The sequence below is a fragment of the Falsiroseomonas sp. E2-1-a20 genome, from assembly GCF_051433195.1.
GTDB lineage: Bacteria > Pseudomonadota > Alphaproteobacteria > Acetobacterales > Acetobacteraceae > Falsiroseomonas.
The window spans coordinates 1-99,889 of sequence record NZ_JBHMFT010000019.1; the positions used below are offsets into that span (position 1 = coordinate 1).

Annotated in this window: 96 protein-coding genes and 1 pseudogene; 36 read left to right on the forward strand and 61 right to left on the reverse strand. The window is 71.6% G+C overall.

The features are described from left to right. A partial coding sequence (locus ACFHPP_RS20555) for a recombinase family protein (RefSeq protein ID WP_437165108.1) occupies positions 1-679 on the reverse strand: 679 nt, incomplete at its 3' end. Between the two features lie 411 nt (positions 680-1,090). On the opposite strand from ACFHPP_RS20555, the gene ACFHPP_RS20560 reads away from it, so the two are divergent. Further along, positions 1,091-2,161, forward strand: coding sequence for a hypothetical protein (locus tag ACFHPP_RS20560; protein ID WP_437165109.1), 1,071 nt, complete (start codon positions 1,091-1,093; stop codon positions 2,159-2,161). A gap of 492 nt (positions 2,162-2,653) precedes the next feature. On the opposite strand, the gene ACFHPP_RS20565 is transcribed toward ACFHPP_RS20560, so the two are convergent. The 6 genes from ACFHPP_RS20565 to fahA form a co-directional block, all read right to left on the reverse strand. Beyond that, positions 2,654-4,189 carry a hypothetical protein gene (locus ACFHPP_RS20565; RefSeq protein WP_437165110.1) on the reverse strand — a complete coding sequence of 512 codons (1,536 nt, stop codon included), beginning with the start codon at positions 4,187-4,189 and terminating at the stop codon, positions 2,654-2,656. Between the two features lie 1,731 nt (positions 4,190-5,920). Beyond that, entirely contained in the window at positions 5,921-6,394 is a 474-nt protein-coding gene (locus tag ACFHPP_RS20570; RefSeq protein ID WP_437165111.1) for a TspO/MBR family protein, read from the reverse strand. Between the two features lie 91 nt (positions 6,395-6,485). Further along, positions 6,486-7,637, reverse strand: a complete 1,152-nt coding sequence (locus ACFHPP_RS20575; RefSeq protein WP_437165112.1) for a glycosyltransferase family 4 protein — start codon at positions 7,635-7,637, stop codon at positions 6,486-6,488. A 4-nt stretch (positions 7,638-7,641) separates the two neighbouring features. Further along, on the reverse strand, positions 7,642-8,589 hold the full coding sequence (locus ACFHPP_RS20580) for a Bug family tripartite tricarboxylate transporter substrate binding protein (protein WP_437165113.1): 948 nt from the start codon (positions 8,587-8,589) through the stop codon (positions 7,642-7,644). Positions 8,590-8,594: 5 nt separating this feature from the next. Next, positions 8,595-9,383: a cyclase family protein gene (locus ACFHPP_RS20585; RefSeq protein ID WP_430671661.1), complete on the reverse strand. Its 789-nt coding sequence runs from the start codon at positions 9,381-9,383 to the stop codon at positions 8,595-8,597. A gap of 30 nt (positions 9,384-9,413) precedes the next feature. After that, on the reverse strand, positions 9,414-10,700 hold the full coding sequence (gene fahA / locus ACFHPP_RS20590) for a fumarylacetoacetase (protein WP_437165114.1): 1,287 nt from the start codon (positions 10,698-10,700) through the stop codon (positions 9,414-9,416). A 56-nt stretch (positions 10,701-10,756) separates the two neighbouring features. Between fahA and ACFHPP_RS20595 the strand changes: the two genes are divergently transcribed. Continuing rightward, a complete protein-coding gene (locus ACFHPP_RS20595; protein WP_437165115.1) occupies positions 10,757-11,440 on the forward strand; it encodes a GntR family transcriptional regulator in 684 nt (227 codons plus the stop codon). A gap of 13 nt (positions 11,441-11,453) precedes the next feature. On the opposite strand, the gene ACFHPP_RS20600 is transcribed toward ACFHPP_RS20595, so the two are convergent. The 4 genes from ACFHPP_RS20600 to ACFHPP_RS20615 form a co-directional block, all read right to left on the reverse strand. Further along, positions 11,454-12,281 carry a carbohydrate ABC transporter permease gene (locus ACFHPP_RS20600; protein ID WP_437165116.1) on the reverse strand — a complete coding sequence of 276 codons (828 nt, stop codon included), beginning with the start codon at positions 12,279-12,281 and terminating at the stop codon, positions 11,454-11,456. Continuing rightward, positions 12,278-13,177 (reverse strand): carbohydrate ABC transporter permease, encoded by a 900-nt coding sequence (locus tag ACFHPP_RS20605; protein ID WP_437165117.1) that lies wholly within the window; start codon positions 13,175-13,177, stop codon positions 12,278-12,280. The genes ACFHPP_RS20600 and ACFHPP_RS20605 overlap by 4 nt, the downstream gene beginning before the upstream one ends. Then, positions 13,174-14,430: an ABC transporter substrate-binding protein gene (locus ACFHPP_RS20610; protein WP_437165118.1), complete on the reverse strand. Its 1,257-nt coding sequence runs from the start codon at positions 14,428-14,430 to the stop codon at positions 13,174-13,176. Before ACFHPP_RS20610 ends, ACFHPP_RS20605 begins: the two co-directional genes overlap by 4 nt. 137 nt (positions 14,431-14,567) lie before the next feature. Further along, positions 14,568-16,130 carry a sulfatase-like hydrolase/transferase gene (locus ACFHPP_RS20615; protein WP_437165119.1) on the reverse strand — a complete coding sequence of 521 codons (1,563 nt, stop codon included), beginning with the start codon at positions 16,128-16,130 and terminating at the stop codon, positions 14,568-14,570. Positions 16,131-16,195: 65 nt separating this feature from the next. Between ACFHPP_RS20615 and ACFHPP_RS20620 the strand changes: the two genes are divergently transcribed. After that, a complete protein-coding gene (locus ACFHPP_RS20620; RefSeq protein WP_437165120.1) occupies positions 16,196-17,155 on the forward strand; it encodes a Bug family tripartite tricarboxylate transporter substrate binding protein in 960 nt (319 codons plus the stop codon). Between the two features lie 4 nt (positions 17,156-17,159). Here the strand turns inward: ACFHPP_RS20620 and ACFHPP_RS20625 are convergent, their stop codons facing one another. From ACFHPP_RS20625 to ACFHPP_RS20635, 3 genes are read right to left on the reverse strand one after another with little or no spacing between them, the layout of a single operon-like run. After that, on the reverse strand, positions 17,160-18,308 hold the full coding sequence (locus ACFHPP_RS20625) for a hypothetical protein (protein WP_437165121.1): 1,149 nt from the start codon (positions 18,306-18,308) through the stop codon (positions 17,160-17,162). Beyond that, the gene (locus ACFHPP_RS20630) at positions 18,305-19,234 is read right to left on the reverse strand and encodes a phosphatase PAP2 family protein (protein ID WP_437165122.1); all 930 of its coding nucleotides are present in this window, start codon (positions 19,232-19,234) and stop codon (positions 18,305-18,307) included. The genes ACFHPP_RS20625 and ACFHPP_RS20630 overlap by 4 nt, the downstream gene beginning before the upstream one ends. 49 nt (positions 19,235-19,283) lie before the next feature. After that, positions 19,284-20,819, reverse strand: coding sequence for a winged helix-turn-helix domain-containing protein (locus tag ACFHPP_RS20635; protein ID WP_437165123.1), 1,536 nt, complete (start codon positions 20,817-20,819; stop codon positions 19,284-19,286). A 200-nt stretch (positions 20,820-21,019) separates the two neighbouring features. On the opposite strand from ACFHPP_RS20635, the gene ACFHPP_RS20640 reads away from it, so the two are divergent. The 3 genes from ACFHPP_RS20640 to ACFHPP_RS20650 are packed head-to-tail and all read left to right on the forward strand — an operon-like array spanning position 21,020 to position 23,258. After that, complete coding sequence (locus ACFHPP_RS20640) at positions 21,020-21,787, forward strand: hypothetical protein (protein WP_437165124.1); 768 nt, start codon at positions 21,020-21,022, stop codon at positions 21,785-21,787. Then, complete coding sequence (locus ACFHPP_RS20645; protein WP_437165125.1) at positions 21,784-22,035, forward strand: hypothetical protein; 252 nt, start codon at positions 21,784-21,786, stop codon at positions 22,033-22,035. Before ACFHPP_RS20640 ends, ACFHPP_RS20645 begins: the two co-directional genes overlap by 4 nt. Then, the gene (locus ACFHPP_RS20650) at positions 22,032-23,258 is read left to right on the forward strand and encodes an MFS transporter (protein ID WP_437165126.1); all 1,227 of its coding nucleotides are present in this window, start codon (positions 22,032-22,034) and stop codon (positions 23,256-23,258) included. Before ACFHPP_RS20645 ends, ACFHPP_RS20650 begins: the two co-directional genes overlap by 4 nt. Here the strand turns inward: ACFHPP_RS20650 and ACFHPP_RS20655 are convergent. Then, positions 23,243-24,361, reverse strand: a complete 1,119-nt coding sequence (locus ACFHPP_RS20655; RefSeq protein WP_437165127.1) for a branched-chain amino acid ABC transporter substrate-binding protein — start codon at positions 24,359-24,361, stop codon at positions 23,243-23,245. The two genes, ACFHPP_RS20650 and ACFHPP_RS20655, sit on opposite strands and share 16 nt — an antisense overlap. 80 nt (positions 24,362-24,441) lie before the next feature. Beyond that, positions 24,442-24,744 carry a 4a-hydroxytetrahydrobiopterin dehydratase gene (locus ACFHPP_RS20660; RefSeq protein WP_437165128.1) on the reverse strand — a complete coding sequence of 101 codons (303 nt, stop codon included), beginning with the start codon at positions 24,742-24,744 and terminating at the stop codon, positions 24,442-24,444. A gap of 54 nt (positions 24,745-24,798) precedes the next feature. Between ACFHPP_RS20660 and ACFHPP_RS20665 the strand changes: the two genes are divergently transcribed. After that, entirely contained in the window at positions 24,799-25,194 is a 396-nt protein-coding gene (locus ACFHPP_RS20665) for a metallopeptidase family protein (RefSeq protein ID WP_430671676.1), read from the forward strand. Positions 25,195-25,260: 66 nt separating this feature from the next. On the opposite strand, the gene ACFHPP_RS20670 is transcribed toward ACFHPP_RS20665, so the two are convergent. The 14 genes from ACFHPP_RS20670 to ACFHPP_RS20735 all read right to left on the reverse strand — a co-directional run bounded on the left by ACFHPP_RS20670 (position 25,261) and on the right by ACFHPP_RS20735 (position 42,205). Next, positions 25,261-26,346 carry a branched-chain amino acid aminotransferase gene (locus tag ACFHPP_RS20670; RefSeq protein ID WP_437165129.1) on the reverse strand — a complete coding sequence of 362 codons (1,086 nt, stop codon included), beginning with the start codon at positions 26,344-26,346 and terminating at the stop codon, positions 25,261-25,263. Between the two features lie 158 nt (positions 26,347-26,504). Next, positions 26,505-28,088: an ABC transporter substrate-binding protein gene (locus ACFHPP_RS20675; RefSeq protein WP_437165130.1), complete on the reverse strand. Its 1,584-nt coding sequence runs from the start codon at positions 28,086-28,088 to the stop codon at positions 26,505-26,507. A gap of 110 nt (positions 28,089-28,198) precedes the next feature. Continuing rightward, positions 28,199-28,717 carry a F0F1 ATP synthase subunit B family protein gene (locus tag ACFHPP_RS20680; protein WP_437165131.1) on the reverse strand — a complete coding sequence of 173 codons (519 nt, stop codon included), beginning with the start codon at positions 28,715-28,717 and terminating at the stop codon, positions 28,199-28,201. 10 nt (positions 28,718-28,727) lie between these two features. Then, on the reverse strand, positions 28,728-29,228 hold the full coding sequence (locus ACFHPP_RS20685; protein ID WP_430671680.1) for a F0F1 ATP synthase subunit B family protein: 501 nt from the start codon (positions 29,226-29,228) through the stop codon (positions 28,728-28,730). 94 nt (positions 29,229-29,322) lie between these two features. Next, complete coding sequence (locus ACFHPP_RS20690) at positions 29,323-29,559, reverse strand: ATP synthase subunit C family protein (RefSeq protein ID WP_430671681.1); 237 nt, start codon at positions 29,557-29,559, stop codon at positions 29,323-29,325. Positions 29,560-29,607: 48 nt separating this feature from the next. Continuing rightward, complete coding sequence (locus ACFHPP_RS20695; protein WP_437165132.1) at positions 29,608-30,363, reverse strand: F0F1 ATP synthase subunit A; 756 nt, start codon at positions 30,361-30,363, stop codon at positions 29,608-29,610. A gap of 44 nt (positions 30,364-30,407) precedes the next feature. Beyond that, a complete protein-coding gene (locus ACFHPP_RS20700) occupies positions 30,408-30,701 on the reverse strand; it encodes an AtpZ/AtpI family protein (protein ID WP_437165133.1) in 294 nt (97 codons plus the stop codon). 232 nt (positions 30,702-30,933) lie between these two features. Continuing rightward, positions 30,934-32,829: an ABC transporter ATP-binding protein gene (locus ACFHPP_RS20705; protein ID WP_437165134.1), complete on the reverse strand. Its 1,896-nt coding sequence runs from the start codon at positions 32,827-32,829 to the stop codon at positions 30,934-30,936. 50 nt (positions 32,830-32,879) lie between these two features. Beyond that, on the reverse strand, positions 32,880-33,854 hold the full coding sequence (locus ACFHPP_RS20710; protein ID WP_437165135.1) for a Bug family tripartite tricarboxylate transporter substrate binding protein: 975 nt from the start codon (positions 33,852-33,854) through the stop codon (positions 32,880-32,882). A gap of 97 nt (positions 33,855-33,951) precedes the next feature. Next, the gene (locus ACFHPP_RS20715) at positions 33,952-36,360 is read right to left on the reverse strand and encodes a putative bifunctional diguanylate cyclase/phosphodiesterase (protein WP_437165136.1); all 2,409 of its coding nucleotides are present in this window, start codon (positions 36,358-36,360) and stop codon (positions 33,952-33,954) included. Positions 36,361-36,393: 33 nt separating this feature from the next. Then, positions 36,394-36,882 carry a molybdopterin-dependent oxidoreductase gene (locus tag ACFHPP_RS20720; protein WP_437165137.1) on the reverse strand — a complete coding sequence of 163 codons (489 nt, stop codon included), beginning with the start codon at positions 36,880-36,882 and terminating at the stop codon, positions 36,394-36,396. Positions 36,883-36,961: 79 nt separating this feature from the next. Beyond that, a complete protein-coding gene (locus tag ACFHPP_RS20725; RefSeq protein WP_437165197.1) occupies positions 36,962-40,963 on the reverse strand; it encodes a chromosome segregation SMC family protein in 4,002 nt (1,333 codons plus the stop codon). Between the two features lie 85 nt (positions 40,964-41,048). Next, complete coding sequence (locus ACFHPP_RS20730; RefSeq protein ID WP_437165138.1) at positions 41,049-41,690, reverse strand: thioredoxin domain-containing protein; 642 nt, start codon at positions 41,688-41,690, stop codon at positions 41,049-41,051. A 53-nt stretch (positions 41,691-41,743) separates the two neighbouring features. Beyond that, positions 41,744-42,205 (reverse strand): DUF721 domain-containing protein, encoded by a 462-nt coding sequence (locus ACFHPP_RS20735; protein ID WP_437165139.1) that lies wholly within the window; start codon positions 42,203-42,205, stop codon positions 41,744-41,746. A 2-nt stretch (positions 42,206-42,207) separates the two neighbouring features. Here ACFHPP_RS20735 and ACFHPP_RS20740 point away from each other — a divergent pair, with 2 nt between their 5' ends. Then, positions 42,208-43,290, forward strand: a complete 1,083-nt coding sequence (locus ACFHPP_RS20740) for an A/G-specific adenine glycosylase (protein WP_437165140.1) — start codon at positions 42,208-42,210, stop codon at positions 43,288-43,290. 13 nt (positions 43,291-43,303) lie between these two features. Further along, positions 43,304-43,825, forward strand: coding sequence for a biotin transporter BioY (locus ACFHPP_RS20745; protein WP_437165141.1), 522 nt, complete (start codon positions 43,304-43,306; stop codon positions 43,823-43,825). Here the strand turns inward: ACFHPP_RS20745 and ACFHPP_RS20750 are convergent. The 3 genes from ACFHPP_RS20750 to ACFHPP_RS20760 form a co-directional block, all read right to left on the reverse strand. Next, complete coding sequence (locus ACFHPP_RS20750; RefSeq protein ID WP_437165142.1) at positions 43,814-44,410, reverse strand: AAA family ATPase; 597 nt, start codon at positions 44,408-44,410, stop codon at positions 43,814-43,816. The two genes, ACFHPP_RS20745 and ACFHPP_RS20750, sit on opposite strands and share 12 nt — an antisense overlap. 6 nt (positions 44,411-44,416) lie before the next feature. Next, entirely contained in the window at positions 44,417-45,511 is a 1,095-nt protein-coding gene (locus tag ACFHPP_RS20755) for a site-specific DNA-methyltransferase (protein ID WP_437165143.1), read from the reverse strand. A gap of 65 nt (positions 45,512-45,576) precedes the next feature. Then, complete coding sequence (locus ACFHPP_RS20760) at positions 45,577-46,212, reverse strand: ribonuclease HII (protein WP_437165144.1); 636 nt, start codon at positions 46,210-46,212, stop codon at positions 45,577-45,579. Between the two features lie 77 nt (positions 46,213-46,289). On the opposite strand from ACFHPP_RS20760, the gene ACFHPP_RS20765 reads away from it, so the two are divergent. Continuing rightward, positions 46,290-46,772 carry a cupin domain-containing protein gene (locus ACFHPP_RS20765; RefSeq protein ID WP_437165145.1) on the forward strand — a complete coding sequence of 161 codons (483 nt, stop codon included), beginning with the start codon at positions 46,290-46,292 and terminating at the stop codon, positions 46,770-46,772. Between the two features lie 6 nt (positions 46,773-46,778). On the opposite strand, the gene ACFHPP_RS20770 is transcribed toward ACFHPP_RS20765, so the two are convergent. From ACFHPP_RS20770 to ACFHPP_RS20785, 4 genes are read right to left on the reverse strand one after another with little or no spacing between them, the layout of a single operon-like run. Next, positions 46,779-47,144, reverse strand: a complete 366-nt coding sequence (locus tag ACFHPP_RS20770) for a hypothetical protein (protein WP_437165146.1) — start codon at positions 47,142-47,144, stop codon at positions 46,779-46,781. Between the two features lie 35 nt (positions 47,145-47,179). After that, complete coding sequence (locus ACFHPP_RS20775) at positions 47,180-47,953, reverse strand: class I SAM-dependent methyltransferase (RefSeq protein WP_437165147.1); 774 nt, start codon at positions 47,951-47,953, stop codon at positions 47,180-47,182. Next, positions 47,950-48,528 carry a TIGR04282 family arsenosugar biosynthesis glycosyltransferase gene (locus ACFHPP_RS20780; RefSeq protein ID WP_437165148.1) on the reverse strand — a complete coding sequence of 193 codons (579 nt, stop codon included), beginning with the start codon at positions 48,526-48,528 and terminating at the stop codon, positions 47,950-47,952. Before ACFHPP_RS20780 ends, ACFHPP_RS20775 begins: the two co-directional genes overlap by 4 nt. Then, complete coding sequence (locus ACFHPP_RS20785; protein WP_437165149.1) at positions 48,525-49,211, reverse strand: TIGR04283 family arsenosugar biosynthesis glycosyltransferase; 687 nt, start codon at positions 49,209-49,211, stop codon at positions 48,525-48,527. Before ACFHPP_RS20785 ends, ACFHPP_RS20780 begins: the two co-directional genes overlap by 4 nt. 89 nt (positions 49,212-49,300) lie before the next feature. Here ACFHPP_RS20785 and ACFHPP_RS20790 point away from each other — a divergent pair, with 89 nt between their 5' ends. Beyond that, positions 49,301-50,395 carry a PA0069 family radical SAM protein gene (locus ACFHPP_RS20790; protein WP_437165150.1) on the forward strand — a complete coding sequence of 365 codons (1,095 nt, stop codon included), beginning with the start codon at positions 49,301-49,303 and terminating at the stop codon, positions 50,393-50,395. A 2-nt stretch (positions 50,396-50,397) separates the two neighbouring features. Here ACFHPP_RS20790 and ACFHPP_RS20795 read toward each other — a convergent pair whose 3' ends face one another. From ACFHPP_RS20795 to ACFHPP_RS20820, 6 genes are all read right to left on the reverse strand, one after another. Beyond that, on the reverse strand, positions 50,398-50,580 hold the full coding sequence (locus ACFHPP_RS20795) for a hypothetical protein (RefSeq protein WP_437165151.1): 183 nt from the start codon (positions 50,578-50,580) through the stop codon (positions 50,398-50,400). Then, entirely contained in the window at positions 50,580-51,665 is a 1,086-nt protein-coding gene (locus ACFHPP_RS20800; RefSeq protein WP_437165152.1) for a malate/lactate/ureidoglycolate dehydrogenase, read from the reverse strand. Before ACFHPP_RS20800 ends, ACFHPP_RS20795 begins: the two co-directional genes overlap by 1 nt. Before the next feature lie 54 nt (positions 51,666-51,719). After that, complete coding sequence (locus ACFHPP_RS20805; protein ID WP_437165153.1) at positions 51,720-52,820, reverse strand: ABC transporter ATP-binding protein; 1,101 nt, start codon at positions 52,818-52,820, stop codon at positions 51,720-51,722. Between the two features lie 9 nt (positions 52,821-52,829). After that, positions 52,830-53,726 (reverse strand): carbohydrate ABC transporter permease, encoded by an 897-nt coding sequence (locus tag ACFHPP_RS20810; protein WP_437165154.1) that lies wholly within the window; start codon positions 53,724-53,726, stop codon positions 52,830-52,832. Further along, positions 53,726-54,655 carry a carbohydrate ABC transporter permease gene (locus tag ACFHPP_RS20815; RefSeq protein WP_437165155.1) on the reverse strand — a complete coding sequence of 310 codons (930 nt, stop codon included), beginning with the start codon at positions 54,653-54,655 and terminating at the stop codon, positions 53,726-53,728. Before ACFHPP_RS20815 ends, ACFHPP_RS20810 begins: the two co-directional genes overlap by 1 nt. Positions 54,656-54,716: 61 nt before the next feature. Continuing rightward, positions 54,717-56,075: an ABC transporter substrate-binding protein gene (locus tag ACFHPP_RS20820; protein WP_437165156.1), complete on the reverse strand. Its 1,359-nt coding sequence runs from the start codon at positions 56,073-56,075 to the stop codon at positions 54,717-54,719. Between the two features lie 221 nt (positions 56,076-56,296). Between ACFHPP_RS20820 and ACFHPP_RS20825 the strand changes: the two genes are divergently transcribed. The 11 genes from ACFHPP_RS20825 (at position 56,297) to ACFHPP_RS20875 (ending at position 71,498) form a co-directional block, all read left to right on the forward strand. Beyond that, positions 56,297-57,733: a YsnF/AvaK domain-containing protein gene (locus ACFHPP_RS20825; protein ID WP_437165157.1), complete on the forward strand. Its 1,437-nt coding sequence runs from the start codon at positions 56,297-56,299 to the stop codon at positions 57,731-57,733. A gap of 99 nt (positions 57,734-57,832) precedes the next feature. Continuing rightward, positions 57,833-58,981: an NAD(P)/FAD-dependent oxidoreductase gene (locus ACFHPP_RS20830; protein WP_437165158.1), complete on the forward strand. Its 1,149-nt coding sequence runs from the start codon at positions 57,833-57,835 to the stop codon at positions 58,979-58,981. Continuing rightward, complete coding sequence (locus ACFHPP_RS20835) at positions 58,978-59,952, forward strand: threonine ammonia-lyase (protein WP_437165159.1); 975 nt, start codon at positions 58,978-58,980, stop codon at positions 59,950-59,952. Before ACFHPP_RS20830 ends, ACFHPP_RS20835 begins: the two co-directional genes overlap by 4 nt. Before the next feature lie 81 nt (positions 59,953-60,033). Next, a complete protein-coding gene (locus ACFHPP_RS20840; protein ID WP_437165198.1) occupies positions 60,034-61,434 on the forward strand; it encodes a helix-turn-helix domain-containing protein in 1,401 nt (466 codons plus the stop codon). Positions 61,435-61,504: 70 nt separating this feature from the next. Beyond that, positions 61,505-62,620: a flagellar motor protein MotB gene (locus ACFHPP_RS20845; RefSeq protein WP_437165160.1), complete on the forward strand. Its 1,116-nt coding sequence runs from the start codon at positions 61,505-61,507 to the stop codon at positions 62,618-62,620. Continuing rightward, a complete protein-coding gene (gene motA / locus ACFHPP_RS20850; protein ID WP_437165161.1) occupies positions 62,617-63,483 on the forward strand; it encodes a flagellar motor stator protein MotA in 867 nt (288 codons plus the stop codon). The genes ACFHPP_RS20845 and motA overlap by 4 nt, the downstream gene beginning before the upstream one ends. A gap of 292 nt (positions 63,484-63,775) precedes the next feature. Beyond that, on the forward strand, positions 63,776-64,552 hold the full coding sequence (locus ACFHPP_RS20855; RefSeq protein ID WP_437165162.1) for an ImuA family protein: 777 nt from the start codon (positions 63,776-63,778) through the stop codon (positions 64,550-64,552). Positions 64,553-64,688: 136 nt separating this feature from the next. Then, a complete protein-coding gene (locus ACFHPP_RS20860) occupies positions 64,689-66,179 on the forward strand; it encodes a Y-family DNA polymerase (RefSeq protein WP_437165163.1) in 1,491 nt (496 codons plus the stop codon). After that, positions 66,176-69,439, forward strand: coding sequence for an error-prone DNA polymerase (locus tag ACFHPP_RS20865; RefSeq protein ID WP_437165164.1), 3,264 nt, complete (start codon positions 66,176-66,178; stop codon positions 69,437-69,439). Before ACFHPP_RS20860 ends, ACFHPP_RS20865 begins: the two co-directional genes overlap by 4 nt. Before the next feature lie 113 nt (positions 69,440-69,552). Then, complete coding sequence (locus ACFHPP_RS20870; protein WP_437165165.1) at positions 69,553-70,524, forward strand: Bug family tripartite tricarboxylate transporter substrate binding protein; 972 nt, start codon at positions 69,553-69,555, stop codon at positions 70,522-70,524. Then, positions 70,524-71,498 (forward strand): NAD(P)-dependent oxidoreductase, encoded by a 975-nt coding sequence (locus tag ACFHPP_RS20875; RefSeq protein ID WP_437165166.1) that lies wholly within the window; start codon positions 70,524-70,526, stop codon positions 71,496-71,498. Before ACFHPP_RS20870 ends, ACFHPP_RS20875 begins: the two co-directional genes overlap by 1 nt. A gap of 5 nt (positions 71,499-71,503) precedes the next feature. Here the strand turns inward: ACFHPP_RS20875 and ACFHPP_RS20880 are convergent, their stop codons facing one another. The 9 genes from ACFHPP_RS20880 to ACFHPP_RS20920 all read right to left on the reverse strand — a co-directional run bounded on the left by ACFHPP_RS20880 (position 71,504) and on the right by ACFHPP_RS20920 (position 82,313). Then, complete coding sequence (locus tag ACFHPP_RS20880) at positions 71,504-72,388, reverse strand: LysR family transcriptional regulator (RefSeq protein WP_437165167.1); 885 nt, start codon at positions 72,386-72,388, stop codon at positions 71,504-71,506. 187 nt (positions 72,389-72,575) lie between these two features. Continuing rightward, complete coding sequence (locus ACFHPP_RS20885) at positions 72,576-73,382, reverse strand: ABC transporter permease (protein ID WP_437165168.1); 807 nt, start codon at positions 73,380-73,382, stop codon at positions 72,576-72,578. 67 nt (positions 73,383-73,449) lie between these two features. After that, positions 73,450-74,316, reverse strand: a complete 867-nt coding sequence (locus ACFHPP_RS20890) for an ABC transporter permease (protein ID WP_437165169.1) — start codon at positions 74,314-74,316, stop codon at positions 73,450-73,452. Continuing rightward, positions 74,313-75,377 carry an ABC transporter ATP-binding protein gene (locus ACFHPP_RS20895; RefSeq protein WP_437165170.1) on the reverse strand — a complete coding sequence of 355 codons (1,065 nt, stop codon included), beginning with the start codon at positions 75,375-75,377 and terminating at the stop codon, positions 74,313-74,315. Before ACFHPP_RS20895 ends, ACFHPP_RS20890 begins: the two co-directional genes overlap by 4 nt. 4 nt (positions 75,378-75,381) lie before the next feature. Then, positions 75,382-76,437 carry an ABC transporter substrate-binding protein gene (locus tag ACFHPP_RS20900; protein ID WP_437165171.1) on the reverse strand — a complete coding sequence of 352 codons (1,056 nt, stop codon included), beginning with the start codon at positions 76,435-76,437 and terminating at the stop codon, positions 75,382-75,384. 239 nt (positions 76,438-76,676) lie between these two features. Then, positions 76,677-77,369 carry a cold-shock protein gene (locus tag ACFHPP_RS20905; protein WP_437165172.1) on the reverse strand — a complete coding sequence of 231 codons (693 nt, stop codon included), beginning with the start codon at positions 77,367-77,369 and terminating at the stop codon, positions 76,677-76,679. A gap of 200 nt (positions 77,370-77,569) precedes the next feature. Then, positions 77,570-78,574 carry an Ldh family oxidoreductase gene (locus tag ACFHPP_RS20910; protein ID WP_437165173.1) on the reverse strand — a complete coding sequence of 335 codons (1,005 nt, stop codon included), beginning with the start codon at positions 78,572-78,574 and terminating at the stop codon, positions 77,570-77,572. Then, positions 78,571-80,253 (reverse strand): hydantoinase B/oxoprolinase family protein, encoded by a 1,683-nt coding sequence (locus ACFHPP_RS20915; RefSeq protein WP_437165174.1) that lies wholly within the window; start codon positions 80,251-80,253, stop codon positions 78,571-78,573. The genes ACFHPP_RS20910 and ACFHPP_RS20915 overlap by 4 nt, the downstream gene beginning before the upstream one ends. Continuing rightward, complete coding sequence (locus ACFHPP_RS20920; RefSeq protein ID WP_437165175.1) at positions 80,250-82,313, reverse strand: hydantoinase/oxoprolinase family protein; 2,064 nt, start codon at positions 82,311-82,313, stop codon at positions 80,250-80,252. The genes ACFHPP_RS20915 and ACFHPP_RS20920 overlap by 4 nt, the downstream gene beginning before the upstream one ends. A gap of 179 nt (positions 82,314-82,492) precedes the next feature. Here ACFHPP_RS20920 and ACFHPP_RS20925 point away from each other — a divergent pair, with 179 nt between their 5' ends. Both ACFHPP_RS20925 and ACFHPP_RS20930 read left to right on the forward strand, forming a co-directional pair. Continuing rightward, positions 82,493-83,464 carry a Bug family tripartite tricarboxylate transporter substrate binding protein gene (locus ACFHPP_RS20925; protein ID WP_437165176.1) on the forward strand — a complete coding sequence of 324 codons (972 nt, stop codon included), beginning with the start codon at positions 82,493-82,495 and terminating at the stop codon, positions 83,462-83,464. 112 nt (positions 83,465-83,576) lie between these two features. Then, complete coding sequence (locus tag ACFHPP_RS20930; protein ID WP_437165177.1) at positions 83,577-85,574, forward strand: LysM peptidoglycan-binding domain-containing protein; 1,998 nt, start codon at positions 83,577-83,579, stop codon at positions 85,572-85,574. On the opposite strand, the gene ACFHPP_RS20935 is transcribed toward ACFHPP_RS20930, so the two are convergent. Next, positions 85,520-85,933 carry a hypothetical protein gene (locus ACFHPP_RS20935; RefSeq protein ID WP_437165178.1) on the reverse strand — a complete coding sequence of 138 codons (414 nt, stop codon included), beginning with the start codon at positions 85,931-85,933 and terminating at the stop codon, positions 85,520-85,522. The genes ACFHPP_RS20930 and ACFHPP_RS20935 overlap by 55 nt on opposite strands. A 44-nt stretch (positions 85,934-85,977) precedes the next feature. Here ACFHPP_RS20935 and ACFHPP_RS20940 point away from each other — a divergent pair, with 44 nt between their 5' ends. The 6 genes and pseudogenes from ACFHPP_RS20940 to ACFHPP_RS20965 all read left to right on the forward strand — a co-directional run. Next, positions 85,978-86,673, forward strand: coding sequence for a phosphatidylserine decarboxylase (locus ACFHPP_RS20940; RefSeq protein ID WP_437165179.1), 696 nt, complete (start codon positions 85,978-85,980; stop codon positions 86,671-86,673). Further along, positions 86,670-87,539: a CDP-diacylglycerol--serine O-phosphatidyltransferase gene (gene pssA / locus ACFHPP_RS20945; RefSeq protein WP_437165180.1), complete on the forward strand. Its 870-nt coding sequence runs from the start codon at positions 86,670-86,672 to the stop codon at positions 87,537-87,539. The genes ACFHPP_RS20940 and pssA overlap by 4 nt, the downstream gene beginning before the upstream one ends. Before the next feature lie 49 nt (positions 87,540-87,588). Continuing rightward, positions 87,589-87,873 (forward strand): DUF427 domain-containing protein, encoded by a 285-nt coding sequence (locus ACFHPP_RS20950; RefSeq protein WP_437165181.1) that lies wholly within the window; start codon positions 87,589-87,591, stop codon positions 87,871-87,873. Positions 87,874-88,164: 291 nt separating this feature from the next. Continuing rightward, positions 88,165-89,109 (forward strand): hypothetical protein, encoded by a 945-nt coding sequence (locus ACFHPP_RS20955; protein WP_437165182.1) that lies wholly within the window; start codon positions 88,165-88,167, stop codon positions 89,107-89,109. Positions 89,110-89,192: 83 nt separating this feature from the next. Beyond that, a complete protein-coding gene (locus ACFHPP_RS20960; RefSeq protein WP_437165183.1) occupies positions 89,193-90,056 on the forward strand; it encodes a c-type cytochrome in 864 nt (287 codons plus the stop codon). Beyond that, positions 90,053-90,325: pseudogene (locus tag ACFHPP_RS20965) on the forward strand (hypothetical protein); the annotation flags it as partial. The gene ACFHPP_RS20960 and the pseudogene ACFHPP_RS20965, both read left to right, overlap by 4 nt. 10 nt (positions 90,326-90,335) lie before the next feature. Here ACFHPP_RS20965 and ACFHPP_RS20970 read toward each other — a convergent pair. The 5 genes from ACFHPP_RS20970 to ACFHPP_RS20990 all read right to left on the reverse strand — a co-directional run bounded on the left by ACFHPP_RS20970 (position 90,336) and on the right by ACFHPP_RS20990 (position 94,778). Continuing rightward, on the reverse strand, positions 90,336-91,364 hold the full coding sequence (locus ACFHPP_RS20970) for a DMT family transporter (protein ID WP_437165184.1): 1,029 nt from the start codon (positions 91,362-91,364) through the stop codon (positions 90,336-90,338). 72 nt (positions 91,365-91,436) lie between these two features. Then, positions 91,437-91,976, reverse strand: coding sequence for a hypothetical protein (locus tag ACFHPP_RS20975; protein WP_437165185.1), 540 nt, complete (start codon positions 91,974-91,976; stop codon positions 91,437-91,439). Next, a complete protein-coding gene (locus ACFHPP_RS20980; protein ID WP_437165186.1) occupies positions 91,973-93,208 on the reverse strand; it encodes a CaiB/BaiF CoA transferase family protein in 1,236 nt (411 codons plus the stop codon). The genes ACFHPP_RS20975 and ACFHPP_RS20980 overlap by 4 nt, the downstream gene beginning before the upstream one ends. Next, positions 93,205-93,954: a CoA-transferase gene (locus ACFHPP_RS20985; RefSeq protein WP_437165187.1), complete on the reverse strand. Its 750-nt coding sequence runs from the start codon at positions 93,952-93,954 to the stop codon at positions 93,205-93,207. The genes ACFHPP_RS20980 and ACFHPP_RS20985 overlap by 4 nt, the downstream gene beginning before the upstream one ends. Then, positions 93,951-94,778 (reverse strand): CoA transferase subunit A, encoded by an 828-nt coding sequence (locus tag ACFHPP_RS20990; RefSeq protein ID WP_437165188.1) that lies wholly within the window; start codon positions 94,776-94,778, stop codon positions 93,951-93,953. The genes ACFHPP_RS20985 and ACFHPP_RS20990 overlap by 4 nt, the downstream gene beginning before the upstream one ends. An 87-nt stretch (positions 94,779-94,865) precedes the next feature. Here ACFHPP_RS20990 and ACFHPP_RS20995 point away from each other — a divergent pair, with 87 nt between their 5' ends. The 6 genes from ACFHPP_RS20995 (at position 94,866) to ACFHPP_RS21020 (ending at position 98,418) form a co-directional block, all read left to right on the forward strand. Continuing rightward, positions 94,866-95,435 carry a GNAT family N-acetyltransferase gene (locus ACFHPP_RS20995; protein WP_437165189.1) on the forward strand — a complete coding sequence of 190 codons (570 nt, stop codon included), beginning with the start codon at positions 94,866-94,868 and terminating at the stop codon, positions 95,433-95,435. Positions 95,436-95,453: 18 nt separating this feature from the next. Further along, on the forward strand, positions 95,454-96,200 hold the full coding sequence (locus ACFHPP_RS21000) for a DUF3047 domain-containing protein (protein WP_437165190.1): 747 nt from the start codon (positions 95,454-95,456) through the stop codon (positions 96,198-96,200). A 93-nt stretch (positions 96,201-96,293) separates the two neighbouring features. Further along, positions 96,294-96,794, forward strand: coding sequence for a flavin reductase (locus tag ACFHPP_RS21005; RefSeq protein WP_437165191.1), 501 nt, complete (start codon positions 96,294-96,296; stop codon positions 96,792-96,794). 46 nt (positions 96,795-96,840) lie between these two features. Next, positions 96,841-97,506 carry a hypothetical protein gene (locus tag ACFHPP_RS21010; RefSeq protein ID WP_437165192.1) on the forward strand — a complete coding sequence of 222 codons (666 nt, stop codon included), beginning with the start codon at positions 96,841-96,843 and terminating at the stop codon, positions 97,504-97,506. Positions 97,507-97,588: 82 nt separating this feature from the next. Then, the gene (locus ACFHPP_RS21015) at positions 97,589-97,948 is read left to right on the forward strand and encodes a hypothetical protein (RefSeq protein ID WP_437165193.1); all 360 of its coding nucleotides are present in this window, start codon (positions 97,589-97,591) and stop codon (positions 97,946-97,948) included. Further along, positions 97,945-98,418 carry an MOSC domain-containing protein gene (locus ACFHPP_RS21020; protein WP_437165194.1) on the forward strand — a complete coding sequence of 158 codons (474 nt, stop codon included), beginning with the start codon at positions 97,945-97,947 and terminating at the stop codon, positions 98,416-98,418. The genes ACFHPP_RS21015 and ACFHPP_RS21020 overlap by 4 nt, the downstream gene beginning before the upstream one ends. A 1-nt stretch (position 98,419) precedes the next feature. Here the strand turns inward: ACFHPP_RS21020 and ACFHPP_RS21025 are convergent, their stop codons facing one another. The 3 genes from ACFHPP_RS21025 to ACFHPP_RS21035 all read right to left on the reverse strand — a co-directional run. Further along, positions 98,420-99,130 carry an SDR family oxidoreductase gene (locus tag ACFHPP_RS21025; protein ID WP_437165195.1) on the reverse strand — a complete coding sequence of 237 codons (711 nt, stop codon included), beginning with the start codon at positions 99,128-99,130 and terminating at the stop codon, positions 98,420-98,422. Next, a complete protein-coding gene (locus ACFHPP_RS21030) occupies positions 99,130-99,723 on the reverse strand; it encodes a GNAT family N-acetyltransferase (RefSeq protein ID WP_437165196.1) in 594 nt (197 codons plus the stop codon). The genes ACFHPP_RS21025 and ACFHPP_RS21030 overlap by 1 nt, the downstream gene beginning before the upstream one ends. 3 nt (positions 99,724-99,726) lie before the next feature. Continuing rightward, on the reverse strand, positions 99,727-99,889 hold a 163-nt coding region (locus ACFHPP_RS21035), incomplete at its 5' end, for a sigma factor-like helix-turn-helix DNA-binding protein (protein ID WP_437165199.1).

Consider the following 99,889-nt stretch of genomic DNA (forward strand, 5'->3'; position numbering starts at 1 on the left):
CGACGCCACCGGTCCTCGCGGAGCGAGTAGAGGGCAGGCTTGCCCGTTGCGAGGGGACATCTCTGCCAACGCGGCACCTGACTACACGTCCGTCTGAAGCACGCTGTCCCGGATGCGCGATGCGGTTGCGACACCCACGCCCGCCGACCCGTGCCGCAGCCCGTACCCCAAGCCCGCGTGCAATCGCGTCCCGCACCGCCTGAGCCTTCGTCGCCGAAGTCCTCGGCCTCCCGAACCGTACGCCGCGCGCCCGCGCCTTTGCCCGTCCCTCCGCGACGGCCTCACGCACATAGGCTCGTCGCGCCGCTTCCAGATCGGAGGCGGTCACGGATCGCGCGGCGCCAGACTCGTCAGCTAATAGTACGGTCGCCCCACTGGCCTCGGCCTTGGCCAGCGCTGTCACGAGGTCCGGTAGGCTGCGGGCCAGCACCGCCAGATCGGCGACGAGGACAGTGCCGCCTTCATCGGTTAGCCGCCGGAGCAAGGCAGAGCGCACCGGCAGGCTAACGCGTCGCTGCCGCGTGCTCATCACCCCCTCTCGAAAAGCAACTCCGCAGGTCAATCCCGTGGCCTCGGCAGCCAGCCTGATGCGGCGCTCCTGCTCAGCCGCATCGAGCGGCGAAGCGGCCGAGGGTCGAGTGTAAGTGAAGCCGACCCGACCCCGACCATTATCAACCATCGCCGCCCTCCAATCAGTCCCAGCCTACCACGCCACCAAAAATCGTCATCAAAACCGGCGCCTGCCGATTTATGGAACAGGTAGGGCTGGTGGGACGGGGCGCACTGCCGCGACAGATCGGCGGGAGGTGTGGGCGCCGTTGCGTCGGCTCGGCTGAATGGACCGGCCAAACTGGTACCAATGAACTCCACGTCGATCATCTCGCCGCCCTACTGGGGCTTAAACTGCGGCATGGCCTCGCTGAAGCGGCTTGGCCTTTTGGTCGGCAAGACGCGCCTCGCAAAGTTGGTCGTCAAAGCCAACAGAGGCATCGAACTCTGGGTGCAGAAAAGGTACGTCGGTGCCAGACTGTAGTCCACCTATCAGCCGGTAGATGCCCGGCGCCTCGCAGCCAGAATGGAGGGCGCCGCCTTGGACCACGCTGACTTCGAAAGCCGCCTCAGGACGGCTCACAACAAGCAAGCACCGAAGCCACGTCAGATCAAACTCCCGACGCCGAACCACATTCACGTCTCCGGCGACACTTCATCGGTCACCATCCATCTCTCTGCCACCGCCGTCCTCGCCAACATGCAGGACGACGCCGCTGCTTTCGAGGGTTGGGCACTTGCTTTGATGTCTTGGTGCGATGTTGCGCGCATCGGCATCGATTGGAACGAGCCCGATACCAACGCTTTGGCGGCTGATCCAGGCCACTACCAACGCTTCCTCTACCGCGCCCGTCGCTTCGCCGCACTCCTCGGCCCCGGACGAATCGAGATATGCCAGCCGGACAGGCTCGACCAACTGCGGGTCGGTCGCGGCAAACAGGCGGTGCTGAACGTGGCTAGCCAGTGCCGCGTCAGCCCCTACGGCGACGCCCCGCTGGACTGGCGCACGCTGAGCGAGAACCAACTTGAGTGCTGGCTGACGGCGCCGAACTCCCCGGCGCGGCAGCGGCTTGTTGCTGCGCTGCGGCTGCATAAGCTTGATCGACAGTTCCCGGTTGGGGTTTTCGCCAGTAGCGTCTTGAGGTCGAATGCCGTGTTCACCGGAGGCAGTAGCGCCATCGACATCCTCGGCATCGACGAGTGCCGCACCCTGTGGCTCTTGGAGTTGAAGGCGCGGAGCAACGGGAAGGTCGGCGCGCTCTCAGAGCTATTGCTCTACTCCAACGTCATGCACGACGTGCTAACGGATCGCGAGCATTGGCGCTTCCATGTGCCTGCGCAGCCGATCAAGTCGGACATCGGTCCTGCCGAAATCCTCGGCTGCGACAGGGTAGAGGCGCGACTTCTCACACCACCCGTTCATCCACTGCTCGACCAAGCGACAACATCCGGCCGGAAGGTGTTCGAGATGCTGAACGAAGGCTCGGCCCGCTTGGGGTGGAACATCGGATTCGGCACCCTCGATGTCCGTCCATTTCTTGACGCCCACGACGAACCCAGCAGGGCCGTCTCACCTGCTGGGGCGACTCGACAGAAGGAGCACACGGCGTGATGACGGAGGGCAAGTTGGTCCCCGCCCGGAGGCGCTGGTCGGCACCTTGAGAGACACGGAGAATCTTCAGCCGCGCTCTCCGCCCATCATTACCGACCCGAGATCATGCCGAACTGACCCCTGTGGGAACATAGGGGCGATATGAACTGTCTTTGAGTGGGTCGAGACGATGCTTGTGGCGTTGGTGTGCCAGCGTCGGTCAGGTGGAATGCCGTTTCGACTCCGTCACAGGCGTCCCGCTTCCGTCACGGGCGTGTGCGTCTGGCCCTGCTCCGCTGAGCTAAACCGCCTAATCCTCCTCCCTCCACCACCACAGCGCGGCCAACGCGGCGTCCTCTCGAAGTTTGAACAGCACCTCCTTGCCGAGGTTGAGCAGGAAGTCGCCCTAGCAGTTCTCAGCGCGCCATGACCGCACCACCTCAGCCTCGCTGAGGGCAATGGGGACGGCCATGTAGGTGCCGTCCTCGTGCCGCTCCCATTCCGCCCTTTGCATCATCCCGGAGCCCCAGGTTGATGGGCTGCGCTGGCCTTGGGACGGCCCTTGCTGCGCAGGGTGCCAGCCAGCGCCTTCTCTCTACGCTGCCGATCGCGCTGCGCCTGCTTGCGCCGCCTATCATCAGCGCGACGTTCCTGCTCCCGCTCCTCGCGGGACTTGCCGGAGTTTGCTGCCCGCGTGCCCGCCACGGGTCCCGGCTTGGGTCTCGCCACCTCAAGAATGCCAGCTTCGACGACAGCCTCAAGCGTCACGTCCTCAGCGATACCCTCATCCCGCAGCATCTCGGCCAGTGCCTCCGCCTGCCAAAGGTCGTAAAGATAGACCGTGTAGGTTCCGTCGAAGTCCGACATGCGGGCGGCGCCGCGCATCACGAACTGCCAGATGTCCTCCCGCTCGCGGGCGCGCTCGATCTCCTCCCGCGTCAGGCCAAACACGTCGAGCAGTACGGCATCGTTGGGCTGCGCCTTGCTGCTATAGATGTACGCGCAGGAGGTGAGATCGCGATACTCGTTAGAACCAGCCAGCTTTGGCCGCACCTGCTTGCCGCTCACGCGACCTTCGAAGTACTGACATACTGCGCCATTGCCGCTCCAATATCCCAGTGAGTCACCCAGCCCTTCGAGGTAGCGGCAGACTGCGGCGAGGCAACGCTTTCCCTCGCGCGCCTTGCCGGGATCGTTTGGAAACCACCACTCCGTGGAGGCGCGATGACCATGGGTGAAGTAGCAAATGCGCACCGTCGGCTTCAGGCGTGCTGCACTCCCGGCAACCTCCCGCTGGACGAACTCGACCTCATCAGTGCACCACCGACGGGACGCCAGGAATGGCAGACTGTGGAAAAACCCGGAGGCCGCGAGGGTGATCGTCTTGAACAAACCCAACTCTGCTGGTGTCCATGCGGAACACCAACGCACGGGCCGATTGCTTTCGCGCGCATCGCGCCAGTCGCCGACATCGACGCACACGCCCTGGGGGGATCGGATGCGCTTGTGAAAAGCAGCCAACCCCTTCACGAGATCGTCCTGCATGATCTGGCCAACGGTCGGCGCGTCGCTGCTTAGCGACACACGATACCACTCCGTCTGATCCACGGGGCTAAGCGTGTATGAGGATTCAAAGAACCGGCTCGATGATGGGACGCAGAACTGTCCCGCCACAGTTGCCTGTGGGACTTCATCGACGCGGATGTGCCAGTCTCGACCAGCCACGCATGCGAAGTCGGTCTGCACCAGGGCCTCGTGGGTGATGACGAGGATGCAGTGGGGCAGCGAGGAGTATTCCTCGATGGCGTCGGAGATGTTCCGGCTGACGCTGTTGGAGCGTCGGTGTTTGACCCCACTGTGGATGGCGCGGACGACCGGCTCAGTGCCGGATTTGGCGGCCTCGCGTTCGAGGTCCCGCAGCTTTTCGCCGATGAGGTCGAGTGTCGGCAGGGCGAGGATGTAGCGGCCCGTGACGCTCGTCATCTCGACCAGCATCTCGATAGTCTTGCCGCAACCCGGCGGGCCGGTGAGTACGTTTACGCGGATCATAGCGAATTTCCAGAGAGTTCATGTAGTAGAGGTGGATGCGGTAGTAGTTCGATAAATGCGTCCGGTGCGTGTCTATTAGGAACTATCCGTGACGTATTTTCACCGTTGCATGATCTGCTGCCGTCCCGCTACTCGGTCTTGATCACGAGGCATCAGCGACTTGGCGTTGATCTCCATCTCGCGAGGCGCGAAGCACCTGACCGATGGGCGCACGACGAGCGCGGATGCGCGCGGAGCGCGTGACGCGCTTGGAGTGAGGACGCCGCAGGCGGCCGCTGCCCGAGGTTAGGTGCCGGTCGGGCGCAGGCCCGTTGGGCCAAGCCGGACCCGACAAATCGATTCGTATCGAGTGTGTGATGTCGCGAACGGATGCTGTTGGCTTCAGGAAGAACTGACGGTTCCCGCTGGGCAGGACCGCGCAAGAAGCGCGATCCCGCCCGGCACGAACGGACACGGGAGAGAACCGGGCTCGCGCCCTCGACGTGCAGGTGGCCATGCGCTCCTGCGTCGCGCACGCCCACATGCCCGCCGTTCCCACCCGCGTCTTTCGCTTTGCGTCCTCTGGTGGGTTGCCTGTTCCTGTCGCGATGAATGGCCTTCTGCGTCGCGATGAATGGCCTGCGGCGCGGGATGGCGGTCGTGTGGTTTGCCCGACACGCAGCGGACGGAGTTCGGCCGGATCACGCTTCACCACAGCGAGGTACTGGCCCGGTCGTGCAGTCGATGCCTGTTCCGCTACGTTGCCTGCCGGGCAGCAAGGACGTGCCCTCATCCGCGAACTCGCGGGAAGTCGTATCTGACATAAAACGGTAGTCCGTGACTCAGCATATTCGTTGAGACCGGCCTCGATCACAGGTCCACTGACTGGACCCCGCCTTTGCGGGCGGCTTGGTCTGAGGATGGGCCACGGGCAGCTACTCCCGCGAGCCCTCTATCCTATACCGGAGACCAGATTGTCAACCCACGGTTGATAATCCTGGTCTCTCTGCGCTGCTCGGATGCCGAACGTCTGTGGAGGCGTTCCCCCCGCCTATGGGCATGTCCGCACTGACGATCATCCAGATCGTCAAAACGCGTTTTCGCCGACGACGCTTTCGACGATCTCGTTCTCGGCGGACCTGTCGCGAGGGATGTCCGGGAGCGGATCGTGATCCCACTCCGCTGACCGCCTCGGCTTTCCGATCGTCGAAAGTGTCGAGACGATAGGGAGTGTCGGCGTCGGTGCAGATCGTCCGACCCGAGGCTGCTCGCCGGTCTCAGCCGTTCATCTTGTCGTCGAACTGACGGTCACGCTCGCCTCGCCGGTTCGAGCCGCCGAACCACCAGGATGGTGCTGTCAAAGTTCGCGGGATGATCCGCCCTGGTGCATGGACTGGCCACCTCGGACGGCGCTGTCACACCGGCAACCCCCAGGAGGATCGTGCGCGGGATCGCTCGCGCTGTGCAGTACAGATGCCAGCCCGCCAGTTGGCGATCGTCGAAAGAGGCTGACGGCGGCGATCCGGCAAGGTCGTGAAGCAGTCGCGCGGGCCGATCTCCACGATGCTGCCCAGTGGCATTCGCCGTCAGCATGGCGAGAGTCCGATGAGCGCCTACGGCCTAAGAGCCAGAGCCGAAGAGACGCCGCCGCACACCATACTGCTGCGTCACTGAACGAGAAAAGTGAGAGCCGAGAGGCCGTTCCCAAGCTGAATGTCGGGGGTTCGATTCCCCCCGCCCGCTCCATCCCCTTCAGCGCGGATTGCGCCGCCAGAGCGACACGCTCAGCACCGCCGCGAAGCCGATCCAGCCGAGGTAGGGCAGCGTCAGCGCCGCCGCGGTACCGTCCACACGGCGCGAGGCCGCCGCCAGCGCCACCGCATTGCCGACGGCGACCACGGATTCCGCCGCCATCGCGCCCCGGTCGCGCCGGCCGAAGCCCAGCCACAGCCAGGCGGCGTTCAGCCCCTGCGCCCCGAACCAGTGCAGCAGCGCCTGGCTGCGCGCCGCGCCGCGCGGTGCGCGCCACAGCCGCCAGCCGGCCACCGCGAGCCCGGCCCAGAGCGGCCCCCAGACGCCGAAGGCCCAGTCCGGCGGCGTGAAGCCGGGCTTGTCCAGCCGCTTGTAGTCGCGCCGGATGCGCGGGTTGACCGGCGCCGGAGACCACAGCGCCGAAAGCACACCGGAGGCCAGCAGCGCGCCACCGAGGGCCAGCGCTCCGAACACGGGATCTCCGCCGGGATGGTTTGAGCGCTGGGATCGCATGCGGGGCCTCCTCATGATGGCGCCCAACACCGCGCTGCGGCGGCGGGTTCCCTCAGGCGCCGGCCCCGGCGTCCCGCAGAAGCTGGTCCAGGCGGTCCGCCGCCGCCGCCCAACTGCCATGGCGCAGCACCTGCGCGCGTGCCGCGAGGCCCAGGTCGTGCCGCATCGGCGCGTCCCGGAACAGGGCGATGACGGCCTCCGCCAGTGCGGCCGGTCCGGTGGCGACCAGCGCCTGGTGGCCCGCCGGCAGGACCAGGCCGTTGGTGGCCAGCGGCGTCATCACCACCGGCCGCGCGCAGGCCCAGGACTCCAGCACCTTGTTCTTGATCCCGGCGCCACTGCGCATCGGCGCGAGGGTGACCCAGCACCGCCCCAGCACCGCCACCATCTCCGCCACATCCGCCGCCACCTCGATCCCGTCCCAGCCATGCAGCGCCGCCACCTCGGCCACCGGGTTGCGGCCGGCGACGATGAAGCGGGCGCCGGGGACGGCGCTGCGGATGCGCGGCCAGATCGCCGCCGCCGCGTGCAGCACCGCATCGATGTTCGGCGCGAAATCCAGCGAGCCGATGAAGCCGAGCATGGGCTGTGCGGCCTCCGCCGGAACCAGCGCCGCCTCCGGCACCTCCACCCCGTTCGGCACGACATGCACGCGGCCGCGCCCGCCGATGCGGGACAGCCAGGCGGCATCGCGTTCGCCGACGCAGGTGGTGGCGGCGAAGCGGCGGACGGCGCGGCGCGCGGACAGCGTCGCGACCGGAAGCTGGCTCAGGTTGCGCCAGCGTTCCCGCGGGCCGCCGACCAGGGCGCCGTGCCAGAACTCCAGCGGGTTGCAGTCGATCATGTCCATCACGGCGGGCGGCAGGCCGGGCCAAGCTTCTTCCGCCCCCGGCCAGGCCAGCGCGCGGTGCGGCCGGCGGTCCCGGACCAGGCGCTCCACCGCGGTGCGCAGCACGCCAGGGTCGAAGCGCCATGGGTAGGTCACGCCGGGGCCATGCAGCGCCAGCGGCACGTGCTCCACGGGGCCGGGCGGCGGCGCCGCCGGGCCGGATGGCGCCAGCAGCAGGATCGACCAGCGCGCCGCCAGGTGCCGCAGCAGCCCATCCACGCGCAGCGCATAGCCGTTGCGCACCGGCCAGGGCGGCAGGGTGCAGACGGCCAGCAGCACCGGGCGAGGCGGCAGGCCGTCCGGTGCCGGGCTCATGCCGCTACTGCGGCTGCACCCCGAGGTCGCGCAGGATGCGGCCGTAATTGGCGTATTCCGCGTGGATCATCCGGGTCAGCTCGGCCCGGGGCACGAAGCTCACCGGGCTGCGGCTGGTGGCCAGCACGCGGCGCACCGTGGGGTCCTCGAGGCCGGCGCGGCAGGCTTCCTCCAGCCGGTCGAGGATCGCGACCGGCGTGCCGCGCGGGGCATAGATGCCGACCTGGGAGAATTGCTGCGCGTCGATACCCTGTTCGCGCGCCGTCGGCACCTCCGGGAAGTCCGGATGGCGGTTGGCGGAGAAGACGGCGAGCATGCGCATGCGCCCCGCCTGCACCAGTTCGGCCACGGAGCTGACGATGGCGGCGGAGAAGTCCAGGCGCCCGGCCAGCGTATCGTTCACATGCGGCGCCTCGCCCCGGTAGGGAATGTGGTTCATGTCCACGCCGGTCGCGCGCTGCACGCGCCAGACCGCGAGCTGCGGCAGGGAATTGGGCCCCGGGCTGCCGAAGCTCAGCGGCCGCCGGCGAGCCTCCTCGACCAGGCCGGCCAGGTCCTGGATCGGGCTTTCGGCACGCACGGCGACGGTGATGACGTTCTCGTTCGTGCCGCACACGCCTTCGAAATTCTCCGGCCCGATGCCGGGGTTCCGCAGCAGGTGCGGCTGCACCACGATGGCCGTCATCGGCGTATGGCCCAGCGTGTAGCCATCCGCCGCCGCCGCGGCGACGACCCGCATGCCGACGACGCCGGAGGCCCCGTCGCGCGTGGTCAGCACCAGCGGCTGGCGCAGCGTGCGCTGAAGGTGTTCGCTCATCGCGCGCATCAGCACATCCGCGGCGCCGGGCGAGTAGGGCATGATCATGGTGATCGGACGCTCGGGAAAGCCTTGCGCCGCCGCCGGAGCAAGGGGAGACAGCGCCAGCAGCGCCGCCAGGACAACACGCCGCATCTCGCTCACTCCTCAATGATGGCCACGGCGCGCGTCCAGCCGGCGGAGGCGCGCTCGATCTTGATGGGGAAGCAGATGACGCTGAAGCCGTGCGGCGGCAGCGCATCCAGGTTGCCGAGCTTTTCCATGTGGCAGTAGCCGATCTCGCGGCCGGCACGATGGCCTTCCCAGATCAGCGAGGCGTCGCCGGTTTCCCGCACGCGGCGGGCCGTGTGGCTGAAGGGCGCGTCCCAGGACCAGGCATCCGTGCCCACCACGCGCACGCCCTGTTCCAGCATCCACAGCGTCGCCGCCTTGCCGATGCCGCAGCCGGTGTCGATGAAGTCCGCCTCGCCATAGCGCGCCCCGGCGGCGGTGTTCACGACGACGATCTCGAGCGGCTTCAGCACGTGGCCGATGCGGTCCAACTCCCGCCGGATGTCGTCCGGCGTCGCGACGTAGCCATCCTCGAAATGCCGGAAATCCAGCTTCACGCCGGGCTGGAAGCACCAGTCCAGCGGCACCTCGTCGATCCGCATGGAGGGCCTGCCGCCAGGCACCAGCGCCTCGTCCATGCGCGAGAAGTAGTGGTAGGGCGCGTCGAGATGCGTGCCGTTGTGGGTGGAGATCGCCACCTGCTCCACCGCCGCATACTCGCCCTCCGGCAGCGCCTCGACAGGCACGCCCATCAGCGCGGCCATCGAGGGCGCGGTCGCGTGGTGATCGCGGTAGTCGATCTTCGGCAGCATGTGCGGCGGGTCGGACGCGATGCCGGCCTTCAGCGTGGAGGAGATGTCGATGATGCGTCTTGGCATGGTCCTGCCGTTTCCCCGGTTGTCGTTGCTTCAGTCGGGCCAGGCCGGCGCCGGCAGGACCGCGGCGCGGCATTCGCCGAAGCCGATCGGCACGGCGCCCGGCGCATGCGCCCGCGCGCGGAAGATCACCTCGTCGCCATCCTCCAGGAAGCCTCGCGCCTCCCCGTTCGGCAGCGCGACCGGTCCGGTCAGCGCGATTTCGGCAAGGCAGGCGCGGGCGCCGTCCCCGGGGCCTGAGCAGGTCCCGCTGCCGAACAGGTCGCCCGGCAGCAGGCTGCACCCGTTGGAGGCGTGGTGGGCGACGAGCTGCGCGGGGGTCCAGACCATCGCGGCGAATTCCGTGGCGGTGATGCGCGCCGCGGCCAGGCCCGCCGCGCGCATCGCGGGCGTCAGCAGCAGCACCTGCATGGCGACGGACAATTGCCCGCCGGTGGCATGAAGATGCGCGGGCACCGGCAGGTCGCCGGCAGGGCGTCGGGCGACCCCGGTGGCGAAGGGGATCATCGCCTCCGCCGTCACCACCCAGGGGGAGACGGTGGTGCCCAGGCTCTTGCCCAGGAAGGGGCCGAGCGGCGCCATCTCCAGCATCTGGATCTCCCGCGCCGACCAGTCGTTCAACAGGCCGTAGCCGAACAGCCGCGACGGTGCCTGGCGCATCGGCACCGGCGTGCCCAACGCGTTCTCCCCGGCGATCCAGATCGCCAGTTCAAGCTCGAAGTCCAGCCGCCGTTCCGGGCCGAAGGTCACGCTGCCATCGGCCTCCCGCCGCTGCCCGTTCGGCCGCACCACCGGCGTGCCGCTGACGCGGAGCGAGGAGGCGCGGGAGTGGTAGGCGACCGGCAGATGCTCGAAGGCCGGCGGCAGCGGCGCCTGCGGGTTCTTCAGCGCGCCCAGCCGGGCGGAATGGTCGCGGGAGACCATGAAGTCCGTGAAGTTGGCGACCGCGGCGGGCAGGTGCAGCGCCACCTCCGCCATCGGCACCAGGATCGCCCCGGCCCGCGCCTGGCCCGCGCCGCCCTGGCGCAGCAGGCGGGAGGCGTCCGCGCGCAGCCGGGCCGAGGCCTCGCGGCCAAGGGCCATCAGCGGGTTCAGGGTCGGCGCCGACAGCACCTCCGCATCCTGGAGCAGCCCGGCCTCGCCGGCGGCACGCAGGTCCAGCACCTGGTCGCCGATCGCCATGCCGATGCGCGGGGCGCCGCCGGGGCGGGAGAACACGCCGAGCGGCAGGTTCTGGATCGGGAAGTCGGTGTCCGGCGCATGGGCCGAGTCCACCCAGGACCGCAGGGCGGGATCATGCGTTTCGTTGGGCGTTTCCATGCGCGCATGATGTCGCGCTGGACAGCGCTTGCCTAGAGGAAATATAAATTTCGCCGATGATCGAACAAACCCTCGATTCGACCTTGGCCGAGTCCGCCGCCCGGCGGCTGCGGCACGACATCGTCGCCGGCAGCCTGGCGCCGGAGGCGCGGCTGCGGCTGCGCGACCTGACGGCCAAGTACGGCCTGGGCGCCACCCCGCTGCGGGAGGCGCTGGCCAGGCTGGCGGCGGAGGGGCTGGTGGTGCTGGAGGGGCAGAAGGGCTTCTCCGTGCCGCCCGTCACCCGCGCCCACCTGGACGACATCACCCGGTCCCGCCAGATCGTGGAGCCGGAGGCGCTGCGCCTGGCGATGCAATCCGGCGATGCGGAATGGGAGGATGGGATCGTCACCGCGCTGTCGCTGCTGCGGCACGAGATCGGCCGCCGCGACCCGGGGAGCGAAGACTGGCTGGATCGCTACGAGGCGCGGCACCATCGCTTCCACGCCGCCTTGATCGCCGGCTGCCCCCTGCCCTCGCTCAAGCGGTTCTGCGAGGAGCTGTATGTCCAGAAGACCCGCTACCGCCGCGTCATGAAGATCGCCTTCCACGACTGGGACCACATGCTGGGCGTTCATGTCCGCCTGGCCGACCTGGCGCTGGCGCGGGACGCGGAGGCGGCCGGCCAGTTGGCCGCGCATATCGGCAAGACGGCCGAGCATGTGCTCGCGCTGCTGGACGGCCAGGCGCGCACCGGCTGAGCCGGCACCGAGCTCAGCCCTTCACCGCCCCCGCCGTCAGGCCGGAGACGATGCGGCGCTGGAACACCAGCACCAGCAGGATCAGCGGCACGGTGACGATGACACTGGCCGCCATGATGCGGCCCCAGGGCAGCTCGAAGGAACTCGCCCCGCTGATCAGCGCGATGGCGACGGGCACCGTGCGCATCTCATCCGTCAGGGTGAAGGTCAACGCGAACAGGAACTCGTTCCAGGCGGCGATGAAGGCGAGCAGGCCGGTTGTCGCCATCGCAGGCCCCAGCAGCGGCAGGAAGATGCGCGTCAGCACCACCCAGGGCGAGGCACCGTCCATCATCGCGGCCTCCTCCAGTTCCACCGGCATCTCCCGCATGAAGGTGGTCAGCACCCAGACGGTGAAGGGCAGCGTGAAGATCAGGTAGCTCAGCACCAGCCCGGCCAGGTTGTTGTACAGGCCGAGCGCGCGGATCAGCTCGAACAGCCCCGACAGCACCGCCACCTGCGGGAACATCGACACGCCGAGGATCACCAGCAGCAGCGTTGTCCGCCCGCGGAACCGCACGCGCCCCAGCGCATAGGACGCGGTGACGCCGAGGAACAACGACAGCGCGACGACGGAGCTTGCGACGATGACCGAGTTCAGGATGTTGCGGCCGAAGTTCTGGCCCTGGAACACCGCGGCGTAGTTCGACCATTGCGGGGAGGACGGCCAGAACTCCGCCTCGAACAGCGCACTGCCGGACTTCAGGGAGGACACGATGGCCCAGTAGAACGGGAACACCGTGTAGGCGACGATGACCAGCACCAGCAGGAAGAAGGCCGCGCGGCCCAGCGTTTTCTTCATCGGCCAGGCTCCGCGCCGAGCCGCACGCGGCCGAAGGTGATGAACAGCGCCGTCACCACCGCGATCACCAGGAACAGCCCGGTGGCGGCGGCCGATCCGTAGCCGACATCCTGGAAATCCACCAGTTGCTGTCGCGCATAGACGGACATGGAGGCGGTGGCGCGGCTGTTGCCGGTCAGCACATACATCAGGTCGAAGACCCGCAGCGCGTCGAGCGTGCGGAAGATGACGGCCACCATCAGGGCCGGCCAGATCAGCGGCAGCGTGATGCGGAAGAAGCGGCCGACCGGGCCGAGCCCATCGATCTCCGCCGCCTCGTACAACTCGTCCGGCAGAAGTTGCAGCGCCGCCAGCACCAGCAGCGCCATGAAGGGCGTCGTCTTCCAGACATCGACGGCGATGACGGAGGCCATGGCGGTGGCCGGGTTCGCGGTCCAGGCGCGCGGCTCCGCGATCAGGCCGAGGTTCAGCAGGATCTCGTTGAGGACGCCGTACTGGTCATGCAGCATCCAGCCCCACATCTGCGCTGAGACCACGGTCGGGATCGCCCATGGGATCAGCATGGCGGCCCGCATCAGCCCGCGCCCGCGCATCCGCGTGTTCAGCACCAGCGCGATGACGATTCCGAGCAGCGTCTCCAGCGTCACCGAGGCGCCGGCGAAGACCAGCGTGTTGCGCACCGCGATCCACCAGTCCGGATCGCTGAACAGGAAGCCGTAGTTCTCCAGCCCGACGAAGCCGAAGTCGTCCAGCGTATCAAGCCGCGCATCGGTCAGCGAGAACCAGATGGTGCGCGCCAGCGGCCAGCCGGCCACCGCGGTAATGGTGACCAGGACCGGCAGCAGGAACAGCCAGGCGGCGCGGGTTCTCTGCTGTGCGATCGTCGATCCGCTCACCACCGCCCGTTGCGCCCGATGCGGCGCAGGTTGCGCTCCAGCCGCGCCAGCGCCGGCCCGGCCTCCGCCTGGTCCGACAGCACGTTGTGCACGGCATTCCAGAACTCCGCCGAGACCTGGTTGTAGCGCCCGCCGGTGACGCCGGAGGGCCGCGCCACGGCGTTGACGAAGCTGTCGTACAGATCGGCGAAGAAGGGATTCGCCGCGATGATCTCCTGGTCCCGGTACAACGGCTCCAGCGTCGGGTTGAAGCTGCCGGCGATGGCGCGGCGCTTCTGTTCCGCCTGGCTGGTCAGGTAGCGCACCAGCTCCACCGCCGCATCCGGATGGCGGGAATAGCGCGAGACGGCGAGCTGCTCGCCGCCCAGCGTCGCGCTGTGCCGGCCCTGCGCGCCGCCCTTCGGCAGCAGTGCCACGCCGACCTTGCCGCGCACCGCGCTGTCCTCCGCATTCAGCAGCGGCCAGGCATAGGGCCAGTTGCGCATGAACACCGCGTTGCCGGACTGGAACACGCCGCGTGCTTCCTCCTCGGCGTAGTTCAGCACGCCGCGCGGCGTGATGTGGCCGACCCAGCCGGCGGCCTGCTCGATGGCGCGGATGGCGTTCGGGTTGTTGATGGTGACGCCACCATCCTCCGCCACGATGCTGCCGCCGCCATGGCTCGCCACCCATTCCAGCGCGTTCACCGTCAGCCCCTCATAGGCGCGGCCCTGGAAGACGTAGCCCCAGATGCGATCATTCCCCGCCGCACGTTCGGCCTGCATGATGTGGCGCGCGGTTTCGGCCATGTCCTGCCAGGTTTCGGGGACCGTCCGGCCATGCTGGTCCAGCAGGTCGCGCCGGAAATACAGCACGCCGGCATTGGTGAACCACGGCATCGCCACCAGCCGCCCATCCACCGTGTTGTTGCGGACCAACGCGGGAAACACGCCCTCCGTCTCGACACGCCCGTTCAGGTCCAGCAGATGCGCCGCCAGCGTGCCGGGCCAGACCACGTCCACCTGCAATACGTCGATGTCGGCCGAACCGGCGGACAGAAGCTGCTGGTACAGCGCCAGGCGTTCCGTGCTGCCGCTGGGTGTCGAGACCAGTTGCACGCGGTTGCCGGTCTCCCGCGCCCAGGCCTCGGCGCCCTCTCGGCAGAGCTGGAACTCGACGCCGACGGCGCCGCAGGAAATCGCGAGCGTCACCTGCGCCTGCGCGGGCGCCCAGGCGAGCAGCATGGCCAGCGTTGCGGCGGCGAGTTTCCTCATCCGTCTTCCTCCCGTTGCGTGCGCGGTCCTTGCGGAGCCGTGTCACACAACGCGAAGCCCTGCCCCGGCGCAACCGCCGGTCGCAGGGTCGTGAACGAAGGGCGCGACTCGGCGCGCCCGCGAGCAAGTGGCCCGCGCTACCACTCCCCGTAGAAGACGCCGGCCGCCTTGTGCCGGTCCGTGCGCAACTCCGCCTCCGCCCAGGTCAGCGTGGTGCGGCGCTTCAGGCCGGTGAACCAGGCCAGCAGCCGTTCGCGCATCGCCGCGCGCACGCCCTCCAGCGCCGGGTCGGCGCCGAGGTCGAAGAACTCCTCCGGGTCGGCCTGCAGGTCGAACAGTTGCGGCCGGTAGCCGCTGGTCCAGTGCACGTATTTCCAGCGCGCATCGCGCAGCATCCAGGCATGGTGGTGCCCGGTCGGCAGGCCGAGCCGCCGGCGCGCGCCGCGAAAGGTCCAGTCCAGCTCGGACACCACCGCATCGCGCCAGCCGGTCGCCGTGCCGCGCGTCAGCGGCAGCAGCGAGCGGCCCTCCAGCAGGTGCGGCGCCGGGTCGAGGCCGAGTGCGTCCAGGAAGGTCGGCACCAGGTCGATCGATTCGACGAAGCGCTGCTCCACCGTGCCGCGCGTGGCGTTCGCTTCCGGCGAGGGATCGTAGACCAGCAAGGGCACGCGCTGGATGCAGTCGTGGAACAGCTCCTTCTCGCCCAGCCAATGGTCGCCGAGGTAGTCGCCATGGTCGGAGCAGAACACCACCAGCGTATCGTCCCAGCGGCCGAGCCGGGTCAGCGCCTCCCACACCCGGCCGAGATGGTCGTCGAGCTGGGTGATCAGGCCCTGGTAGGCCGGGCGGACCGTGGCGATGCACGCATCCGACTGGAAGTTTTCCGAAACCTCCTCCTTCTGCCATTCGCGCATCAGGGGATGGATATCAACACCGCGTTCGGCCGCGTGGCGGGACACCGGCAGGCATTCGTTGGGCGAATACATCGCGTGGTAGGGCGCGGGGGCGATGTAGGGCCAGTGCGGCTTCACATAGGACAAATGCAGCACCCAGGGCGTGTCCCCCTGCGCCTCCATGAACCGGATCGCCTGGTCGGTGGTGTAGGCGGTTTCGCTGTGTTCCTCCGCCACGCGCGCCGGCAGCCGGGCGTTGCGCATCTTCCAGCCATTGTGGATGCCGCCCTGTTCGTCCTGCACGGCGATGACGTAGTCGGTCCAGGGGTCGGCGCTGTCGTAGCCCTTGCCGCGCAGCCAGTCGGCATAGGCGCTGTCGGGCTCGGCGTGGTGGCCGTCATGGCGGTCCACCAGGGTGAACCAGCCTTCCTCCAGCAGCGCGGCGATGTCGCTCTGCCCGTCGAGTTCCAGCCGCTTCATGCCATGCGCATCGGGCAGCACATGCGTCTTGCCGGCCAGCGCCAGCGTCCGCCCGGCCTCCCTCAGGTGCCAGCCCAGCGTGACCTCCCCCACCGAGAGCGGCACGCGGTTGTGCGTCGCGCCATGGGTCGAGACGTAGCGGCCGGTATAGGTCGACATGCGGGACGGGCCGCAGATGCCCGACTGCACATAGGCCTGGGCGAAGCGCACGCCGCGGGCGGCCAGGGCATCCAGGTTCGGGGTCTTCAGGAACGGGTGGCCGGCGCAGCCCATGTGGTCCCAGCGCAGCTGGTCGCACATGATGAACAGCACGTTGCGCACGGCCATCGGCCTTGTCCCTCCCCGGTCAGGCGTCCAGCATAGGCGGCAAGAAACCAACTTGGGAGGTCCGGATGCCCCTGTCCCGACGCCTGGCGCTCGCCCTGGCCGGAAGCCTGGTCGCGCGGCCCGCCTTCGCGCAGGCCGACACGCTGCGCATCATCGCCGCCTTCCCGCCCGGCGCGGCGCTGGATGGCATCGCCCGACTGCTGGCGGAAGCCGCGCCGCGGCACGGCCTGGGCAATGCGATCGTGGACAACCGCCCGGGCGCCAACGGCAACATCGCCGCCGGCCTCACCGCCCGCGCCGCGCCGGATGGCCGCACGCTGCTGCTGGCGATCGACAGCACCTTCACGGTGAACCCCTTCATCTACGGCAGCATGGGCTTCGAGGCTTCGGCGCTGCAGCCGGTGGCGGTCGCCGGCACCTATCCGGTGGTGCTGCTGGTGCACCCGACCAGCGGCATTTCAACGCTCGCCGAGTTCCTGGCGGCGGCGCGGCGCCAGCCGCTGCTGTACGCCTCGGCCGGCTATGGCTCGCCGGGGCATCTGGCGATGGCCAATCTCGGCCACACGCTGGGCCTGCCGCGCGGCGCGCTGGAACACGTCCCGTTCCGCGGCAATGCGCAGGCGGTGACGGAACTGCTCGCCGGCCGCGTCCAGGCCGGCTTCATCGCGATCTCCGGCGGCGCCGAATTCGTCAAGGACGGCCGCCTGCGGGCGCTGGCGATCTCGGGGCCGGAGCGCCTGGCGCTGCTGCCGGAGGTCGCGACGGTGGCCGAACAGGGCCATCCCGGCTTCGACATCCGCTTCGCCTACCTGCTGATGGCACCCGCCGGCGTGCCGGAGGCGCAGCGCCAGGCGATCGGCCGCCTGGTCGCCGCGGTGTTCGCGGACCCGGCGGCGCGGGCCCGGCTGGCGAACTGGGCGGTGACGCCCGACGCCGGGGATGGTGCCGCCGCCGAAGCCTGGGTCGCCCGCGCCTCCGCCCAGTGGCGGCAGGTGGTGCAGGCGACCGGGATGCGGGTGGAGTAGAGGTTCAACCCGGCGCCCTGGGTGGCGCCCAGATCTCCCAGCAGAAACCCTCCACATGGCGGGCGGAAATCGCCCCCCAGCCGCGCGCCGGCACCCGTGGCAGGTCGTGGCTCAACCGGTTCGGCGCGCCGCTCGCCCAATCGGCGCCGACGCTGTTGCGGAAGATGAACCAGCCGCCCTGCGCCTCCGCCGCATCCGGCTGGAAGCCGAGCACGCAGACGGCGTGGCCGGCCACCTTCTCCCATGGCGGCAGCAGCGGGTCGGGCACGATGCCGTGGCGGCGCGCCCGCGGCGACCACCAGTTCGTCAGGCCCTCCGGCGCGTCGGGGTCCTTGAAGACCGGCAGCGCGATGACGACGACGCCGCGATCCACCAGCAGGTCCAGCACCACCCGCGCGACGTTGGGCGGGCGCGGCGTGCCGAAGGGGATGTCCCAGTGGAAGCCGCCGGGCACCCGGTTCGGCGCGGCGGCGGCGAGGACGGGCGGCGGCGGCTCCGCCTCCAGCGGCACGTCATCCTCCCACAGCGCCTCGCCGCAGATGCCCTCCTGCGCCAGCACCTGCGCCGCGTCGCCCAATTTCGTGCCACCGGCCTCCGCCGCGAAGGCCTCCGGCGCCAGGGTGTCCCGGCGGCGGGCCAGGGCGCGCTGATAGACGAACATGGCGGAGAGCTTTTCCGCCGCCGGTGCCGCGCGCCCCCGTTCCAGCGCCGAGGCCACGGCGAAGCCGACGCAGGTGGGGCGAAGCTGCTGGTTGCGCACCGGCCAGTCGAGAAGGCTCTCCGGCACCGGAACCTCGGCGTCATCCGCCAGGCCGGGCACCAGGCCGAGGCCGGGCCAGCGCGGCGGCTGCAGGATGGGCGCACCGGGCGCCGGTGGCCGCGGCGCGGGTTCGGCGGCGCCCGGCGCCGGGGGTGGCGGCACGAAGGGCGCGTCGCGGGCCTCGCGATAGGCCGGCGAGACCAGGCCTTCCAGCCGCCGCAGCAGCGCGTCGCGGCGGATGCCGTGGTTCGCCATCTCACGCGACAGCGAAGGGCTCAGCGCCAGCAGGTCCGCCAGCGCGTCGAAGTTGCGGATCGCGGCCCGGGCGAACAGCCGCATCTCCGGCTCGTTGAGCTGAAGCTCGGCCCCGGCCCTGCGCAGGAATTCGCTCACGGGTTGGGTCCGCCACCATTCGGCACCGGACGCAGGGCCGGCGGGTTCACCGGGCCCGCGCCGGCGACCACGCCGGAATAGTCCGCCCGCACCTGGCCGAGAAGGTCCTGCACCCCCGGCAGGGCCAGCAGGCGCGGCAGCATCGCCGCGGCCAGCGCCTCGCCGGCCCTGGTGTCGCTGGGGAAATGCACCCCGGCCACCTCCCGGTTCTGCGCGATGCGGTCGGCCAGCGCATCGAAGGGCCCGGCAAGGCCGGGCTGCAGGCCCGGCGCCATCGCCGCATGCAACAGGCCGGCGATCAGATGCGACTGGAAGCTGTGGTTGCTGGGGTAGGAGGCGTGCGCCGGCGCGGGGATCATCGGCATCAGCGCCGGATAGACCTGCACCGGGCGGGGCCGGAGGAAGTGCCACTTCCAGTGCAGGCCCACCATGTGCCCGGTGGCTAGCGCCAGCGAGACCAGCGTCATCGTCGCCGGCCGCCCCCCGGCATCCGCCATCAGCAGCCGCAGCCAGGCACCCGCCAGATTGTCGGACTGGGCGCGGATCTCGGCGGCACGTCCGGCGCGCAGGGGGATCTTGGCCAGCAGCAGCTTGATCTCGTCCTTCAGCGCATCCGCGCCATTGTCCGGTTGCCTGGGCACCGCGGCGCGCCAATCCGTGCCGGCGAACTCCGCGAGCAGCACCTGCGCGCGGAAGCGCGGCGCGAAGGCGGCTTTCGGGAAGCCGGCGCCGGACAGCAGCGGGAACTCGCCCGGCTCGGCCTCGAGGCCCGCGAGCAGGTTGCCGCCGAACAGGCCGAGGCCGCCCCCATGGCCACCGTCATGGCCACCGTCATGGCCACCGTCATGGCCGCCATCGTGGCCCCCGTCGTGGCCCCCGTCGTGGCCACCATCGTGGCCACCATCCGTCGAAACACCACCCGACATCGTCTCCGCTCCTTCCAGGCCTGCAAGCCAGTTGGAAAAGACGCGCGGTTCAGGCCGGCAGCCCGGCCGCCGCCACGCGCCTCCGGTACAGCTCCCGCGTCGCGGGGTCGCGATAGGGCGTGCGGGCGGCGACGAGGGAGGCGCGGGAATCCGGCTCCAGCGCCATCACCTGCTCGACCAGCGGCCGCGCCTCCGCGAGCCGGCCGAGGGCGGCCAGCGACGCCGCGGTCAGGCGCAGGTTCGAGGTGTAGTGCGGGTTGGCCCGCTGCGAGCGCAGCCCCCATTCCGCCGCCGCCTCCAGCTCATCCGCCGCGTAATGCGCGATGGCCTTGTAGTGCTGGTAGCGGAAGATCAGCGGGTCCTCCGGCGAAAGGGCCAGCGCCTGGTCGGCGCGCCGCAGCGCCTCCTGCCCCTCGCCCATGAAGGCATAGGTCGGGCTGCTGCGAAGCCAGGCCTCGGCATCGTTCGGCGCCGCCTCCAAGGCACGGTCGAACTGCGTCACGGCATCCGCGTAGCGCCGGCGCAGCACGGTGTGGCTGTGGCCGAGCAGCGCGAGGGCCCGCGCATTGCCGGGGTCGAGGTCCAGCGCCGTGCGCACCGCGGCCTCCAGCGCCTCGGTCTCCGCCGCCGCATCGGGCGACCAGCCCTGGCCGATGCGCAGCGAATGCCAATCGCCCAGCGCGGCGTAGCCGGGGGCGAAGCCGGGATCGAGCGCGATCGCCTGCCGCAGCATCCCGCCCGCCGTCTCGAAGGCCTGGCGCTCCAGCCGGAACACCATCTGCCGCGCCTGCAGCAGCAGGTGGTAGGCGCCGAGCACGCGGGGCGGCGCCTGCCGGGCGGCGCGCAGCTCGGCCTCCTGGACCCGCGGCGCCAGGGTGTGGGCGATGATGGCGGCGATGCGGTCCTGCGTCTCGAACAGCGCCGCATCCACCAGGTCGAAGGATCGCTGCCACAGCACCCGGCCGCTCTGCGCCTCCGCCAGCTCCATGCCCAGGCGCAGCCGGTCCCCGGCACGGCGCAGCGTGCCGGCGGTGACGTAGTGCGCGCCGAGGCGCTGGCCGACCGAGGGCAGGTCGGCCTCCGCCGCCAGGTGCCGCGTCGAATTGGCGGAAATCACCACCGGCTCGCGCAGCCCGGCCAGCGCACCGACGATGCCGTCCAGGATGCCCTCCGCCACCAGGGCCAGGTCCGGGGCGTCCGGCAGCAGCCGGAACGGCAGCAGCGCCACCACCGGCATGCTGCGCACCGCCGCGGGGACCGCCGGCGGGACGGTGACGGGCGCTTCGGCCTCCAGCAGGTAGCCGCGCTTCGCCACCGTCCGCAGCAGCGCGGCATCCGGGCCGAGGGCGCGGCGCAGCTCGACCACGCATTGCGTGATGCTGTCGTCGGTGACGTGCAGGTCGGGCCACAGCGCGTCCAGGATCTCGCCGCGCGCCACCACGCGGCCGCCATGCCGGTGCAGCAGCAGCAGCAGCTCCAGCGTCTTCGGCCGCAGCGACACGCCGGTGCCATCGGCGCAGCGCAGCACGCCCCGGTCCGGGTCGAGCGAGCGGCTTCCGATGCGCAGCTGCGGCGCGGCGGTCATGGCAGCAACGACCTCCCGACGGGACGGGCAGGATAGCGCGTCATCTCGGCTGGCTTCGAGTCCGGTGTTGGGCTGGCAGGAAGCCTGCCCGGGCAAGGTTTCGCGAAGATTTCGTGCGGGCTTCGGGACCGAAGGCGCCGCCCGCTGCTCCGCTCCGCCAGCCCGGGGAATGCCGGGTCCGCTGGACAGGAGCCACGCAGATGACCGGATTAACCCCAAGGGGCAGCAGGCTGGCGCCTCGCGCCGCCGCCCTGATGCTGGCCCTGGCGGCCGCGCCCGCCGCCGCCGGCCCGCCAACCCACCACCAATTGCCCGCCCCCGTCGGCACCGCACAGTTGCTGCGGCCGGAGCGGTCCCATGCGGTGCCACTGGTGGTGCTGCTGCCCGATGCCCTCGGCGACGAGGGCCGCGCCGCACCCTATGTCGCGGCGCTGGAGCACAACGGCATCGCCAGCCTGGTGCTCGGCCTCGGCATCGCCTCGGAGCGCGGCGGGCCGGGCATCGACCCGGCCTCCTCCGCCATGGCGGCCGGCGTGGCGCTGGCCTGGGCGGCGGCGCAGCCCGGCGTCGCGGCGGGCCAGCTTGGCCTGATCGGGCTGGGCGCGGGGGGCCGGGCGGCGCTGGCGGCGGCGGAGGCGGGTGGGCCGGTCGTCGCGGTCGATCCCGGCTGCGCCGGGCTGGCGTTGCCGGAATGGATGCCATCCCTGCTGGTGTTCGGCCGCGCCGCGCCGGATGCGGAGGATTGCATCGCGCTGGAGGAACCGCCGGCCGGCGTGATCCGCGGCGTGCCCGGCCTCGGCCATGGCTGGGACGTGCGGCCGGAGCTGGCGCCGGGTAGTGCCCTGATGCCCGACCCGCGCGGCGGCCGGCGCCGCGTCAGCCCGAACCCGGCGGCGGCCCAGGCGGTCGCGGACCAGGTGGCCGCCTGGCTGGCGCACCAGTTCGCCGCGCGGGGTGCACGCCCATGACCGCGGAGCAGCAGGCCACCCGCCTTCCACCGGCCGAGGCCTGGGAGGCGCCATTGCCGCCACGGCCCGATCTCGCGGCGGTGCCCGCGCCGGACCCCGCCATGACCCCCGAGCGCCACGCCGCGATCCTGCGCTCGGCTGCCCGCACCGGGTCCTGGGAGGCGGCCGAGATCGCCACGCGCACCATGGCGGCGCAGGCGATGCGAGCCGCGATGGGGCGCCTGCTGCGCCGGCTGTGGCGGCGATGAGCCGGCGGGCGCTGGCCCAACCGGCGGTCGATTCGGTGCCGGCCCCGGTCCGGCCGGACCTGGCGCGCTGGCGCGTGGTGGCGGGCGCCTTCCTGGTGCTGCTGGCCGGCTACGGCGCGATCTATTCCTACGCCGCCTTCGCCGAGCCGATCGCCGATGAATTCGGCACCGGACGCGCCAACCTGACCCTGGTCTTCGCCATCAGCGGCGCCTCCTGCTTCTTCGTCTCGCCGCTGTCCGGGCCGCTGGCGGACCGGATCGGCGCGCGGGTGCCGGCGCTGGCGGGGATGCTGCTGGTGGGTCTCGGCCTGCTGGTCGCGGCCAGCGCCCGCAGCCTGGTCGAAGTGCATGCCGGCTACGGCCTGCTGATCGGCCTCGGCACCGGCTTTGCCTATGTGCCGGCGATGGCCGGGGTGCAGGCCCGCTTCCGGCGGCACCGCGGGCTCGCCTCCGGCATCGCGGTCAGCGGCATCGGGGTGGGCACCGCCCTGGTGCCGCCGGCGGCGGAGGCGCTGCTGGCGCTCGGCGACTGGCGGCTGGCCTTCGTGGTGCTGGCGATCGTGCTGTCCGGGATCGGGCTGGTGGGCGCGGCCCTGCTGGATGGGGCGCCGCTGGAAGCCCTCGCGGTGCAACTGCGCCCGGCCGAGGCGCCGCCAGGCGCGGCCCGCAGCTTCATGCCGATCTGGTTCGGGGTGGTGCTGGTTTCCCTGCCCAGCACCCTGCCGCATGCGCTGCTGGTGGGGACGGCGCGCGACCTCGGCCTGCCGCGGGATGCGGCGCTGGGGCTGCTGGGGCTGCTCGGCCTCGGCACCATCGCCGGGCGATTCCTGCTGGCGGCGTTGGCCGATGCCGTGGGGCGGGCGCGGGTGTTCCTGGCGTGCTGCGCGGCGATGTCGGCCAGCCTCGGCCTGTGGGCGCTGGCGCCGGGGCTGCCGGGCTTGCAGGCCTTCGCGCTGCTGTTCGGGGCGCTGCAAGGGGGCTTCGTGGCGCTGCTGCCGGCCTTCGCGGCGGATGGCTTCGGGAGCCGCGACCTCGGCGCCCTGCTCGGGCGGCTGTATACCGCGCGGGGCGTGGCGCTGCTGCTGGCGCCGCCGACCCTGGCGTTCGCCATCGACGCGGCGGGCCAGAGGGCCGCGCCGCTTCTGGCGGCCGCACTGGTGGGGCTGGTCGGGGCCGCGCTGCTGGCGGCGGCGCGGCCCCGCCCGCCTCACATCTCGGCGTAGCTGCCGTTGCGCCAGACGTAGAAGACGTAGTCCGGCACGGTGACGTCGCCCTTCTGGTCGAAGTTGATGTCGCCGAGCACGCTGGCCCAGGGGCCGCCGGACTTCAGCAGCGCCGCGATCCGCCGCGGATCGGTGCCGCCGGCCCGCGTCGCCGCCGCCGCCCAGATCTGCATGGCGGCGTAGGTGTACAGGACATAGCCCTCGGGATCGACGTTGCGGGCACGGAAGCGCTGCACCACCTGCGCCGCGGTCGGGCGCTTACGGGGGTCGCTGCTGAAGGTCATCAGCGTGCCTTCACCCGCTGCGCCGGTGATCTGCCAGAACTCGTTGGTCACCAGCGCATCGCCGCCGATCAGCGTCAGGTTCAGCCCGACCTCCTTCGCCTGGCGCAGGATCAGGCCGGATTCGGTGTGGTAGCCGCCGACATACAGCACGCCGATCTGCGCCTGCTGGAGGCGGGAGACGATGGCGGAATAGTCGCGCTCGCCCGGCGTATAGGCGGAGAACAGCGTCTCCTGCACCCCGGCCGCGTTCAGCGACTTCTTGGTCTCCTCCGCCAGGCCGCGGCCATAGGCGGTGTTGTCGTGCAGGATGGCGATGCGCCGATCCTTCATGTTCTGCGCGATGTAGCGCCCGGCGACGAGCCCCTGCTGGTCGTCGCGGCCGCAGACGCGAAACGTGTTCCAGCCGCCGGCATCGGTGTAGGCCGGGTTGGTCGAGGCCGGGCTGATCTGCAGCACCCCTTCGTCGCCATAGACCTTGCTGGCCGGGATCGAGCTGCCGGAGCAGAAATGGCCCGCGACCAGGGCCACCTGGCGGGAGGAAAGCTGGTTGGCGACGGAGACCGCCTGGCGCGGGTCGCAGGCGTCATCGCCGATTTCCAGCGCCAGCTGCCGGCCGAGCACGCCGCCGGCGGCGTTGAGGTCCGTGACCGCCTGCTGCGCGCCTTCCCGCATCTGGCCGCCGAAGGCCGCGTATTGCCCGGTCATCGGCCCGGCGGTCGCGATGCGGATCGGGCCGGAGCCCTGGGCCAGGGCCCCACGGCCGGCCAGCAGCACCGGCGCGGCCAGCGCGCCGCCCAGAATCGTCCTGCGTTGAATCATTCCACCCACTCCCTGCCTGCGGCGCCGCTTGGCGCTTGTGAATCGAAAGGTAGGCGAGAGACCGGGCGGCTGACCAGCATCTACATCAAGCGGGCCGGCTCGATCTGGTCGATGGCCTGCGCCATGGCGACATCGCGCTCGGACAGCCCGCCGGCATCATGCGTGGTCAGCAGGATCTCCACCCGGTTCCAGACATTCGACCACTCCGGATGATGGTCCATCCGCTCCGCCACCAGGGCGACACGGGACATGAAGCCCCAGGCGGCCGAGAAATCGGCGAAGCGGAAGCGGCGCCGGATGGCATCCCGCCCCTCCACCAGGGACCAGTGCGGCAGGTTGCGCGCCAGTTCGGCGCGGGCGGCGGAATCGAGGGGGCGGATCATGGCAGGCTCCGGCTGGGCTTGACGTTGCGGTCGGCGGCGGGAAGGAAGCAGCGGATGACCCGCTTCAACCACCCCCCGACCCTCGAGGACATCGTGGAGATGGCCGAACAGGCCTTTTCCGCCATCCCCAAGGAGCTGCGCGACCTGGTGCGCGGCGCCGCCATCGTGGTGGAGGAGGTGGCGGATGACGAGACCGCCGCCGAACTCGGCTTCGAAAGCCCCTGGGCACTGACCGGCCTGTATCGCGGCACGCCGATGACGCAGAAATCCGTCTTCGACGCACCGGGCGAGCCCGACAGCATCACCCTGTACCGCGAGCCGATCCTGCTGGAATGGGTCGAGACCGGGGAGGACCTGTTCCGGCTGGTGCGCAACGTGCTGATCCACGAGATCGCGCACCATTTCGGCTTTTCGGACGATGACATCGACCGGCTGGAGGGCGACGGGTAGCCCCCCCCTCACCCAACCGTTGAACGCATGCGTTCACCCCCCCCCAAGGGGGAAGAGGGCTTTGGACTACGCCTCCACCGGCACCTGCACCGTGCTGGTCCAGCCATGCGGGTCGGGCGCGGTGCCGTACTGGATGCCGACGATGGCATCGTACAGCTTGCGGGTCAGCGCACCGGTGTTGCCGTCGCCGATCCGCATCCGCTCCCCCTTGTAGCCCAGCTCCCCGATCGGGGAGACCACGGCGGCGGTGCCGGTGCCCCACATCTCGGTCAAAGTGCCGTCGCGGCCGGCCTGCATGACCTCCTCGATGCTGACCCGGCGCTCGGACACCGCCATGCCCCAGTCGCGAAGCAGCGTCAGGATGGAGTTACGCGTCACGCCGTCCAGGATGGTGCCCGCCAGCGGCGGGGTCACCACCTCGTCGCCGATCCGCATCATGATGTTCATGGTGCCGACCTCGTCGATCCAGCGCCGCTCCACGCCATCCAGCCACAGCACCTGGGTGTAGCCCTGCCGTTCGGCCTCCTGCTGCGCGGCGAGCGAGGCGGCGTAGTTGGCGGCGGCCTTGAGCTCGCCCAGGCCGCCCTGCACCGCGCGCACATGCGTATCCGTCGCCAGGATGCGCACCGGCTTCACGCCTTCCTTGTAGTAGGCGCCGACAGGGGAGCAGATGACGAAATAGGTGTAGCGGTGCGAGGGATGCACGCCGAGCATCACATCCGTCGCGATCACGATCGGGCGGATGTACAGCGCGGTGCCCTGGGTGCGCGGCACCCATTCATGGTCCACCGCCACCAGCGCCTCGAAGGATTGCCGCACCAGCTCGGCATCGGGGGCCGGGATGCAGAGGCCGGCGCAGGACTTGCCGAGGCGCTCGGCGTGGCGCTGCGCCCGGAACAGGCGGATGGCGCCATCCGGTCCGCGGAACGCCTTCAGCCCGTCGAACACCGCCTGGGCGTAGTGCAGGACCGTGGTGGCGGGATCCAGCACCAGCGGCGCGTAGGGGACGATGCGCGGGTCGTGCCAGCCCTTCCCGTCCTCGTAGTCCATCAGGAACATGTGGTCCGTGAAGGACTTGCCGAAGATCAGCGCGGCATCGTCCGGGCGCGGCTTCGGCGTGCGGGTGAGCGTGGTGCTGAAGGAAGCGGTCATGGCGCTTGGCCTTTGTTGCGTGCGGCTGGATGCTATCGCAATAGCCGGTCGCGGCGGAGCCACCAAGGGGAACAATGCACCCATGCGCCGGGGGCATGATAAGTCAGCCTGGCTGACGTAGATGGGGAGGGCGCGAGCGCCCTCCCCCAGTGGGAGAGTCAGTTGCCGACGCGGACGAAGCGCAGCGGGAACCAGTTGTCGGCGAGCTGCTGCAACTGGATGTTGCTGCGCGCGGCCCAGATCACCGTCTGCTGGTGCAGCGGCGCGTGGCCGGCCTGTTCGGTGTGGATGCGCATGGCCTCCTCGATCATGCCCTGGCGCTTCGCGATGTCGGTCTCCACCGCCATCAGGCCCACCAGTTCGTCGAAGCGGGCGTTGTTGAAGCCGCCGACGTTGAACAGGCCGCGGTTGCCCTGGCGCGACGCCATCAGGTTGAAGAAGGCGTTGTGGGCGTCGTAGGTGTTGGGCGTCCAGCCGAGCATGTAGAAGCTGGTGTTGTAGCGCGGGCCCAGGATCTCGGCGAAGTAGCGCGCGCGGGTCTGCGCGTTCAGCGTCACCCGGATGCCGATGCGGGCCAGCATGGCGACGGCGGCGGTGCAGATCGCCTCGTCGTTCACGTAGCGGTCGTTCGGGCAGTCCAGCGTCACCCCAAAGCCGTTCGGATAGCCGGCCTCCGTCAGCAGGCGGCGCGCCAGGTCCGGGTTGTACTCCGGGATCTGGTCCCGCGCATCGGTGTGGCCGTTCACGCCCGGGCCGATCATCAGGCCGGTGGCGCGCGCCTGGCCGCGCATGACGGTGCGGACGATGCCGGCGCGGTCGATGGCGTGGTTCACGGCGCGGCGCACCCGCACGTCCTGGAACGGGTTGCGGCCGCGCACATCGGATTTCAGCAGTTCATCGCGCTGCTGGTCGAAGCCGAAGTAGATGGTCCGCAGTTCGGCCTGCTGGTGGATGGTGATGTTGGCGGTGCGCGACAGGCGCTGCGTGTCCTGCGGCGGCACGGTGTAGACCATGTCCACCTCGCCGCTCAGCAGCGCGGCGACGCGGGTCGCGTCGTTGGCGATGACGTTGAACTCGACGCGGGTCAGGTTGTGCTCCGGCTTGTCCCACCAGCCGGGGTTCGGCGCGAGCACGGTGCGGCGGTCGGGCTCACGGCTGACCAGGCGGAAGGGTCCGGTGCCCATCGCGTTGCGTGTCGCGAAATTCTCGGCGCCCGTGGTCAGGTCGGCGCTGCGGGTGGCATTGTTCGCCTCCGCCCATGCGCGCGACATGATGCCGATACCGGTGATCTCCTCGAGGAAGATCGGGTTCGGCGCGGTGGTCTCGACATCCAGCGTGTGCGCATCGACGGCGCGGGCTTCCTTCACGGAAGCCAGGCTGCCGCCGACGTTGGAGCCCGGCCCCTTGGCCCGCTCGAAGGAGAAGACGACGTCATCGGCGGTGAAGGGCGTGCCGTCCTGGAACGTCACGCCGCGGCGCAGGTGGAAGCGCCACACGGTCGGGCTCGGCTGTTCCCAGCGCTCCGCGAGGGAGGCCTCGACCTGGAGTTGGCGGTTCCGGCGGACCAGCGGTTCGTAGATGTTGCCGTTGAACATCAGCAGGAAGGTTTCCTGCCGGGCATAGGGGTCCATGGAATTGACGTCGCCGTCATTGGCCCAGCGGAACAGATTGGCCTGGACGGCGGATGGCGTGGCGAGGGCAGTGCCGGCAATGAGCGCGGCGGCAATAAGACTACGGCGCACGAAGTTCTCCCGAACGATAGACCTCCTCAGCCTACCCCCGGTAGCAACAAAATAGAATGGGGGCCTCCCTGCGGAGACCCCCTTGGGCAGGCACGGCGCTGTGCGCGACCTCAGGCGGCGCGCAGCGCCCGCGGCAGGTCGGCGACCGCGCTGTCGATCAGCGCGGCGTCCTTCTTCGCGTCCATCGTCTCCGTCAGCACTTCCCGCGTCGCCGCGATGGCGATCTCGGCGGCGGCGTTGCGGACCTCGGCGATGGCGCCGGCCTCCGCTGCGGCGATGCGGTCGAGCGCCATGCGTTCGCGCCGCTTGGCGGATTGCTCAGCCTCCAGCGCCGCGGCCTCGGCGACGCGGCCGGCCTCGACCCGGGCGCGGGCGATCATGTCCTCGGCCTCGGCCAGGGCGGCGGCCCGGTCGGCCTCCGCCTGCTGGCGCAGCGCCTCGGCCTCGGCCCGAAGGCGGGAGGCATCGGCCAAATCAGCCTGGATGCGGGCGCCGCGGGCATCGAGCATCGAGGTGATGCGCGCCCAGGCGGTGCGGCCGACGAGCAGCACGAACAGGATGAAGGAGATCGCGACCCAGAAGGTCGGGTTCAGCCAGAAATGCTCGTAGCCGTGATAGGTGGTGTCCATGGGGCGCTCCTCAGCCCTGGCCGCGGGCGGCGAGGGCACGATCCACGGCGGCGCCGACGGCGGCCGGCTCCGACTGCCCGGTCAGGCGCTGCATCAGCGCCTCCGCGGTCTCGGTCGAGACCTGGCGTAGCGCGCCCATGGCCGAATCCCGTGCCGCGGCGATGCGCGACTCGGCCGCGTTGATCTGTTCGGCCAGCCTCGCGGCGAGCGCCTCGGACCGTGCCGAGGCCTCGGCCTGCGCGGACTGCATGGCGGCGGCGATGGCCGCCTGTGCTTCCGCGCGGGCCTTGTTGGTCGCCTCGCGATGCGCGGCGATGGCCGCATCGGCCTCCGCCTTGGCACCCTGCGCGGCTTCGAGGTCACCCTCGATCCGGCGCCGGCGATCCTCCAGCACCGCCTCCACGCGCGGCAGCGCGTAGGTGGACAGCACGTAGTAGAGGACCCCGAAGATGATGAACAACCAGACGATCTGGGCGATCATCAACGGGTTGCCGAAATCGAGCTGCGGCATGGTGTCCCTCGTCAGCGTCCCAACCGCGCGCCGCCAGACCGGCGGCGCGCCCCGAACCCCTGCACTGGCCGGCCCCCAGGGGCCGGCCGGCGGATCAGGTGAACAGGATGAGGAAGGCGATCAGCAGTGCGAACAGCGCGACGGCTTCCGTGAGCGCGAAGCCCAGGATGCCGATCGGGAACACCGCATCGCGGGCCGCAGGGTTGCGCGCCACGCTGGTGATCAGCGCGGAGAAGATGTTGCCGATGCCGAGGCCGACGCCGAACAGCGCGATAACGGCAATGCCGGCCCCGAGGGCCTTGTAGGCGGCGACGTAGGCTGCGGGATCCATCAGGTTGCCCTTTGCTGATTCAAGTTGTCAGGAAATCTGTCCGAGCGATCAGTGCAGGTGCACCGCGTCGTGCAGGTAGATGCTGGTCAGGATGGCGAACACATAGGCCTGGAGGAACGCCACCAGCACCTCGAACCCGACCAGGGCGACGTTGACCGTCAGCGGCAGCACCGCCACCAGCGGGCCCACGGCGCCAAGACCACCGAGCAGCACGATGAAGGTGGCGAACACCTTCAGCATGACGTGGCCGGCGACCATGTTCGCGAAAAGCCGGATCGAGAGGCTGACCGGCCGCGAGAGGTAGGACACGATCTCGACCGGAATGATGATCGGCGCCAGCCAGATCGGCGCGCCTTCCGGGAAAAAGTATCCGAAGAACTTCGTGCCGTGCAGTGCCAGCGCCACCACCGTGATCAGCACGAAAACCAAAGCCGCCAGCGCGAAGGTCACCGCGATGTGGCTGGTGAAGGTGAAGGCGTAGGGCAGCAGGCCCAGCAGATTGCCGAACAGCACGAACATGAACAGCGTGAACACGAAGGGGAAGAAGCGCTTCCCCTCCTGCCCGACCTGGCCCACGACCAGGCCCTGGACGAATTCGTAGGAGGCCTCCGCCAGCGACTGCAGCCGCCCCGGCACCACGGCCCGCTTCGACATGCCGAACATGATCAGCGCCGTGATCAGCCCGGCCGCCAGAAGCATATGCGCGTTGGACTGCGAGAAGCCCACGGAGGCGCCGACCGGGCCCAGCATGGGGATCAGCTGAAACTGGCTCAGCGCGTCGATCGTCTGTCCTTCGGCGGCCACGCGATATCTCCCGACGCCGCCACCGCGGCAGCCTCAATCAGTGCCTACTTCTTCGCAGCGTTGCGCGGGTTGAACAGCCGAAACACGTTCATGACCCCGGCGACGCCGCCGAACACGAAGAACAACAGGAACAGCCACGGCCAGGTGCCGAGCCAGCGGTCCAGGAACCAGCCGATGGCCACACCCACGATCAGGGCCGAGACGACCTCGACACCTGCGCGGAAACCGACACCCCAATTGCTCGATGGCAGGGGACCGTTGAGGCCCGGCTTGGGATCCATCCCCTGCCGCGCCCGGGCCTGCCGGAGCCTTTTCTCGAAGCCGTCGTCTTCCGCCATCCGTTGCTTTCCCCTGCGGTTGCCCCGCCCGGAAGGCGGCCCGCTCCTACGGCGTAGGGGCAGGAGTGTCAAGGTGATGAACGCGCTGCAACATGTCTGCGGCATGGCCCTCTCCCCCGCTTTCTTTGGGGGAGAGGGTTGGGTGAGGGGGATGTGCAGGATCTGGGAACGCTTGTCTCGTGGCACGGCCCCCCTCACCCAACCTTCTCCCCCCGTTCGGGGGGAGAGGGCTTTAAGCCCCGATAAATCCACCCGATTGCATCTGCCACAGCCGCGCATAAACGCCGCCCCTGGCGAGAAGCTCCGCATGGCTGCCCTGTTCGGCGACGGCGCCTTCGGACAGCACCACCAGCCGGTCCATGCGCGCCAAAGTGGACAGGCGGTGCGCCACCGCGATCACCGTCTTGCCGGCCATCAGCCGCTCCAGGCTGGCCTGGATCGCCGCCTCCACCTCCGAGTCGAGGGCGCTGGTCGCCTCGTCCAGCAGCAGGATGGGCGCGTCCTTCAGCAGCACGCGGGCGATCGCCACCCGCTGCCGCTGCCCGCCGGAGAGCTTCACGCCGCGCTCCCCCACATGCGCGTCGTAGCCGGTGCGGCCGCGCCAATCGGACAGGGCCATGATGAAGTCATGCGCCTCCGCCCGCTTCGCCGCCTCCACCACCTCCGCCGGGCTGGCATCGGGCCGGCCGTAGCGGATGTTCTCCAGGATGGAGCGATGCAGCAGCGCCGTGTCCTGCGTCACCACGCCGATCGAGGTCCGCAGGCTTTCCTGCGTGACCCGGGCAATATCCTGGCCATCGACCAGGATGCGGCCGCCCTCCGGCGTGAAGAAGCGCAGCAGCAGGTTGATGGCGGTGGTCTTCCCGGCGCCGGAATGGCCGACCAGGCCGACGCGTTCCCCGGCCGCGATCTCCAGGTCGAAATCATGCAGCACCGCACCCCGCACGGGCGCGTCCGGGCCGTCCGGCACCCGGCCATAGCCGAATCGAACCTCCTCGAACCGGATGGCGCCGCGCGGCACCGCCAGGGCCTTGGCGCCAGGCGGGTCCGGCGCCGTGCGTGGCACGGCGATGCTGCCCATGGCTTCCTGCACCACGCCGATATTCTCGAAGATCCCGGCCACGTTGAAGGCGACCCAGCCGGAGATGTTGGCGATCTGCCAGGCCATCGGCAGTGCCGCCGCGACGGTCGCCAGCGGCACCTCGCCGCGCGACCACAGCCAGATCGCCAGCGCCGCGGTGCTGGTCAGCATCAGGGCGTTCAGGGTGGAGAGCAGGAAGCCGTTCAGCGTCACCAGCCGGGTCTGGTGGGCGAAATCCCGGTTCAGCTGCTGCAGGGACTCCCGCACCCAGGCGTCCTCCTGCTCGGCGCGGGCGAACAGCTTCACCGTCACGATGTTGGTGTAGCTGTCCACCACGCGGCCGGTCAGCAGGCTGCGCGACTCGGACGCCTTGCGGGACCGGTCGCGCATCCGCGGCACGATCAGGCGCAGCAGCGTGGCATACAGCGTGAACCAGACCAGGATCGGGATGGCCAGCCGCCAATCCGTCGCGGACAGCACCAGCACCGCGCCGGTGCCATACACCAGGATGTACCAGACGGCATTCACCGACTGCACCACGCTTTCGCGCAGCGCCGGCCCGGCCTGCATCACCCGGTTGGCGATGCGGCCCGCGAAATCCTCCTGGAAGAAGGCCCAGCCCTGGCGCACCACCTGCCAGTGGCTCTGCCAGCGGATCATGGCGGTCACCGCCGGGATGATGGCCTGCTGGGTCACCAGGTTCTGGCACAGGATGGCGGTGGGCCGGGCGAACAGCAGCACCGCCGCCATGCCGGCCAGGGTCCCGCCGGCCGCGTCCCAGATGCGCTCCGGCCCATGCGCCTCCAGCAGCCCGACCACGCGGCCGATGAAGATCGGGATCAGCAGGTCGAGCAGCGCGACGGTCAGCCCGGTGGCGAACAGCAGGCCGAACAGCGCGCGGGTTTGGCGCGCGAAGTGCCAGTAGAAGCCGAGCAACCGACGTGGCGGCGGGGCTTCGGGCACCGGCACGCCGGCCCAGCGCGAGGCACGGGCACCGGGCGGCGCCACCGGATCGACGGCGCCTTCGAACAGACGGAACAGGAACATCCGGCTAGAAGCGCCGCCCCGGCGTCGGCGTCAACAGCCGGCCCGGCGCCTCAGGTGTCCAGCCGCACATTCGCCGCGCGCGCCACCTCGCGCCACTTGGCGATCTCGGCGGCGATGAAGCGGCCATATTCCTCCGGCGTCCCGGGGTCCGGAAAGCCGCCGAGCTGGATCATGCGGGCGGACACGGCCGGGTCGCGCAGGATCGCCACCGCATCGGCGTTCACCCGCCGGATGACCGCGGCGGGCGTGCCCGCCGGCGCCACGATGCCGGACCAGCCCAGCGCCTCGAACCCCGGCGAGACGGTCTCCGCCACCGTCGGCACATCGGGCAGTTGTGGCGTGCGCGCCCGCCCGGTGACCGCCAGCGCCCGGATGCGGCCGCCCTGGATGTTCGGCAGGGCGGAGGCGAGGCTGTCCACCATCACCTTCACGTTGCCGGCGATCAGGTCCGCCATCGCCGGCCCGCTGCCACGATAGGGCACGTGCTGCATCTGCAGGCCGAGCCGGTGCGCCAGCATCTCCGCCGTCATGTGCTGCGCCGTGCCCGGCCCGGCGGAGGCATACTGCACCCGCCCCGGCTGCGCCTTCGCCAGCGCCACGAAGCCGGCGATGTCCGCCGCCTCGAAGGACGGATGCGCGACGAAGACCAGCGGCAGGGTGAAGATGTTGGTGATCGCGGCGAAATCCTTCTCCGCGTCGTAGGGCAGCCGCGCCATGACGGAGGGGTTCACGCCCAGGGTGCCGGAGGTGCCGATGCCCAGCGTGTAGCCATCGGGCGTCGCGCGGGCCACCGCATCCATGCCGATGGCGCCGGCGCCACCCGCGCGGTTCTCCACCACCACGCGCTGCGGCCAGCGCTTCGAAAGTTCATCCGCCATGACGCGGGCGAAGATGTCGGCGGCCTGTCCGGGCGGGAACGGCACGATCATCCGCACCGGGCGTTCGGGCCAGGCGTCCTGCGCCTGGGCGGCGCGCAAGGTGGGCAGCGCCAGGGTGGCGCCGAGCAGGCAGCGACGTGTGGTCATCGGCCGGTCTTCCCCATGCAGCGGCGGTTGTCCCGCCTTGTCGAATGCCGCCGCGCTGCGGCGGGCGCCGGCATGGTTGGCGCGGCGTCGTGCAGGGTCAAGCGGCGCTGCGACTGCCTTCCGCCACCGGCTGCGCCCGCGCCAGCTCCGCCAGGCTGTGCGGCGCCATCGGCCGACCGAGCAGGAAGCCCTGCACCACGTCGCAGCCGAGCTGGCGCAGGGCCAGCAACTGTTCCTGCGTCTCCACCCCCTCCGCCACCACCTCCGCGCCGAGGCCATGCGCCAGCCGCAGGATGGCATCCAGGATGCGCCGGCCCGGACCGGCCTCCGACCGCGCCCCATCACGCCCCGCCGGCTCCAGACCCGTCGGCTCCAGTCCCGTCGGCTCCAAACCGGCGATGAAGGCGCGGTCGACCTTGATCACGTCGAATTGCAGATGCTGGAGATAGCCCAGCGAGGAGTATCCCGTGCCGAAATCGTCCAGCGCCACCCGCACGCCCAGCGCCCGCAGCGCCTGGAAGCTGCGCGCCGCCGCCTCCGCGCTGCGCAGGAACACGCTTTCCGTCACCTCGACCTCGAGCAGCGCCGGATCGCAGCCGGTCGCGGCCAGCGCTTCCTCCACCAGCCGCACGCCCTGCTCGGCGCTGAAATGCCCGGCCGAGAGGTTGACCGCGACCGGCATCTCCAGCCCCTGCGCCCGCCAGGCCATCGCCTGCCGGCAGGCCAGGTCGAGCACCAGCTGCGTGATCGGGTGGATCAGCCCGGTTTCCTCCGCCACCGGGATGAAGTCGGTGGGCGAGATCAGGCCGCGCTCCGGGTGCTGCCAGCGCAGCAGCGCCTCGCAGCCCTTGATGCGGCCCGTGGTGCAGGCGAATTTCGGCTGGTAGGCCAGCGACAACTGGCCCTCGACCAGCGCCCGCCGCAGATCCTCCTCGATCCGCCGCCGCTCGCGCAGCCCGGCCTCCTGGTCCAGGCTGAACAGCACGGCGCGGCCGCGGCCGGCGGCCTTGGCGCGGTACAGCGCGATGTCGGCGCGGCTCAGCATCGCCTCCACCGTGGTGCCGTGCTGCGGCGCCATGGCGGTGCCGATGCTGGCACCGGCGCGCAGCGTGTAGCCCTGCAGCCGGTAGGGCCGCCCCAGCACCTCCGTCAGCCGGTTGGCCAGCTTTGTGGCCTCCGCCGCCTCGCCCAGCCCCGGCTGGATCACGGCGAATTCGTCGCCGCCGAGCCGGGCGAGCAGGTCCCCGTCCCGCATCGCCGCCCGCATGCGCGCGGCGGCGGCCAGCAGAAGCTGGTCGCCGACCGGATGGCCGAGGCTGTCATTGACCTCCTTGAAGTGGTCGAGGTCGATGCAGTGCACCGCGACCATCCGCGCCGCCGACGCCCGGCCGAGTTGCAGTTTCAGCTGGTTGCCGAACAGCAGCCGGTTCGGCAACTCGGTCAGCGTGTCGTGTTCCGCCAGGTGGCGGATGCGGCGGTCCGCCGCGCGCTGCGCCGTGACATCGAGCAGCACGCGCACCACGCAGGTCAGCGCGCCGCCGCGGCCGAACACCGGCGCGGTGGAGATCAGCATGACCCGCTCCTGCCCCGCCTCGCCCGGCAACAGGCATTCATGCGGCGGCACCGCGCGCTCCGTCGCCACCACCTCGGCGATGTCGCGCTCGGCATCGGCGACGCCGCCGAATTCGCTGGGGCGCCGGCCCAGCACCTCCGCCTCCCGCCTCAGGCCGAACAGGCGCAGCGCCACCTTGTTCATGCTGAGGGCCCGGCCGCTGGAATCATAGGCGGCGATGCCGACCGGCAGCGCATCCATCAGCACCCGCAGCGTGTGCTCCGCCTCCGAGGCGCGGCGCGCACCGCGGATGATCAGCACCAGCAGCAGCACCACGCTGAGCGTCAATCCGCCGAGGCTCGCCAGGTAGAACGGCGTCAGTGTGCGCGAATTGGCGCGCGCCGCCCGGATCGCCGCCTGGCGTTCGAGGTGCAGCGCCAGGTTGAGATGCGTCAGCAGCCGATCCGCCTCCTGGATCACCGCGACGACGCGCGCCCGGGCCGCGGGCGCCACCTGCGCCTGCCCTTCGGGACGGGCCTCAAGCTCGGCCCAGGCGGTGCCCAGCAGCGCAACATCGGGCTCGATCTGCTCCAGCGCGTCCTGCAGGCCGGTGAGGATATCGGCATGGTCCAGGATGCTGCGGGTCGCCGATTCCTCGGCACCGGCCAGCAGCGGCAGCCGGCTCAGCAGGATCTCGTAGCGCTGCTCCAGGTCGGCGCCGCTGGTGCCGCGCCCCAGCCGCAGCAGCGCCGCCTCGAAGCGGTGCAACTCCACCAGCGCCTGGGTGCTGAACCAGACCGAGACGCGCTGGCTGCTGGCCTCAAGCCGCGATTGCTCCCGCGCCCGTTGCAGCGCGAGGCCCACCGACAGCACGAACAGCACGCCGGCCGCCAGCAGCAGGGCCGCGGTGATCCGGGGCTGCGGCCCGAGCAGCGCGGCCCGGGCGGGCCTCACCTGCGCCTTGCGGCCCGACCGCGGCATGCCGGCTCAGCCGACGTGGATCTGGGCAAGCTGCCAGATGGCGCGTTCGCGGAACACCGGCGTGTCCAACTCCGGCCGTTCGGTCCAGGGGTACAAAAGCCAGATGGGACCGCGGTCGCGGACCCGCATCGGCACGCCGTCATGCCGCGTCGCCAGGATGGCGCCGTGCCGCGTCGCGTCCTCCACCGGCAGGGTCACGGCATAGTCGTTCAGCGCCACGGCGCGCAGGCTGTCTCCCTCGGCCCGCACCGCCTCCAGCACCCGCGCCAGCGGGACGCCGGAGAAGTGCTGCGGCGCCGATCCGGTCCAGGCGGTGCGCGTCACCAGCGGGACGGTGCCGAGGCCCTCCAGCCGCGGCAGGTCGAAGACGGCCTCGCGCCCCGGCACGCCGGCGAAGGTCCCGGTGACACGCAGGACCGGCCGGCCCTGGGCCGCCGCATCGCGGGGCGGCCAGACGGCGAGCGTCAGGAGGGCGGCAAGGGCGCGGCGGTGCATGCGAGATCTCCGGAAGCGGAAGCCGCGCGCAGTTTTTCCGCCGGAGCCGACAGTATGGGCCGCAAGGGTGAACGATGCGTTAAGACGCCTCGACCATCTCCACCGCGCGCTGGAGATCGACGCTCAGCAGCCGGCTGACGCCGCGTTCCTGCATGGTCACGCCGTACAGGCGATGCATCCGCGCCATGGTCAGCGGGTGGTGCGTCACGATCAGGAAGCGGGTGCCGCCGCGGCCGGCGGCATCGGGGGCCGCCATCACCTCCAGCAGGTCGCACAGCCGTTCCACATTGGCGTCGTCCAGCGGCGCATCCACCTCGTCCAGCACGCAGACCGGGGCCGGGTTGCAGCGGAACACGGCGAAGACGAGGGACAGCGCCGTCAGCGCCTGCTCGCCGCCCGACAGCAGCGCGAGCGAGGACAGCTTCTTGCCCGGCGGCTCGGCGAAGATCTCGAGCCCCGCCTCCAGCGGATCGTCGGAGCCCACCAGCGCCAGATGCGCGCGGCCGCCGCCGAACAGGCGGGTGAACAGGGCGCGGAACTCGGTATCCACCTTGTCGAAGACCACGCGCAGGCGTTCGCGGCCCTCGCGGTTCAGGTGGCCGATGGAACCGCGCAGCTTGGCGATGGCGGTGGCGACTTCCTGGCGTTCCGATTCGATGCGGGCGCGCGTCGCATCCAGGTCGTTCAACTCGGTCTCGGCGCGCAGGTTGACCGGGCCCATCTCTTCCCGCTCGCGGGTCAGGCGGTCCAGTTTTTTCCGAGACTTCTCCTCGGCCTGGTCGGTGAGGTCGGCGACCTCCTCCGGCAGCGGCGGATGCGCCTCGCCGAGCCGTTCGACGATGCGTTCCTCCACCGCCAGCGCGGCGGCCTCCGCCTGGCCGGCGGTGCCTTCCGCGCGCAGCTGCGCCTCCCGCGCGGTGGCGAAGGCGGCATCGGCGCTGCGGCGGGCCAGGGCCGATTCGCGGTCCTCGGCCTCCGCGGCGGCAAGCGTCCTGGCGGCGGCGGCATGGGCAGCCTCGGCTTCGGCCAGCGCGCGGCCGGCGCTGGCGCGCTGCGCGGCGGCGATCTCGGGCGCCTCGGCCAAGGCGTCGCGCTCGGCGGCGGCCTCGGCAGCGCGGGTGGCGAGGTCGGCGCGGCGGCTGGCGGCCTCGGCGCGGCGCCGCGCCCATTCGGCGCGCTCCGGCCCGATGGCGGCCTGGCGGGTGGCGATGCGGCCGGATTCGGCGCCGAGCGTGGCGCGGGCGTCGCGGCAACCGGCCTCGTCGGCGCGCGCGGCGGCAAGCCCGGCGCGGGCGCGCTCCACCTCGGCGCGCAGCGCGGCGAGGTCCGGCGCGGCCTGCCGGCTGGCGCGGGCCTCCGCCAGGGCGGCGTCGGCGGCATCGCGCTCGGCGGTGGTGCGGGCGAGTTCGGGGGTCAGGGCCGCCAGCCGCGCCTCGGCCTCGGCGGCGCGGGCGGACAGGCTGCGGGCGGCGTCGCGGGCGGCGGCGAGGCGCTGTTCTGCCCCGCGCCGGGCCTCGCGCGCCGCCGATTCGGCGCGGATCGCAGCGGCTTCCTCGGCCGCTGCGGTGGTGCGGGATTGCCGGGCTGTGGCCGCATTGGGCGCTGCGGCGCGAGCCAGCCGCGCCGTTTCCAGCGCCGCGGCGGCGGCCTGGGTTTCCGTCTCCAGCCGCGCCAGTTGCGGCGCCAGGGCGGCGAGGCGTTGCTGCGCCTGCTGGTCGCGGGCGGTCAGCCGCTCCAGCGCCGTCGCGGCCGCGCCCTGGCGGCGTTCGGCGGCGGCGCGCTGGTCGCGGTGCCGGGCTTCGGCGCCGCGCGCCTGCTGTTCATCGGCGGCGGCCTCGGCGCGGGTCGCGGCGGCGGTGGCGGCGGCCGCCTCCGCCTGGTCCAGCCGGGCCCCGGCGGCGCGCAGCGCGTTGCGCTGGGCGAGGCGGACGGCGCCGGGGGTGGGAATGCCCGCCGCCAGGCAATGCCCATCCCAGCGCCAGACCGCGCCATCCTCCGTCACCAGGGCCTGGCCGGGCTTCAGCAGCGGCAGCAGCGCGGCGCCATCCGTGCCCTTCGGCAGCAGGCCGACCTGGGACAGCGCGCGGGACAGCGCATCCGGCGCCTCCACCAGCCGGGCCAGCGGCGTGGCGCCGGCGGGCAGCGGGGGCATCGGGTCGAGCGGCGGCAGCGCGCGCCAGTGGCGGGGCGAATCCTCGTCCAGCGCCGAGTCCAGCCCATCGCCCATCGCGGCGCCAAGGGCCGCTTCCAGGCCGGGCGGCACGCCGATGCGGTCCAGCACCGCCTCGCCACCACCCACCTCGCGCGCGCGCAGGACCTCGGCCAGGGCGGCGGCCTCGGCGGCGGCGCGGGCGCGGGCGGCCTCGGCCTCGCTGGCGGCGGCGCGGGCGGCTTCGTGGCGGGACTGCGCGGCGGTGCGGGCCTTCTCGGCCGCTTCTAGCGCGGCGCGCGCCTCGGCCAAGGCGGCGGCGGCGGCGGTGGCTTCGGTGCGGGCGGCGGCGAGGTCGGCTTCCGGCACCGCGCCGGCACGGGCGGCGTCGCGCTCGGCGGTCAGGCGGGCAGCCTGCTCGGCGGCGCGGCGGGCAGCGGTCTCGGCGGCCTGCAATTCGGCGGAGGCGCGGGATTCGGTCGCCTCGGCCTCGGCGGAAAGCCGGCGGGCGGATTCGTGCGCGGCCTGGGCGCCGGCGCGGGCGGCCTCGGCGGCGGACAGCGCCGATTCGGCGTTGCCGAGGGCCGATTCGGCAGCGCCCACCTGGTCCGCGGCAGCGGCCAGCGCCGAACCGGGCACCACGGCACGACTGGCGGCCGCATGGTCCGCCGCGATCTTCGCAAACTGGTGCGCCAGGCGCTCGGCGCGCGTCGCCGCCTCGGCCTCGGCGGCGGCGAGCGCATTGGCCTGGGCGGCGGCCTCGGCGGCGTGTTCGGTGGCGCGGTCGGCGGCCTCGGCGGCGGCTTCGACGGCGGCAATGGCCGCGGTCTCCGCCGCCTCGGCGCGCGCCAGGCGCTGCGGCAGTTCGGCGGCGGCGGCGACCAGTTCCTCGGCCTCGGCATCGAGCCGGGCCTCGGCCGCGCCGGCATCGGCATCGACGCGCGCCGCATGTTCCAGGTCCCGCGCCAGCGCGGCGTGGCGCGACTCGGCCCCGGCCAGCGCCTCCCGCGCGCGGGTCTCCTCGGCGCCGAGCGTCTCGGCCTCGACCCGGCGACGCTCCAGCGCGGTGCGGGCGGTGGCCTCGGCGGCGCGGGGCGCGGGCAGGCCGCGCTCGGCGTCGAAGGCGCGGCGTGCGGCGGCCTCGGCCTGCGCCTCGGCGTCCGCGGTGGCGCGGCGGGCGGTGCCGAAGACATCGCGGGCGTGCCGCAGGCTGGCCTGGGCGCGGGCGCGCAGGATCGCCAGCCACTCCACCTCCGCATCCCGCACCAGGCCGGACAGGTTGCGGTAGCGCGCGGCCTGGCGGGCCTGGCGTTGCAGGTTCTGGCGCCCGGCCTCCATCTGGCCGATCAGGTCCTCGGCGCGGCCGAGATTCGTCTCGGCCTGGCGCAGCTTGAGTTCGGCCTCGTGCTTGCGGGCGCGCAGCCCGGCGATGCCGGCGGCCTCCTCCAGCACCGCGCGGCGTTCCTCCGGCTTGGCGGAGATCAGCGCGGAGACGCGGCCCTGGCTGACCATGGCGGAGGACCGGGCGCCGGAGCCGATATCGGCGAACATCGTCTGCACGTCGCGGGCGCGCAGTTCCCGCCCGTTGACGCGGAACGAACTGCCCTCGCCCCGCGCGATTTTCCGCGAGATTTCAAGGTCGGTGGCTTCGGCATTGGGCGGCGGCGCCAGCCCGGCCGCTTCCTCCAGCACCAGGGTCACCTCGGCCAGGTTGCGGCCCGGCCGGGTGGAGGTGCCCGCGAAGATGATGTCGTCCATCTCGCCGCCGCGCATGGACCGGGCGTTGGTCTCGCCCATCGCCCAGCGCAGCGCCTCCACCACGTTGGACTTGCCGCAGCCATTCGGGCCGACGATGCCGGTCAGGCCCGGCATCACCTCCACCACCGTCGCCTCGGCGAAGGATTTGAAGCCGGCGATGCGCAGCCGGGTCAGCCTCGCGTGGCGCGCGGCTTCGGCCTGGGCATCGCTGCGGGCCGGCTCCTCGGGAGTCTCGGGTGTCGGCGCCACTTCCATGGGTTCAGCGGGTCTCGGCGACCAGGGCGGCGAAACGGCCGAAGGCCATGTTGCCCGGCACGGTACGGTTGCCGAAGACGAAGCTCGGCGTGGAGGACACGTTGTGCTGCTGCTGCCCCGCCACCCGCGCCGCCAAAATCGCCCGCGCCAGGGCCTGGTCGGTGATCGCGGCATCGAATTGCGGGCGCCCCATGCCGGCCAGAGCGGCGAGCTTGAACAGCTCCTCCCGCGGGTCGGCGCTGCGGCTGAAGGCCCAGCGATCCTGCGAGGACAGCAGCGCGGAGATGAAGGGCTCGTAGCGTTCCGGCGGCAGGCTGCGCGCCACCGCGGCCCCGGCCAGCGCCAGCGCATCCAGCGGGAAGTCGCGGAACACCATCCGCATGCGGCCGGTCTCCACCAGGTCCTTCTTCACCTGCGGCCAGGTCTGGGTGTGGAAGGCCGCGCAATGGCCGCAGGTGAGGGAGAAATACTCGATGACCGTCACCGGCGCGTCGGCACGGCCGAGGCTGCGCTCCGTCATGCGCGGGTCATCCGCGGCCAGCGCCTCGGGCGCCGGCGGGGTCCATTGGGCCCAGGCGGCTGCGGGCAGCAGCAGGGCGGCCGAAGCCCCGGCGGCGAGGGTGAGAAGGGTGCGGCGGTGCAGCATCGTGGAGCCTCCGGCAGGTGGAACAGCCCGGTATATGGGGTGTTCCCGCATGATCACCGCTTCCGATAGACGCCGAGCGCCAGCTTTGCCAGGGCATCGCGCAACTCACCCTCCGGCATCGCGGCCAGCCGGGCCTCGACATCCCCCGGCAGCACCACCGGGCGCGGGCGCGGCCTGGGCGGGGTGCCGCCAGCGACGGCCTGCTGCACGAACCGCAGCCGCTCCACCGCCACCCGCCCGAGATGGGCGTTGATGCGGGAGATCAGTTCCGGCGCCAAATGCTGCAATTCCATCGCCACCGGGCCGGCGCAGGCCAGGGTCAGCGTGCCGGCGGTGATGCGCAGCGGCTGGGTGACGGCGGACAGCGCCGGGCCGACGATCGCCGCCCAATCCGCCATCAGCAGCGCCCCGGCCGGGCTGCGCTTGCGGAAGGCCGGGCGGGTCAGCCGGTGGATCATCACCGAAACCGGCAGGGGGCCTGTCGGAAAGCGGCGGCCTTCGCCATTCTCTGCCATGCGTGACCCCTCCCTCCCCTTCCCTGCTGCTCGACTGGTACGACCGCCACCGCCGGGTGCTGCCCTGGCGGCTGGCGACCGGGACGCCCGACCCTTACCGCGTCTGGCTGTCCGAGGTCATGCTGCAACAGACGACGGTGGCCGCCGTCGGACCCCGCTATACACGATTCCTGGCGCGGTTTCCGACCGTCGCGGCGCTGGCGGCCGCGGCGTGGGAGGAGGTGGCGGAGGAATGGGCCGGCCTCGGCTACTACGCCCGCGCGCGCAACCTGCATGCGGGGGCCAAGGCGCTGGCGGCGCAGGGGTTTCCACGAACCGGGGAGGGGCTGCGGGCGATCCCGGGCATCGGCCCCTACACCGCCTCCGCCGTCGCCGCGATCGCCTTCGGGCAGCCGGTGGTGCCGGCGGATGGCAATGTGGAGCGGGTGGCGGCGCGCATTTTTCGGGTGGAAACCCCGCTGCCGGCGGCGAAGAAGCGCCTGACGGAGCTGGCGCAGGGCTGGATGACGGACGCTGGCGCGCGGGCGCGGCCGGGGGATTTCGCCCAGGCGCTGTTCGACCTCGGCGCCACCCTCTGCACGCCGCGCAACCCGGCCTGCGCGCTGTGTCCGTGGCGGGAGGGCTGTGCGGCCCAGGCGGCCGGCGTGCAGGCCAGCCTGCCGCGCAAGGCGGCCAAGGCCGCGCGGCCGACGCGGCACGGCGTGCATTTCCTGCTGTTCGACGACTCTGGCCGGATGCTGGTGCGGCGGCGGGCCGAGAAGGGCCTGCTCGGCGGCATGCTCGAAGTACCCGGAACGCCCTGGCGCGCGGAGCCCTGGCCGGACGCGGAGGCGCTGGCCCATGCCCCCCTGCCCGGCCCCGACTGGCGCCGCCTGCCTGGGGAGGCGCGGCACGGCTTCACCCATTTCGAACTGCGCATGACACTGCTGACCGCCCGCCTGCCCGGTGAGGCCGCGCTGCCGGGCCATGCCTGGATGAACCCCGCCGAGGCCCGCGCCGGCATGCCGAGCGTCATGCACAGGCTGCTGGACCTGCTGGACAGCCCGGCCGCGGCGATGGCAGACCGGGGCCAGGACAGCTTCTGAGAGGCACGCCAGCATGGCCATCGCATCCCTTGCCACACGCCCCACTGCGCTGCGCTTCTGCGGCATGGCCCTGCTCGGCTCCTGGCTGCTGGCGGCCTCCGCCCAGGTGACGCTGCCGATGTGGCCGGTGCCGGCCACCCTGCAAAGCCTGGTGGTGCTGCTGCTCGGCGCGCTGGGCGGGCCGGCGGCGGGTGTCGCGGCGGTGGCGGCCTACCTGGCGCAGGGCGCGGCGGGGCTGCCGGTGTTCGCCGGCGGCACGGGCGGCCTCGCGGTGCTGATGGGGCCGACGGCGGGCTACCTGCTGGGCTTCGCGCTGGCGGCATGGGTTGCGGGGCATGCGCGCGGCCTCGGCGCCTGGAGCCAGGCGGCGGTGCTGCTGGCGGCGCATCTGCTGCTGTTCGTGCCGGGCGTGGCGTGGCTCGCGGGTTATGTCGGCCTGGCGCGCGCCTTCGAGGCCGGGTTCCTGCTGTTCATCCCCGGCACGCTGGTGAAGACGGCGCTGGCGGTGGCGCTGCTGCGCGCCCTACGCCGCTAGCTGCGCCCGCAACGCATCCGGCAGCCCCGCCAGCAGCGCCGCGTCGGCGATGGCAGGCGGCGGTCCGGCCGCGACGAGCCGCGGTTCCGCCATCTGCGTATCCAGCACGCGCCACAGGTCGCAGGCGGCGGCGTACTGGGAAAAATTGGCGCAGGCGCGCGGGAAGCGCCGGCGCGCATCGGCCTCCGGCACCGCATGCCCGCCGGCGGTGACGCGGGCGGCGATGCGGGACAGCGCGGTTTCCACATCGGGCAGGATGCAGAACACCAGCCGCGTCGCGAAGCCGGCCGCGCGCGCGGCGGCGAGCGTGCGCAGGTGGGTCCTGCCCGCGAGGGTGGTTTCCAGGGCGAAGCTGCGCCGATGCGAGATATGATCTGCAATGTGGTGCAGCACGGATCGCGCCGCCTTCGTCGCCGTCTCGGCATCCGGTGTTGGCGTCAGCGGCGAGTAGCCACGGGCGATTTCGTCGAGGTTGACGAAGCGCTCCGTTCCCGCCACCGCCCGCAGGTAGCGTCGGGCGTAGCTCGTCTTGCCAACACCGTTCGGCCCCGCAATCAGCCACAGCGTCGGCGTGTCGGCGCCCATCCTGGGCTAGACCCCGCGCCCGTCCTGGGCGATTTCCTGCCGCAGTTCATCCAGCAGCCGCAGCCGCCCGTCGCGCGTCTCGACATGCCAGAAGGTCCAGCCATTGCAGGACGGCGCCGCCTGCAACGCCGCGCCGACCTTGTGGATGGACCCCACCGCCTCGCCGCAGCGCAGCGTCGCATCGGCGCCGACCACGGCGCGCCAACGGCGGTTGCGGTCCACCAGCGTGCTGCCCGGCGGCACCATGCCGCGCTCCACCAGCACGCCGAAGGCAATGCGCGGCTGCTCGCGCTTGTTCGGCAGCGCCAGCGCGACGCTCTCATCCATCGGAACCACCTCCGCCAGCCGCGCCTCGGCGGCCGCGGCGTAGGTGGGGTCCTGCTCGATGCCGATGTAGCGTCGGCCGAGCCGCTTCGCCGCCGCCGCCGTGGTGCCGGTGCCGGAGAAGGGGTCCAGCACCACCTCCCCCGGCGCGGTGCAGGCCATCAGCACGCGGGCCAGCAGCGCCTCCGGCTTCTGCGTCGGGTGCAGCTTCGCGCCATCCGCGCCGCGCAGGCGTTCCGCGCCGGTGCACAGCGGGAAATACCAGTCGCTGCGCATCTGCACGTCTTCGTTCAGCGACTTCATGGCGGCGTAGTTGAAGCGGTAGCGCGATTCCGGCCCGCGCGCCGCCCAGATCATCGTCTCATGCGCGTTGGTGAAGCGCCGGCCGCGAAAGTTCGGCATCGGGTTGGCCTTGCGCCAGACCACGTCGTTCAGGATCCAGAAGCCGAGGTCCTGCATCGCGACGCCGAGCCGGAAGATGTTGTGGTAGGACCCGATCACCCAGATGGTGCCGTCCTTGCGCAGCACGCGGCGGCATTCGATTAGCCATTCGCGGGTGAAGGCGTCATAGGCCGCGAAATCGGCGAACTGGTCCCATTCGTCGTCGACGCCATCCACCAGGCTGTCATCCGGCCGCCGCAGCGTGCCCTTCAATTGCAGGTTGTAGGGCGGATCGGCGAAGATCGCATGCACCGAGGCCGGCGGCAGCCGCTTCAGCATGGCGATGCAGTCGCCGACCAGCACCTGATCCAGCGGCAGGTCGAGCCCGGTTCCCATGCCTCCGCCACCCACCCCCGCGAATCGAGGCTGCACAATGCGTTGCGCCGAGTCGCCACGTCAACTCAGTCGGTTGGCGCGGGCAGCTCAAGGAAGAACTGATCGACCGGCGCGAAGCCCCGCCGGTGGTGCGGCGTCGGGCCGAGGCGGGCGAGGCAGGCGCGGTGTTCCGCGGTCGCATAGCCCTGGTGGCGCCCGAAGCCCCATTCGGGGAAACGCAGCCCGAGCCGCGCCATGGCCCGGTCGCGCGTGACTTTCGCCAGGATCGAGGCCGCGGCGATGGAAAGGCTCAGCGCATCGCCACCGACCACGCAACGCACGGCACACGGCAGAGTGGGCGCCATGGGCCCGTCGATCAGCGCCAGGTCGCAGGGGGCCCGCAGCCGGTGCAGGGCGCGCGCCATCGCCAGGTGGCTGGCGCGCAGGATGTTGAGGCGGGCGATCTCCGCCACGCTGGCGGCGGCGATCGCGTAGTCCAGCCGACCCGCCCGTGCCGCCTGCAGCAGCGCGGCGAAGGCGACATTGCGTCGGGCGGCGGTCAGCTTCTTGCTGTCATCCAGCAGCGCGGCGAGGGCGGCGTCGGGTGGGCCCGTGAACACCACGGCGGCCGCCAGCACCGGCCCGGCCAACGGCCCGCGCCCGACCTCGTCCACCCCGGCCACGCGGCCGCCCGCTTCGCGCTCGAAACTGTAGTCCGGCATGGGTCAAGGGATAGCGCCCGCCGGCGCAACCCGCCACCGCGCCGCGGCGTTCGCCCCGCGACAGCGGGAGAAGATGCATGAATTCGGGCAGCTTGAAGGTGGTGGCGGACCAGGTCGAGCCGACACCGTTCCAGATTCCCGGCGCCACAGGCGGCGCCTTCCGCATCCAGATCCTGAACGAGGACGCCAAGGCCGGCGTGGTGACCACCATCGTCCACCTGCCCCCCGGCGGGCGCATCCCGGCGCACAAGCACCAGGCGGGGTCCGAGATGCATTTCCTGCTGGAGGGCGACATGACGGAGGCCGGGCAGGAGGTCGCCCCCGGCACCTGCCTGACCCATGCCGCCGGCGTGGTGCACGGCCCGCACGAAAGCCGCGGTGGCGCGAAGCTGCTGACGGTACAAAGCTGGCAGTCCCGGCACGGCGATTTCGACTTCGAGCCGGCGGAGGATGCGGACGCTCCGCCGAAGTCCGAAGGCAAGACGCAGCAGGTGGACCAGAAGGCGCAGGAGGATGCGCGGCAGGAAGCGGCCGAGCCGGAGCACCGCGGCTACACCTGAATTGCTCTACCCCGCGCGCCGCTGCGCCACCCGCAGCGCGGCGCAGAGGCGGGAGAAGGCGTACCAGAAGGGGCCATGGCCGATCGGCCCCTGCCCCGGCGCGGCATCCGGCCCCACCGGGTCGCCGCGGCGCAGCAGGCCGAGCCGCGCCTCGAACCGGCCGCGCATGTTTTCCAGGAAGGCGCCGGTGGCGCCCATGTACTGCTCCAGCAGTTCCGTCGCGATCTCGATCTCGGCGAGGGGGCGGCCCTCCATGGTCAGCACCTTCAGCCTGCGGCTGTCGGCGGCCAGGGCCAGATGCAGCCGGTGCAGCTCGGCCAGGTGGCGGGCGATGGAAAGGCGCGCCTCCCGCGCCAGGTCGCTGTCGGTCATGCGGCCAGCCTGCGCCGCGAAGGGTTGAGGCCGGGTTAACGCTTCCAGCCCCAGATCGCGAAGACCCGGTGCGGCACCACCAGCGGGTCCGCCGGGAAACGCGCATCCAGCAGGCCGGCAAGTTCCACATCGAAGCGCGCCACCGCCGCATCCTCCAGCGCGCCGCCGACGCCGGCCGAGGCACGGATGCGGCCGCGCCAATCCTCCCGCGTGTAGAGCGCCGGATGGTCGAAGCCGCCGAAGCCGAGATCCTGGAAGCCGGCGAGGGCCAGATCCGTCGCCCAGGCCGGGTAGAAGCCGGTGCCGCGGCCCATGCGCCAGCGCGGGTTGTGCGCCTCGATCAGGAATTCGGTGGCGTGCGCGACGTTGCCGGGCAGCGGAATCCAGTCGAAATGGCAGATCAGCAGCGCGCCACCGGGGCGCAGCACGCGCATGGCCTCGGCGCCGGCCAGGCCGCGGTCGAACCAATGCCAGGCCTGGCCGGCCACCACCAGGTCGAAGCTGGCCTCGGGCTGTTCCGTGCGCTCGGCGAGGCCCTCGGCGAAGCGGGCGCGGTCGGCGAGGCCCTCCGCGGCGGCCAGTCGCGTCGCGGCGGCCACCTGACCCGGCGCCGGGTCCAGGCCGAGCACGGTGGCGCCGCGTGCCGCCAGGCCGCGCGCCAGCGTGCCGGTACCGGTGCCGAGGTCGAGGGCCGCGATACCCGGGCGCAGCAGGGCGTGGTGCGCCATCAGGTCGTACAGGCCGGGCGGGAAGCCCTGGCGGTGGCGGGCATAATCGGCGCTGGTGCGGCTCCAATCCGGGTTGCTCATCGGCGGGTCTTCTCCAGCGCCCGAAGGTCCTCGGCAGTGTCCACGTCGCGCAGCCGGCGCAGCAGGGCAACCCGGTGGTTGCGGAAATTGGCCAGCGTATCGGCCAGGGCGTGTCTGGTAGACCAGCGCACCTTGGCGAAGGGCGTGGCCGGCCGCCGCGGGCCGAGCCCGACCAGCCAGTAGCCGCCATCCTCCGCCGGGCCGAACACCGCATCGGCGCGGCCAAGCGCCCGGAACGCCGCGGCGATGTCGGCGGCCCCCACCTCCGGAATGTCGCTGCCGACGATGACGACGCGCCGGTGCGGCCGCATCGCGCGGGCCATGCGCTGGCCGAGGCCGCCACGCCCCTGCGCCAGGATGGGCAGGCGGCGCGGCCAGCGCGCCCGCACCCGGTCCGGCGTGGCGGAGATGGCCGTGGCCCAGCGCCGGTCCCGCCCCACCGCGCCGAGCAGCGCCGCCAACTGCCCGCGATAGAAGCGCAGCGTCGCCATGGCGCCGATGCCCCGCGCCAGGCGCCGCTTGACGGTACCGAGGCGCGGCGCCCGCGCGAAGATCACCAGCTGGTCGCGCTTCATCCCCCGGTCTTGCCCCTGCCCTTGCCCGCATAGATCCGCGCGATGATGCGCGGCGGCACGCCGGCGAACCAGAGGCTGAGGCATAGGATGTTGCGCGCCGACCGCGCCAGGTAGCCATCCCGCCGCCACCGCGCCGCACTCGTCACCGCCGCCACCGGCAGGGCGCCAAGCCGGGCGCGGCCCAGGCGGCGGACCAGGTCCACATCCTCCATCAGCGGCAGCGGCCGCAGGCCGCCGACGCTGTCCAGCAGGTCCCGGTGGATCAGCAGCCCCTGGTCGCCATAGGGCAAGCCGAGGCTGCGGCAGCGCCAGGCGACGGCGCGTTCCAGGCGGCGCGCGGCCGGGGTGGCATCGTCAAGCGCAAAGCGGAAGTACCAGGCGCGGCCGGGCTCCTGCATCGCCCGCGCCACAGCCTCCGCCCACCCCGGCGCGAGGATGGTGTCCGCGTGCAACAGCAACAGCCAGGGGTTTTGGGCGGCGGCGATGCCGGTGGCGAGCTGGATGCCACGGCCACGCGGCGCGGCCAGGATGCGCGGCCCGGGGATTGCGGCGGTGCCATCGGTGCTGCCGCCATCGACCAGCAGGATCTCGGCGGGCACCTCCCCCAGCGCTTCCAGGGTCGCCGGCAGGGTGCCGGCGGCGTTCAGCGCGGGAATGACGACGGAAAGAGTGTCTATTCGCATTTTGTTCTTGACGGCAGGCCCCGCCGTGATCTCAATGAAAGCAGGAACAAACAGAGGACACGACGATGCCGGATGGGGGAGCCAATGCCATGCCTTCCTTGGCCCGCAAGGGCCGGGGTGCCGTCACCAATCCGGGCATCCGCTACGAGACGACGCGCACCGAGCTGCAGGACGATGGCTGGGGCACGCTGGCCGCGGAATTCGCCGACCTGCCGCCGCTGCCCACCACGCTGACGCGGGAGAGCGCCCGCAGCGCGCTGTCCTGGAACGACAGCCCGGATATCGGATTCGACCGCTCGCTGAACCCGTATCGCGGCTGCGAGCATGGCTGCATCTACTGCTACGCCCGGCCGGCGCATGCCTATGTCGGGATGTCGCCCGGCCTCGATTTCGAGACGCGGCTGATGTTCAAGCCGAACCTGCCGGAGCTGCTGGAGAAGGAGCTGTCGAAGCCGGGCTACGTGGCCAGGCCGGTGGCGCTGGGGGCGAATACCGACCCCTACCAGCCGGTGGAGCGCACGCTCGGCATCACGCGGCGGGTGCTGGAGGTGCTGGAACGCTTCGGCCATCCGGTCACCATCGTCACCAAGGGCGCGCTGGTGCTGCGCGACCTCGATATCCTGAAACGCCTGGCGGAACGCAACCTGGTGCATGTGTGCCTGTCCATCACCACGCTCGACATGAAGCTGGCGCGCGCGATGGAACCGCGCGCGGCCAACCCGCTGAAGCGCCTGGCGGCGGTGACGGAGCTGGCGAAGGCCGGCATCCCTGTCGGCGTGCTGGCGGCGCCGATGATCCCGGCGCTGAACGACATGGAGCTGGAGCGCATCCTGGAAGCCAGCGCCCGCGCCGGCGCCAGCCGGGCCGGCTACGTGCTGCTGCGCCTGCCGCTCGAGATCAAGGAGATGTTCGAGGCTTGGCTGGCCGAGCACCACCCCGACCGCGCCGCCCGCGTGCTGGCCCTGGTGCGGGAAACCCGCGGCGGGCGGCTGTACGATGCCCGCTTCGGCCAGCGCCAGACTGGGACCGGCCCCTATGCCGAATTGCTGGCGCAGCGGTTCCGCATCGCGTTGCGGCGCCATGGGCTCGGTGGACGCAGCACCGGCGGCGGCATGTCGGAAGGGCTGGATTGCAGCCAGTTCCAGCCGCCCCGCGCGCCCGCCCGGCAGTTGGAACTGCTGTAGCGTCACATGCGGCGGATCGGCACGCGGTCGGTCGTCATCCACGCCGGCCAGCCGATGAAGCGCTCGATCAGCACCAGCACCATCGCCAGCACCAACACGACGATCAGGATGCGCACATAGGTGCGGGATGGCGGATGGCGCCACCATTGCGCCATCCGCCACAGGATCCGCGTCAGCGGATCCATCAGCCGTTGGTCGGCACCCCGAGGCGCCGTGCCACCTGCAGGATGCTCTCCCAGGTATCCGGCTGCAGCGGCACGCCGTTGGCCAGGCGATCGGCGCGGGTCTGCGCCTCCTTGTCGCCCGGCGCCAGCACCGGCTGGTCCGCATTCGCCGGGCTGGTCTCCATCACCCAGTCGACATAGGCGCGGCCGGTCGCCTCGAATTCCGCCTGTGTGCCGAAATGCTTCGGCGAGACATAGAAGCTCAGCATCCCGTTGGCGATGCGCCCGCGCGCCTCGACGGGGCCGGAGGTGCCGCCGCCGGTCAGCGCGCCGGCCAGCATCTCGCACATGAAGGCAAGCCCGCTGCCCTTGTGCTCGCCGAAGGCGCGGATCGCGCCTTTTCCGTTGGAGGGGTTGCGCGGGCCGATCTGCGGGTAGTCGCCATACAGCGTGTGCGGATCGGCCGAGAGCGTGCCGTCCGGCTCGATCAACGCGTCATGCGGCAGCGCCTTGCCGCCGTTGGAGGCCACCAGCACCTTGCCCTCCGCCACCAGGGAGGTCGCGAAATCCAGGATCAGCGGCCGGCCCGGCAGCGGCACGCCGACGCTGAAGGGCGCGGTGGAGAAGCGCCGTTCCGTGCCGCCGAAGGGCGCCACCAGAACGCTGCCGGCGACGTTGACGAAGTGGACGGAGATCAGCCCCGCCGCGATCGCCTTTTCCGAATACTCGCCGACGCGGCCGATATGGCCGGCGTTGCGCAGGCCCACCACCGCGATGCCGTGTTGCAGGGCGCGGGCGATGCCGAGGTCCACCGCTTGCGGCGCCACCGTCTGGCCGAAGCCGAAATGCCCGTCCAGCAGCGCGAAGCAGCCGCCATCGGTGACGATCTCGGCCGTCTGTCCCTTCAGCACGAAGCCCGCTTCGAGCCACTCGACATAGCGCGGCACCCGCGCCACGCCGTGGCTGTCATGGCCCGCCAGATTGGCGCCCAGCAGGTGGGTGCTGATGCGATTGGCCTCCGCCCCATCGCACCCCGCGGCGCCGAAAATCTTCTCCACGACCTCTTCGAGCGCGGGCGCGGGGACGGTGACGTAGGTGGCGGCCATGGGGTTTCCTCGACTGACTTGGCCGCCAGTCTAGATCAGCCCCGCGCGCCCCGCCTACAGCACCCGGCCGCTTTCCGCGTCGATCAGGTGCATGTGGTTGAGGTCCGCGGCCAGTTGCAGGGGGCGGCCGGGCTCGGCCGGCGTGGTCGGGTCGATGCGGGCGCAGATCTCGGCGCCGTCCATCCACAGATGCACCAGGGTTTCCATGCCCATCGGCTCGATCACCTCCGGCATCACCTCGAACAGCGCGATGTTGTCGCGGTCAAGGTTCTTGGGCTCGGTCATGTGCTCCGGCCGCAGGCCGAACAGCGTCTCCCGCCCCACGGCGGATTGGTAGCGCGCGGTGCGCTCCGCCGGTACCGGGAAGACGGTGCCGTTGGGCAGCACGACGCGCAGGGCGCCGCTGCCATTCTCGACCCGGGCCGGCATGAAATTCATTGCCGGGCTGCCGATGAAGCCGGCGACGAAGCGCGTCTTCGGCGTGTGGTACAGCTCCTGCGGCGGGCCGACCTGCTCGATGACGCCGTGGTTCATGACCACCACGCGGTCCGCCAGCGTCATCGCCTCCACCTGGTCATGGGTGACGTAGACGGTGGTGGTGCGGACGGTCTGGTGCACCTTCTTGATCTCGGTCCGCATCTGCACGCGCAGCTTGGCGTCGAGGTTGGACAGCGGCTCGTCGAACAGGAACACCTTGGGGTCGCGCACGATGGCGCGGCCCATGGCGACGCGCTGCCGCTGGCCGCCGGACAGCGCCTTCGGCTTGCGCTGCAACAGCGGCTCGATGTCCAGGATGCGGGCGGCGTTGTTGACGCGGCGCGCGATCTCGTCCTTCGCGATCTTCCGCAGCGTCAGCCCGAAGGCCATGTTCTCGTACACCGACATATGCGGGTACAGCGCGTAGTTCTGGAACACCATGGCGATGTCGCGGTCGCGCGGCGGGATGTCGTTCACGACGGTGCCGCCGATCGCGATCTCGCCTGCCGTGATCTCCTCCAGCCCCGCGATCATGCGCAGCGTGGTGGACTTGCCGCAGCCGGAGGGGCCGACCAGGACGACGAACTCATGGTCCGCGATCTCCAGGTCGATGCCCTTCACCGCCTGCACGCCGCCTTCATAGGCCTTCACCACCTTGCGGACGGAAACCTGCGCCATAGGGAGCCCCTAGCCTTTCGTTGCGCCGGCGGTCAGCCCGGCGATGTAGTAGTCCATGAGGAAGGCGTAGACGACCACCGGCGGCAGCGCCGCGAGCAGCGCGCCGGCCATCAGCTGGCCCCAGGCGAAGGTGTCGCCGCGGATCAACTGGCTGACCACGCCGATGGTCAGCGGCATCTCGTCAGGCCGCGTGATGAAGGCGGTTGGATAGACGAAGGCCGCCCAGGATACGGTGAAGGCGAAGATGGTCGCCGCGATGATGCCGGGCAGGGCTACGGGGATGAAGATGCGGATCAGCATCTGCCACCAGCCGCAGCCATCGATCAGCGCCGCCTCGTCCAACTCCTTCGGGATGGAGGCGAAGTAGCCGATCATGATCCAGGTGCAGAACGGCACCGTCAGCGTCGGATAGACCAGCACCAGCCCCCAGGTGGAGTTCAGCAGGCCGAGCCCGCCGACGATCTGGTACAGCGGGATGAACAGCAGCGTGTCCGGCACCAGGTAGGTCAGGAACACGCCGGTGGCGAGCACCTGGCTGCCCCAGAACTTCATCCGCGCCAGCGCGAAGGCCGCGAGCACGGAGATGATCATGCTCAGCGCCACGACCAGCACCGTCACCTTGATGCTGTTCCAGAAGAAGCCGCGGAACATCGGGTCGCCGATCAGCGCGGTGTAGTTCTCGAGCGTCGGCGACTTGACGATCCAGGGGTTGCCGCCGAGGTCGGCGACCTCCGCGCTGGTCTTAAGGCTGGTCAGGAACATGTAGAAAGGCGGCGCCAGCATGATGATCGCGGCGATCACCAGCGAGACATAGGCCACGATCAGCGCCCAGCGGCGCTCCTTGCGCAGCGACCCGGCCCGGCCGAACTCGGTCAGGCCCGTGCGTTTGACGGCGGTGGCGGACATCAGGCCTCCTGCTGGTTGCGGCGCGTCACGCCGCGCAGGACGAAGAAGGCGATGACGGCGAGGATCGGGAACATGAACAGCGAAACCGCGGCGCCGCGCGGGATGTTCCCCGACAGCACGCCGACCTGGAAGGCATAGCTCGCAAACACATGCGTCAGGTCGCGCGGGCCGCCATTGGTCAGCACGCGGACGATGTCATAGTTCGCGAAGGTCACGATCAGGCTGAACAGCACGGTGATGGAGATGATGTTCCGCATCATCGGCAGCGTGATGTAGCGCAGCCGCTGCCAGGACGTGGCGCCATCGATCATCGCCGCCTCATACAGTTGCTCCGGCACCGATTTCAGCGCGGCCAGGTACATGATCATGAAGAAGGGCGCGCCGTACCAGACGTTGACGATGATGACGGAGATCCGCGCCCACCACGGCTCGCCCAGCCAGGGCACCGCCGGCACCGCGAAGATCGCCAGCACGTAGTTGATCGAGGAGTAGGATGGCTCGAACATCCACCACCAGCCGAGCGTCGACAGCGCCGGCGGGATCACCCAGGGCACCAGCAGCATGCCGCGCCACTTGCGCTGCCCCTTGGTCGGCAGGTGATGCAGCATGTGGGCCAACCAGAAGCCGATCAGCGCCTTCAGGATCACCGCGGTGACCGCGAAGAACATCGACTGGAAGATCACCATCCTGAAGGTTTCGGATTCCAGCAGGATGTCGAAGTTCGTCAGCCCGATGAACTCTGTCATCCGCCGGTTCAGCGTCGACAGGTAGATGGCGTAGCCCGCGGGCCAGACCACCAGCCCGCCGATGATGGCGATCAGCGGCAGCGTCATCAGGAAGGCCACGGTGGATCTCTGCCGCGCGAAGCGCTTCAGGGACCCGCCGCCGGCCGCAGCACGCTGCATCGGGATGGTCGAACCGTCGGCCATGCGGCCTCCTCCTCAGCCGTGACGCAAATCCCGGGGCGCGCGCGCGCCCCGGGCAAGTCCGTCAGCCGCCGCGGCGCATGTTGTTGATCTCGCGCTCAAGCCAGCCGAGCGCCTGGTCCATCGACTCGCCGCCCTGCGCGACGCGGGCGATGACCTTGGTGTTCATCGCCTGGATATACAGCTGGCTTGCCAGTTCCGGCGGGGCCGGGGCGAAGGCGATCGACGCCGTCGCCTGGTGGTGCGGCTTCAGCGGATAGTTGAAGATCGTGCCGACCGGCGGGCCTTCGCGCTCCCACACCGGGAAGTTGCTCATGCTCGCGAAGGGCGGGATGTCGTAGCCGCCGCTGCGGTTGGTGGTGGCCTCCGCCGCCTCGCGGGAGGAGATGAATTCCAGGAAGGACTTCGCCGCGCCCTTGTTGCGGCCGAAGGCCCAGATGCCGGTGGTCCAGGGCAGGTAGGCGATGAAGCGCCCCTCCGGCCCGGCCGGCATCGGGATGGTCCAGCACTGTTCGGCCACCTGCGGCGCGTCGCGCTTGGCCACCGCCCAGGCGGAAGGCGGGTTGAACACCAGGGCGGAGCGGCCGGAGATCAGCGCGCGGTTGTTGCTGCCATCGTCCCAGGCCCAGACGTCGTTCGGCAGGAACTTGCTGATCTTCACCGCCATGTCGATGGCGGAGCGCAGCTTGGCATTGTTGCGGATGGTGGGGTTGCCGCGCGCATCCGTCATCGCCGCGCCATAGGACAGGAACAGCGCACCGACCCAGTCCACGGCATCGGTGAACTGGCCCATCGGCAGGCCGAAGGGCACGCCGGCGGCGTGGCACTTCTCCGCGGCCATCAGGAAGGTGTCCCAGTTCCAGTTCTCGGCACCGGGGCCACGCTCGGCCTTCGCCGGCCACATGGCGCGCACATCGATGCCGGCATGCTGCTGCATCAGGTCGAAGCGCACGCAGGCCGGCTTGTTCTGGGTGCCGGAGGTCGCCGGCACGCCACGCCAGGCGCCATCCCGCTTGGCCAGGAATTCCGCCACCGGGTTGATCGGGCCGTGCGCTGCGATCAGCTTGGCGATCAGGTCGTCCACCGGCTCCAGCTGGTCGGCATAGGCGCCGATGTCCCACGGGCCGAGCGAGATGCCGTCATGGCCGCTGCGGGCCTGGGCCTGCGCGGCGGCGGTCAGCTGCAGCTGGTTGCCGGTGGTGTTGATGAAGTCCAGCGTCAGGTTGACGCGGTTGGCTTCCGCCCATTGCCGGCCCAGCACCTGCAGGGCCTCGTTGCTGCCGGGCACCCAATGGTCCCAGAAGGCAAATCGGAGGTTGCCGCCGGTGCCCTGCGCGAAGACCGTCGGCGCGGCGAGCGTGGTTCCCGCCGTCAGCGCCGCGCCCGCGCGCAGCACGTCGCGCCGGTTCATTCCCTGGACCATCCCTGTTCTCTCCTGCCCTTGGTACCGGTCGTTTGCCGACCGTGCGTGGTTGCGGTCGGAAGGTTAGGCATCCGGACGCGCCCCTAGCAAGCCCGATGGTATGCGGCGCGCGCCATGATGATCCCGATGATGCGCGGCGCGCGCCGCGATGATGCGCGGCCGCATGGAACAGATTGGGACCGCCCCTCGTTCTGTTGCGGCACGCCGGAGGGGGGACATCCATGGCCGAGCCTGAGTCGGTGACCGAGATCGGTCGCCTGCCGTTGATGGAGGAGGTCCCGCGCATCCTGCGGCGCCGCCGCGTCACCGGCGGCGTGCGGGTCTCGGTGACGACCACGGAAGCGCCGGGCGAGGTCCACACCACCCGCCGGAGCCGGCTGGTGGAGGTCGAGCGGGTGCCGGTGGACCAGGAGGTCGAGTCCCCGCCGCCGGTCCGGCAGGAGGGCGACCTGGTGATCGTCCCGGTGCTGGAGGAACGGCTGGTGGTGGTCCGCCGCCTGGTGGTGACGGAGGAGGTCCGCTTCCGCCTGACGGTGGAGGAGGAGCCGGTGACCCTGTCCCTGCCCCTGCTGCGCCAGGACGTGTCCGTCACCCGCCTGCCACCGCCCGATGCGACAGCCTTCGACGATAGAACAGCACATCACGGAGACCAGCTTATGCAACGCACGCTGACCGCCATGTTCGACACCCGCGCCGAAGCCGAGCGCGCCGCCGAGACCCTGCGCGGCCTCGGCCTCGGCGCCGAGAACATCCGCATGCACCAGGCCGAGGCCGGCAGCGGCCAGGGCGGCACCGTCGCCACCTCCGCCGCGGACCGGCGCGAGGATCGCGGCTTCTTCGGCGCCATCGCGGACCTGTTCATGCCCGATGACGACCGCGCCACCTACAGCGAGGGCCTGCGCCGCGGCTCGACGCTGCTGCTGGCCGAGGTGGACGAAGGCCGGATGCACCAGGCGATGGACGCCATGGAAGCCGCCGGCGCCGTGGACCTGGATGCGCGGGAGGCCGATTGGCGCCAGCAGGGCTGGAGCGGCGGCTCGATGGCCGGCATCAGCTCCGGCTCGGTCGAATCCTCGCTGGTGATGCCGGATACGGATGCGCGCACCGGGGTCGATACCGGCATTCCCGCGCAGGGTTCCAGCGGGGTCGTCACGGGCGACCCGCATTCCGCCTACGGCGCGACGGCGGCCGGTGGCGGCCATGCCACGACCCCGGCGACGGGGACCGAATCCACCACCAGCCAGGACCTGCAAGGCGAGCAGCGCATCCCGATGGCGGAGGAGCGCCTGCGCGTCGGCAAGCGCGAAAGCCATGCCGGCCGCGTCCGCGTCCGGTCCTATGTCGTCGAGACGCCGGCCGAGGAGCAGGTGACGCTGCGCGAGGAGCATGTGCACGTCCAGCGCGTGCCGGCCGACCGTGCCGCCACCGCCGATGAGGCGAACCTGTTCAAGGACCGCGTCATCGAGGCCGAGGAAAGCACCGAGGAAGCCGTGGTGCGGAAGGACGTCCGCGTGACCGGCGAGGTGGTTGTCAACAAGGAGACCACCGAGCGCACCGAGACGGTGCATGACACCGTGCGCCGCACCGAGGTGGACGTGGACGAGAACGCCGCCGCCAACGACCCGGCCCGCCGCGACCGCACCGGCCGCGCCGGCTGAACGAGTTGGCCCCGGTCGGGATTGACCCTCGGGATTGACCCGTCGGGATTGACCCTTCGGGATTGACCGGGGCCGCCCTGCCGCGAGACCATCCGCGGCATGGACACTCAGGCCTTCGACGTTCTCGTCATCGGCGCCGGCATCGCCGGCGCCACCGCCGCCGCGCATTGCGCTGCCGATGGGCGCCGCGTGGCGCTGATGGAGGCGGAGGAGACCGCCGGCTACCACAGCACCGGCCGGTCCGCCGCCATCTGGATCCAGAACTACGGCCCGCCGGATGTGCGGCGCCTGTCCGCCGCCTCCCGCGCCTTCTTCGCCAGCCCGCCGCCAGGTTTCGCCGGCGCGCCGCTGTTGGCGCAGCGGCCGGTCGTCACCATCGCGCCGGCCGACCAGGCGGCGGCGATGCAGGCCCTGCTCGACAGCGGCGAGGGGCTGGAGCCGATCAGCCTCGCCGAGGTCATCGCCATGGGCCCGCCGCTGCGGGCGGATTACGCGGTGTCCGCCGCCATCGAGCGCGATGCCTTCGACATCGACGTGGCCGCCCTGCATGCCGGCTTCCTGAAGCAGGCGCGCGCCGCCGGCGGCGTGCTGGCGCTGCGCGCGCGGGCCGGGCGCATCTGGCACGACAAGGGCCACTGGCATGCGGAGGCCCGGGGCAGCGGGGCCGGCGGCGCCGTGTTCCGCGCGCCCGTCCTGGTCAACGCCGCCGGCGCCTGGGGCGACGAGGTGGCGGTGCTGGCGGGGCTGCGGCCGATCGGCCTGCAACCGAAGCGGCGCACGGCGCTGATCATCGACCCCGGCGCGCATGCCGATGGGATTGATTGCGCCAACTGGCCGCTGGTCGGGGATGCCGCGCATGGCTGGTACGTGCGGCCGGAGGCGCGGCGCAAGCTGATGGTCTCCCCTGCCGACGAGACCGACATGCCGCCGCATGACGTGCAGCCGGACGAGATCGACGTCGCAATCGCCGTCGACCGCATGCAGCAGGCGCTGGATATCCCGGTGCACCGGGTGGAACACCGCTGGGCCGGGCTGCGCAGCTTCACCCCGGACCGCAGCCTGGCCATCGGCTTCGATGCCCAGGCGCCCGGGTTCCTGTGGATGATCGGCCAGGGCGGCTACGGCATCCAGACCTCGCCCGCGGCGGGGCGGCTGGTCGCCGGGCTGGTCGCCGGGCAGGTGCCGGCGGACCTGCTGCCGGTCGTGCCGATGGTGGACCCGAACCGCTTCACGAAGGTGCCGGCATGAGGCTCCCGACGCATGACGACGTCCGCGCCGCCGCGGCGCGAATCTCGGGCAAGATCATCCGCACGCCGATGCTGCGCCACCGCCTGCTGGACGAGATGACCGGCGGCACCATCCTGGTGATGCCGGAGCCCTTGCAGCGCACCGGCAGCTTCAAGCTGCGCGGCGCCACCAACGCGGCGCTTCGCATGACGGAGGCCGCACGCGCGGGCGGCGTGGTGACGCATTCCTCCGGCAACCACGGCCAGGCGGTGGCCTGCGCGGCGGCGATGCTCGGCATGCGGGCGCTGGTGGCGATGCCGAAGGATGCGCCCGCCATCAAGGTGGAAAGCACCCGGCGCTGGGGCGCGGAGCTCACCTTCTTCGACCGCAGCACCACGGACAGGGAGAAGCTGGCGGAGCAACTGGCGGCGGAGCGTGGCGGCACCGTGCTGCCGCCCTTCGACCACCCGGATGTCATCGCCGGCCAGGGCACGCTGGCGCTGGAGCTGATCGAGGACGCGGCGGCGGCCGGCCTTTCGCTGGAGGCACTCGCCGTCTGCACCGGCGGCGGCGGGCTGATCGCCGGCTGCGCCCTGGCGGCCGAGGGCGCCTCGCCGTTGACGAAGATCTGGGCGGTGGAGCCGGAGGGCTGGGACGATACGCGGCTGTCGCTGGAAGCCGGAAAGCGCGTCGCCAATGATGGCCAGGGCCCGACGCTGTGCGATGCGCTGCTGTCGATGCGCCCGGGCGCGCTGACCTTCGCGGTGAACCAGCCGCGCCTGGCCGGTGCCGTGGTGGTGACGCGGGCCGAGGTTTTTCGCGCCATGCGCTTCGCCTTCGAGCACCTGAAGATCGTCGCCGAACCCGGCGGCGCCGTGGCGCTGGCCGCGGTGCTGGCCGGCAAGGTTCAGGTCCGCGACCGTACCGTCGGCCTCGTGATCAGCGGCGGCAACGTCGACCCGGCGGTGTTCGCGGAGGCGCTGGCGGCCTGAGCCGGCGGTCAAGGATTTACATTGCCTTCCGCGACCGCGGCTGGAATCCTCCGCCGCGACCCGGTCGAGAACCCCTCCCCCATGGCCCGTCCGCTGATCGGGCGCAGCATCCGCCGCCTGCGCATGGAACAAGGGCTGACGCAGCAGGCCCTGGCGCTGCGGCTCGGCATCTCGCCCAGCTACCTGAACCTGATCGAGCACGACCAGCGCCCGGTCACCGCCAGCCTGCTGATCAAGCTCGGCCAGGTGCTGCGGGTGGACCTCGCGGCGCTGTCCGGCACCGGCGAGCGCCAGACCGAGGCCGGGCTGCGGGAAGTGCTGTCCGACCCGCTGCTGGGGCTGGAGGAGGTGCCGGAGGCGGAAATCGCCGCCATGGCCGCCAGCGCGCCGCAGGCCGCGCGCGCCATGCTGGCGCTTTACCGCGCCTGGCGGGTGGCGCGGGAGGATGCCTCCGGCCTCGCCCTGCCGAGCGGCCGCCGCCTGCTGCTGCCGAACGAGGAGGCGCGCGACTTCTTCCACGACCGCGCCAACCATTTTCCTGAACTGGAACAGGTGGCGGAGGACATCGCAGGCGAGCTGCGCGCGGCGCCGGCCGAGATGAACCACGCGGTGGCGGAGCGGCTGCGGCGGACGCATGGCGTCACGGTTGCCGTCGGGCGGCTGGACGGCGCGCTGCGGCGCTACGACCCGGCGCTGCGGCGGCTCGACCTGTCCGAATCCCTGCCGCGCGAAAGCCGCGGCTTCCAGATGGCCTTCCAGCTCATGCTGCTGGAGGCGCGGGAGGCGGTGGAGGCGGTGGCGGCGCCGGCCGAACTGTCCTCCGCCGAGGCGCGCGCCCTGGTCCGCATCGGCCTGCTGAACTACGCCGCGGCGGCACTGCTGATGCCCTACGCGCCCTTCCTGGCCGCGGCACGGGACTTGCGGCACGAGGTGGAGGCGATGGCCTCCCGCTTCGGCGTGTCCTTCGAACAGGCGGCGCACCGCTTGTCCACGCTGCAACGCACCGATGCGCGCGGCGTGCCGTTCTTCTTCCTGCGCGTCGACCCGGCGGGCAACGTGGACAAGCGCTTCTCGGCGGCCGGCTTTCCCTTCGCCCGCTTCGGCGGGTCCTGCCCGAAATGGATCGTCCACCAGGCCTTCGCCACGCCCGCCGTCACCCGCGTGCAGGTGGCGCAGTTGCCGGATGGCGCGGCGTTCCTGTGCTTCGCGCGCGCCATCGCCGCACCCACCACGCACTGGGGCGAACCGGCGCCGGTGCATGTGGTGGCGATGGGCTGCGACCTGTCCCGCGCGGCGGAGGTGGTCTATGCCGATGGCCTGGACCTGGGGCGCGCCGTGGTCGGCATCGGCCTGTCCTGCCGGCTGTGCGAGCGCAGGGAATGCCGCAGCCGCGCCTTCCCGCCGCTGGAGCACCGATTGAACCTCGACCCGAACGAGCACGGCGCCAGCCCCTGGCGCTTCGAGCCGACGCGCCGGATTTAGCCAGCGCTTAACCGCCCTCCGGTAGTCTCCGACCCGCGCCGCATTTCCGGGGCGCCTTGGGCGGAGCTGCATGGCGAAGGGTGGCAAGGGCGGCGCGACGATTGTCATCAAGCGCATCGAGGAGGGCGGGCACGGCCACCATGGCGGTGCCTGGAAGGTCGCCTATGCCGATTTCGTCACGGCGATGATGGCCTTCTTCCTGCTGATGTGGCTGCTGAACGCGACGACGGAGGAACAGCGCCGCGGCCTCGCCGACTATTTCGCGCCGAGCAACGTGATGGGCCGGAACCAGACCGGCGCCGGCCAGCCCTTCGGCGGCCGTACACCGAACGAGACCGCGCAGGTGACGCAGAATGCCGGCGCCATCCGCCTGCAGCACGGCCCGGTGCCGGTGCTGGAGGATGTCGAGGTGGAGGAGGAGGTGCCGACCGTCGCGCGCCCCGTGCCGCGGCGCGAGGGCCCGGAGGGCGAGGATGAGGAGGCCGAGCTGCGCCGCATCCGCCAGGCGCGCGCCGACCTTCCCCCCGGCGATGCCGACCCGCGCGAGATGCAGCGCCTGGCCCAGCAACAGGTTGGGGCCGATGCGCGGGCGCTGACCGACGCCGCGCTGCGCGCCGAACACCAGCGGCGGGAACGCGAAGCCTTCGAGCGCGCGGCGGAGGAGATCCGCGCCGCGGTGGCGGAGGATCCGCTGCTGGCGGAACTGGCGCAGCAGCTTCTGGTGGAGCAGGTGCCGGAGGGGCTGCGCATCCAGTTGCTGGACGCCGACCGGCAGCCGATGTTCGCGCTCGGCGGCAGCGCGCCGAACGATCGCGCACGCGGCCTGCTGGCGCGCGTGACGCAGGTGGTGGCGCGGCTGCCGAACGAGATCGCGGTGGCCGGCCACACCGACGCCACGCCGTTCCGCGGCGGCGGCGATCGCTCCAACTGGGATCTGTCGGCGGAACGCGCCAACGTCACGCGCCGGCTGCTGACGGAAGCCGGCCTGCCGGTGGCACGCATCCGCAGCGTCACCGGCAATGCGGAACGCGACCTGCTGCTGCCGGAGACGCCGAACGCGGCGGCCAATCGCCGCGTCTCCATCACGCTGCTGCGGGAAAATCCACCCGTGCCGCAGGCAGGATCGGCGCCGCAGGCCAGACCCGCGCCGCAGGCACGAACCGCACCGCAGGTGGCCGCGCCATGACGACGATCGGGGGCCTGGTCTTCCTGCTGGCCATGGTGTTCGGCGGCTACATGATCGCCGGCGGCAAGTTCGGCATCATCCTGAAGTCGCTGCCCTATGAGATGATGATGATCGGCGGCGCCGCGATCGGCGCCTTCGTGATGGCGAACAGCGTCGCCGGCATCAAGCACACGCTCGGCGGCTTCGGGAAGATCCTGAAGGGGGAACGCTTCCACAAGCACGAATACGTCGACCTGCTGTCGATGCTGTACTGGTTCGTGCGGCTGGCCCAGACCAAGGGCGCGATGGCGCTGGAGGCGCATATCGAGAAGCCCTCGGAAAGCCCGGCCTTCCAGAAATTCCCGAAGATCATGGCGGACAAGATCGCGGTGGCGATGATCTGCGACTACCTGCGCATGGTCGGCATGAACGCCGACGATCCGCACCAGATCGAGGACATCATGTCCAAGGAGTTGAAGAAGGTGCGGGCGGAGGAACTGCACGTGGCGCACACCTTCCAGACCACGGCGGATGCGCTGCCGGCGCTCGGCATCGTCGCCGCCGTGCTCGGCGTCATCAAGACCATGGCCAGCATCGATTCTCCGCCGGCCGTGCTCGGCGGCATGATCGGCGGCGCGCTGGTCGGCACCTTCCTCGGCATCCTGCTGGCCTATGGCGTGATGGGGCCGATGGCGTCGCGGCTGAACGGCGTGATCGAGGAGGATTGCAAATACTACGAGGTGATCCGCGCCGTGCTCGTCGCCCACCTGCACGGCAATGCGCCGCAGGTGGCGGTGGAGGCCGGGCGCAAGGCCGCACCCTCGCATTCCATGCCGAGCTTCGCCGAACTCGAGGAGGCGTTGCAGAGCCTGCAGATCGGCTAGAGCATTTTCAAGTCAGGCGGATACGCCTGACGACTCGGAAAATGCGCCAAATCAACAGCTAGGGCGGATTCACCTGTGCATGGCACAGGTGAAATCCGCCCTAGGCTGGGCTTGCCGCCCGCCGCGAAGGGCGCGAAAAAATTTGCGGGGCCGGTGGCGGGCCGGGATGCCAGGGGTTTCAGCGCGATGCCCGCCGCGCCGCATCCGATGCGGCAACCCCGTCGCGCAGGATGACTTTTTGTCGCCCTGGTTGTTCTTGATTTGTTCGGATCGCTCGGCCATCGTCGGCGCGATGCAGCCTGTCGAGACTCCTCCTCCTCCGCCGGATTCGGCCCCGCTCGACCAGGCGGCGGTGCTGGCCGCGCTGCGTGCGCGCGTGGCGCGGCTGGAGGGTGGTGGCCGCGCCCGGCATGGCGTGGCGCCGGTGCCGGTGTGCGACGGCATCGCGCTGCCCGGCGGCGGGCTGGCGCGCGCCGCGATGCATGAGGTGGCCGGCACCAGCCCCGGCAGCGCCGCCGCCTTCTGCGCCATGCTGCTGGCCCGCAGCGGCGGCACGGTGCTGTGGATCGCCACCGACCGGGACGAATTGCAGGCCTGGCCGCCCGGCCTCGCCCGCTGCGGCCTGTCGCCGGCCAATTTGGTGCTGGTGCGGGCGGAACGCTGGTCGGATGCGCTGTGGGCGATGGAGGAGGCGCTGCGCTGCCCCGCCGTCACCGGCGCGCTGCTCGCCACGGGGTGGGAGGCGCCGGCCCGGCTGGACCTGACCGCGACCCGCCGCCTGCAACTGGCCGCCGAGACCGGCGGCGCGCTCGGCCTGGTGCTGCGGCCGGACCTGCCGAACCCGGACCCCAGCGCCGCGGCGACGCATTGGCGGGTCGCGCCGCTGCCCTCCGGCGGCGCCGGGCATGGGCTGGAAGATCCGCGCTGGCAGCTGGAATTGCTGCGCGCGCGCGGCGGCAAGCCGGGCGGGCCATGGTCCGTCACCTGGCGCGCCGCCTCCGGCGCGCTCGACCTGGAGGAGACGGAGGTGTCGGCCGAACCGACCCGCACCCGGCGCGCCCGGAGATGATGGCAAGCGCCGACCTGCAGACGCTGGAGGCGGCTGAGGCGCCGAATGGCGCCCGCCGCAAGTGCGTGATGCCGCAGGCATGCCTTCGGCATGACGAGCCAAGGGCGCGGAGCGCCCGCCGGCGCCTGAGGTGGACATGACTCGCCGCTTCCTGGCGCTGCATTTGCCGGACCTGGCCATCGCGCGGCTGCGGCGGGCGGAGCCGGACCTGCCGGAGCGTCCGCTGGCGACCTGGGAGGCCATCGGCAGTCGCCGCCTGCTGGTCGCCGTGGACGCCGCCGCCGCGGAACTCGGGCTGAACCCGGGCCAGGCGCTGGCCGATGCCCAGGCCATCGCGCCCGATTTGCTGCTGCGCCCCGCGGCGCGGGAGGCCGATGCGTGCGCGCTGCGCGCCCTGGCGCTGTGGGCGCGCCGCTACACGCCGCTCGCGGCGGTTGATCCGCCGGAGGGGCTGATCCTCGACATCACCGGCTGCGACCATCTGTGGGGCGGGGAGGCCGCGCTGCTGGCCGATGCGCTGGCGCGCCTGCGCCGTGCCGGGCTGGCACCGCAGGGCGCCGTGGCCGGCGCCGCCGCCACCGCCGCCGCCCTGGCCCGCGCCCGCACGGACAACCCCATCGCCGCGTCCGGCATCGAGCCGGCGCTGGCCGCGCCGCTGCCGCTCGGCCCGGCGCTGCGGCTGGATGCGGCGATGCGGGAGGATCTGGCGCGACTCGGCCTGCGCCGGGTGCGGGATCTGCTGGACCAGCCGCGCGGCCCGCTGGCGCGGCGCTTCGGCCAGAAGCTGCTGGACGCGCTGGACGCGGTCACCGGCCGCCGCCCGCACGCCATCCAGCCGGTGCTGCCGCCGCCCGACCTCGCCTCCGCGATCGAATTGCTGGAGCCGATCGTGACCCGGCCGGCGATCGAGGCCGCGCTCGACCGGCTGCTGGCCGACCTGGCCGAGACGCTGCGCCGCACCGGCCGCGGCGTGCGCCGGCTGTCGCTGCTGGCCTGGCGGGTGGATGGGGTGGTGCAGGACATCACGATCGGCACCGGCCAGCCGACCCGCGACCCCGCGCATCTGCGGCGGCTGTTCGCGGACCGGCTGGAAAAGCTGGAACCCGACCTCGGCTTCGAACGCATGGCGCTGGAGGCCCAGGCGACGGACCCGATGCAGGCCGGCAGCCAGATCAGCCTCGGGATCGGGGCGCGGCGGGAAGAAGCCGTGCTGCTGGCGCAGCTGCTGGACCGGCTGGGCCAGCGGCTGCGCGTGCATCGCGTGGCGCCGCTGGCCAGCCACTGGCCGGAACGCAGCGTCATGGCGCTGGACCCGCAGGCCACGCCGCCGGAGCCGCCGCCCGGCTGGTCCCGCCCCGATTCGCCGGTGCTGCGCCTGCGCCGGCCGCTGGCGCTGGAGGTGGTGGCGCTGCTGCCGGATGCGCCGCCGGCGCAACTCCGCTGGCACGGCGCGGCGCATCGCGTGCTGCGGGCGGAGGGGCCGCGGCGGCTGGAGCCGGAATGGTGGCGCCTGCCGCATGGCTACCGGCGGGACGGCTACCGGGTGGAGCTCACCTGCGGCATGCGGCTGTGGGTCTGCCGTGGCGGCGCCGAATCCGCCTGGCGGCTGCATGGCCATTTGCCGTGACAGGCTACGCCGAACTCGCCGCACGCTCGCATTTCTCCTTCCTCGACGGCGCCTCGCATCCGGCGGAGCTGGCGCAGGCGGCGGCGGCGCTGGGGCTGGCGGGGCTCGGCCTGTGTGACACCAACAGCCTGGCCGGCGTGGTGCGCGGCCATGTCGCGGCGAAGGAAGCCGGGCTGCGCTTCGCGGTGGGCTGCCGGCTGGTGCTGTCGGATGGCACCGCATGGCTCGCCTGGCCGACCGACCGCGCCAGCTATGGAAGGCTGACGTCGCTGCTGTCGCACGGCCGGATGCGGGCGCCGAAGGGCGGATGCGCGCTGGTTCGGGAGGATCTGTTCGAGGCGGCGGAGGGGCTGGTGCTGGCGGCCATCGCGCCTGATGCCGCGCAATGGCAGGCGGATGCCGCGGCATTGCACGGCAAGCTGGCACTGCCGCTGCTGCTCGCGGCGTCCTGCCCCTATGCCGGCGACGACCAGCAAAGGTTGGATGCTCTCGCGGGCATAGCCGGCGATTCGCTGCTGGCCATCGGCGACATCCGCTACCACCACCCGGCGCGCCGCCGCCTCGCCGACGTACTGAGCGCGATCCGCCTGCGCACCACCGTCGATGCGCTGGGCCATGCGGCGGAGCCGAATGCGGAGCGCCATCTGAAATCCCCCGCCGAGATGGCGCGGCTGTTCGCGCGCCACCCGCAGGCGCTGGCCAACACGCTGCGCGTGCTCGACGCCAGCGCCGGCTTCTCGCTCGACCAGCTGCGCTACGAATACCCCGACGAGGTGATGGAGCCCGGCCGCACCGCGCAGCAGACGCTGGAGGCGCGGGTGGCGGCGGCGTTGGCGACGCAACCCTTCGGCCGGTCCGCCAACATCCGCGCCCGTGTCGCGCATGAACTGGAGCTGATCGGCCGGCTTGGCTACGCGCCGTATTTCCTGACCGTGCATGAGATCGTGGCCTTCGCGAAGCGGGAGAAGATTCTCTGCCAGGGCCGTGGCTCGGCGGCGAATTCCGCGGTCTGCTACGTGCTCGGCATCACCGCCGTGGATCCCGACAAGCACGACCTGCTGTTCGAGCGTTTCGTCTCCGCCAGCCGCGGCGAGCCGCCCGACATCGACATCGACTTCGAGCATGAGCGGCGCGAGGAGGTGATCCAGCATTTGTACGAACGCTACGGCCGCCACCGCGCCGCGATCTGCGCCACCATCATCCGCTACCGCGCCCGCAGCGCCATCCGCGAAGTGGGCCGCGCCATGGGGCTGACGGAGGATGTGACGGCGCGCCTCGCCAAGGCGAGCTGGGGCCCGGGGCGGGAGCTGGATTTGCACCAGCTTGCCGCCAGCGAGGGGCTGGATGTCGGCGATCCGCGCCTGGCGATGACGCTGGAACTGGCGGAGGAATTGCAGGACGTGCCGCGCCACGCGGCCACGCATGTCGGCGGCTTCGTCATCACGCGCGGGCCGCTGACCGAACTCGCCGTGGTGACCAATGCGGCGATGGAAGACCGCACCGTGCTGGAATGGGACAAGGACGACATCGACGCGCTCGGCATCCTGAAGGTGGATGTGCTCGGCCTCGGCATGCTGTCCTGCATCCGTCGCGCCTTCGCGCTGTTGCGCCAGCATCGCGGCCTCGACTACGCGCTGGCGACGCTGCCGCCGGATTGCCCGGCGACCTACGCCATGCTGCGGCGCGCGGATTCCGTCGGCGTGTTCCAGGTGGAAAGCCGGGCGCAGATGAACATGCTGCCGCGACTGAAGCCGGAGAAATTCTACGACCTGGTGATCCAGGTCGCCATCGTCCGACCGGGGCCGATCCAGGGCGACATGGTGCATCCCTATCTGCGCCGGCGGCAGGGGATCGAGGTGCCGGAGTATCCCTCCCCCGCGCCGCCGCATCCGCCAGACGAATTGCAGAAGGTGCTGGAGAAGACGCTGGGCGTGCCGTTGTTCCAGGAACAGGCGATGAAGCTCGCCATCGTCGCCGCCGGCTTCACGGCGGATGAGGCCGACCTGCTGCGCCGCGCCATGGCGACCTTCAAGATGACCGGCGGCGTGGCGAAGTACCGCGACAAGCTGGTCGCCGGCATGGTCGGCCGCGGCTACCGGCAGGAGTTTGCCGAGCGCGTGTTCAGCCAGATCGAGGGCTTCGGCAGCTACGGCTTTCCCGAAAGCCACGCCGCCAGCTTCGCGCATCTCGTCTATGCGTCGTCCTGGATCAAATGCCACCACCCCGCGATCTTCGCCTGCGCGCTGCTGAACAGCCAGCCCATGGGCTTCTACGCCCCGGCGCAGATCGTCCGCGACGCGCGCGAGCACAATGTCGAAATCCGCGCGGTGGACGTGAACGCCAGCGAATGGGACTGCACGCTGGAACCTGGCGCCACCGGCTTCGCGCTGCGGCTCGGCCTGCGGCTGGTGACGGGGCTGGCGGAGGAGGAGGCGCAGGCCATCGTCGCAGCGCGGGAGGCGCGCAACGGCGCGCCCTTCACCTCGGTCGAGGACCTCGCCTGGCGCAGCGGCGCGGGCAAGCGGGCGCTGAACAACCTGGCCGCGGCGGATGCCTTCGCAGGTGCGGGGCTGGTGCGGCGCGACGCGGCCTGGGATGCGCGCGGCGTGCCCTCCGGCCCGCGCGACCTGCCGCTGTTCGCCATCGCGCAGGACTCCGTGGCGGCGGCGCTGACGGACGAGGCGCCGATGCTGCCGGAGCCGGTCGCGAAACTGCCGGCGCATACGGAAGGCGAGGCGGTGGTGGGCGACTACCTCGCCACCGGGCTGACCTTGCGCCGGCACCCGCTGGCGCTGCTGCGGCCGCGCCTCGACGCGCAGGGCTGCGACGACACGCGCCGGCTGGAGGCCGCGCGCGCCGGCACGCGGCTTCGCCTGCCCGGCCTGGTGCTGATGCGCCAGCGGCCGGGCTCCGCCAAGGGCGTGGTGTTCCTGACCATCGAGGATGAGTTCGGCGTGGCGAACCTCGTGGTGTTCCAGGATGTCGCGGCGCGCGACCGCGCCGCGCTGGTCGCCGGCCGCCTGCTGCTGGCGGAGGGCGTGCTGGAACGCGAGGACACCCATGCGGAAATCCCCATCCTGCACGTCATCATCCGCCGCCTGACCGACTGGTCCGGGCTGCTGGACGCGCTGCCGCAAGCGGAAGGCAGCTCCGCCTGGGCCGAGCGCAACATCGGCCGCGCCGACGAGGTGCGCCGGCCGGACCCCGGCGCCCGCGCGCCGAAGAAGGCGCGGCTGCCCGCCAGCCGGGACTTCCGGTGAACGAAACGAACCCCCGCCGCCCATCGGCGGCCTTGCCCGCCCGCCCGGCGCGGCGCCAGGATGCCGCCGCGGCGCCCGCCAGAGGCGCCTCCATCGGGAGAGAGACCAGCGCCATGAACCGCCGCACCATCCTGCAGGCCGCCGCCGCCGCGCCGCTGCTGGCCACCCCCGGCCTGTTGCGGGCGCAGGAGTTCACCCAGCCCGTCCGCCTGATCGTCCCCTTCAACCCGGGCGGCACCAGCGACATCCTGGCGCGGCTGATCGCGCCCTCGCTCGGCCAGCGAATCGGGCAATCCGTGGTGGTGGAAAACCGCGCCGGCGCCGGCGGCAACATCGGCGCCGACCTGGTGGCGAAAAGCCGGCCGGATGGCCACGCCATGGTGCTGCTGGACATTTCCGTCCTCGCCACCAACCCGCATCTGTTCCCGCGCCTGCCCTTCGACAGCCTGCGCGACCTGGCGCCGGTGCAGATGGTGGTCTACGCGCCCTACATCCTGGCGGTGAACAACCAGCTTCCGGTGCAGAACGCGCAGGAATTGGCGGCCTATGCCAAGGCCAATCCGGGCAAGCTGAACGCGGCCAATTCCGGCACCGGCACGCTGACCCACCTGGTCGCCGCCTCGCTTGCCAATGCCTGGGGTGGGGAGGTGACGCATGTGCCCTATCGCGGCGGCGCCCCGGCGCTGACCGCGCTGGTGACGAACGAGGCGAACTTCACCATGGCCGGCGCCACGCAGTCGCAGAACTTCGTGGTGAACAACCAGATGCGCGGCATCGCCGTGACCGGCGCGAAGCGCCTGGCCGCGGTGCCGAACCTGCCGACGTTCCGGGAACTCGGCTGGCCGGAGCCCGATGCCGGGACCTGGCAGGGCGTGCTCGCCCAGGGCAACACCCCGGCGCCGATGATCGCGCGGCTGGAGCAGGAAATCGCCAAGGTGCTGGAGGAGCCGAACATCGTCCGCCGCATCGGCGAGCTGGGCGGCGAGGTCCGGGCCGAGGGCGCCGCGACCTTCCGCCGCATCCTGACCGAGCAGACCGAAAGCTACGGCCGCATCATCCGCGCCAACAACATCCGGCTCGAGTGATGCGGCCGACGCGCCTGCATGTGCAGGTGAACCCGGCCTCCTCCCTGGCGGAGGCCTTCACCGAGGCGCGGCTGCGCGCGGCGCTGCCGGAGGCCGAGGCGGCGCTGAGTTTCGGCACGACGCCGGATGCGCTGGAGGCCGGGCTGGCCGAGGCGGAGGTGCTGCTGCTGGCAGGCCACGCCCCGCTGCACGACCTGCCCCGCCGCGCCCCGCGCCTGCGCTGGATCGGCTACACCAGCGCCGGCGTCGAATGGCTGCTGAAGCCAGCACTGCCGCCGCAGGTGGCGCTGACCAATGCCAGCGGCACGCACATCCCGAAGGCGGCGGAATACGCGCTGCTGGCGGTGCTGATGCTGAACAACCAGATCCCGTTCTTCGCCACCGCGGCGCGAACCGGGCGCTGGGCGCCGAAGCCGGCCGGTACCGTCGCGGGCCGGACCGCGCTGATCCTCGGCATGGGCGCACTCGGCGGTGCGGCGGCCGGGGCACTGACCCGGCAGGGGATGCACGTCATCGGCAACAGCCACTCCGGCCGGCCGCATCCGGATGTCGCGCTGATGACGCGGGGCGACGGCTTCCGCGCGCATCTGCCGGAAACCGATGTCCTGGTCATCGCCCTGCCGCTGACGCCGGCGACCGAGGGCCTGGTCGGCGCGGCCGAGCTGGACCTGCTGCCCCGCCATGCGGGGGTGGTGAATATCGGCCGCGGCGAGATCCTGGATGCCGAGGCGCTGGCCGACCGGCTCGACGATGGCCGCCTGGCCGGCGCCGTGCTGGATGCGCTGCCGGTGGAGCCGCTGCCGCCCGACCACCGGCTGTGGACCACGCCGAACCTGTTCGTCACGCCGCATTGCGGCCTGTACGACCCGGCCGAGTACGCGCCGCGCTGCCTGGAGGCGTTCCGCGCCAACCTGCTCCGCTTCCGCGCCGGCGAGCCGCTGCACCAGCTGGTGGATCCTGGCCGGGGGTATTGAGGGCTTCAGGCCACCGTGCCCGCTTCCTCCTGGGCCATCACGGCGACGGCGGCGGCGATGACGTTGCGGGGCTGGTTGCTGTAGGCCGCGTGCACCTCGATCGGGGGGCAGGGCGGCGAGACGTCCAGGCGGCGCAGCCGGCCGGCAGTGACCGCCCCGGCGGCGGCGGCATCCGGCAGCAGCGTCACGCCGAGGCCGTCCTGCGCCAGGATCATCATGGTGGCGATGGAGTTGAAGTTGGACACCGCCTTCGCCTTCACCCCGGCGCAGGCGAAGTGGCGCAGCACATCCTGGTGCGGCTTGGAGCCGCGGGAGAAGGCGAAGATCGGCCAGGCCGCCAGGCTTTCGAGGCCCAGCCTCCCCTCCGGCAGGTCCATCCCCGGCCCGGCGTACCAGGAACAGGACAGGCTGCCGAGCGGCATGGTCTCCACCTGGGGTGCGATGATCGGGCCCATGAGGATCGCGAGATCGATCTCGTTGCGGTGGAAATGGCCGGAGAGCGTCAGGCTGGTATCGACCGTGAGGTCCAGCTCGATGCAGGGATAGGTCTGGTGGACCCGGCGGATCAGCCGTGGCAGCCAAGTGTGCACCACCGAATCGATGGCGCCCACCGCCAGCCGCCCGCGCAGCGCGTCCCGGCTGCTGACCGCGCCCTGGAATTCCTGCGCGAGGCGGACGATCTCCTCCGCCCGCGACAGCGCGGCGCGGCCCTCGGGCGTCAGGCGGACGGAGCGCAGGTCGCGGTCGAACAGCCGGATGCCGAGCTCCCGCTCCAGCGCCGCGATGCGGTTGGAAACGGCGGCCTGGGTGGTGTGCAGGCGGTCCGCGGTGGCGCTGAAGCTGTTGAGGCGGGCGACCCAGAGGAAGGTTTCGAGAAAGCGGAGGTTCATCAAGGCGGTCCGGAAGTCAGCGCGCCGCATCCAAGGCGCGCGCCGCCGCAAGGTCAACCGATGCGGTCACAACCTGCGGCCAGCAAAGCTGGCCGAGCGCCCGGATGGGCGCCGCGCCAAGTGGCGCGTAGCCAAGCGAAGCGCCAGCAACTGAGGGCGGATTGGTCCAGATCCGCGGGATTTGGTATCAACCGCCCTTGCCGCCGATCGCGCGCCGCAGCCCGATGGCGCGCTCCAGCACCACCACCAGGGCCAGGGTGAACAGCACCATCATGACGGACACCGCCGCCACCAGCGGGTCCGTCCGCGCCTCCACATAGTGGAACAGCGCCACCGGCAGGGTGGTGAGCTGCGGGCCGACGATGAACAGGGTGATGACCACCTCGTCGAAGGATACCAGGAAGACGATGGCCGCCGCCGCCACCAGCCCCGGCGTCATCAGCGGCAGGGTGATACGGAAGAACACCGACAGCGGCGAGGCGCCGAGGCTGGCCGCCGCTTCCTCGACCGAGGCCGGCAGCGTGCCGAGCGCCGTCATCAGCACGCGCAGCGCATAGGGCACGGTGATCAGCAGATGCGCCAGGATCAGCCCGGGCCAGGACCCGATCAGCCCCTGGCCCACGAAGATGATGAGCAGGGCGAGGCCCAGCACGATGGTCGGCAGCAGCAGCGGCGCGGTCAGGAAGGCCATGATGGCATCGCGCCCCGCGAAGCTGCCACGGGACAGCGCGACGGCGGCGGGCAGCGCGATGACCAGCGCGAGGATTGTGACGATGCCGGCCAGGATCAGGCTGTTGCGCAGCGCGATGCCGAGGTTGGGCTGGTTCAGCATCGCCACGTACCACTTCACCGACCAGCCGGAGGGCGGCCAGCCGATGAAGCTGTCGGCGGAGAAGGAGATCGGGAAGACCAGCAGCACCGGCCCCAGCAGGAACAGGAACAGCGCCGCCACCAGCAGCCAGAACAGGTAGCGGCCGGGGCCGGAGGTGATCATGCGGGTGCCCTGAAGCCCTCTCCCCCCCTGGGGGGAGAGGGCTTTCCCGAATGAAGACGCCGCGCCATCACGCGATCGCCCTCTCGGCCGCCCGCGCGATCCGGCCATAGACCAGGATCGCCAGCCCGAAGACGACCAGCGTGATGACCGACAGCGCCGCCGCCAGCGGCCAGTTCAGCGTGACGATGGCCTGGTCGTAGATCTCGGTCGCCAGCAGCAGCACGCGCCCGCCGCCCAGCAGCTTCGGCGTGATGAAGGACGAGATGGTCAGCACGAAGGTCAGCAGGCAGCCGAGCAGGATGCCCGGCAGGGTCAGCGGCAGCACGATGCGCCAGAACACCGTCAGCGGCGGCGCGCCGAGGCTGGCGGCGGCTTCCTCCAGCGTCTGGTTCAGCTTCCCGAAGCCGGCCAGCAGGCACAGGATCATGTAGGGCATCAGGATCTCGACCAGGCCGATCACCACGCCGGTCATGTTGAACACCAGCCGCCCCGGCTCCACGCCGACCGCGCGCAGGATGCTGGGCAGGAAGCCACGGTCGCCCAGGATCACCAGCCAGCCATAGGTCCGCACCACGGCGGAAATCAGCAGGGGGGAGATGCAGGCCACCACCAGCACGCTGCGCCAGCGCGGATCGGCACGGTGCACGAAGAAAGCCAGCGGATAGGCCGCGAGGAGGGCCAACAAGGTGATGGCCAGCGACATGCCGATGGAGCGCAGCAGGATCTCGCGGAAGAAGCTGTCGCCCGCCAGTTCCACCCAGGTCGCCAGGCTGAAGGTGGCGCCGATACCGCCGCCCGGCAGGCCCTCGCGGAAGGACAGGCTGCCGAGGTTCACCATGGGCCAGAGGAACACCAGCAGGTTCACCGCGACCGCCGGCAGCACCAGCAGCGGCAGCAGCCCGAAGCCGCCCATCCGTGTGCCGCCGCTGCTCACGCCGGCACGGCCCGCGGGAATACCAGCGTGTCCTCCGCCCGCCAGGACAGCCGCACCGCCTCCCCCGGCGCCGGGCCGGGGGCACCTGCGAAGCTGTGCTGTTCGACCAGCAGCGTCGCCGGCCCGACCTGGACCTCGATGGACAGAAGGTCGCCCACGAAGGTGCGGCGGGTGACGGTGCCGGTGGCGCTGTTCCAGCCCTCGCCTTCCGGTGCCGCGCCGCCGAGGCCGATGCGGTGCGGGCGGATCATGATGGTGACCGGGCCGGGCGGCGCCTCCCCCGTGCCGTGCAGCACGACATCGCCGAGCTGCACCCGGCCCTGCGCCAGCCTGACGCCGGCCGCCCGGTTCACCCGGCCGACGAAGCCGGCGACGAATTCATTGGCGGGACGCTCGTAGATCTCGAAGGGCGTGCCGAGCTGTTCCAGCACACCGAGCCGCATGACGGCGATCCGGTCGCAGATCGCCAGCGCCTCCGCCTGGTCATGCGTGACGAAGACCGCGGTGATGCCGAGGCGCTGCTGGATGTCGCGGATCTCGTTCCGCATCTCCTCCCGCAGGTTCGCGTCGAGGTTCGAGAGCGGTTCGTCCAGCAGCAGGATGCTGGGCTCGATCACCAGCGCGCGCGCCAGCGCCACCCGCTGCTGCTGCCCGCCGGACAATTCGCGCGGCTTGCGCCTGGCAAAGCTTTCCAGCCGGACCATGGCCAGCGCGCGCTGCACGCGCTGCTCGCGCTCGGCGGCGGACACCTTCCGCATCTCCAGCCCGAAGGCGAGGTTGCCCGCCACATCCATGTGCGGGAACAGCGCGTAGTTCTGGAAGACGATGCCCATGTCCCGCTTGTGCGGCGGCAGCGCCGTCACGTCGCGCCCGGCGACGAGGATGCGCCCCTCGGTCGCCGGCATCAGCCCGCCGATCATGCGCAAGGTGGTGGTCTTGCCGCAGCCGGAAGGGCCGAGCAGCCCGATCAGCTCGCCCTTCTCGACCGAAAGCGACAGCGCCTGCACGGCCCTGGTCGCGCCGAAGCGCTTTTCCAGGCCGTGCAACTCCAGATGCGGCATCCGGTCAGGTACGCGTCAGGATCCGGCGGCGCCACTGCTCGTTCAACTGGTTGCGGAACTTGGCGACCTCCAGCCAATCCACCGCCAGCATCTTCTCCATCCGTGCCGGGGAGGCAGCGGTGGCGGACAGCGCCTCGGCGGAAACCTGCGCCTTGGTGTTCACCGGCGCGTAGAACATGCGCTCCGCGAAGGCGGACTGCGCGGTGGGCGACAGGGCGTAGGCGATGAAGGCCTTGGCGGCCTCCGTCTGGCGGGAGCCCTTCACCAGCCCCAGCGTGTTGATCTGGAACAGCGAGCCTTCCTCGGGCAGCGCCGCCGCCAGCTTGCCGCCGGACTGGCGCGAATAGAGCTGCCCGCGCGCATTCCAGCCCACGGCGAGCTGCGCCGTGCCGTTGGTGACGAAGGTATAGGCATCCGGCCGCGGGTCCCAGGACAGGACATGCGGCGCGAGGTCCGCCAGCGCCTGCACGCCGCGGGCGTAGTCCTTGTAGTCGGTGCCGCCGAACAGCCGGTTGGCGATCAGCGTCATGCCGATGCCGACGATGTCGGGCGCCGCCGCCATGGCGATCTTGCCGCGATAGGCCGGCTCCCACAGCACGCGCCAGGAGGTCGGCGCGGGGCGCACGGTCTCCGGCGAATACAGCAGCGACAGGCTGTCGAAGGTCACGCCGACGGCGGCGACCCCTTCCGCGAAGGCGCCGGGGGCGAGGTCGGCGAGCACCGGGAACTCGGCACGGGTGATCGGGTCCAGCAGGCCCTCATCGGTCGCGGCCTTGCCGATGGTGATGTCGAACATCGCCACATCCAACTGCGGCGCCGCCTTCTGCGCGCGCATCGTGCCCAGGGTCTGGGCCGAGTTCGGCATGGCGAAGTAGGTGACCTTGATGTTCGGGTTGGCGCGCCGGAACGGCTCCACCACCACCGCCTCGTAGTTCTCCTGGAAGATGCCGCTATAGGCGGCAAGCGTGATGCTGCGTTCCTGGCCGAAGGCCGGGCGGATGAACGGCGCCGCCAGCACGCCCCCAAGGCCTGCCCCCAGCGTCCTGCGCGAAATGGTCATGCCGGTCTCTCCTTCGCCACACCGATAAGCCTGCCCTGCCCGCATCGTCACGACACACCGGCCGCCAGGCGGGGCGGCGGCGCACGAGGATGCCGGTTGCGGCCAGCCTCGGCCAGCGGCGAGCCCGGTTCAAACAGAAAATCGCTGTCGCGGCGGACAAGTTTTGCTTGTCGGCACCCGGACATGCCAAGGGCGGCGACCGTTCCCGATCGCCGCCCTGGCCAGCACGCGGTGGAAGGTCAGGCCGCGGTGACGGAGGCCGCTTCCGGACCCTTCTTGCCCTGCACCACGCGCAGCGTGACGGACTGGCCCTCGGTCAGCGGCCGCAGGCCGCTGCGCTCCAGCGCCGTGGCGTGGACGAACACATCCTTGCCGCCATCGGAGGGGGTCACGAAGCCGAAGCCCTTCTCCGCGCTGTACCACTTCACGGTGCCCTGCACTTCCTCGCCGGCGCCGGGCGGCGGCGGGGCGCGGAAGGGGGCGCCGCCACCCGGGCGCGGACCCGCGCCCATGCCACCACCCATGCCGCCACGCGGCGGAGAGGCTGGAATCTCGCCGACCTCCCCGACCTCGAGCACCTCGGTCACCTGCGGGCCACGCTCGCCCTGGCCGGTGCGGACGCGCAGCTTGGTGCCGGGCGCCACGCTGTCCGCGCCGGCGCGCTGCAGCACGCTGACATGCAGGAAGGCGTCGCCGCCGCCACCCTCGACCGCCACGAAGCCGAAGCCGCGCTCCGGGTCGAAGCGCTTGACCACCGCGCCGACATCCGGGCCGGAGGCGACGGGGGAGGAACTCGGCCGCCGCGGAGCCGCGGAGGGCGAGAAACTGGGGAGAGTGGGCGCCGCCCAGCCGCCCTCCTGCGGCATGTCGTCATCGAACCCCCGCTTGCTGCGGGCTTTGCGGTCTCGCCGCCAGTCGTGCGTGTTGGTCATCTCTGGACTCGCCTGTTCGGCCGCGGACGCAACCGCCCTGCCGTCTCGTGGATTCGAGCCCGGGAAGGCGGCACGGCCCGCGGGCCTGCGGGGCAGTATAGGTGACCATGGCCGCGCTTCAACGTGTGAAGCGTGACGAAGCGCGGAAAGCTGCGGATTTCGGGGTCACGCCCCCGGCAGATGGGGTGAAACCGGCCGGATCAGCCGCCCGCATACCCCACCAGCCGCGCATGCAGCGCCGCCGGGATGCTGATGCCGTCCTTCGCCGTCCGGGTGCGGGCGGCGGCACGGCGGCTGCCGGGCAGGCGGGCGCCGGGCTGGCCGGTGATGGCCGCCACCAGCCGCTCCAGCCTTGCGGCGGCCTCGGGGCCGGCGAGCGGGCCGGGGTCCAGCGCCAGGAAGCACTGCCCGGTGCGCGGCGAGCCGCCCTTGTTGTCGGCGAAGGAGGAGGCCTCCAGCGACAGGCTGGCGCCGGTCAGCCAGGCGGCCATCATCTCGACGATCAGCGCCTGCCCGGCCCCCTTGTAGCCGCCGGAAGGCAGCATGCTGCCGGCCAGGCCGGCGGCGGGGTCGGTGGTGGGCTGGCCGTCCTGGTCCAGCGCCCAGCCAAGCGGAATCGCCTCCCCGCGCTGCTGGTGGACGATGAGTTCGGACTTGGCGACGACGCTGGCGGACTGGTCCAGCACCAGCGGCGGGCCCTCGGCGCGCGGCACGGCGAAGGCGATGGGGTTGGTGCCGAAGACCGGGACGCGCCCGCCGGCCGGGGCCATGGAGGCCGGGGCGTTGACGAAGCCCAGCGCCAGCAGCCCGGCCTCCGCGATGCGCTCCACATGGTGTCCGACGACGCCGCAATTGTACGAATTGGTGACGGCCAGCGCCGCAATGCCCTGGCTGCGGGCGGCGGCGACCAGCGCGGGCAGGCCGAGTTCGATGGCAGGATGCGCGAAGCCATCCCGGGCATCGACGCGGACCAGGCCCGGGCGTGGCTGGTCCAGCACCGGCGTGGCGGCGCCATCGATCTTGCCGCAGCGGGCATGCTCGCAATAGGTCGGCAGGCGCGCGAGGCCGTGGCTGTGGATGCCATCCGCCTCGGCCGCCACCACGGAGGCGACCAGCGGACCGAGATTGGCGACGGCGACGCCGCTGGCGGCCAATGCCCGGCGGGTGAGGTCGGCGACCTCCTCCAGTGTCATCGAAACCTTCATGCCGGATTCTCCTGCGCGAAACCATAGTCGCGGGCGGCACCTTCCCGCGTCACCAGCCCCAGCGCCAGGTCGGCGTCGATCGCCGCCGGGTCGCGCGCCGCCGGGTCGCCATGGCCGCCGCCGCCGCTGGTCTCGATGGTGACGACATCGCCGCGGCGCAGTGGCACGCCGGAGACCTTGGAGCGCAGGCTTTCCGTCGTTCCATCGGCGCGCGTCAGCGTGGTGCGGCTGAGCGAGCCGGGCCTGCCGCCGGCCAGCCCGTAGGGCGGGATGCGGAAGCGTTCGAAGCTGGTGCCGAAGCTGCCTTGCTCGGCATCCAGCCGCCATTCGCGCACCAGGCCGAGGCCGCCGCGATGCGCGCCCGGCCCGCCGGAATCCGGCAGCAGGCCGTAGCGCAGGAAGGTCACGGGATAGCGCGCCTCCACCATCTCGATCGGGGCGTTGGTGTTGTTGTGCAGGCCGCAGGACAGCGCGCTGGCGCCGTCCCCACCCATATGGCCACCCCAGCCGCCGACCTCGATGTCGAAATAGACCTGGCGGCGCCCATCGGCGCGCGTGGTGGACAGGGCATAGACGTAGGAGATGGCATAGTAGGCGGCCGGGATGCGCGCCGGCATCACCTGCGCCAGGGCGCCGAAGACGGCGGTGGCGATGCGGTGGTTCACCACCATCCGGCTGGCGACCGGTGCCGGGAACTGCGCATCCACCACGCTGCCCTTCGGCAGCACCAGCGTGACGGCGCGGTAGCAGCCGGAATTGGCCGGGATATCGCCGCCGAGCGCCGCGAGGAGCGCGAAATACGCCGCCGAGGCGGTCATCGCGCGGGTGTTGTTCACCGGGCCCGGCACCTGCACGCTGGAGCCCTCGAAATCCAGCGTGATGCCATCGCCCTGCTTGCGGACGGTGACGCACAGGCGGATCGGATCCTCCGACTGACCGTCATCGTCGACGAGTTCCGTGAAGGTGCTTTCGCCATCCGGCAGGGCAAGCAATGCGGCGCGCACCATGCGCTCCGACCCGTCCTGGATCTGCGCCATGGCGGCCGCGAGCGGAGCGCTGCCGTACTTGCGCGCGATGCGGGCCACGGCCCGTTCGCCGATACCGAGTGCGGCGATCTGCGCCTTCAGGTCGCCGCGCGTCTCGTCCGGCTGCCGGACATTGTGCAGCAGCATCTCGAACACGCCGGTGTTCAATTCGCCGCGTCGCGCCAGGTACAGGGGCGGAATGCGGATGCCTTCCTGGAAGACCTCGGTCGCGGTGGCGAGGTAGCTGCCCGCGGTGCCGCCGCCGATATCGACATGGTGGCACAGCGTGCCGACGATGCCGATGCGCGCACCATCCAGGAACACCGCCCGGAAGGTCTGGATGTCGTGCAGGTGCTGGCCGCCGCTGTAGGGGTCGTTGGTGACGACGACGTCGCCATCCTCCCACTGCTCCAGCGGAATCGCATGGTCCAGGATGTGGCGCAGGCAGTCCGACATGGAATTCAGGTGGACGGGGATGCGCGCGGATTGCGCGACGTTGTGGCCGCCCGCGTCGAACACGGCGGTGGAGTAGTCCAGGATTTCCCGCACCACGGTGGAGCGCGCGGTGCGCCAGATGGTCAGGCTCATCTCCTCCGCCGCCGTGACCAGCGCGTTGCGGATGACCTCGACGCGGACCGGGTCGATCGGGCTCATGCGCTGCGCTCCGCCATGAGGGCGCCGGAGGGATGGGCGGAGACCTTCCAGCCAGGGGGAATCCAGGTGGAGGTATAGGCTTCCTCGATCACCGCCGGGCCGTGCAGAACCGCGCCCACCGCGCCGCGGCCGCAGATCGTGGCCGGCACCCAAGCACCCTCCACCAGCACCGGTCGTTGCGTTCGTGCCGTGCCGGCCTGCGCCTCCACCGCATCGCGCTCCGGCTTCGGCAGCCGGCCGCGCGCGGTCAGGCGGAGCGCCACGATCTCCACCGGCACGCCGCGATCGTCATGCGCGAAACGCTGGCGGTGCAGGGCGTGGAAACCTTCGGCGATGGAGACCAGCCCCGCGTCGGAGAAATCGGCCTGCGCCAGCGGCACCGCCAGTTCGAAGGCCTGGCCGGCGTAGCGGCAATCGGCGGACCATTCCAGCGTCCGCTGTCCCTCCGCCACGCCATCCTCCGCCAGCAGCGCCGCGGCATCCTGGCGCAGCCGCGCGGCGGCCTCGGCCAGGGCCGGACCGGCCTCCGCCAGCGGCAGGATCTGCGTCGCGGCCAGGTCATGCGCGATGTCGGACCACAGGATCCCCCAGGCCGACAGCGTGCTGGCATGCGGCGGGAAGACAACCCGTGAAATGCCGAGTTCCTCGGCCACCTCGCAGGCATGCACGCCGCCGGCGCCACCGAAGGACAGCAGGCAGAAATCCTCGGGGTCGAGGCCCTTCTCGAACAGGCTCAGCCGGATGGCGCCGGCGAGCGACGCGTTGGTGATGGCGATGACGCCCGCCGCCGTCGCATCAGCCTCCAGCCCGATCCGGCCCGCGATGTCCTGCGCCGCGCGCGCGGCGGCCGCGCGGTCCAGCCGCATGGCGCCGCCGAGGAAATTCTCGCCGTCCAGCCGGCCCAGCAGCAGGTTCGCATCCGTCACCGTCAGGCCGGTGCCGCCGCGGCCGTAGCAGGCCGGGCCGGGATCGGCGCCGGCGCTGTGCGGGCCGATGCGCAGACGGCCGCCGGGGTCGACCCAGGCGATGGAGCCACCGCCGGCGCCGATGGTGCGCATTTCCACCATCGGCAGCCGCACCGGCAGCCCGTCGATCTCGCCCTCCGTCACCATGGCGACCTGCCCGCCATGCACGACCGATACGTCGAAGGAGGTGCCGCCCATGTCGATGGCGACCAGGTTCGGCAGGCCGAGCGAACCCGCCAGCCGGCGTGCCGCGGCCGCGCCGCCGCTGGGGCCGGACAGCAGCAGCCGCGCCGGCTCCCGCCCGGCCTTCGCCGTGCCGCTGACGCCGCCATTGGACTGGACCAGGTAGATGCGCGCGCCGAACTCGGCCTCGGCCAGGCGACGTTCCAGCTTCGCCATGTAGCCGGCGACGATCGGCACCAGCAGCGCGTTCAGCACGGTGGTGGACAGGCGTTCGTATTCGCGCAGTTCCGGGCTGATCTCGCTGGACAGCGACACCGCGACGCCGGGCAGCGCCTCGGCCAGCATCGCGCCGATGCGGCGTTCATGCGCCGGGTTGGCATAGGCATGCAGCAGGCAGACCGCCACGGCCTGCACGCCGGCCTCCCGCAGCCGATGCGCGGCGGCGAGGACGCTCGCCTCATCCAGCGGCGTCGCGACGCTGCCATCGGCGCGCAGGCGCTCGACCACGCCGAGGCACAGATTGCGCGGCACCAGCGGCGGCGGCGGCGTGGCGGTCAGCGCGTAGATGTCGCGGCGGCCGTGGCGGCCGATCTGCAGCAGATCCTCGAACCCCGCGGTGGTCAGCACGGCACCGCGCGGCAGCTTGCGCTCCAGCACGGCGTTGGTGGCGATGGTGGTGCCGTGCAGCACCTGGCGCACATCGGCCAGCGCGAAGCCGAAGCGCGCGGCGGCCTGGCGCAGGCCGTCCAGCAATCCGATGGAGGGATCGGCCGGCGTGCTCGGTGCCTTGTGCTGGTGCACGGCGCCGGCTGCGGGATCGAAGATCTCGAAATCCGTGAAGGTGCCGCCGATATCCACCGCCACGCGGATGTCGCGCCCGGTTGCCGGAAGCCCGGTCCCTGCCTGCTGCATGCGCCCCTGCCCTTGCCAGGGTGCAGCTTCGCGGCCCGGGCCCGCCGACGGCAAACGAGAAATTTGCGTGGCCGCCGATCAGCGAATCCTATCCGGCCGGCGCCGTGGCTTGCGCGGCCCGCAGCCTGCCGATAAGCGAAATCATCGGCCGCCAGAGCCGCCTCGGGGGAACGCCAACCATGTCTCTGCACCGTCGCCACCTGCTCGCCGCCTCGGCCGCACTTGCCTTCGCCGGCCCCGCGACGGCGCAGGGCTGGCCGGATCGCCCGGTCCGCATCGTCGTGCCCTTCCCGCCCGGCGGGTCGAACGACATCATCGCCCGCCAACTGGCGGAGGCGCTGCGGCCGCTGCTCGGCCAGCCGGTGGTGGTGGAGAACCGGGCCGGCGCCGGCGGCAATGTCGGCGCCGATGCGGTGGCGAAGGCGGCGCCGGATGGCCACACGCTGCTGCTCGCCGCCCCCGGCCCGCTGGCGATCAACGAGCACCTGTTCCGCGAGATGCCCTTCAAGCCGGAGCGCGACTTCGCCCCGGTGGCGCTGGTCGCCAGCGTGCCGATCGTGCTGATGGTGACGCCGGGGCTGGAGGCACGGACGGTGGCGGAGCTGGTGGCGCTGGCGAAGCGCCAGCCCGGCCGGCTGGCCTTCGGCTCCTCCGGCAATGGCAGCACCAACCACCTGGCGGGGGAGCTGTTCAAGACCATGGCCGGCATCGACATCACGCATGTGCCCTATCGCGGCGCGGCGCCGGCGATGACGGACCTGGTCGGCGGCACCATCCAGATGATGTTCGACAACATGCCGGCCGCGCTGCCGCAGGTGCGCGGCGGCAGCGTGCGCGGCCTGGCGGTGGCCGGCACCGGCCGCGCCGCGGCGCTGCCGGACCTGCCGACGGTGGCGGAGTCCGGCCTGCCCGGCTTCGAGGCGGAAGCCTGGTTCGGCCTGGTCGCGCCGGCCGCGACGCCCGCCGCCGTGCTGCAACGGCTGCAACAGGCCTGCGGCCAGGCGCTGGCCGACGCCACGCTGCGGACGCGCTTCGCCGAGGGCGGCGCGGAACCAGGGGCGCGGCTGGGCGCCGAATTCGGCACTTTCCTGGGCGCGGAGCGCGCCAAGTGGGGACGCGTGGTGGCGGCATCGGGCGCCCAGGCGGGCTGAACCGGACGCCAGATGACGACCATGCAACCTTAACCGGAACGATGCGGGAAAAGCATCGTCTGGCGAGGTAAAGCCTTGTGCCGCAACGGCATCACGTTCTAGTTACGCGATCATGACGGCCAGCGGGCGCGCCCTTCTCATCGTGGTGGTGGTCTCGGTCGGCCTCGCCACCTTCGTCGCCACCCGGTTCATCCCGGACGGCGCGGCGCCGCCCGTCGCGGCGGTGCCGGCCGCGCCGCAGCCGGCCGCGTCCGCGGCACGAACGCCGCCGGCGCAGGCGCCCTCGCCGTCGGCTTCGGCCCAGGCCACCAGCACCCAGGCGGCGGCGCCGATGGCCGTACCCGCACCGCCCGTTGCGGCACAGCCGGCCGTGGTGCCCGCCGCGCCCGCGCCGCCGGAACCCCCGCGCTTCGACGTGGTGCGGGTTGGGGCGCGCGGCGGCGTGGTGGTCGCCGGCCGTGCGGCGCCGGGGGCCGAGGTGATCCTGCTGCAGGATGGCCGCGATCTGGGCCGGGCCCGCGCGGATGGTCGCGGCGACTGGGTCATCCTGCCCGCCGAGCCGCTGCGCCCGGGAAACCACCAGCTTTCCCTGCGGGCCAGGTTGGGCGGCGTGGAGGTGGCCGGCGCCGAGACGGCGGTGGTTCTGGTCCCGGAGCCCACGCTGGTGGCGGAAGCCCCGCGGCCTGACGATGCCGCCGCCCGCGCCGAGGCCGCCGCACGCGCCGAAGCCGAGGCCCGCGCAGAAGCTGCCGCGCGCACCGAAGCCGTGGCCCAGGCCCAGGCGGCCGAACGGGCTGCCCGCCTTGCGCTGGCCGAACAGGTTGCGATTGCCGCATCGGCCGAACAGGCCGCCCGCACCGCATCGGCCGAACAGGCCGCCCTCGCGGCAGCCGCCGGGCAGGCCGCCCGCGCCGCCTCCGCCGAGCAGGCCGCGCTCGCCGCCTCCGCCGAACAGGCCGCCCTTGCCGCAGCCGCCGAGCAGGCCGCCCGCGCCGCATCCGCCGAGCAGGCCGCCCGCGCCGCATCCGCCGAACAGGCCGCCCGCGCCGCATCCGCCGAACAGTCCGCCCGCGCCGCATCCGCCGAACAGGCCGCCCGCGCCGCATCCGCCGAACAGGCCGCCCTTGCCGCAGCCGCCGAGCAGGCCGCCCGCGCCGCAGCCGCCGAGCAGGCCGCCCGCGCCGCATCCGCCGAGCAGGCCGCGCTCGCCGCCTCCGCCGAACAGTCCGCCCGCGCCGCATCCGCCGAGCAGGCCGCCCGCGCCGCATCCGCCGAGCAGGCCGCCCGCGCCGACGCCCTGGCGCGGGAGGCCGCCGCCGCGGTGGCGGCACGCCTGGCACAGGACGCCGCGCGCGGCGAAGCGCTCGCCCGCGCCGCCGCCCTCGAGCGGCAGGCGCAGGACTTCGCGACCCGGCGGCTGGAGGAGGCGGTGCGCCTGGCGCAGCAGGCGGTGCAAGCCGCGGAAGCCGTCGCACGGGTTGCGGAGGCCCAGGCGCTCACCGCGCGGCAGGACCACGCCGCCGCCCCGCCGGCCGCGGTTGTCGCGCAGGTGTCACGCCCGCTCGTGGTGGTGCTGCCGGCCACCGAGGCGTCCACGCCGCGGATCCTGCAGGGCGGCAGCGCGGCGGCCGATGCCGTGGCGGGCCTGGCGCTCGACGTCGTGGACTATGACACGGCGGGCAGCATCCGCTTCGCCGGCACCGCTCCGCCCAACACGGCGATCCGCGTCTATGTCAACGACACCCATGCCGGCGATGCCCAGGCCGATGCCGAGGGCCGCTGGGCCGTGGTGCCGCCCGTTGCGCCCGAGATCGGCCGGCACCGGCTGCGCGTGGACCAGATCGCGGCCAATGGCGCGGTGTCCGCGCGGATCGAATGGCCGTTCCAGCGGGACGAGGTTTCGCCCGCCAGCGTCGCGGAAGGCCGGGTCGTGGTGCAGCCGGGGAACAACCTGTGGCGGCTGGCGCGCGCCGCCTATGGCAGCGGCGTGCGCTACACCACCATCTTCCAGGCCAACCGGGACCAGATCCGCAATCCGGACCTGATCTTCCCGGGTCAGGTGTTCACCGTGCCGGCCCTCATGCCCGCCGATTCCAGCCGGTCCAGATAGGGGTCGGTGGCCAGGGCGAAGCCGACCATGGCGCTGACCAGCGCCGTGGCGGTGGCCGCGCCATTCAGTTCCACCGCCGTCTCCAGCCGCACCCGGTGGTCCGGCATCAGGCGCAGGCGCCAGCCTTCCGGCAGGTCCCCCGGCAGGGCGCCCAGTTCCGCGAAGGCGCCGGGCCGCGCCGCCACCTGGTCGACGGTATAGGGCACCGCCCCGGCCTGGATGCCGAGGCTGATCAGCCCCGGCGTCAGCGTCGCCTCGCAGCCACGCCCCCGCCAGGCGAAGCGCAGCGCAGGCTGCCGGACCGCCGTCAGCGAGCCGTCATTGGCGACCAGGAAGGGTCCGTGGGGCAGGTGTTCCATGGACGCATGTTGTCCGGGAAGGGTGAACATACCATAACCAGCGGATGAGCCTTCTCTCCTCGATCCGCCTCGTCGTCGCCAAGCCGCATCCGGCCGGCCGTCCCTTCATCTATGGCGGCATCGCCGTGGCCGTGGTCGGCGGCTGGCTGCTGGGGGATTGGCTGTTCTGGCTGGGCACCGCCTTCACCCTGTTCTGCTTCTACTTCTTCCGCGACCCGGAACGGGTGCAACCCTCCCGCGGCCAGGTCGTCCTGGCGCCCGCGGATGGCCGAGTGGTGCTGATCGGGCCCGCGGTGCCGCCGGAGGAACTCGGCCTCGGGCCGCAGCCGCGCTTCCGGGTCTGCATCTTCCTGTCGGTGCTCGACGTGCATGTGAACCGCATGCCGGTGGATGGCGTGGTGACACGCATCGCCTACCGCGCCGGCGCCTTCCTCAACGCCAGCCTGGACAAGGCGAGCGTGGACAATGAACGCAACGCATTGGCGATCCGGATGCCGGATGGCCGCGACGTGGCGGTGGTGCAGATCGCGGGCCTGATCGCGCGGCGCATCCTGTGCCATGTGCGGGAGGGCGACCGGGTCCAGGCGGGCGACCGCTTCGGCATCATCCGCTTCGGCAGCCGCACCGATGTCTACATGCCGGAAGGCGCGCGCCCGCTGGTGGAACTCGGCCAGATCATGATCGGCGGGGAGACGGTGGTCGCCGAGTTGCTGCCGATGACCGCCCCGGTGCATCCGTGAGCGAGGAGCGCGAGGCGCGGCCGCCCGCCCTGGCCAGCCTGCGCCGGTTCCGCCCGCGCACCCGGCCGCGGTTCGAGGGGCTGTCCTTCAACCGGCTGATCCCGAACATCCTGACCATGCTCGGCCTCTGTGCCGGGCTGGTCGCCATCCGCGCCGCCATCGAGGACCGCTTCGCGCTGGCCGCCGCCTTGATCGTGGCGGCGGCGGTGATCGACGGGCTGGATGGGCGCCTGGCACGCCTGCTCAAGGCGACGTCCCGCTTCGGCGCGGAGTTCGACAGCCTGGCGGATTTCCTGTCCTTCGGCGTGGCGCCGGCGATGGTGCTGTATCTGTGGTCGATGCAGGACCTCGGGCCGCTGGGCTTCGTGCCCTGCCTGCTGTTCGCGGTCTGCTCCGCGCTGCGGCTGGCGCGCTTCAATGCCTCGCTCGACATCGGGCCGGCGCCGAAGCCGGCCTATGCCTACAACTTCTTCACCGGCGTGCCGGCGCCGGCCGGCGCGGGCTGCGCGCTGTTCCCGCTGTTCGGGGCGCTGGCGTTTTCCGAATGGGGCTGGATCAACACCGGGCTGGCCATCCGTCATCCGGTGCTGGTGGGAATCGTGCTGGTGGTCTGCGGCGTGCTGATGGTCAGCACCCTGCCGACCTGGTCGTTCAAGAACTTCCGGGTGCCGCGCGCCGCGGTGCTGCCGCTGCTGCTCGGCGCCGGGCTGTACGTGGCGCTGCTGGTGGCGGAGCCCTGGGCGGCGCTGGCGGCCGGCGGGCTGATCTATCTCGGCATGCTGCCCTTCTCCGTGCGCTCCTACCTGACGCTGAAGCGGGAGGCGGAATCGCTCTACGTGCAGGAACCCGGTCCGGACCCGGCTTGAAGCGGGCCCGCCCCGCGCCACCTGCCCTTGATCTGGAAAGGATCTCGGCATGGCGCGGGCAAGCTGGAACGGCACGGTGATCGCGGAGAGCGATCGCTTCGAACTCGTCGAGGGCAACGTGTATTTCCCGCGCGCGGCGGTGAAGCCCGAATACCTGCGGGAGGCCAGCAAGACCACGGTCTGCGGCTGGAAGGGCACGGCGCGCTATCACGACGTGGTGGTCGATGGGAAGATCAATGCCGGCGCCGCCTGGTATTACCCGGAACCGAAGGACGCCGCTGCCAATATTCGCGACCATATCGCCTTCTGGCAGGGCGTCGCCGTCGAGAAATAACCCTCGTACCCACCGAAATGTCTCGACCTGAATTCTATCCGTTTGAAGTCCAAGTTCCTGATACTGTTGTACCGGCCGTGGTTTTATTGACGCGGCCGCGGAACCCTTGCAGACAGGCGCATCGGGGCGATGCGGCTGGGCTTTCCTGCCTGCCTTGAACTCCGACTCACCTGGCAGGGGGAACGCTCAGCACGCCGCGGCACGACGCCGCCCGACCGGCCCGACCGGCACCAGCATCCCCGCAGTCCAACTCGAGCAGCCACCTGCGGCGGACCCATCAGGAATAGCAGAATGAGCAGACTGACCGTTGGCGAAGGCCAGCAATTCGCGACCATTGCCGCCGCCGTGGCGGCCGCGAAGGATGGAGACTTCCTCGCCATCGAGGCCGGCACCTACCGGAACGACTTCGCCACCATCACCAAGCAGATCACCCTGGAAGGCGTCGGCGGCATGGCGCTGCTGGAAGCGACGGAGGCGCCGCCGAACGGCAAGGCGATCCTCACCATCGGCGCCGACGTCACCATCCGCAACCTCGGCTTCTCCGGCGCCGAGGTGGCCGATGGCAACGGCGCCGGCATCCGCTTCGAGGGCGGCGACCTGGTGATCGAGGACAGCCTCTTCGAGGGCAACCAGATGGGCCTGCTGTCCGGCGCGGTGGAGGATGGCAGCATCACCATCCGCGGCAGCGAGTTCGCCGGCAACGGCACCGGCGATGGCCGCACCCACAACCTGTATGTGGGCGAGATCGCCCGCCTGACGATCGAGGACAGCCAGTTTCGCGACGCCGTGGTGGGCCACCAGATCAAGAGCCGGGCCCTGGAGACCAGCATCACCGGCAGCCGCATTGCGGACGGCGAGGGCGGGACGGGCAGCTATTCGATCGACCTGCCGGTGGGCGGCCGCGCCGTCATCGCGGGCAACGTCATCGAGCAGTCCGCGCAGTCCGGGAACCCCGCCATCATTCATTTCGGCGGCGAAGGCGAGGCGCATGCCGGGTCGAGCCTGACCATCTCCGGCAACCAGGTGGTGAACGCCCTGCAGTCGCCGAGCGCCGCGCTGCTGCTGAACCAGACCGACGTGCGGGCGGATGTCGCCGGCAACGCCGTGATCGGCCTGACCGCGCAGCAGGTGGTGCGCGGGCTGGCGGAGGTCACGGGGCTGGAGGTGCTGGACAGCGTTGCGGACCTGGCTGAGCCGCTCGGGCTGCGGATGGCCCAGGACGATCCCTGGGGCTGACCCCGCCGCGCCACGTCGGCCTTGCGACCCTCCCGCCTCCGCGCAAAGCTTAGCTTGTTGCGCAGGCGGGAGGGAGCATCGCCATGGCTTCGAGGACAGGTCTGGCCGCGGCCGCGCTGGCCGCGGTGATGATGCTGGCGCCGTCGGTTCGGGCCCAGGTTGGGGCACAGGACGCGGCGCTGCTGGCCCGCGGCAAGCACCTGGTGGAGGTGACCGGCGCCTGCGGCAACTGCCACACGCCGATGGGGCCGCAGGGCCCGGTGGCGGGGCTGACGCTCGCCGGTGGGACGGTGTTCGACGAACCGCCCTTCCGCGCCGTCGCCCCCAACATCACCCCGGACCCCGAGACCGGCATCGGCCGCTGGACCGACGCCCAACTCGCCCGCGCGATCCGCGAGGGTCTCCGCCCCGATGGCAGCCTGATCGGCCCGCCGATGCCGATGACGCTGTATCGCGGCCTGTCGGATCGCGACGTGGCGGCGATGGTGGCCTATCTGCGGACAGTGCCGCCGGTGCGCAACGCGGTCGAGCGCAGCGTCTACCGCATCAGCCTGCCGCCGGCCTATGGCCCGCCGGTGGGCCGCGTGCCGGACCCGGCGGACACGCCCCTGGCGCGCGGCGAATACCTGGCCAATGCCGTCGCCCACTGCATGGAATGCCATACGCCGATGCTGCCCACCGGGCAGAACGACCGCACGCGGCTCGGCGCCGGCGGCATGGAGTTCCGCGGTCCCTGGGGGCTTTCGGTGGCGCGCAACCTGACGCCGCATGCCAACGGGCTGGGCGGCTGGACCGACGCGCAGATCATCGAGGCGGTCACGAAGGGTGTCTCCGCCGATGGTCGGCCGCTTGCACCGCCGATGGCCTTCGCGGCCTATGCCAGCATGACGCCGCAGGAGTTGTCCGACATGGTGGCCTACCTCCGCAGCCTGCCGCCGCAGCCATGAGCCTCCGCGGCAGCCTGCCCCTGACGATCAATGGCCAGCCGGTGACGATCACCGGCGGCCCGTTCGATTCCCTTCCCGACGGGGCCTTCGGCATCTGCCTGGAGGCGGGGGCAGCCAAGGCGGCGCAGGCGGACATCCTGCTGCCCACCGCCGATTACGGGCTGCCTGACCCGGAGGCGCTGCGCGCGGCAGTGGGCGCCGCCCTGGCGCAGCTTCGGGCGAACCCGGACCGGCCGGTGCATGTCGGCTGCCGCGCCGGGGTCGGCCGCACCGGGCTGTTCATGGCCTGCCTGGCCATGGCCGCCGGGGTGGAGGGCGATGCGCTGGCGCATGTCCGGGCGCACTACCTGCCGCATGCGGCGGAGACGCCGGCGCAGGAGGCGATGGCGCGGGACTTTCGCTGGCCCTGAGCGCGCGGAACACCCTGCCGTCGATCGCCAGCAGGCCCAGTCCGATCACCGCCATGCCCACCAGGTGCCGGACCGCCAGCGCCTCCCCCAGCGCCAGCCAGCCGAGCAGCAGCGCCGTCACCGGCACCAGCAGGGTCACCAGCATGGTGTTGGTGGCCCCTGCCCCGGCCAGGATGGCGAAGTACAGCGCATAGGCCAGCGCCGTCGCCAGCAGCCCGAGCGCGACCAGCGCCGCCACCGCATCGACGCCCGGCGCCGGCAGGGTCCAGGGCCGGTCGAGCGCCAGCATCAGCGGCAGCATCATCAGGCTCGACGCGATGCACTGCCCGGCCGCCGCCGGCAGCGGCGCCAGCCCCGCGCGGCGCAGCCGGCGCGACCAGACGCCGGACAGGCCGTAGGACAGGCAGGCGCCGAGGCACAGCGCGATGCCCAGCGCCTCCGCCGCCGCGCCCTGCCCAAATGCGGCCGGGCCGGCGAGGATGGCGACGCCCACCAGGCCCAGCAGCGTGCCCACCAGGCGGTTCGGCGTCAGCTTTTCGTCCGTGGTCAGCGCATGCGCCGCCAGCACGGCGAAGATGGGCGTCGCAGCGTTGACCACGGCGGCGAGGCCGGAGGGGATGTATTGCTGGCCGAGCACGATCAGCGTGAAGGGGATGGCGTTGTTCAGCAGCCCCATGCCGGCGCAAGCCAGCAACCCGGCGCGGGAACGCGGCAGGCGCAAACCCAGGGCGCGGCAGGCCAGCGCCAGCGCCAGTGCCGCCAGCGCCACCCGGGCGAAGACGATGGTCAGCGGCGGGAAGCCGCGCAGCGCGACGGCCATGAAGAAGAAGGACCCGCCCCAGACCACCGACAGCGCCAGCAGCAGGGTCCAGAGCCGGGCGTTCATCGGGGTGGACATGCCCATCCCGATAGGCCGCGGCGCGGTGGCCGCGCCATCCGAAGGTTGCGCGGGTCTGCCCCGCGCGGCCCTTCAGGCGAAGCCGAACTTCTCGGTCGCCGCCGTCTGGCGGGCGATCGCCTCGGTGGTCTGCTGGCGGATGGTCTCCGGATCCGCCGAGAGGTCCGCCACCAGCTGGTAGAGCCGGCGTTCCGAGGGCGCACCGCGATGCACGCCGGGCGTCACGTAGAAGGGCGCGATTTCCGTCACCTGCGCGATCTCGGCGGCCGTGAGCGAAGCGTCGGAGGGTGCGCGCTTCACGTACCACTGGCGCAGCAGCACAGGGGTGCCGTCCATCATCGCCAGGGCGCCCTGGTTGCCATGGTCGAGGCGCCAGCGGTCGCTGGTCACTTCCTCCAGGCAGATGTTCATGTCGAGGCCCGAGACCTTGGCCTGCCACAGCGTGCAGCCGGCCTTGCGGCCGGTGGCGGCGGGGCGCAGGCGCGGGCGGGCGCGGGCGGGGATGGACTTCTCGTCGAAGGCCGCAACCCACAAAGCGAGCAGGCGCTCGATCTCCGCGGGTTGTTCGATGGCGCGCAGGGCGCGGGGGGCGTCAGGTCTGGTCGTGCTCATGTCCGGCGTGCCGCCACCACAATCCCTTGTGCTTTCAACGCCGCCACCTCCTCCGCCGTATAGCCGTGGCGGGCGAGGATGTCGTCGCCATGTTCGTTGAAGCGCGGCGGGGCGGCGCGCGTGCCGCCCGGAGTCCGGCTCATCTTGATCGGCGTGCCGAGGCCCCGGTAGCTGCCGAGTTCCGTGACCATCTGGCGATGTGCGGTATGGGGCGCATTCATCGCTTCGTCCACATGCAGAACGGGGCCGGCGGGCAGTCCGGCCTTCAGCATGCGGTCGCACAGGTCGTGCCCGTCCTCCGCCGCCAGTCGCGCCTCGAGGATTTCGGTCAGTGCCTCGCGGTTGTCGAGGCGGTCGCCATTGGTGCGGAAGCGCGGGTCGTCCGGCAGATGCGGCAGCGACAGGAAGGTGCAGAACTTGCGGAAGGCGGGGTCGTTGCCCACCGCGAGGAACACCTCGCAGGTCTTCGTCCGGTACTTCGAATAGGGCGCGATGTTCGGATGCGGGTTGCCGGTGGCCTTGGGGCGCCGGTCATTCAGGAAATAGTTGGCGGCCTGCGGGTGCAGCAGCGCCATGCCGCAATCATGCAGCGACATGTCGAGGAACTGCCCCTGCCCGCTGCGCGTGCGTTCCTGCAGCGCCATCAGGATGGCGATGGCGGAATACAGCCCGGTGGCGAGGTCGACGATCGGCGTGCCCATCCGGGTCGGCCCGGTGCTGGCATCGCCGTTGATCGACATGAGGCCAACCATCGCCTGGATGATCGCGTCATAGCCCGGCAGCGCGCCGAGCGGGCCATCGGGGCCGAAGCCGGAGACGCGGCAATGGACAAGTCCCGGAAAACGCTTCGACAGGGTGTCGACGTAGCCGATGCCCCACTTCTCCATCGCGCCCGGCTTGTAGTTCTCGATCAGCACGTCGGCGCCTTCCAGCAGCCGCAGCAGCACCTGGCGGCCTTCCGGCTTGCCGAGGTCGAGCGCGAGGGAGCGCTTGTTGCGGTTGACGCCGAGGAAGTAGCTCGCCGTCTGCTCCTGGAAGGGCGGGCCCCAGTCGCGCACCTCGTCGCCCTGCGGCGGCTCGATCTTGATGACCTCCGCGCCATGGTCCGAGAGGATCATGGTGCAATAGGGACCGCCGAGGACGCGGGTGAGGTCGATGACCTTCAGCCCGGCCAGGGCGCCGGGCGACAGCGCCAGACCCTTGCCCTCGGTCATGGGGATCGCATCGGTCATGCGGCGAGTTTCCTGTCGAACACGCGGGCACAGAACTCCGGGTAGGTTTCCAGCATCTCGTCGCAGACCGGGCCGCGAAGCAAAGCCAGCTCCCCCGGTGTCGGATCGGGCGTCTGCGGCACGTCATCCGTGGCGTCGAAGTCGAAGCCCGTCGCGGCCCGGATGCTTTCGATCGTTTCGCCAGGATGGATGCTGGCGAGGGAAAACCGGGCGCGTGCCGGGTCGAACGAAAACACGCATCGGCCGGTGACCAGCGCCTGCGCCGTGCCGCGGCGGAACACGCCGGGCTCGGAGACGCCGGGGGCGGAGATGTTGTCCACGCGCTTCACCAGCACGCGGGGCGAGTGTTCCTCCCGGAACAGGATGGTCCGCGGCGTCATGAAGTACATGAAGGCGGAGCCGAAGCTGCCGGGGAAGCGGACGCCTGTTCCCGGCCATTCGCCGGTGCCGACGAGGTTCAGGTTGGCCTGCCCGTCGATCTGCCCGCCGCCGAGGAAGAACAGGTCGATCCGCCCCTGCCCGGTCAGGTCGAACAATTCGCGCGAGCCCTCGCTGAACGGGTTGCCGGTGCGCTTGTGCAGCAGCGAAAGCCGCACCCTGTGGCCCTGCTTCCGCACCAGCCAGCAGGCCGCCGCCGGAATGGGAGAGGCCGCGCCGACGGCGATGTGCCGGGCCGGCGGGGCGGCGGGGTCCAGGATCAGCCGCGCCAGGGCCGTGGCCAGGCGTTCCTCCGACTTGATGGTCATTCGGCGGCCTGGGCGCGGGACGCCAGCACGTAGCGGGAGAGGTAGTCGGCAAAGCCGGCCTCGGTCTTCGCCATTCGGGCGTATTCGGCGACGTGGGCGGCGTCGAAGGGATACTCGTCCAGCAGCGCCACCGGCCAGGCGGCGCGTTCCGCCACCGCCACCGCCTCGATGTAGGTGCCGCTGATGCAGCCGGGGGCGAGGCGCTCATCCTCCAGCATGTCGCCCTGCACCAGGCGCTCCACCGTGGCGAGGACGCGCCGGGAGGCATGCGCCAGCGTCGCCAGTTCGCGGCGGCGGCCGACCCAGACATTGCCGGCCTCATCCGCCATCACGCCATGGATCAGCGCGACGTCGGGGGACAGGGCGGGCAGCAGCACGATGGGATCGCCGACGCCGTCGCCGAAGGGGTTGGGCACCACCTTCCAGTCTGGCCGGTGCGCCAGGATGTCGCTGCCGATCAGGCCGCGCAGCGGCATGAAGGGCACGCCCTTCTCGGCCGCCTGCAGCATGGAGTGGATCGCCGGGCAGGTGGCGTCGCGCACCGTGATGGTGCCCGCCTTCAGGGCTGCGGAGAAGCGCGGCGCGAAGCCGGCCTCGCCGAGCGATACGGCACTGGTCTGCACCTCCGCGACGCAGCCGGCGCCGATCAGCAGGTCCGTCGCGAAGCCGGACACCGGCACGCCGAGCAGCCGCAGCCGCTTCGCGCCGCGCCGCACCAGCGCCCGGGCGAGCGCCACGGAGGGCAGCGAGTTGTCGGGCGGCAGGGCCAGCAGGGCGCCATCCGGTATGGTGGCGGCCAGCGCATCGACGGTCGGCGCTTCCATGCTTGTCTCCTTCGTCGCGTCTAACTAACCCTTCATGACAGCGGCGCGAAGAGGGGGCGTGCAGGCAGGATGTCCGGAGTGCGACCCATGGTAATTTTGGAAGGCCCGCGCCTGCGGCTGCGCCCCTGGCGGCTGCCGGAGGATCTCGGCCCGCTGCACGCCATCAACGGCGATCCCGCGGTGATGCGCCACCTCCCCGCCGTGATGAACCGCGCCGAAAGCGACGCCTGGGCCGCCCGCCTCGACAGCCACTTCGCCCAGCATGGCTGGGGCTTCTGGGTGGTGGAGACGACGGCGGCGCCGATCGCGGGCAGGGTCGCGGGCATCGTCGGGCTGATGCACATCCCGTGGCAGGCGCCCTTCACCCCCGCGGTCGAGATCGGCTGGCGCATCGCCACCCGCTTCCAGCGCCAGGGTCTCGCCGAGGAAGCGGCGCGGCTGGCGCTGGCGCATGGGTTCGGGCCGCTCGCGTTGGAGCGCATCGTGGCCTTCACGGCGCCGGTCAACGAGGCGTCCTGGCGGCTGATGGAACGGCTGGGGATGCGCCACAAGGGCGCGTTCGAGCATCCGCGGCTGGCGGAGGGGCACCCGTTGCGCACGCAGCTTTGGTACGAATCGGAACGGACCGACTGGCTCGCGCAGCGCCCCTGCGGCTGAACGGGCGAAGGTTACCGCTTGTCCATTCGTGGCCGCGGCCCCACCCTGTTCGGCATGAAACGACTGGCCCTGGCACTGGCGGCAGCCGGTGTCGCCCCCTTCCTGATCGCGGCCGCATCGCCGGGCGACACGCCGGCGGAGTTGCTCCGGCTCGGCTGGCGCAAGGTGGTCTGGCAGGGCATCCCGCCGGCCACCTTCAGCGCGACACCGGGCGGCGGCGTGCGGGTGCAGGGCCAGGCGCAGGCCGGCTTCGTGTTCCGTCCGGTCGAAGGGCCGGCGACCTGCCTCGCCTGGCGCTGGCGCGTCGATGCCGGGCCGCCGCCGACCGACCTCGCCCGGCGCGGCGGGGACGACCGGGCGATCACGCTGACCGTCGGCTTCAACGGCTTCGGACCCGGTGCCGGGATCGCGGCGCGGACCCAGTTGACCATCGCCCAGGCGGTGGCCGGCGACCATCGGCTGCCGCGCAGCATGCTGTCCTATGTCTGGGGCGGCACCGGCCGGGAAGCCGCCGATACGCCGCGCGGCTTCTTCGTCAACCCCTGGAGCAGCGCCCTGTCCCGCGCCCGCATCCTGCGCCCGGCCGATGCGCCGCGCGGACAGTGGGTGGAGGAACGGGTGGACCTGGCGGCCGACTGGCGCGCCGCCTTCGGCGGCGAGACGGTGCCGGCCTTGCAGGAGGTGGCGGTCGGCACCGACACCGACGACACGCGCAGCGCCGTCGATGCGCGGATCGAGAATATCCGGCTGGTGCCCTGCAACTGATTCCCCGGGGCTGAGACGGCCGGCTTCCCATCCAGCCTGCCACCCCCCATCTTGGTCGCAGACCGGAGCCGCCTGACCCATGACCTTGCCCAGATGACCGTAAGCCGGGAGGAGTTCCGCGATGCCATGGCGCGCCTCGGCGCCGCGGTGAACGTGGTGACCAGCGCCGGCCCCGCCGGCCGTGGCGGCTTCACCGCCAGCGCGGTGTGCAGCGTGACGGACGACCCGCCGACCTTGCTGGTCTGCCTCAACCGGTCTTCCTCCGGCAATGCGCTGTTCAAGGCGAATGGCGTGCTCTGCGTGAACACGCTGGCGGCCGGGCAGCGGCCGATCTCGGATGCCTTCGCCGGGCTTGGCGGGCTGGCGGGTGAACAGCGCTTCAGCTTCGGCGACTGGACCACGCTGGCCACCGGCGCGCCGGTGCTGGATTCGGCGGTGGTGTCCTTCGATTGCCGCATCGCCGATGTGGTGGAGAAGGGCACGCACAGCGTGTTCTTCGCGGAAATCCAGGCGATTCGGCAGGGCCAGCCGGGCCGCGCGCTGATCTGGTATGGCCGCGGCTACCACCCCGTCGGCCATGACGCGCTGGCCTGACATGGTTCGGGCGGTCTAGGCTCGGCGCACCGGGATCAGGGACATCATGGACGACACCGCTGCGCCTGCCCGGCTTCCGTGGGACATTCATCCGGCCCTGACCGAGGACCGCCTGCGCATCTGCGCCCGCATGCTGGCCAATGCGCGGCGCGATGCGCTGGCGATGGCGGCCTACGACCTCGGCGACGACCCGTGGTCCGTCGGCTGCCGCGCCTTCGCCTTCGGCCGCAACCGCCTGACCCGCGCCGCTTCCTCCGGCGCCCACAACTGGCTGGGCGTGCTGGATGAATCGAACCACTTCGTCTTCCTGATCGAGGACGTGCCGGTGCGCTTCTACCGCGGCCTGGCGGAGGAGCCTTCCGTCCGCACCCTGCGGCGGCACGAGGAGGAGACGGCGCAGATGTCGCTCGCCCTGCCCGGCGATGCGGCGGAGGGGCTGGCCTTCCGCCTGGCGGTCGAGACCGGCGAGGGCGGCCGCGTCGACCGCGTGGTGTTCCTGGCGCTGCGCGGGGAGGAAGGGGCGGCGGAGTGCTTCTGGCCGGTGCCGCTGGAGATGCCGGCGGAGGACCGCCCGCACGGCCCTGCGCAACTGCGCCTGCTGCCGGATGACGGCTATGCCGGGCCGGGCGGGGAGGCGCGCGGGCGGCGCGACCCGGCGCGGCCAAGGCCAGCCCGCGGCCCTGTCGAAGCGGGCCGCCTGTTCGACGTCTGAACCGGCTTCTGCCGCAGCGACTCCTGCGTGAACCCGCCCCCGCCTCCGCGCTTGATCTCCGCAGACACGGCGAGAGGGCGGCATGGGGCATTCACGGGTGGCGGATCGGGCAGGGCGGCCGCGGGCGGCGGAACAGGGGTTGGATATCGGCCTGGCCGCCTGGCCGGGTGGCCAGCAGGACACGCCGAATGCCTGGGACGTGGCCGGCGGCATTCCGCTCGTGCAGGCGGCCGGCGGGCAGGTGCTGGTGCGGGGCGAGTCGGACTGGCAGGAATTCCCGGGCTTTCTTGAACAGGGGCCGGAGCCGGCGGACCTGCGGCGTTGGAACCGGCCCTGCTGCTCGGCACCCCGGCGGCGATCTCGGCGCTGCAGGCCTCGGGTTGAGCCGGCGGCGGCTTGGGGTTACGCCTTGCGGCTCAGCCTCCAAGGATGCCCGACGTGACCGAAACCTGGGCCGGCCGCCTGCTGTCCATCCATATCGCCGGCGAGGCCTCCGCCCCGATGCAGGCGCTGCCGGAGGCAAGGCTGGTCGAGGGCCATGGCATCGAGGGCGACCGCTACGCCAGCGGCCGGGGCACCTACAGCCACAAGCCGCACCAGGACCGGCAATGCACGCTGATCGAGGTGGAGACGCTGGAGGCATTGGCCCGCGACCACGGCCTAGCGCTGGCGCCGGAGGAAAGCCGGCGCAACCTGACGGTGCGCGGCGTGCCGCTGAACCACCTGGTCGGACGGGAATTCCGGGTGGGCGAGGTGGTGCTGTTCGGCGGCCGGCTGAACGTGCCCTGCCAGTACCTGGACGACCTGCTCGGCCGGCCGCTGTTCAAGCCGCTGATGAACCGCTCCGGCCTGAACTGCCGCATTGTCCGGGGCGGCGTCATCCGGCCGGGTGACGCCATCCGGCCGGTGTAATTCACGCCGCGTAGATCATCTTCCGGGTCATGCCGCCATCGGTCGGGAACTCGGCGCCGGTGACGAAGCCGGCCTCGGGCCCGACCAGCCAGGCAACGAGGGCCGCCACATCCTCCGGCGTCCCGACCCGGCCGGCCGGATGCTGGGCGTGGTCCTCCGGGCGCAGCTCGTCACCCTGCGTGTCGATCCAGCCGGGGCTGACGCAATTCACCCGGATCTCGGGGCCGAGGCTGACGGCCATCGCGTGGGTCAGCGCCAGCAGGCCGCCCTTGGAGGCGGCATAGCTCTCGGTATCCGGCTCCGACTGATGCGCGCGGGTCGAGGCCACGGTGACCACCGAGCCCCGCGCCGTGCGCAGCAGATCCTCCGCCGCGCGGACCAGCAGGAAGCTGGCGGTGAGGTTGGTGGCGAGGACGCTGGACCACTCGGCCAGCGACAGGTCGCGCAACGGCTTGCGGATCATGAAGCCGGCATTGGAAACCAGCGCATCCAGCCGGCCTTCCCGCGCGCGGATGTTCTCGACCAGGGCGGTGACCGCGGCCTCGTCGGCCACATCGGCGACAACGTGGCGCGGCCCCGGTTCGGCATCGCGTGCCGCATCGCGATCCGCGCCCACCACCGCCCAGCCATCCCGCCGCAGCCGCGCCACGATGGCGGCGCCGATGCCGCGGGCCGCGCCGGTGACGAGGGCGACGCGCTGTGGGGCTGGCATCAGCCGGCGCGCAGCCGCTCGGGGATGGGCAGGCCGAGGCGCAGCGGCACCGGCCACAACTCCCGCACCGTGCGGGTGATGCGGAAGCCGGCCTCGACGTAGTTCGGCAGGGCGCGCGGGTGGTCGGCGGTGCAGGTGTTCACCGTCAGCACGCGCGGTGCCTCCGCCCAGGCCGCGTCGATGGCGTGGCGCAGCAGGGCGCGGCCGGCACCACGGCCGATCGCGTGCGGCATCAGGCCGAAATAGGCGAGGTTGATGCCGTATTCGCCGCCGCGGCGGTCCAGCTCATAGAAGCCGGCGGGCTCACCGCCCTGCACCAGCACATGGATGCTGATTTCCGGCCGCGCCAGCAGCATCGCGATCTCGGTGTCCGGCACGGTGCGGCGCAGCCACCACAGGTAATCGCGGCCGACCGTGTCGTACAGGTAGCGATAGAAGGGCACGGAACAGGTGGCGACGCGCTGCACCACGGCACCCGGCGGCAGGTCGGGCGCCGGCGATTCCGGCGGTGCCGCCATGCGCAGGAAGGTGACGTCCACCTCCACCCGTTGCACCGGCTCGCGGATGCCGGTCCCGCGCGCCGCGGTCGCCATCGCTCAGTTGTCCAGGAAGCTGCGCAGCTTGCGGCTGCGGCTCGGGTGCTTGAGCTTGCGCAGCGCCTTGGCCTCGATCTGGCGGATGCGCTCGCGCGTCACGTTGAACTGCTGGCCGACTTCTTCCAGCGTGTGGTCGGTGTTCATGCCGATGCCGAAGCGCATG

Coding starts and splice junctions, on each gene's coding strand:
- ACFHPP_RS20755 (WP_437165143.1), bottom strand. CDS start 45,511: ATGGGAACCGGGCTCGACCTGCCGCTGGATCAGGTGCTGGTCGGCGAC.
- ACFHPP_RS20610 (WP_437165118.1), bottom strand. CDS start 14,430: ATGAGGAAACTCGCCGCCGCAACGCTGGCCATGCTGCTCGCCTGGGCG.
- ACFHPP_RS20780 (WP_437165148.1), bottom strand. CDS start 48,528: ATGAAGCGCGACCAGCTGGTGATCTTCGCGCGGGCGCCGCGCCTCGGT.
- ACFHPP_RS20960 (WP_437165183.1), top strand. CDS start 89,193: ATGGCTTCGAGGACAGGTCTGGCCGCGGCCGCGCTGGCCGCGGTGATG.
- ACFHPP_RS20690 (WP_430671681.1), bottom strand. CDS start 29,559: ATGGATCCCGCAGCCTACGTCGCCGCCTACAAGGCCCTCGGGGCCGGC.
- ACFHPP_RS20565 (WP_437165110.1), bottom strand. CDS start 4,189: ATGATCCGCGTAAACGTACTCACCGGCCCGCCGGGTTGCGGCAAGACT.
- ACFHPP_RS20655 (WP_437165127.1), bottom strand. CDS start 24,361: ATGATTCAACGCAGGACGATTCTGGGCGGCGCGCTGGCCGCGCCGGTG.
- ACFHPP_RS20900 (WP_437165171.1), bottom strand. CDS start 76,437: ATGACCATTTCGCGCAGGACGCTGGGGGCAGGCCTTGGGGGCGTGCTG.
- ACFHPP_RS20685 (WP_430671680.1), bottom strand. CDS start 29,228: ATGCCGCAGCTCGATTTCGGCAACCCGTTGATGATCGCCCAGATCGTC.
- ACFHPP_RS20735 (WP_437165139.1), bottom strand. CDS start 42,205: ATGGCAGAGAATGGCGAAGGCCGCCGCTTTCCGACAGGCCCCCTGCCG.
- ACFHPP_RS20920 (WP_437165175.1), bottom strand. CDS start 82,313: ATGCAGCAGGCAGGGACCGGGCTTCCGGCAACCGGGCGCGACATCCGC.
- ACFHPP_RS20615 (WP_437165119.1), bottom strand. CDS start 16,130: ATGGCCGTGCGCAACGTGCTGTTCATCATGTGCGACCAGCTGCGCTGG.
- ACFHPP_RS20640 (WP_437165124.1), top strand. CDS start 21,020: ATGACCGGATTAACCCCAAGGGGCAGCAGGCTGGCGCCTCGCGCCGCC.
- ACFHPP_RS20815 (WP_437165155.1), bottom strand. CDS start 54,655: ATGGCCGACGGTTCGACCATCCCGATGCAGCGTGCTGCGGCCGGCGGC.
- ACFHPP_RS20620 (WP_437165120.1), top strand. CDS start 16,196: ATGCCCCTGTCCCGACGCCTGGCGCTCGCCCTGGCCGGAAGCCTGGTC.
- ACFHPP_RS20595 (WP_437165115.1), top strand. CDS start 10,757: ATGATCGAACAAACCCTCGATTCGACCTTGGCCGAGTCCGCCGCCCGG.
- ACFHPP_RS20630 (WP_437165122.1), bottom strand. CDS start 19,234: ATGTCGGGTGGTGTTTCGACGGATGGTGGCCACGATGGTGGCCACGAC.
- ACFHPP_RS20840 (WP_437165198.1), top strand. CDS start 60,034: ATGGCCCGTCCGCTGATCGGGCGCAGCATCCGCCGCCTGCGCATGGAA.
- ACFHPP_RS20585 (WP_430671661.1), bottom strand. CDS start 9,383: ATGCCAAGACGCATCATCGACATCTCCTCCACGCTGAAGGCCGGCATC.
- fahA (WP_437165114.1), bottom strand. CDS start 10,700: ATGGAAACGCCCAACGAAACGCATGATCCCGCCCTGCGGTCCTGGGTG.
- ACFHPP_RS21025 (WP_437165195.1), bottom strand. CDS start 99,130: ATGCCAGCCCCACAGCGCGTCGCCCTCGTCACCGGCGCGGCCCGCGGC.
- ACFHPP_RS20880 (WP_437165167.1), bottom strand. CDS start 72,388: ATGAACCTCCGCTTTCTCGAAACCTTCCTCTGGGTCGCCCGCCTCAAC.
- ACFHPP_RS20935 (WP_437165178.1), bottom strand. CDS start 85,933: ATGGAACACCTGCCCCACGGACCCTTCCTGGTCGCCAATGACGGCTCG.
- ACFHPP_RS20775 (WP_437165147.1), bottom strand. CDS start 47,953: ATGAGCAACCCGGATTGGAGCCGCACCAGCGCCGATTATGCCCGCCAC.
- ACFHPP_RS20830 (WP_437165158.1), top strand. CDS start 57,833: ATGGACACTCAGGCCTTCGACGTTCTCGTCATCGGCGCCGGCATCGCC.
- ACFHPP_RS20925 (WP_437165176.1), top strand. CDS start 82,493: ATGTCTCTGCACCGTCGCCACCTGCTCGCCGCCTCGGCCGCACTTGCC.
- ACFHPP_RS20800 (WP_437165152.1), bottom strand. CDS start 51,665: ATGGCCGCCACCTACGTCACCGTCCCCGCGCCCGCGCTCGAAGAGGTC.
- ACFHPP_RS20575 (WP_437165112.1), bottom strand. CDS start 7,637: ATGAGCCCGGCACCGGACGGCCTGCCGCCTCGCCCGGTGCTGCTGGCC.
- ACFHPP_RS20885 (WP_437165168.1), bottom strand. CDS start 73,382: ATGATCACCTCCGGCCCCGGCCGCTACCTGTTCTGGCTGCTGGTGGCG.
- ACFHPP_RS20870 (WP_437165165.1), top strand. CDS start 69,553: ATGAACCGCCGCACCATCCTGCAGGCCGCCGCCGCCGCGCCGCTGCTG.
- ACFHPP_RS21005 (WP_437165191.1), top strand. CDS start 96,294: ATGACCGTAAGCCGGGAGGAGTTCCGCGATGCCATGGCGCGCCTCGGC.
- ACFHPP_RS20645 (WP_437165125.1), top strand. CDS start 21,784: ATGACCGCGGAGCAGCAGGCCACCCGCCTTCCACCGGCCGAGGCCTGG.
- ACFHPP_RS20810 (WP_437165154.1), bottom strand. CDS start 53,726: ATGTCCGCCACCGCCGTCAAACGCACGGGCCTGACCGAGTTCGGCCGG.
- ACFHPP_RS20710 (WP_437165135.1), bottom strand. CDS start 33,854: ATGACCACACGTCGCTGCCTGCTCGGCGCCACCCTGGCGCTGCCCACC.
- ACFHPP_RS20995 (WP_437165189.1), top strand. CDS start 94,866: ATGGTAATTTTGGAAGGCCCGCGCCTGCGGCTGCGCCCCTGGCGGCTG.
- ACFHPP_RS20990 (WP_437165188.1), bottom strand. CDS start 94,778: ATGGAAGCGCCGACCGTCGATGCGCTGGCCGCCACCATACCGGATGGC.
- ACFHPP_RS20730 (WP_437165138.1), bottom strand. CDS start 41,690: ATGCTGCACCGCCGCACCCTTCTCACCCTCGCCGCCGGGGCTTCGGCC.
- ACFHPP_RS20665 (WP_430671676.1), top strand. CDS start 24,799: ATGACCCGCTTCAACCACCCCCCGACCCTCGAGGACATCGTGGAGATG.
- ACFHPP_RS20670 (WP_437165129.1), bottom strand. CDS start 26,346: ATGACCGCTTCCTTCAGCACCACGCTCACCCGCACGCCGAAGCCGCGC.
- ACFHPP_RS20785 (WP_437165149.1), bottom strand. CDS start 49,211: ATGCGAATAGACACTCTTTCCGTCGTCATTCCCGCGCTGAACGCCGCC.
- ACFHPP_RS20760 (WP_437165144.1), bottom strand. CDS start 46,212: ATGCCGGACTACAGTTTCGAGCGCGAAGCGGGCGGCCGCGTGGCCGGG.
- ACFHPP_RS20750 (WP_437165142.1), bottom strand. CDS start 44,410: ATGGGCGCCGACACGCCGACGCTGTGGCTGATTGCGGGGCCGAACGGT.
- ACFHPP_RS20820 (WP_437165156.1), bottom strand. CDS start 56,075: ATGGTCCAGGGAATGAACCGGCGCGACGTGCTGCGCGCGGGCGCGGCG.
- ACFHPP_RS20915 (WP_437165174.1), bottom strand. CDS start 80,253: ATGAGCCCGATCGACCCGGTCCGCGTCGAGGTCATCCGCAACGCGCTG.
- ACFHPP_RS20940 (WP_437165179.1), top strand. CDS start 85,978: ATGAGCCTTCTCTCCTCGATCCGCCTCGTCGTCGCCAAGCCGCATCCG.
- ACFHPP_RS20680 (WP_437165131.1), bottom strand. CDS start 28,717: ATGGACACCACCTATCACGGCTACGAGCATTTCTGGCTGAACCCGACC.
- ACFHPP_RS20765 (WP_437165145.1), top strand. CDS start 46,290: ATGAATTCGGGCAGCTTGAAGGTGGTGGCGGACCAGGTCGAGCCGACA.
- ACFHPP_RS20660 (WP_437165128.1), bottom strand. CDS start 24,744: ATGATCCGCCCCCTCGATTCCGCCGCCCGCGCCGAACTGGCGCGCAAC.
- ACFHPP_RS20720 (WP_437165137.1), bottom strand. CDS start 36,882: ATGCACCGCCGCGCCCTTGCCGCCCTCCTGACGCTCGCCGTCTGGCCG.
- ACFHPP_RS20580 (WP_437165113.1), bottom strand. CDS start 8,589: ATGCGGCGTGTTGTCCTGGCGGCGCTGCTGGCGCTGTCTCCCCTTGCT.
- ACFHPP_RS20930 (WP_437165177.1), top strand. CDS start 83,577: ATGACGGCCAGCGGGCGCGCCCTTCTCATCGTGGTGGTGGTCTCGGTC.
- ACFHPP_RS20895 (WP_437165170.1), bottom strand. CDS start 75,377: ATGCCGCATCTGGAGTTGCACGGCCTGGAAAAGCGCTTCGGCGCGACC.
- ACFHPP_RS20950 (WP_437165181.1), top strand. CDS start 87,589: ATGGCGCGGGCAAGCTGGAACGGCACGGTGATCGCGGAGAGCGATCGC.
- ACFHPP_RS20825 (WP_437165157.1), top strand. CDS start 56,297: ATGGCCGAGCCTGAGTCGGTGACCGAGATCGGTCGCCTGCCGTTGATG.
- ACFHPP_RS20970 (WP_437165184.1), bottom strand. CDS start 91,364: ATGTCCACCCCGATGAACGCCCGGCTCTGGACCCTGCTGCTGGCGCTG.
- ACFHPP_RS20845 (WP_437165160.1), top strand. CDS start 61,505: ATGGCGAAGGGTGGCAAGGGCGGCGCGACGATTGTCATCAAGCGCATC.
- ACFHPP_RS20875 (WP_437165166.1), top strand. CDS start 70,524: ATGCGGCCGACGCGCCTGCATGTGCAGGTGAACCCGGCCTCCTCCCTG.
- ACFHPP_RS20795 (WP_437165151.1), bottom strand. CDS start 50,580: ATGGATCCGCTGACGCGGATCCTGTGGCGGATGGCGCAATGGTGGCGC.
- ACFHPP_RS20955 (WP_437165182.1), top strand. CDS start 88,165: ATGAGCAGACTGACCGTTGGCGAAGGCCAGCAATTCGCGACCATTGCC.
- ACFHPP_RS20805 (WP_437165153.1), bottom strand. CDS start 52,820: ATGGCGCAGGTTTCCGTCCGCAAGGTGGTGAAGGCCTATGAAGGCGGC.
- ACFHPP_RS20855 (WP_437165162.1), top strand. CDS start 63,776: ATGCAGCCTGTCGAGACTCCTCCTCCTCCGCCGGATTCGGCCCCGCTC.
- ACFHPP_RS20770 (WP_437165146.1), bottom strand. CDS start 47,144: ATGACCGACAGCGACCTGGCGCGGGAGGCGCGCCTTTCCATCGCCCGC.
- ACFHPP_RS20985 (WP_437165187.1), bottom strand. CDS start 93,954: ATGACCATCAAGTCGGAGGAACGCCTGGCCACGGCCCTGGCGCGGCTG.
- ACFHPP_RS20860 (WP_437165163.1), top strand. CDS start 64,689: ATGACTCGCCGCTTCCTGGCGCTGCATTTGCCGGACCTGGCCATCGCG.
- ACFHPP_RS20980 (WP_437165186.1), bottom strand. CDS start 93,208: ATGACCGATGCGATCCCCATGACCGAGGGCAAGGGTCTGGCGCTGTCG.
- motA (WP_437165161.1), top strand. CDS start 62,617: ATGACGACGATCGGGGGCCTGGTCTTCCTGCTGGCCATGGTGTTCGGC.
- ACFHPP_RS20705 (WP_437165134.1), bottom strand. CDS start 32,829: ATGTTCCTGTTCCGTCTGTTCGAAGGCGCCGTCGATCCGGTGGCGCCG.
- ACFHPP_RS21030 (WP_437165196.1), bottom strand. CDS start 99,723: ATGGCGACCGCGGCGCGCGGGACCGGCATCCGCGAGCCGGTGCAACGG.
- ACFHPP_RS20635 (WP_437165123.1), bottom strand. CDS start 20,819: ATGACCGCCGCGCCGCAGCTGCGCATCGGAAGCCGCTCGCTCGACCCG.
- ACFHPP_RS21010 (WP_437165192.1), top strand. CDS start 96,841: ATGGACGACACCGCTGCGCCTGCCCGGCTTCCGTGGGACATTCATCCG.
- ACFHPP_RS20910 (WP_437165173.1), bottom strand. CDS start 78,574: ATGAAGGTTTCGATGACACTGGAGGAGGTCGCCGACCTCACCCGCCGG.
- ACFHPP_RS20650 (WP_437165126.1), top strand. CDS start 22,032: ATGAGCCGGCGGGCGCTGGCCCAACCGGCGGTCGATTCGGTGCCGGCC.
- ACFHPP_RS20745 (WP_437165141.1), top strand. CDS start 43,304: ATGGCCATCGCATCCCTTGCCACACGCCCCACTGCGCTGCGCTTCTGC.
- ACFHPP_RS20835 (WP_437165159.1), top strand. CDS start 58,978: ATGAGGCTCCCGACGCATGACGACGTCCGCGCCGCCGCGGCGCGAATC.
- ACFHPP_RS20790 (WP_437165150.1), top strand. CDS start 49,301: ATGCCTTCCTTGGCCCGCAAGGGCCGGGGTGCCGTCACCAATCCGGGC.
- ACFHPP_RS20700 (WP_437165133.1), bottom strand. CDS start 30,701: ATGGCGGAAGACGACGGCTTCGAGAAAAGGCTCCGGCAGGCCCGGGCG.
- ACFHPP_RS20600 (WP_437165116.1), bottom strand. CDS start 12,281: ATGAAGAAAACGCTGGGCCGCGCGGCCTTCTTCCTGCTGGTGCTGGTC.
- ACFHPP_RS20905 (WP_437165172.1), bottom strand. CDS start 77,369: ATGACCAACACGCACGACTGGCGGCGAGACCGCAAAGCCCGCAGCAAG.
- ACFHPP_RS21015 (WP_437165193.1), top strand. CDS start 97,589: ATGGGGCATTCACGGGTGGCGGATCGGGCAGGGCGGCCGCGGGCGGCG.
- ACFHPP_RS20975 (WP_437165185.1), bottom strand. CDS start 91,976: ATGAGCACGACCAGACCTGACGCCCCCCGCGCCCTGCGCGCCATCGAA.